Genomic DNA, 115343 nt, shown 5'->3' with positions numbered 1-115343 from the left:
TCCTTCATCGCTTCATGATCGTGTCTGTTTTCTTCCATAATGCCAATGACATTGACTGTAATCCCTTGTTCCTTTGCCAATGAGGCAATCGCAAGCGGATCTTCCCCGTGATTTGAGCAGCCATCTGTAATCAATAAGATTTGGTTGACGTGACCTTTTCGCATCTTCATTCCTCCTGGGATTGTAACTGAATGCTTATATCCCCATCATCGCCAGAAGAAATTCATATTATACGATATTTTAAGAAATCTCTTGTTTCTCAAGATAGAATGTGCCGGTCGGAATGGAAGCCCATTTTGGTGTGTTGTGGTCGAGCCTGATGACAACAACTGTCATATCGTCGTCAATTTGTCCTGCTCTTGTTCGAATAACCTCTTCCATTAATAAATCAGCAATTTCTTGGGGATCTTCTGTTTTAAAGCTTTTCATTTTCCGTTTCACCCATAGATCATGATTTTCAATATGCTTCGGCCCCTCAAAAATACCGTCACTCATCATAATCAATAGGTCTCCTGCCTTCATCTGTTCGCTCACAACCTCGACTTCAAATTCATCAATAATGCCAATCGGCAAGTTGCTTGCTTGTACCTTCATCACCTGATCACCCCGTTTAATAAAGCTGGGTGTTGAACCAATCTTGAGGAACTTACAGCTTGCATCCTGTAAATCAATGATCGATAAATCCAATGTTGAATAGATCTCGTCCGTCGTTCGTAAAGATAAAATACTATTAATGGTTTTAATCGCCACTTTTTCATTGATACCTGATGCTAATATTTTTTCTAACAGCTTAATCGTTTCATTGCTTTCAAAATGAGCACGTGCTCCGTTGCCCATTCCATCACTAATAGCTGCGGCATACTTGCCTGCTCCAAGCTCCATCATGCTGTAGCTGTCTCCAGATACCAGTCCTCCGCCTTTTGCTGCATGTGTCACGCCTGTAGCTACTCGGTATGATTTAGCAGAGCCAAATACAACGTGGCAATAGCCTGTTGGATGCTCTGCACACTGTTCTGCTTTGACTAAAATCTGTTCTTCTAAAATATCTGAAAGCATTGGCGCAATGATTTTTTCACATTCCCCATGCCCTTGGCAATATGGGATTCTCATTTCAATATCCACATTTCCCTGCTCCAAGCTATAGATTTCTACTTGCTGAATTTCAATGCCAAAGTGCTGTAGTGCTTCTATCATCTGCTCTTCCTGAATAAAATGCTGCTCTCTTTCTCGTTTTATTTCCCGGGAAAAATCCTCCATCACTTGTGAGACCCCCATCAGCTGTTCAGCCACAAGACGCCTGCTGTCTTGGACTTTTTTCTTCAGTGTCTGGTTAGCTTTATAGTAAGCGATCTCCTCTTCGATCAATTCCTCAACATGTTTTGATTTTGAGCAGTGCTGACTAAATTTCTTTTTCAATTTTCGGTTATGCTCATACGTTTTTTCATCAGATTCATGCATAACTTGTTTCATTAGTTCATAGGTTGTATCAAAGTTCTGCACCCAGCATTTATTTTTCTTATAGCACGTTTGACAGGATCGTTCTGTGATCGTACTTAAAAAAAGATCTACATCCTCTTCCTGCTTCTTCTCTTCAGGAATGGATTCGTAAAATGTCGCAAAACTCTCAGACAGCGCATGAAATACATGAGAGAATTGATCTACCTTTTTTGCTGTCACGTCTCGTACCTTCCGAGCATATTGCTGCTGCTCTTGTACATGCTCTACCGTACCAGGAATGTATTTCGCTACCTTGGAAGTAACTGATTGCGGCGTGAGCAAAAAGAGCGCAACCGCTATAAGTGATTCATACAGTGTGGTCATGAGACCTGCTGACCCTTCCCCGTACAGTGAAATGAGTAAGGAACCCACAATTAAGCCGATGGCTGCCCCTGCTTTCTTCCCTTCTTTCAGCAATCCGCCTAATAAGCCTGAAAAGGCAAGAAGACTCATCTGATAAAGGTTTCCGATGTTAGCAAGACCGAGAATTAATCCTGTCACAACACCGACCGTACAACCAATACTGGCTCCGCCAATAAAGGCAAATGTCAGCACTACATAACGTGACAAAATATGCTCTGCCTGCATTCCTTGAAATGTGATCCCAGCAAGACCAGTTAAAACTGAGGCAATTAAAATCATAAAACAAATAATTTCTTCGACCTTTAAAGAGTGTTTAATTTTCCTGACTGTAAAAATCGGCAGGCTTTGAAGAAAAATCAGAGTCAAAATGAAGGCAAGTCCTGCTTCGACACCCGCCATGACGTAATCATAACTTTGCACAGCACCTTGCTCTAGGTAAACAAACGCTCCTCGGGTGATCAGCATTGAGAGAACAATGACAACCGGTAATGTTTTCACTGGGTCTTTGATGATGAAAGAAACCACCTTTGACATAAGGAGAAACATGAGCAGCGACGCAAACACAAACAATGCATTTTGAGGTGATATTGTCATCGCCCCAGCGAGTAATGCTAGACAAGCAAGCATCGCCTTATCTCTTTTAATAAGCAGCATGGAGCCAAAGAAAGGCAGAGCAAACGGCATAATTTCAGATAATATAAAGGCTCGTCCTAATAAAAAGCCTAGAACAACATAAATAAACCCTTTATAGAAAAAAAGAGAATGCGTGTGATGAAGAAACAGGTTTTTCATCTTTTTTAATCCCGCACTGATTCTTTCAAACCCCGCTCCTGTTAAATCAGTTCTTCTTTCTAGTTTTTCCATCTTCTCATCCCCCACCTGATATTCGTTGCTTGTCATTATAGCGAAGGTGAAAAAGAAATTTTGTCAAAAGAAGTTGTCGTTTCCATAAAACGTTCGACGCTTTATTCGTCAAAGAGGCATACTTTCATGAAAGTCGATGTCTTTCATCAGAATTTTACGAAGGCACAAAAAAACAGCTTTCCTATAGAAAGCTGTTTCGAATATGACCCGTACGGGATTCGAACCCGTGTTACCGCCGTGAAAGGGCGGTGTCTTAACCGCTTGACCAACGGGCCTTGCTTTATGTTCTAGTTAAAAGGATAGCGGCGGAGGGGATCGAACCCCCGACCTCACGGGTATGAACCGTACGCTCTAGCCAGCTGAGCTACACCGCCATAATGAAAATGCGCTAAGAAGCACAAGAACTATAATACAAAGGATTCGCTTGTCCGTCAATAGAAAGTTTTAAATTAAATGACGAAATCTCAAAAAATGTCGGATGGATCATGAAAAAAAGCACCTGCTGAACAGCAGATGCTTTGTTGTGAAAATATATAGAAAGCAGCAACAAGTTAACCTCTTCTTGCTCCGCGCCCCCCACGTTTTGATTCCGTGTTACGTTTTAAAGATGTTAAGCGATCTTCGCTATCTTTTAAGAATTTGTTCATTTTTTGTTCAAACGATTCCTTCGGACGGAAATCATTTCTGCTTGGTCTTGATTGTTGTTGAGGACGATCTTTTGCTTTTTTAATGGACAAGCCGATTTTACCGTCTTTTTCAACGTTAATCACTTTCACTTCAACTTGTTCACCGACTTTTAAATGCTCATTAATATCTTTTACATAGTTATCGGCTACCTCACTGATATGAACGAGACCAGTTGAACCGCCTGGCAACTCCACAAAAGCTCCAAAATTTGTAATGCCCGTAACTTTCCCTTGTAACTTGCTGCCAACTTCAATCGACATAAAAAAAGTGCTCCTCCTTAGACTTATAAAAAAATCTCATTTGTTCAATTATACATAAACTGAATTTTAAGTGTCAACAAGGCTAATCGCTCTTATTGCCCACATCAAAGATTTTTTCGCCTTTTTTGGACATATAATAGTCCCGTCGTGCCAGTTCGAGTACGTATTCCTTGCTTTTCAGCTTCTTAATTTCATCAGAAATATCTTCCTGCTTTGTTTGTAATTGCTTCAACTCTTTTTCGAGCGCAACCTTCTTCTCTTCTTTTTCCTTTAGTGAAGACGATTGCGACCAGAGGGCACTTGTCACCAAGACAGCAAACATGAGCACGATTACACCAAACACGGTAAGCCTTCTAAGGAGTCCGCGACGTTTGCGTTTTAAGCGCTGCGCTTGCTGTTCCATTTGTTTTTGGTAATCATTTTGAATTTGTGCGATATTTCTTTTTCTCTTGTTCAAAATTGAAGGCCTCCTCTCTTACTTTGTCCAGAATTGTTTCCATTTCGTTTTGATGGTACCAGATAATTTCTTGGCCCCTTGTAAAATTCCTGCTCCTTTTGAGAAAAACAATCTCATTGATGTTCGCCATTTTTCGGGAATCCGATGAATAATGGTCACATTGAGTAACCAGATGAGCGGATAACAAACAATCGACAGCACCTTCCACACGAGCCGAAACGTAAAACGAACAAGACGTAAGAGCGAGTGGAGCAAGAACAGAATAGCACTTATAATCAATGTGATCATCCAGCGGATCGGCTGGAAGACAACCGACATGACCAGCCTTTTTAGGAAGAGAACAGTCTGATATACACACATCATGATAAACTTGAGAATCTTGAGATACAAATGTTTCATCAATGCCTGATACATCGAGAAACCTAGAGCAACAGCTAGAAAAATATAAAGCCTGAATTCTCCCTCATTTGTCAGCAGCAGGACGTAAAAGAATAAGAGACCCTGTACCATCCAAAAAAGGAGATCGTGGATAACCAAAAGCCATTTTGCTGTTTTTTCCCAGTTCACAAACAGCTTGTACGTATCAAGCGATGCGCCCAGCCAGATGCCCATCGCCGCCATGGAAAGCATCGTATAAAACTGGACTGTCAGCGTCATTTAAACAGCTTGCTAAAAAATCCTTTAGCTTTCTCCCCGTGCTGCTCATCCACATATATTAAATCAAAAACACGCCCTTTGATCGACACAACGCCCTTTTCGACGTCTAGGTTTTTCATTTGCAGATTTTCTCCGCGGATGGCGAGAATCCCCATGACCGTCTCCAGCAGAAATTCCTCACTATCAAAGCTTTCCACTTGTTTGACACCAGTAATATCTAAATGCTTTCTGTTTCGCATTGTGACATTGTGCTCCGCGTCTGATGACAGCTTCGTGCCTTGAGGTTGATTATAATATTGATTCATCTATACATCCCCCATATCTCATACTTGCATGTTACTGCATTGTATGTGATAAGAGGGTCATTTAGAACAAGCCCTATTCTGCTGTTTTTTCTTCTTTTAGCACAGTATACATGCCAGCCGCTTCTTCTTTTTTCGTCGTGTCCTTTAACTCGTTGACTTGAACAGTCACTAGTTTTTGACCAAAGCGGATTTGCAGCTCATCTCCTTCTTTCACGTCAGAGCTTGCTTTCGCCTGTGTTCCGTTAATAGATATCCTGCCTTGATCAGCTACTTCTTTTGCCAATGTTCTTCTTTTAATTAAACGGGACACTTTTAAAAATTTATCTAATCTCATGTGTGTTCACCTCTTTCTATGCCTTTCGCATCGTTCCATAGATCGTCCATTTCCTCTAGCGTTAAGTCATCTAACGAACGGCCCATGTCCTTTGCTTTTTGTTCGATATGCTGAAAGCGCCGTATGAATTTTGTGTTGGCAGAAGCGAGTGCCGTTTCAGGCTCTAGGTGATAGAACCTGCCAATATTGACGAGAACAAACAAAAGATCTCCAAATTCATCTTTCATCTGCTTCGTTGCACCTTCGTCCGTCTTCTCTGCCACTTCAACGAGAAATTCCTGCTTTTCTTCTTCGTATTTGTTCCAAATATCTTGAACATCTGTCCAATCAAAGCCCACTTTGGCAGCTTTCTTTTGGAGCTTATACGCCTTTGTTAGTGCCGGAAGTGTCGCCGGAATCGATTGCAAAATAGAACCGGTACGCTCTGGCTTCTCCTGCTGTTTGATTTTTTCCCAGTTGGCCACCACATCTGCTGCCTCAGAAACATTCGTGTCACCAAACACATGGGGGTGGCGTCGAATCATTTTTTCTGTGACATGCTGAATGACGTCATCGATTGAGAAATAACCGTCATCTTCGCCAATTTGAGCGTGAAGTAACACCTGCAGCAGCACATCGCCAAGCTCTTCCACCATATGATCTGGGTCATCTTCATCTATCGCTTCAAGCAGTTCATAGCATTCTTCAATTAAATATGGTTTCAGTGATTCATTGGTTTGTTTTTGATCCCATGGACAGCCGCCCGGACCTCTTAATGTACGTATGACGTCACGGAAGGTGTCAAATTGTTGATAAAGCAGCTGTTCATCTTGAATTGGAGGAACATAAACACTCGTTAAGTTATTTATCGACACATCTCGATCAAGTTCAAATAAAGGAACGGCAGTAATCTGTTCCTGACTGCTTCCAGCCGCAGTCACAATATAAACTTCATAATCGTCGGGGAGCTTTTCCATCAGCGTGAGTTTCACATTCGAAGCTGTCATCTGATCATATACCTGACAAATCAGGACGTGCTGGGTTAATTTCAGATCATCCGCTCTCATATCCCCTGCATCAACGAATTGTAATCCCTCGATGGGATCAATCTGCAAGGAGTTGAATGTCGCATCTAGAAAGCTTTGTCCACCAGCGACAGACACCTCAACCCCGCGCTCTTTCTGCCCGGCGACGAGCAGCTGTACGGTCTTTTCTGCCACAAATGGATGACCAGGTACAGCGTACACAATGTCTTTTTCTGCTGCCTCTGCAAATAATATTTCGGTAATTTCCTGATACACCTGATCAAACTGATCATGCTTTTCATAAATTTCATCAAAAAAGGTGAGAGATGGGACCTCCTGCATTAACTCTGCGATAAGCGGATGATCCTGCGTTCTCATAAATACTTCTTTCGCCTGCTTCAGCTGCTTATATACACCGAGCGTCAGCTGATCCATGTCGCCTGCCCCGAGACCGACGACGGTAATCTTACCTGCCATTTTGATTCCCTCTCATCTGTTTAAAATATAAAATCTTTTCTCCTAATGGAATGAGTCTCCATTCCTCGTCCGTAAATACTTCTAGCTTAAGAATACTATATAAAAAGGCGAAACCACCAATAAAAACTGATGTCAGGCTCTCTAAAACGGAAAACGGGCGTTTTTCAAAGGGGATGACCCATGAAAACAGAGCCTGATATCCTATTAAGACCACAGCCATGAAGGCGGCTGATAAAAGAATTTTCACCGGGAACAGCTCTCTCAACGAAATCCATCCTTTATGCTTCAAATAAACGGCATTGAGCACGGCTACTGTGAGAAAACCACATACAGTTGACCATGCGGCACCATGGATGCCAAATAACGGTACAAACTCAATTGTTAGAATCCATTTCACCAGCACGCTGAGAACCACCACAACAGCAGGATATACAGTATGCCCGAGCCCTTGCAGTAAAGCCGCCTGCGTAATGGCAATCGACGTAAAGACGATCGATATACAGAATATTTGCAAGGCATCGGTGCCTAAGTCATTACGAAAAAGCATTGTATTGACTGGTGCTAAAATACAAATCAGTCCAACCGCTGACCCTATCCCTAATACCGACGTGGTCTTAACCGATGAGCGAACTTTTTGCCGTATTGTTTCATGCTCTCCATTCCTCATGGCTGCAGATAAAAATGGCACAAGAGAGGTTCCGATGCTGATGGCAAACACCGTTCCGAGCTGTAAGAAAGGCTGGCCTCGGTCATATACACCTTTCGCCGCCTTTGCCGCCGCTTCACTGAGACCCTCGCTGCGCAGCAGTGCATACAGATGAAAAGCATCAATCATTTGCATCCATAAAATGAGCAAACCGCTGACACAAATCGTCAATGTATACAGCACCAAACTCTTCATAACATCTTTTTTTCGAAGTGTCGCCTGTTTGCCTGACATACTTGCAACAGACTGCTTTCGATAGGTCAGCCAAAGGAAAAGAAGCAAAATGAGCGAGGCCGCACTTCCTGCGATAGAAGAGAACACCGCACCCGCCCCTGTTTCATAAAGCGAATAGCCGTGCCTCACGAAATAGAAGGATAAAACAAGCAGGACACCTACCCTGATGAGCTGCTCAACCAACTGAGAAACAGCTGTTGGAAGCATCAGACCGTCACTCTGAAAAACTCCCCTCAGCATCACAGTGAGCGGCAGAAATAGAAACACAAAAGCACTCATCTGGATGAGCAGAATTAATTGACTGTCTGCCATAAGACTCGCAATTGTGCCTGCTCCTATGTAAAGACAAAGAAATAAGGCTAGGCTCAGTAAAGTGATATAGACCAAGGATACCCTTGTAATGATCCGTCGATTCTCTTCCCCATGCTCACTCAAAAGCTTGGACACCATGACAGGAAAACCTGTTGTACCAAGCATGATGGCAATGCCAAGGAAAGGATATACCTGCTGATAAATATAAAACCCTGTGTCCCCTACGATGTTTTGAAACGGGACACGGTAAACGGCACTTAATATCTTTGATAACAAGCCTGCGATGGTCAAAATCACCGCACCCTGGAAAAGCCAATGCGGCTGATTCACAGCATTTTTCATGGATGACTCCTTTAAAATAAATCTACAGTTAAACGCACTCATTATAACATACGTGAATGAAAAGACGTTTCTTTCTAAGGAGTAGACGGCACATGTCTCGTTTTGTTTCATCCCATATAAAAAACCGACAAAATCAAATGATTTCATCGGCATTCTTTCATTTTATCAAGATGATATAGAGTTATTAGACCTAATGTTCCATTTGACGGGCTAAGAAGCCAGCTGCCGTTTCTGCCGCTTTATGCTCCACTTCTCCCATTGAACGCTCTTTAGAAAATAAGACGACGGCGCCAATTGGATCTCCGTTCGCAACAATAGGTGCAATGGTATAAGCAGATACGTCATCATCAATACCATCGACAAGTTGAATTTCTTTTTTATTTTCTTCTAACACAGAATTACGCTGATCCATTGTTCGTTCAAGTAAATCACTGATGGATTTGTTCAAGTACTCTTTTTTCGAACTGCCAGATACAGCAATATACGTATCTCGATCACAGATCAGGATGGAATGACCCAGACTGTCGAATAATGCATCAGCATATTCCTTCGCAAAGTCTCCTAGCTCACTAATCGGCGAATACTTCTTCAAAATCACTTCTCCATCGCGGTCGACGAAAATCTCAAGCGGATCTCCTTCCCGGATGCGCAATGTTCTGCGAATCTCCTTCGGAATAACCACTCTACCTAAATCATCGATGCGGCGTACAATTCCAGTTGCTTTCATTCACTGCTGCCTCTCTTTCGTTTGATGATGTGTTGGGTGAATGGAACAAAAGCGTCCACTTTATGCAACATTCACCACTTGACCCTGAGTTTAGTATCCGTCACATCAAACGTAATATACACGAGAGACAAACAAAATTTTATGAAGATGGAATGGTTTCTTTTTTCACATCTTGAAGGCCTCGAAGCATGTTAAGGACAACCTCAAGCCATTCTTCAGTCTTCTTGCCTTTCGTTTGGACAGAAATAATCAGCTTGCTGCCTTCCATTCCTAACCCGATTTCACGTCCATATTTACTGCCGAGCTCAAATAATTTTTGACCGTCGATTTCACTGCTTGCTTTCTCATCAAGAGTCATTCTGACAATGCCTTTCTCCATCTTGATCAGCTCGACACGTTCTTGGACAGCGTACACCTTCATTGTCGCAATCGTAAACAAGTCAGCCACTTCTTGCGGATATTCACCAAATCGGTCGATCATTTCATCCTGAAGCTCTTTTCTCTCTTCAATCGATCCAATTGCTCTGAACTGTTTATACATTTCAATCTTTTGCTTGCCATCCGAAATATAAGTGTCTGGGATGTAAGCATCAATTTGCAGATCAATTTCTGGCTCGAACTTATCTTGAGCCGTTGTATCGCCTCTTCTTTCCTCAATGGCTTCTTTCAGCATTTGAGAATAGAGGTCGAATCCAACCGAATCAATGAAGCCATGCTGCTGAGCACCAAGTAAGTTCCCTGCTCCTCGAATTGTTAAATCACGCATCGCAATTTTAAACCCAGATCCGAGCTCTGTGAATTCTTTAATGGCTTGAAGTCTTTTCTCCGCAACTTCAGAAAGAACTTTATCTTTTCGATACGTGAAATAAGCATAAGCGACACGGTTCGAACGCCCGACTCGTCCTCTTAGCTGGTACAGCTGAGAGAGCCCCATTTTATCGGCATCGTGGACGATGAGCGTGTTCACATTTGGAATATCGACTCCCGTTTCAATGATGGTGGTACTGACCAATACATCTGATTCACCTTCAAGAAAATTAATCATCACTGATTCCAGCTCGTTCTCACTCATTTTCCCGTGCGCATAACTGACTTTTGCGTCTGGGACTAGCATGGAGATTTCGTCTGCTTTTCGTTCAATATCCTCAACACGGTTGTAAAGGAAGTACACTTGACCGCCGCGTGCTAATTCTCGCTCTATCGCTTCTCTGACTAGAGCGCCATTATACTCAACCACATAGGTTTGAACAGGGAAACGGTTTTCAGGCGGTGTTTCAATCACTGATAAATCCCGTACGCCAAGCATGGACATATGAAGCGTACGCGGAATTGGCGTAGCCGTTAATGTCAGTACGTCGATATTGGCTTTCATCTGCTTAATTTTCTCTTTATGCGTCACACCAAAACGCTGTTCCTCATCAATGATCAACAGTCCTAAATCCTTGTAGACGATGTCTTTTGAAAGAAGGCGGTGTGTGCCGATAACCATATCGATCGTTCCGTTTTTCAGCCCTTTTAACGTTTCAGTTGTTTCTTTTCTTGTACGGAAACGGCTCAGCTGCGCAATTTTGACAGGGTAGTCTTGGAATCGGTCCATGATTGTGTCAAAATGCTGCTGTGCTAAGATGGTTGTCGGAACAAGCAAGGCTACCTGCTTCCCGTCAGCAATCGCTTTAAAGGCCGCACGAATAGCCACCTCCGTTTTTCCGTAACCCACATCTCCACAAAGCAGACGGTCCATTGGACGTTCCCGCTCCATATCCTGTTTAATTTCGTGAATCGAACGGATTTGATCATCTGTTTCCTGATAAGGGAACGCAGATTCAAACTGGCGCTGCATCTCATGATCAGGCGAGAAGGCATATCCTTTGCTTGCCTCGCGTTCTGCGTACAGTTTAATCAGATCATCTGCGATGTCCTGTACAGATGTTTCAACTTTTTTCTTCACGCGTTTCCAATCGCTGCCGCCTAGTTTGTACAGCTTTGGTTCTTTACCTTCTGATCCTACATATTTCTGCACCTGATCAATTTGTTCAACCGGTACATAAAGCTTGTCGCTTCCTTGATAATGAATATTTAAATAATCTTTATGAATGCCGCCGATTTCAAGCGTTTCAATTCCTAAATATTTACCGATCCCGTGGTTAATGTGCACCACATAATCGCCGACTTGAAGCTCTGAATAGCTCTTGATCCGCTCTGCATTGGTCAGCTTTTGCTTACGCGCCTGTTTTTTCACACGTTTCTTGAAGAGTTCACCTTCTGTGATTACAGCAATTTTTGATAACGGCAGTTCAAAGCCTGTTTGCAGCTCACCTTGTAAAATATACACCTGTCCGCTCACAAGCTCAGCGTCCGGTTTAGCAAGAGCGGCTTCAATGTCATAATCATGCAGAACAGACGACAGCTTTTCTGTCCGCTCTTCATCAGCACCTAAGAAGACAACCGTGTATTGCTGTTTTTTATAGCGTTCAATTTCACTCGCCAGCACATTCATCTGTCCGTGGAAATTCTGCATTTGCTTACTAGATACATTGACGATATTTTGCGGATTTGTCTGCTGGACATGTCTCAGGAACAAAGAGTAGTACAGAATGGATCTCGATTGCTGATTGATCAGTTCTTGGAACGGGAAAGATAGAGATAAATCATGAAGAATATTGCCTTCTTCAAGCAGACTAATTGTCCAATCGGCTTCTTCCTGTTCAAGCTGTTCTTCCATCTCCTGAATTCTGCTGATTTCATCTAAAATAATAATCGTATCCTGCGATGTGTAATCTAGCAAACTAGCAGGCTTTTCATAGAAATAGGACAGGTACTTCGTCATTTCCTGTGTCACGATGCCTTCTAACAGCTTCTCGCGATCAGCAGATATATTTTGATGAAGCAGTTCTTTTTGCTGATCTGAGTTGAATTTCTTTAAGCTCTTCGCCAGCCCTTGATCAAGCTGTTCAATGGCTCTCACTCGTTCCGGACCTCTCACAATTAACTCTTTTGCAGGACCTATTTTGATTTCTTGAAGGGTTTCTAATGAACGCTGTGTATCCGAATGAAACGTTCGAATCGAGTCTACTTCTGTATCAAACAGTTCAATACGGATTGGATGATCTTCCGTTAACGCATAGATGTCGATAATTCCTCCGCGCACACTAAAATCTCCGGGCGCTGCAACCATCGAGGTCCGGTCATAACCAATTTGTACGAGCTGTTTTGAAAACGCCTCCAAATCAATTTCTTCACCGATCTTTAAATGGATCTGACTCTCCTTCCAGAGCTCAACTGGCGGAAGCATCCTGCGAACCGCAGCAGCGGGAGTGACGATAATGGGGTCTTCTCCATTCGCAAGTCGATTCAAGACATCCAAACGCTGTGCTCTCAGCTCAGGACTGGCCACTGCAATTTCTGAAGCGATGAGTTCATTGACAGGATAAAGAAGGACCGAGCGATCGGGCATCACACTTGCTAGATCATCTGTAACCTTCTGCGCCTGATATAAATTGTGAGTCACAATAAACATTGGCCGCTTCAGTTCGTCTGATATCGCGGCTGTAAATAAAGATCTGACGGAGCCTGATAGTCCGGCAAGCAGCTGTTCTTTTAACCCTTCCTTTAGTCCATTAAAAATGGACTGAAAATCATCACTTTGTTTGATAAATGATTGTATGTTTTTCATTTGGCTCCTCCTCCCTGTTTGTTTAAAACAGAAAAACGCTTTGGTCTAATATCTACACCAAAGCTTTTTTATTGAATAAAAGTATGATACTGATGGTAATCAGGATTTCTTTCGAGCGCCTCTTGGCAATCCTCACAAATGGTTTGTACATGTAAATCACCATTTTCCCTATAAGAAATCATATCGTTTCTTTCCTCATTTGTTAAGTGATGAAATCCAAGTGCTTCACTTTGGACAGCGGATTCATCTAGACTGCCAACCTTTACACCACAGTGGCGGCAGTAATAATGCAAAGCCATACGTGATCCTCCCATGCTGAGATTTTATGATCAGTATGTGCTTCGCTTATCATTCTTATACCTTCTTGTTAAAATCATTCATCACTTCTAAAAACGGCTTTTTTAAAGCCGCTTCACAAGCCTCGACAGACGATTGAATGGCTGATGCGATGTCAGGCTGTTCTTCTTCTGAGAAACGTCCTAGTACGTAATCAACGACCTTCATGCCGTTTTGAGGACGTCCAATGCCGATACGGAATCGGTCAAATTCAGGTGAACCTAAATGCTGAATCAATGATTTGATTCCATTGTGCCCGCCTGCACTTCCTTTTGTACGTAAGCGAATCCGGCCAGTTGGCAAATCAAGATCATCATAGATCACTTTCAAATGTTCGAGGGGAATATCGTAATAGTCCATCAGCGGACGCACACATTCTCCTGATAAGTTCATATATGTAAGCGGCTTTACAAGTAGAACCTTTTGCCCCGAAACAAACCCAGTTCCAAATTGTCCATGGAATTTTGATTGATTTAAAGGAATGTCCCATTTTTTTGATAATTCATCTATTGTCATAAACCCGACATTATGTCTTGTTTTTTCATATTCTTTTCCTGGATTGCCTAATCCAACGAATGCAATCATGAAACCAATAACCTCCTTTGTCACACAGCACACGCCTAAAAAATGAGCCAATCAGATTGCCTCATGTAAAAACGTATGAATTCTTTTCATTCTAGCACAAAAGACGCAACCGCGGGAGGGTTACGTCTTTAAATGACCAGTTATTCTCCATCGTCATCCTTTTCTTTAATGGCCTCAGGCTCTTGCGGCTCTTCTTCGCTATCTGGCTCAGGAACCTCTGATTGCTGAGGCGGCAGAATGGAGGCAACGACTTCTTCTGGATCGTTATTGATTTGATAAGATGACTGAACAGGCAGATCAGCAACTGTTAAGACATCATTGACTTCTAAGTTTGTAATATCAGCTTCAATATTCTGCGGGATATCTTTTGGTTTCGCTGTAACAGATAGTTCAAATAGTGGCTGCTGAAGCACACCGCCATCTTTTACCCCTTTAGATTCGCCAATCAGCTGTATGGGTACATCTGCCTCAATTTCACGCTGTAAGTCAACGACTTGGAAATCAGCATGGACAAGCTCGTTTTTCAGCGGATCTGTTTGTAATTCTGTCACCATTACAGATTTCGTTTCACCACCCACATCTAAGGTGATAATTGTGTTCTTCCCTTCATCACGTAAGGTCTTTAATAAATCGATGCTGTCTAATGAAACAGCCAGGCTGTCTGTATTTTTTCCGTATATGACACCAGGAACGTGTCCTGAATGACGGATTTTTTGCAGTGTGGAACGTTTGAAATCAGTTCTTTTATTTGCTTTTAAAGTTGCCATATTCAGCACCATCCTATTTCTTTTTTGTCACTACTCTCATAATTACCCATAACCGAATCATTTTAAACCTATTTGCCGTGAATGATGATAGCAAAAAGACCCCAAGCTTGATGCCTAGGGCCTTTTTTAATCAGAAAATTAGCTGAAAAGGTAGCTCACAGATTCTTCTTCATGTACACGGATGATGGCTTCTGCAAGCAAAGGCCCAACCGAAAGCGGAATGAATTTTCCAACTTTCTTGTCATCAGTTAATTGAATACTGTTTGTCACAACCAATTCTTTAATTTTAGAGTTTGTGATACGTTCTACTGCTGGTCCAGACAATACTGGGTGCGTACAGCAAGCATATACTTCAGCTGCTCCATTTTCGACTAGCGCATTTGCTGCAAGTGTAATAGTACCAGCTGTATCAATGATATCATCGATCAGAATCGCCGTTTTGCCTTCAATGTTACCAATAATGTTCATGACTTCAGCAACGTTTGGCTTTGGACGGCGTTTGTCGATAATTGCGATCGGCGCTTTCAGGCGGTCTGCCATTTTACGCGCACGTGTCACACCACCGTGGTCAGGAGACACAACAACGATATCATTCAAGTTCTTCTGTTCGAAATAGTTTGTTAAGATTGGCACAGCCATTAAGTTATCGATTGGAATATCGAAGAAACCTTGGATTTGCGGCGCATGAAGATCAAGTGCAATCACACGTGTAGCACCTGCTGTTTCAAGTAAGTTTGCAAAAAGCTTCGCAGTGATTGGCTCACGAGGTTTTGCCTTACGATCTTGACGTGCATATCCGTAATAAGGGATCACAATATTGACAGTTTTCGCAGAAGCGCGTTTTAGCGCATCCACCATAATGAGCAGTTCCATAATATGCTCATTGACTGGCGCACTTGTTGATTGAATGACATAACAATCACAGCCGCGGATACTTTCTTCAATATTGATTTGGACTTCACCGTCACTAAAACGTTTAACAGAGCTCTTTCCTACATCAACTCCGATACGATCGGCAATTTCTTTGGCAAGTTCAGGGTTTGAATTCAAAGAGAATATCTTTAAATTCGCATCAGCATAACGATTAGACATGGTATGGTAAACCTCCGGGTATTTGGATTATTTTTTATGAATATTTTTCACATAATCTTCTTTATTGACTTGTCTTGCTCTAGCAATAGACAATGCATCCTGCGGTACATCTTCTGTAACCGTTGAACCGGCTGCAACATATGCCCCTTTTCCGACAGTGACTGGTGCAACTAGATTTGAATTACAGCCAATAAATGCGCCGTCTTCAATCTTCGTTAAGAATTTGTTTTTCCCATCATAGTTGACTGTAATGGAACCACAGCCAAGGTTTACATCAGTTCCGACCTCTGCGTCTCCAATGTAGCTTAGATGAGATGCCTTGCTGCGGTCTCCGAAAACTGTTTTCTTGATTTCGACAAAATTTCCGATTTTTACTTCATCGCCAATTTTCGACAACGGGCGAATATGAGCAAACGGTCCAATTGTCACATCAACTCCAACCTCGCTATCGCAGACGACAGATTGCTTAACGACTGTTCGATCTCCGATGATGCTGTCAACAATTTCAGTGTTTGGCCCAATAGTGGCGTCTGCACCGATTTTCACATTCCCTTTGATGACCGTCCCAGGATAAATAACTGTATCTTCACCGATGACAGCATCTGGCGAAATATACGTGTTCTCAGGATCAATCAAGGTCACACCATTCTTCATATGCTGATGATTAATACGTCGCTTCATGAATTGCTCTGCTTGTGATAGAGCGATACGATCGTTAACTCCAAGTGTTTCTTCAAAATGCGGTGTTTGATAAGCTGCAACTGTTTGCCCTTCATTTTTTAGAATTTCAATAACGTCTGGCAAGTAGTATTCACCCTGTGCATTTTCATTCGACACTTGCTCAATCACACGGAAGAGATCTTCATTTGAAAAGCAATAAGTCCCTGTATTAATTTCATTCACTTGACGCTCTGCATCGTTCGCATCTTTATGCTCCACAATTTTCACGACAGCACCTGTTTCGTCACGAATAATACGGCCATAGCCTGTCGGATCATCCGCATGTGCTGTTAAAATAGTGACTTTCGCTTGATGTTTTTGATGCTCGCTTAACATGGCTTCCATTGTTTCCGCTGTCAATAATGGCGTATCACCACAAATGACAATGGTTGTTCCCTTTTCCTGCGCGAGGAACGACTTTGCTTGTTTGACGGCATGGGCTGTTCCCAGCTGTTCTTCTTGAAGTGCATACTCACTTCTGTCTCCAAGCTGCTCTTTCACGTCCTCTGCACCATGACCGACAATCGTCACTAGCTTGGCTAAAGAAAGCTTTAACGCTTCATCTGCCACATGCTCGACCATTGGCTTTCCGCAAACTGGATGAAGTACTTTATATAGCTTTGACTTCATTCTCGTTCCTTTTCCCGCTGCTAAAATCACTGCGAACCGCTTATCCATTGATTGGCCTCCAATATCCCTATTATCCATAGAAAAATATATCCTAAATAAAGACTGATTTCAAGGATACATAAGGAAGTACAATAATTTTCTAACAGATGAAAGACTTAAGAAACAAGAGAAAGAACGAAAAAAAGACAGCATTTAAAAGAAAACATTCATTTTCTCTTAAAGCCGTCTTTTTAAGTTCACATATGATTAAGAAGCTCCAGCTTCTTCATATTCAATTGTTTCTTCCTCTTCGCCTAAGCGATGATATTCATTTAATACAGCATCTTGGATTTTACCCCGAGTGCTTGAATTAATTGGATGTGCAATATCGCGAAACTCTCCATCAGGCGTGCGTTTGCTAGGCATTGCTACAAACAACCCATTGTTTCCATCAATCACACGAATATCATGAACAACAAATTCGTGGTCCAGCGTGATGGATGCAATCGCCCTCATGCGACCATCGGTATTCACGCGGCGTAATCTTACGTCAGTAACTTCCACAGTAGTTCACCACCTTTTCCCAATATAAAAGCATTACTTAGGTATTCAACGATCGTGGTGATTCTCCTGCTCTTTTTTTAAACTTTTTTTGAAATATCGGGATATTTATACATTATTTGTCATATTCGTGACGGCGCTTACATTCTCAGCATAAAAAAAGACATCATGATGATGTCTTTCCCTGCATATGATGAAACCAAACGGCTTTCATTGAGAGTGCCTGTTTATTTAACTAATGCAACTACTTCTATTTCTACAAGCGCATCCTTTGGAAGTCTTGCCACTTCCACACATGAACGAGCTGGCTTATGTGTATGGAAATACTCACCGTACACTTCATTCACTTCAGCGAATTGTTCCATATCTTTAATGAAAACAGTTGCTTTCACGACTGTTTCAAAGGAAGCACCTGCTGCTTCAAGTACAGCCTCAAGATTACGGAATACTTGATGTGTTTGTTCTTTAATATCTCCATTTACAAAATCTCCAGCTGGGGTTAATGGAATTTGCCCTGAGCTGTAAAACATGTTATTGACAATAATTCCTTGAGAGTAAGGTCCAATGGCTGCTGGTGCATGTTTGGTTTGAACAACTTTTGTCATATCAATCTCTCCCATTCAAATACATGTTTAATCAAAGCTTACGCTTTCGAATGAAAAAACTCGTGGAAATTGCCTTCATTGATCTCAATGATTTTTTGCTTCATATCAATGGTAGAAAGCTTTAACAACGAGACATATTCATCGACAAGACGTTCATCTACGCCTTCATCTTCTAAAAGAACACCGATTCCTGCAACATTTGCATTAAATTCCTCAAGCAAATTCATCATGCCGTTAATGGTTCCGCCCGCTTTCATAAAGTCATCAATGATCAACACATTGGAGCCTTTATCTAAGCTTCGCTTTGCAAGGGACATGGTTTGAATTCGGTTAGAAGAACCTGACGCATAATTAATACTGACAGTTGATCCTTCGGTTACCTTATTATCTTTTCTAACGATCACAACAGGCACATTTAAATAACCCGCAACAGAATAGGCAATCGGAATACCTTTTGTCGCAACGGTCATGACGACATCAATCGCACGGTCCGCAAAGATGGTCGCAAACAGCTTACCGATTTTCGCAAGTATCGATGGATTGCCTAAAACATCGGTTAAATATAAATAACCGCCAGGAAGTACACGTTCAGGAGTTGATAATGCCTCTCCGATATCGTTTACTACGTCATCTGCTTCTTTTAGGTGAATTTTAGGAATATATTTCACTCCGCCAGCAGCGCCAGGTACAGTAAGCAATGTGCCTATTCCCTGCTGTTCGAAGGTCTGTTTGATAATCGTTAAGTCTTCACTAATGGAGGACTTTGCAGATTGATAACGTTCTGCAAAAAAAGTTAAAGGTACTAGTACGTGCGGGTGGGCTAACAAATAATTTGTTAAGTCCACCAATCTGCCGCTTCGACGAAACTTCATGAACTTACCCCCAGAACCCGAATAATTTATGAATAATATAACTTAATATACGGATTTAATCAAGGGCATTTTGTTCGCCGATCATGCGGACAGCGTATACTTGATCACAAAATCCTCTCAGTCCGTTATATATTCTTTGTACCTTCGATTCATATTGAATCAAGCCAAATACCGTTGGGCCGCTTCCACTCATTAATACAGCATCAGCACCGAAACGCTTCATCTGTCTTTTGATCATATCTACTTCTGGATACATCTTTAATGTCACTGACTCAAGGACGTTACCGAGTGAGCCGCACATCTCTTTATAATCTTTCGCTTCAATGGCTTCAATCATACGCTGTACATTTGGATGTTCTACTTTGCTTGCGTCATATTGTCTATAAACTTCAGCTGTAGATACCCCAATCACCGGCTTCGCTAAAATCACCCAGCAATGCGGCGGTGTCGCGATATGCTTCAGTTTTTCTCCACGCCCTGTCGCTAGTGCTGTGCCTCCGTGTACACAAAAAGACACATCTGAGCCGATCTCCGCTCCAAGCTCAGCCAGTTCATCTAACGTGAGATTCAACTTCCACAAACGGTTTAAACCGCGAAGCGCTGCGGCAGCATCACTGCTGCCTCCAGCTAAACCTGCTGCAACAGGTATTGCTTTTGTGATGACAATCGATACTCCTTTTTGAATACCGAACCTTGTTTTGAGTAATTTAGCTGCCTGATAAGCCAAGTTACGCTGATCATCTGGCACAAATCGATTATGAGATGATACACGGATTTCGTCTTTATCCAGCTCCGTCAGCTCAAGTCGATCTGCAAGGTCTATTGTTGTCATCACCATCTCTACTTCGTGATATCCATCCGGTCTTTTTCCATGGACATCAAGTGAGAGATTAATTTTTGCCGGTGCTTTTTCTAAAATACGCAAACATTTCACCTACTTCTCCATCTAAACATAAGTATCAATATTGTATCACATTTGATGGATCTGATGAATATTGGCTTTTACGCCCAGCACACTGACTTTTCCAACAAAAAAAGCCAGAGACACCTGAGGTATCCCTGACCATTTTTCTATCGTTGATTCTCTTCCTGAGCCATGTGCTGCTGAGCTAATTCGATGGCACGTTTGACCATATTCCCTGCGTCACGCGCACGAATTTCTCCCCAGCCTCCATTTTTGACGGTATCATAAAATCCAAGATCCTTCGCCAGCTCGTATTTGAACTCATCTGACATAATGCCTCGGCGTCTACCCAAACGAAACAGCCCCTTTAGTCGAGAATTCGAATCAGTGCCACTGCTTTTGTGGCTTTCTTATTTTGTATCGAATCTTTTCTTTTACCCCTTTCAAAAAATGGACAGACTCCCATTCAGAAAAAAAGGCAAAACAAAAAGCAGTAAACAAGAAGTTCACTGCCCATTAATAGGCGACTGAGCTAGCGGCATCATCGAACGTTAATTCGACCGTCTCAGTCAGTATATCTGCATAACTGTAAGAAACTCTTTCAAACGAATTCTCATCTTGATCTAATTGAATCACAAATACAGAAGGGTACGTTTCAGCTAAAATGCCCGAACGCTCAATTGTTTTACGGCGGCCTCCGTTAGCCTTTAACGTCAAACGTTTACCTAAGTTACCATCAAGCGATCTTTTGATGTCGGACAAAGTCTTCGCCATTGCATCCACCTCACTGAGATAATTATACAACAACGGCCCATTTTTGTCAAATAAAAATTAAATTATATCAACCAACACGAGCCATTGTCAACAAAATAATTTTGACAAACTTCTACCTTTTCTCCTCCCTATTTTTCTCAAATTCCGGTGAATTATGTATCCGTTTGAAATTTCTTTTTACACATAAAAAAAACCAGACTGAAATCAGTCGGGTTATGTCGATTCATGGTCTTTTTTATATGGCATACCTACCCTTAAAACACCCTTCGTCTCGATGCCTCCGAGACCTTTTTCTCTTGTTAATGTATTACGAAGCACATCCCATACGTTGATTCGATCTACAAATGGAGTGAAGCTGATCTTCGCAACGATATAGACGGGATCGAGCGCATGGATGTTCACACGTGAAGGTGAGCTTGCAAAATTGGCACCTGCTTGGATCAATGATTCGAAATGAGATTGACAGGCGCCTGCAAAGATCACAAGCTGATCTAAATGAGGAATTTTCTTTCTTGCTTTTTGAACCGTCTCAACGAAATGACGAGAATGGCGATAGGCACCGATATCATTTACGCCGCCCTTTTGCTTGGAATACGCATCATGCCCTGTAATGACCAAAATATCAGGCCGATATTGATCAAGTAACGAATCGATCACGCTTGGCATTTTCTTCTCATGGCAATGCACTCCATATACAGGCACACCAATTCGTTCATATACATCTAAGCATTTCTTTAAGTATGAAGCATCTCCATCTAAATGAAGGACCCTTCCAGGCATGTGAAAATACTGCTCCTGATGCTGATATTGTCCAGAAGTATAATACTCTTGTTTTTCACGCAGCAGCTGATAATCCTGTCTTAGTAAGTCGAGCGATTCGTTAATTTTCCGTTCGTCGTCCTTCTCCCTTGTCAGCTGCTCCTCTTTTTGAATCAAGACGAGATCCGACATCTTAGCATCAGCAATCAGCCTTACTTCATTCCCATGCAATATGGCAGTGGCTTCGTGCTGATCTGTCTCATCAATTCGTATGATTCGAAACATAATATCCATTTGATAGGATGCCCTCGTCACCATATCTCCTATTTGAAATTGCATGCTGTTCACTCCACAATCAGGCTCATATCCTGTTGGTATCGTCTTGCACTACACATGGTCGTCTTTCATATGTGCTGTTCTTTCTAGCCTATGCCCGAACAGTTGAAGTGGTGAAAAACAAAAGAAAAAAGCCCTTACGAAAGGGCTTTTTGTAAAACATTCGACAAACGGGCAAATTCCTCAATGGATAATGATTCTCCGCGGCGCTTTCCATCAATATCTGCTGTTTGAAGTGCTTCTTCGATGATCGCTTTATGTTTTTTTCCATCAGGTAGATTATTCATCAAATTATTCATCAATGTTTTCCGGCGCTGGCCAAAGCTCGCTCGGATCAATTGAAAGAAAAACGCATCATTTTCTACTGAGACAGCAGGCGTTTCACGAACAGTCAGCTTAATCACAGCCGAATCGACATTTGGCTGAGGAACAAAAACCGTTTTAGGCACAACCATCACCGTTTTTGCTTCTGTGTAAAATTGAACTGCGATAGACAGTGAATTGTATTCCTTAGATGAAGGGACAGCTGCCATACGATCTGCTACTTCTTTTTGCAGCATGACCACAATCCCTTTCAATGGAAGGTTTTCTTCAAGCAATTTCATAATAATCGGTGTTGTCACATAATATGGAAGGTTGGCTACGACCATCACTTCTTTACAGTCAGCAAAATTTTCCTCGATGACCTTTCTCACATCCGCCTTTAATACATCTTGATGAATGATCGTGACATTATCATATGGAGAAAGCGTATCGTTTAAAATAGGCAATAAACGCTGATCGATTTCAAAAGCGGTGACTTTCTTTGCACGTTTAGCGAGCTGCTCTGTCAATGCGCCGATACCAGGCCCAATTTCAATGACGCCGGTCTCATCTGTAACCTCTGCGTGATCGACAATGCGATCTAAAATATTTGTATCAATTAAGAAGTTCTGCCCTAAGCTCTTTTTAAAAGAGAAACCGTACTTCTTCAGTATTTCCTTCGTTCTGACGGGTGTCGCAATATCTTTATTCATCGGCTTCCTCCTGCATGACGGTCTTTAAGGCCGCAATAAAATCATGTTTGGTTATTTGGAACATGTGAAGGCGCTTTTGCAGCTGCTTCGCATTGGTGTATCCTATATTTAAAAGCACTCCTAGTCGTTCGCGGCGGCGTTTCGATGCTTCGCCTCCGATAAGGCCTGCGTCAAATAAGTCGTCTAATGTAATGTCACTTTCCGATTCTTCCATTTCTTCATGGACATGGGCAAGACATTCCCGAATACTGTCCAGGGAAGCATGCTCGACACCAATTCCTTTATCCCGCTTCGCCTTCGCAAGATGTTTTGGCAAAAAAGCGTGCTTACAGCCAGGAACTGCCTCTGCGATGGTTTTACGGATCTTCTCACCAGGAAAATCAGGATCTGTTAAAATAATGACCCCTCTCGTCTCCTGCGCAAGACGCACTTGTTGAATGACTGTATCGCCAATGGCGGATCCGTTTGTTTCGATCGTATCTGCATCAACCGCCATCTTCACTCTGGCAGTGTCATCACGACCCTCCACCACAATGATTTCTTTGATTTTCATGTATTCCTCCGCTTGCAAAAACAATCTACATTTTTTGGTTAAAAAAACGAAACCTTTCATGCTGCTTTTGCGTCTAATTAATTAGAAAACAGTGCTTCTATTATAACCAAAAAAACAGAGGGTGCGCAAAGCCCTCTGTTCATATAAATGATTTGATGTGTTTATTTGAGTACTCTAATCTTCACTCGTTTATTTCCCCATTGATAAGCTGCCGACTTACTTGGGACGAACACATCAATTTTATTCCCTTTTATAGCAGATCCAGTGTCTGATGCAACGGCATATCCATAGCCTTCCACATACACTTTTGAGCCCAGCGGAATGACACTCGGATCAACTGCTATAACCTTTGCACCTGGATTTGCTTTTAAATTAAAGCCTGTAGACGTTCTGCCCGTACATCCAGCACAGCTCGCTGTATAGGCTGTTGACGCCACATAAAATTCTTTTCCTGACGATTCATTGCTTCGTGAAACCGCAGGGGACGCTGTAGGCTCCTTTTTGGCCACTTGTGTACCAATAGCCACTAATCGGTCCTTACTATCTTTTTCGGTCACTTCTTTAATCAATTCTTTAGACACCACTTTGCCGTTTTCTTTCACAATGGCATAGTGCTTCTTCAATTTACCTTCTTCACCTTTTTTAAGTACCTTCTCTTTCCCTTTTTCAAGAGAATGATCCTTTTTATGTTTGGTATCAAAAGCAATTTTCTCTTCCACTACATCGGTGACTTTTTCCACCCGAGTGATCTTTATATCTGCGCTCTTTTTAGAAAGGTTACTATGTAACGCAGGCTTGATCTTATCGTGCTTCTTGAGCTTTAGCTCTTGTTGCTTTAAAAAGTCAGCGACCGTAGTCGAAGTGGTCCACACTTTTTTATCTTTTCCTCCATCATTTAAGCTGACCTGGAAGGCCTGCTGAATCACAAGATTCATATCCTTTGTTAACTTGTCATTCTTTCCTGGAGTTACTTGATCGTGCTTCCCAATATCTATTTTCTCATTCTTCAATAATGCTCCAACCGTCTGATCTGTTGTCCATATCGTTTTCTCTTTCCCGTCTAGGGTCAGATGAACCGGTATAGCCGCATCATACACAATGTTCATGTTGTCTTGAATCTTTGTATTTAGACTTGGAGAGATATGATCCTCCGCCTTGGTCCTTATGCCAAGGTCTGAAAGCAGCTGAGCTACTGTCTCTTCATGTGTACGAATTGTCTTCTCTTTACCATTGATTGAAATGGTAATAGACTGCTTAGTGAGCTCATGCGCACCGTAAGCCGTTCCAGTTCCAGCTAAAAGCAAGCAAACAACGAGTAACAAAATCTTGCCTTTTCCTAGCTTCACAGAAAACAGATTTTTCATTTTTTGTACGATGAAAAACGCCTCCTTCTCCTCGGAGAGATTATATAGAGTATCTCAAAACCTGTCAACCCTTCCACCCACTGTACAAAAATGCTCGATTGTAAACCTATTATGGGAGATTTATGGAAGGAAGGGAAGAAAGACTTATCGACAACTTATCCTATGAGGAGGCGCAAACGTGTAGAACTTTTTCGTTATGTTTCACAATTGGACAAGCTTAAACAAGGATTGACATCATATACTGTCAGTTTATACGGAAAACTTTTTTTGCATTTATTGTTGTCAATTCAGCAAGCTCTTCAAAGCTGATTTCTCTCAGCTCCGCAATCTGTTCTGCAATATATTTGACATAACTTGGCTCATTACGTTTCCCTCTAAATGGCACTGGCGTTAAGTATGGGCAGTCTGTTTCAATCAAAAGCTTGTCACTCGGTATCTCCTTTACAACTTCCTTTGGCTTTTTGGCATTTTTAAATGTCACGGGTCCACCGAATGAAATATAAAAGTTCATCTCCATACACGCTTTTGCAGTTTCTAGACTGCCAGTAAAGCAGTGCATAATACCTCCAACTTCAGCTGCTCCCTCTTCCTTTAAAATCGTCACGACATCTTCCGTTGCGTCACGATTATGAATAACGATTGGAAGATTCACTTCCTTCGCAAGAGCAATTTGGCGTCTAAAGACTTCCTTTTGCACATCTTTTGGCGACTTGTCCCAATAGTAATCCAGACCCATTTCACCAATCGCAACCACTTTTTCGTGTTGAGATAAATCTTTGATCCAAGCCAAATCCTCATCTGTCATATCAATAGCATCGACTGGATGCCAGCCGATAGCTGCATATATGAAATCATACTCTTCAATCAATTCCATCGCTCTCGTAATTGTTGGGCGGTCAAACCCTACCACCACGATTTTCTCAACTTTTTCGCTTTTCGCTCTTTCGATCACCTGTTCTAAGTCTTCATTGTATTGTTCTGCATTCAAGTGGGCATGTGTATCAAATAACATGGTTGATTGCTCCTTTCGACAATTCTGCTAAAAAACAAAAGGTGTTCGACGAAATGTTACACGTGGAACACCTTTGTTGATTTATAAAATTTTTGTTCCATTTGCTAGAGTTTGATCTACTTCAAGAACCTGCAATTTCCCGCCTGTTTCTCCAGTTAAAATCATTCCCTGGGAAATTTCCCCTCTGAGTTTAACTGGGGTAAGATTTGCTACGCAAACGAGCTTTTTCCCTACTAATTCTTCTGGTTGATAGTGCTTGGCAATCCCAGAGACGATTTGTCTTTTTTCAAATCCAAAATCAAGCTGAAGCTTTAAAAGACGATCGGCTTTTTTCACTGGGGCTGCTTCCAATACCTGTGCAACTCGAAGATCAACTTTTGAGAAATCATCAAATGCAATTTCTGCTCCCAGCTCAGGTAATTCCGTTTCTTCGATTTCCACTTTCTCTTCTTCTACCTTAGGTGCACTTCCCTGCATTTTTTCTTTAATGTAGGCTACTTCTTCTTCAACCTCTAAACGCGGGAACAAAGGCTCTCCCTTTTGTACCGTTGCTTGTTGAATCGCACCAAATGATAATATACTATCCCAGCTTTTGAGCTTATCTTCTTCAATTCCAAGCTGGAAGAAGATTTTCTCAGGTGTTTTCGTTAGGAACGGCGTTAAGAGTACTGCAGTGATTCGAAGTGATTCTGCTAAATGATACATAACAGAATGCAATTCTTTTCGTTTTGTTTCATCCTTTGCCAGCACCCACGGAGCTGTTTGATCAATATATTTATTGGTTCTGCTGATTAATGTCCAAACATTTGAAAGAGCCACAGAGAATTCAAGATTTTCCATCGCTTCTTCATAGGCTTTGACTGTTTGTTCAGCTACTGCTTTCAGCTCTTCATCGAACTCATTAACAGGGCCTTTATAGCTGCTTAATGTGCCGTCAAAATATTTTTGGACCATCGCAACTGTACGATTAAGCAAGTTACCTAAATCATTGGCAAGGTCATAGTTTACACGTTCCACGAATCCTTCTGGTGTAAACACACCATCTGCACCAAATGGTACTTCGCGAAGCAGGTAATAACGAAGGGCATCGAGGCCATAGCGATCAATTAATGTGACCGGATCTACCACATTCCCTTTTGATTTAGACATTTTGCCATCTTTCATGAGCAGCCAGCCGTGTGCGAAAATTTGTTTCGGCAGAGGCAGATCTAATGCCATCAACATAATCGGCCAATAAATCGTATGGAAGCGTACAATTTCTTTTCCTACGAGATGTACGTTGGCAGGCCAATATTTTTTATATTTTTCATCTTGATCTGTTCCATAGCCAATCGCAGTTAAATAGTTGAATAACGCATCAATCCATACATAAATGACGTGCTTTGGATTGTTAGGAACTTTAATTCCCCAATCAAAGGTTGTTCTTGATACTGCTAAATCCTCTAAACCTGGTTTAATGAAGTTATTAATCATTTCATTCTTTCTTGATTCAGGCTGAATAAACGATGGATTCTTTTCGTAATAATCGAGCAAACGATCCGCATACTTACTCATACGGAAGAAATAGGATTCCTCTTTAATTAATTCAACGGGGTGGCCGCTGTCAGGGCTTTTCCCGCCAATGACTTCCCCTTCCTCATTACGCTCAACATCAACGAGCTGTGTTTCTGTATAGAATGTCTCATCAGGAATACTGTACCAGCCCTCATATTGATCTAAATAAATATCGCCTTGATCGAGCAGTTTTTGGAAGACTTGCTCAATGATTTTCGTATGTCTTTTTTCTGTTGTACGGATGAAGTCATCATTCGAAATGTCGAGTTTCTTCCATAATGATTTAATGTCTTCAACGACTGGATCTAAATACTCGATCGGTGTGATATTTTGTTCTTCAGCTTTTTGCTGAATTTTTTGTCCGTGCTCATCTGTACCTGTTAAATACATCACATCATAGCCTTGAAGACGTTTATAACGAGCCATAGCATCTCCTGCTACTGTCGTATAAGCATGTCCAATATGTAATTTTCCGCTCGGATAGTAAATAGGTGTTGTCAGATAAAACGTTTTTTTCTTTTCCGGCATGTCGGAACCTCCTGCGTGTGTGTAAATGTCAAAAACTCCCGCCCAATGGACGAGAGCGGTTATCATCATTACATGAAAATGTGTCAGATCAATTCATTTAATTTTGCACTTGTGCTTTCTCTATGATACCATCTTAGCCTTTAAGATCAAGCATATATACATAGAACAAGCTGAAATGATCGAAAAAGATGAGTTTTTCGAAAAAAACGACAAACCCGTCGACATTTTGTCGAATATTGTCGTATGAAATCTATTTCCAGATTTACAATTGGCTAAATTAGGGCAAAAGTCTTGTTAATCTGATCTCGTCATTTCTTATATTTTCATAGGAAAAGCCTACAAAATCCTTATACACCAGTAGTTTCAAGGTCTTTTGACTTTAAGAGTCATATTTTACAAACAATAGTAAACAAAATGATTGACGATTTATGGAAACCTTGTTATGCTAGGAATGTAAGGAATTTGTCGAATAATGACGAAGATAATATTATTTTAAGAATAAGAACTTTTTGGGAGGAGAATGAAGATGAAATCTACAGGTATTGTACGTAAAGTTGACGAATTAGGACGCGTGGTGATTCCAATCGAACTTCGCCGTACGCTAGGAATCGCTGAAAAAGACGCTTTGGAAATTTATGTTGATGATGAAAAAATTATCTTAAAAAAATATAAACCAAACATGACTTGCCAAGTAACAGGTGAAGTATCAGACGATAACCTTAAACTTGCTAATGGTAAATTAGTTCTTAGCCGTGAAGGTGCAGAGCAAATCATTAACGAAATCCAAAACCAACTTCAATCACAAAAATAAGGTTCATATAAAAAAGGTTCTTGCACCGTTTGCAAGAACCTTTCTTTATTGTTCAATATGATAAGCATCGTATATCGTGCGCTTTGGTACACCACGTTCGACAGCTGTACGTTTAATGGCTTCCTTCGACGTTAATCCTTCCTCTATGTAATGGATCACATGTTCTTTTTCAGATAAGGACGTCCACCAAGCTTCTTCATTCAGCTCTTCTTCAGCTTGATCATTTCCTTGTACCACAAGACAGAACTCACCTCGAATTTGATTCTCCGCAGCCCATGTCAACACAGATTCTAAATCTCCACGAATAAACTCTTCGAATTTTTTCGTCAGTTCTCTCGTAATTGCGATGTTCCGATTCCCCCACACTTCCTTCATTAAAGTCAGCGTTTCTTTTAACCGATGGGGCGCTTCATAGAAAATGATCGTTTCTTGACGTTTCTTCAAGGCTTCAAGCTGCTTTTTCTTTTCTTTTTTCTGACGGTCGAGAAAACCATAAAAGAAAAATGGCTGAGGCGCGATTCCTGATGCAATAAGTGCTGTTAGTGCAGCATTTGCGCCAGGTAACGGAATGACATAGCCTCCGATGCTAGTAAAATCTCGAACCACTTCAGCCCCTGGATCTGAAATCGTCGGTAAACCGGCATCACTCACAAGTGCGATACTTTTCCCTTCTTTTAGCCATTCGATTAACTTGTGGCCGCTGCTGTCTTTGTTATGCTCATGATAACTGGTTAAGGGTGTATCAATTTCGTATACATGACAAAGCTTTTTCGTTTGCCTTGTATCTTCTGCTGCAATATAGTCTACATCTTTTAATGTTTGTATCGCTCGGAACGTCATATCTTCTAGATTTCCGATCGGGGTTGGGACAAGATAAAGAATACCCATGCCAGATTGACCATCAAAGCTTTTCTGTGTCTTTTTCATGTGCCGCCTCCTTTTCCATTCGCATTTCTTCTATATAAATATCTTTCTTTTTCCGCGTCCACGTTTTGAAACGATATTCTTGCTGCATGGCTTCTCTTTTGGTTGCAAAACATTCATGATAAAAAAGCTCAACCGGCCGTCTCGCTCTTGTATACTTTGCTCCCTTTCCACTATTATGGGTTATCAGTCTTTTTTGTAAATCATTTGTATAACCCGCATACAGGCTGCCATCTGCACATTTTAATACATAGAAATAATGATTATGCTTCTCCATACAGTATCGTCCTGATTTCATCTGTATACTCCTGATCTTCCCCATAAACAAAAAGAGGCGGAAGAATTTTCAGATCTGGTTTTCCATCTTTTATGCCCTCTACCAAGATGGTATTGGCTTCTTTCCCTTGTTTGGGATAAACAAATTGAATTCGTTTCGGCTCAATTCGGTATTTTTTCATTAATTCAACAATCTCAAGCAGCCTTCCTGGTCGATGAACCATCGCCAGTTTCCCCCCTTGCTTTAGCAGCGTGGAAGAAACACGAATAACATCCTCTAATGTACAATGAATTTCATGCCGTGCAATCGCCAAATATTCATTTTCATTGATTTCATCCTTAGAGGGTGTTTTAAAATATGGCGGGTTACATGTAATCACGTCAACTTTATGGTTGCCGTAGCGTTCCGGCATATCATTCAAATCACCATGAATCAATTCGATCTGGTGCGCAAGTTGATTATACTCCACACTTCTTTTTGCCATATCAAACAGCCGTTCTTGAATTTCAACACCCGTAATCGAGGCCTTAGAACGAGTTGAAAGCAGCAATGGCACGATGCCATTTCCGGTACAAAGATCAATGATCTCTCCTTTTTGGATTGGCACATACGCAAATTTAGCTAATAACACCGCGTCCAATGAAAAGGCAAACACAGTTTTACTTTGAATAATCTTCATATCTTCGGCGAGCAGGTAATCTAAACGTTCATCTTCTCTTAACGAAACCATGATGTATCCTTTCTTTTCCTGTGAAAAAGGCTCCCGATTCAGCGGAAGCCTTTTCTCATTTTTTATTTAAAAATGACAGACAGAACAAACAGTCTCCCTCTTTACGAATGCTCCCATAATGTACATTACAAATATGGAAGCCCTCCTGATATAACCGGGCCAGGTTATCATGACCTTCTCCGATATCAGAATGACTTGGCTTCTGGGCAGAATCATTCTCTGCCTCAGACGATTTGTCTCGATCGGACTGATCCAGACGTTCACGCAAGTGCTGATTCTCCATTTGCAGCTGATGATTTTCTTCAATCACTTCACCGATATGATTTTTCAAATCACCTAACTGGCGATAAAGAGAACCGATTTGTTCTTCTAAATTAATCACCGTATCAAATAGTTCCTTTTTATCCAAGGTGGCACACCTCGTTACTCAGTTGTTTGTGCAGATACAACGCCTTCTTGTAATAATTCTTCCCATGTATATTCTATCACTTTTTCTTGCCCGGTTAATTCAACTTGCAAAATTCGTTCTAAAATATTGAGCCCTACTACCTTTGCAGAGCCATTAGACGTCTGAATCGTTTCGCCGATATCCGGTAATTGTTCTTTCGCTGTTTCATACTCATCATTCTCATATTTCAAGCAGCACATCAAACGTCCGCATAGGCCTGAAATTTTTGTCGGATTTAACGACAAGTTTTGATCCTTTGCCATCTTAATCGACACTGGTTCAAAGTCTCCTAAAAATGTCGAACAGCAAAGCATTCGCCCGCAAGGACCAATGCCGCCAAGCATTTTTGCCTCGTCTCTTACACCAATCTGGCGAAGTTCAATTCTCGTTTTGAAGATTGATGCAAGATCCTTCACTAGCTCACGGAAATCAACTCTGCCATCTGCTGTGAAGTAGAAGATGACCTTGTTTCGGTCAAATGTAAATTCAACATCAACCAATTTCATTTCCAGCCCATGTTCACTTACTTTCTGAAGACATGTATCAAAGGCTGTCATCGCTGCTTCTTTGTTTTCCTCAACGATGAGCCGATCACGTTCGTCTGCTACACGAATGACTTTACGCAGAGGGAGAACCACATCGTGTTCATCTACTTTTTTGTTGGCGATGACCACTTGTCCGTACTCAACCCCTCTAACCGTTTCTACAATGACACAACTATCATTTTCTATATGAAATCCATTAGGATCGAAATAATAGATTTTGCCCGCTTTTTTAAAGCGAACACCAATTACGTTGTACAAGCTTATCCCTCCTGCAACATCAACACCAATTGCTCCATCAGCCCTTGGGCATTCACGTTGGATTGAAGTCTCTTTTTCGCTTCTAATACAGCAAGGATCTGGCTGGTCACCATCTGCTGTGTGGAATGCAGCGCATGCTGCTTCATTGTCTGGAATAAGTCTTGATAAATGACTTTATCTTCATTTCCTATTTGAATCGACAATACATCACGATATATAAATAAAAGCATATCCAGACCTGTTTCTTGAAGGTCTTTCTCTTTGAAAAAAGGCATCCATTGATCCTGTATATAAAAAAATGCATGTTCTTTTCGCTGGTGTAAGACTTCATACAATTTTATCACTTTCGCTCTAGACTCTGCAAACTGATCATTTCGACTTAATTCGAGTGCTTCTGCTAAATTATTGGTTAAATTCGACAAAAGCCTTGCGAGATGCTGAGATACGCCTTCTTGTAAAAGCTGCTGCTCTAAGGATTGTGGCTGCAGCGGCTGAAAGCTGAGCATCTGACATCTTGAAATAATCGTATCCAGCATTTTATGCGATTGCTCAGTGATTAAAACCGCCATCGTTTCCCGATTAGGCTCCTCTAGGAACTTCAATAAACTGTTCGCGGCATTGACCGTCATTTTGTCCGCATGAAGAATAATATACATTTTCCGGTGAGATTCTACACCTGCTTTTGTAAATTCCTCTTGCAATGCCTGCACTTGCGCCTTTTTAATTGATTGGCCATCGGGCTGCACAAGATGTAAATCGGGATGGTTTCCTGATGCAATCCTTTTGCAGTTTTGACAGGATTCACATGGTTTCACTCCTGATTCCAAACAAAAAAAGCTCTTAGCCAAAAGCATCGCTGCATCCAGTTTTCCGGTTCCTTTTTTTCCTTCAAATAAGTAGGCGTGCGCAAGTCGGTCTTTATCAATACTATTAAAAATCAGCCGCATGACGCGCGGCTGCAAATCATTCATGTCATCCCAGCTAATTGCCATGTTATCACTCTCTATGTGTAAAGGTTAATCAATAAACCTTTTATTTCTCCAATACGTTCAAGCAAATCAATAGATGGTTTCTCTTGATCCATCATTTCCTCGGTTAATTCAATCAGCTTTTCATCTAAGGCTTTGACCAAAGCAAGTGTACGTGTGTTGCCATAAATGTCAAAGCTCCTTGATGTTTCTATATTTAGTCCATTATCGACTGTCTCTTTCACAAAGCGCTTCACCAGTCCTTTAAACCTAGCCAAATCCTTTAGGTTTCGTGACTTTGCGAGCTTTTTTCCGAACACTTCGATATCACTCAGCATGACCGTCAGCTGTTCTAAGCGCAGTTTGCCGCTTTGCGTTTCCATCGAAGCTTTAAAGGAGGCAGATGTCTGGCTTCCTTTCATCGCTTGAAGTTCACGCTTTTCTAAACGCAGCCGCATATCTTGATTAATTTTCACAGCAACCCATCCTTAAAATTGATGAAATTGTTCAACTGGCAGAATAAAAACAGTAGCTCCGCCAACTTCAACCTCAACAGGGTATGGTACGTATGAATCTGCATTTCCGCCCATTGGGGAGACAGGCGCGATCATTTGATCACGTTTACGGCAATTTTCTTTTATAAGCTGTAATGCTTTATCCACCCGGACATCATCACAACCAATAATAAAAGTCGTATTCCCAGACTTTAAAAACCCACCAGTTGAAGCTAATTTTGTCACGCCGAAATGATGTTCAGTCAATATTTTCAACAACTTGCTGCTATCTTGGTCCTGTACAACGGCAACAATTAATTTCATTTGATTGGCCTCCTTTATTTTAGGCACAGATGACATGCCGATGTCTTCCTCTATATTATAACAACGATTGGGAATTAGGTCATATTTGATTTTGCTTTAATGTGTCCTGAATCAATTGAAGGACTTCTTCATAGACAGCCTGCATCGGCTGAGACGCATCCACTACACGGAATCGTTCTGGCGATTGTGCAATAAGCAGTTCATAGCCTTCTCTGACAAGCTGGTGGAAATTCAGCGTCTCCATGTCTAATCGATTCTTTTCTCTTCCCTGGTTGGCATCAATTCGCTTTAGCCCTTCCTCAGGTGTAATTGAAAAATAAATGGTCATTTGCGGCATCGTGCCATTGATAGCAAAGTCGTTAATTGACTTTACTTCTTCAATCCCAAGCCCTCTCGCATAACCTTGATAAGCAAGGGAGCTATCGACAAAACGATCACATAAAACCGTCTGCCCGCGCTGTAATGCCGGTTCTACCTTCTCAGCCAAATGCTGCCTTCTTGCGGCTGCATACAGCAAAGCTTCTGTTTTCGCATCCATTTTTGTGTTTTTTTCATTTAAAATGACTTCACGAATCTGCTCTGCAATGTCAATGCCGCCAGGCTCACGTGTCGCCATCACTGCATATCCTTGGCGTTCCATTTCTTCATACACTTTTTGAATCACTGTCGTTTTTCCGGCACCCTCTGGCCCTTCAAACGTAATAAACATACCGCTCATAGTGTCTCCTCTTCTATATCAACATATAATTTTCTCTGATGAATCACCTGACTGGCTTGAACATGAACCTGATGCCCAAGCAATCGGCTTAAAGCCGCAATTTGATCGATTTCAATACGCTCTCCCTTAACGATCAAAGGAATACCCGGTGGGTATGGTATAACCGATTCTGCACTAATCCGGCCTGCTGCATGTTCAAATGGAACGGCTTCTATATCCTGTCTATGCTCATCGTTCTCAATAGACAGCGCCTCACTTTGGACATGATCTTTTCCTTTGAGCAATGAATTGCTTTGATTAAGTGCCTGCTCTATCCGTTTAAAAGGGATATCCTTCTTCTGTTCTAAACCAAAGACAAGTAAAACCTGATGTTCGTCCGCAAGCTCTGGGTGAACCTCCACTGATTCAAGTACTCGTTTTAGTTCATAACCAGTCAGCCCTTTTGTTGATCGAATCACACATTTTAATGGATCGTTAGAAAGCAATTCAGACTCGACCACTTCAAGCTGAGGTATAAGGTTGAACTCATTTTTCAGCTCTGCCAGCCCTTTCATGATTCCATCCAAGATCTCTTTTTTCTTGATCTCCTCGACATAGGCCCTTGCCACATCTAATGAGGCCATAATTGGATAGGATGGAGAACTGCTTTGAAGCATCGTGAGGAATGTTTTCAAATGTTTAGCATCCATTCGCCCTCCCTGTAGATGAAGGTAGGATCCCATCGTCATGGCCGGAAGGGTTTTATGTGCTGATTGTACCACCACGTCAGCTCCATAGGAAAGAGCAGATGGAGGAAAAGCGCCGCCTAATACAAAATGTGCACCATGTGCCTCATCAACTAAAACGATCATGCCTGCTTCGTGGCACATGTGTATCAGTTTTGATAAATCAGCTGCATGTCCGTAGTAGTTTGGATAAGTCAAAACGATCGCCCGGCAATTAGGATGTTTGGCAATGGCTTTTTTGACTGTTTCATCCGTCACATGTGTTGGAACATGCAGGTGTGGATCTACCTCAGCTTCTACCATAATAGGCGTGGCTCCTGCAAGCTCAATCGCATGGTAAATAGACTTATGACAATTTCGCTGGACGAAAATCTCATCTCCCGCACGACAGGCTGCCATCACCATCGCTAAATTTCCGACAGTTGTCCCATTCACAAGGAAAAAGCTTTGATCTGATCCATATAGCTTTGCCAATAAATGTTCAGCCTCTTGAATCACACCAGTTGGATGATGGAGATCATCTAACCCTTCAAGCTCTGTTACATCCAGCTGAAGAATTGAGTCGTAATAAGACCGTGCCTCATCAAAAAAGACATCTCCATTGTGATGTCCTGGAACGTGGAAAGAATAAGGTTTCTTTTCCGCATGTTGTGCTAATGCTGTATATAAAGGTGTTTTCAAACAAATCGACCCTTTTCACTTTAACGATATCTTATGTCTATTATAACGTTCATACAAGGGAACCGAAAGATGGATTCTCATTCCTTTATTGGCTGGTGATTCGCCAGCTGCTGTTCTGCCTCATACATGCTGTTTTTCAATTGGGCTCGCTCTTGGCTTCCATGCTCTTTCACCTGTAACGTTTCCTGTAAGGTTTCAGCTAATTGGCGTTGAACCTTTTTCAACGTATCTATAGGTGCAAAAGCTGCCTCTTCAAGAAGCTCCCCCTGCTGCTTTGATACCTTTTCATATGTTTTTTGGATTCGATTCTCAAGAGCTGAATTGGCACGCTGTTGAATATGCGTTAATGCAATCGACATTTGGTTAATCCATAGAGGAATAGATGCAGAAACTGTTGATTGAATGTGATTGGCCAATGTATGATTCGTATTCTGGATCATTCGAATTTGGGCATTACATTGCAACGCAATTTGCCGGCTTAGCAGCAAATCATATTTCCGTTCTTTCAACCTCTCCATATATTCTTCTGCATTGACTTCCTGACTCATCAATTGCTCCTCTATAGTCCGATTACCAATCTGCTCCGGTTCTGATATGATCTGCTTCTCTAAAGTTGTCATTTTCGCTTCAACTGCTGCAACCTGCAGCGTCATCTCTTGGAAAAAAGTTTGATTTTCTTGAAATAAACGCTCTAATAACATATGATCCGAGATTAATCCGCCTTTTGCGTAACGAAGCCTTGCTGATAATCTTTCGATCTGTGATTTTGCATGTTGAAAACGCGATATGATTTCCTGAGTAGAACGCTTCTCCCGCCGAAATAACTTCGAAAAAAAACCCCGCTTCTTTGGCAGTAAGTCCTCCGGTTCTACTACATGCAGCTGGTGCAAAAAGGCCTCAAGCACGTCTCCTATTTGATCGATATCTTTTTTCTCAACATATTTCATCATTTGTTGTGATTGTTCCAATAATCGTTCCTGCACACGTGTACCATAGAAAAGCAGCTTTTGCGGATTGTCAGGGATCTGCTCAGCACGCTGTATGGCTTCTTGTTTCTCCTCATCAGATAAGGTATCAAACACCTGAAACTGAAGATCTGTAGTGGAAGCAGATGCTGTTGGGATGTGATCTTCTGGTTTCATTACGTTTGACTCCTTTCATTATTTCTTTATCATCTTATCTGCCACTTCAAGCTCAATATGAAGGGCTTCTATGTCTCTTCCTAATACTTGCTGCAAATCATTCGTCAATTGCTTTTGCAGTTCTGTCAGCGTCACTCGAGTTTGACTGAGTGTCATTTCCAGCTCATGACTGCGATCAGGCTGGTTATACAATAGTGCATATTTTTCAGTTAGTTCAACGACAGAATCCAAGCTTTCAAAATAAAAACGCTGTGCATCATAAAACCGGGTCGGCTCTTTTTTTGTAATCGTATAGATTCGTCGTGCAAGTCGGAGAATTTCATAATTATGTTTGATCGTCTGTACGTTCTTCACAGCAAATAAAGCCTTCTTTAAACGTACGAGCTTTTGTCCTGCTTCTTTTAAATGCTGTTTGATATATACATAATCACTACGAGACAGTCCGTGTTTCTTTAAAAACAACTGGAAAGCAATCCATCTGCTCCCTGCAAACATCACGCCCCACCCCACCATCGCATACAGTATCGATAATCCAACATGATGATGGAAAACCCCAATACTGACGGTTAAAATCACAAGCGAAAAAAAAGTAGAGAGGATGGCCCATATAAATGTATAAAAGATTGATTTCATGTTCATCGACTCCTATGAATAATCAGGCTCTCTGTTTATCTTATTATTAATTACGGATGATGTCCAAACTAAGTTCCAAAAAACAGGCCCAATCCTCCATAGCTCATAAAAAAAGACCATCTAATGGTCTATGAATACAAAGGCGGCGTATGAAGATTTTTTAGCTTTCTAACATAATCGGCATAGCTAGGATCCGAGGTCGATGTAGAAATTAACTTTCTCTCACATTCTCGGCACAAAAACTGATGATATAAATAAATTCCCTTTGTTTTTTTCTCTTCACAAATCAAACAAGTCGCTTCTCGCTCTTTTTTGCTCATTGTGACACCTCCACTTATAGCTTCAGTATGCCCTAGCGCTTTCAATTGTATACAAAATTAAGAATGTTTTAGATGGTAGTTTAGTATATGTATCCATGTCAGATCGAGTGTTTGTTCCTTTTCTTAAAAAACAAAAAAGACCAGTTCCGACTGGAACTGATCCTTATAGAAGCTTGGCGGCGTCCTACTCTCACAGGGGGAAACCCCCAACTACCATCGGCGCTGAAGAGCTTAACTTCCGTGTTCGGTATGGGAACGGGTGTGACCTCTTCGCTATCGCCACCAAACCTGATGGAGAGAATGTTCTCTCAAAACTAGATAACAATGTTCATGCTTCACATTAGAATATAGGTTAAGTCCTCGATCTATTAGTATCTGTCAGCTCCACGTGTCACCACGCTTCCACCTCAGACCTATCAACCTGATCATCTTTCAGGGATCTTACTTCCTTGCGGAATGGGAAATCTCATCTTGAGGGGGGCTTCATGCTTAGATGCTTTCAGCACTTATCCCGTCCGCACATAGCTACCCAGCGATGCCCTTGGCAGAACAACTGGTACACCAGCGGTGCGTCCATCCCGGTCCTCTCGTACTAAGGACAGCTCCTCTCAAATTTCCTGCGCCCGCGACGGATAGGGACCGAACTGTCTCACGACGTTCTGAACCCAGCTCGCGTACCGCTTTAATGGGCGAACAGCCCAACCCTTGGGACCGACTACAGCCCCAGGATGCGATGAGCCGACATCGAGGTGCCAAACCTCCCCGTCGATGTGGACTCTTGGGGGAGATAAGCCTGTTATCCCCGGGGTAGCTTTTATCCGTTGAGCGATGGCCCTTCCATGCGGAACCACCGGATCACTAAGCCCGACTTTCGTCCCTGCTCGACTTGTAGGTCTCGCAGTCAAGCTCCCTTGTGCCTTTACACTCTGCGAATGATTTCCAACCATTCTGAGGGAACCTTTGGGCGCCTCCGTTACATTTTAGGAGGCGACCGCCCCAGTCAAACTGCCCACCTGACACTGTCTCCCTGCCCGATAAGGGCAGCGGGTTAGAAGGTCAATACAGCCAGGGTAGTATCCCACCGATGCCTCCACCGAAGCTAGCGCTCCGGTTTCCAAGGCTCCTACCTATCCTGTACAAGCTGTACCAACATTCAATATCAGGCTGCAGTAAAGCTCCACGGGGTCTTTCCGTCCTGTCGCGGGTAACCTGCATCTTCACAGGTACTATAATTTCACCGAGTCTCTCGTTGAGACAGTGCCCAGATCGTTGCGCCTTTCGTGCGGGTCGGAACTTACCCGACAAGGAATTTCGCTACCTTAGGACCGTTATAGTTACGGCCGCCGTTTACTGGGGCTTCAATTCGCACCTTCGCTTACGCTAAGCGCTCCTCTTAACCTTCCAGCACCGGGCAGGCGTCAGCCCCTATACTTCGCCTTACGGCTTCGCAGAGACCTGTGTTTTTGCTAAACAGTCGCCTGGGCCTATTCACTGCGGCTTCTCGGGGCTTTAACACCCTAAGAAGCACCCCTTCTCCCGAAGTTACGGGGTCATTTTGCCGAGTTCCTTAACGAGAGTTCTCTCGATCACCTTAGGATTCTCTCCTCGCCTACCTGTGTCGGTTTGCGGTACGGGCACCTCTCACCTCGCTAGAGGCTTTTCTTGGCAGTGTGGAATCAGGAACTTCGCTACTAAATTTCGCTCGCCATCACAGCTCAGCCTTTACGGGAAACGGATTTGCCTATTTCCCAGCCTAACTGCTTGGACGCGGATATCCAATACCGCGCTTACCCTATCCTCCTGCGTCCCCCCATTGCTCAAATGGTGAGGAGGTGGTACAGGAATATCAACCTGTTGTCCATCGCCTACGCCTTTCGGCCTCGGCTTAGGTCCCGACTAACCCTGAGCGGACGAGCCTTCCTCAGGAAACCTTAGGCATTCGGTGGACGGGATTCTCACCCGTCTTTCGCTACTCATACCGGCATTCTCACTTCTAAGCGCTCCACCAGTCCTTCCGGTCTGGCTTCACAGCCCTTAGAACGCTCTCCTACCACTGTTCGTAAGAACAGTCCGCAGCTTCGGTGATACGTTTAGCCCCGGTACATTTTCGGCGCAGAGTCACTCGACCAGTGAGCTATTACGCACTCTTTAAATGGTGGCTGCTTCTAAGCCAACATCCTGGTTGTCTAAGCAACTCCACATCCTTTTCCACTTAACGTATACTTTGGGACCTTAGCTGGCGGTCTGGGCTGTTTCCCTTTCGACTACGGATCTTATCACTCGCAGTCTGACTCCCAAGGATAAGTCATCGGCATTCGGAGTTTGACTGAATTCGGTAACCCGGTAGGGGCCCCTAGTCCAATCAGTGCTCTACCTCCGAGACTCTTACCTTGAGGCTAGCCCTAAAGCTATTTCGGAGAGAACCAGCTATCTCCAGGTTCGATTGGCATTTCACCCCTACCCACACCTCATCCCCGCACTTTTCAACGTGCGTGGGTTCGGGCCTCCATTCAGTGTTACCTGAACTTCACCCTGGACATGGGTAGATCACCTGGTTTCGGGTCTACGACCACGTACTCATGCGCCCTATTCAGACTCGCTTTCGCTGCGGCTCCGCATCTTCTGCTTAACCTTGCACGGGATCGTAACTCGCCGGTTCATTCTACAAAAGGCACGCCATCACCCGTTAACGGGCTCTGACTACTTGTAGGCACACGGTTTCAGGATCTATTTCACTCCCCTTCCGGGGTGCTTTTCACCTTTCCCTCACGGTACTGGTTCACTATCGGTCACTAGGGAGTATTTAGCCTTGGGAGATGGTCCTCCCGGATTCCGACGGAATTTCACGTGTTCCGCCGTACTCAGGATCCACTCTGGAGAGAATGACATTTCAGTTACAGGGCTGTTACCTTCTTTGGCGGGCCTTTCCAGACCTCTTCGCTTATATCATTCCTTTGTAACTCCGTATAGAGTGTCCTACAACCCCAAGAGGCAAGCCTCTTGGTTTGGGCTGTTCCCGTTTCGCTCGCCGCTACTCAGGGAATCGCATTTGCTTTCTCTTCCTCCGGGTACTTAGATGTTTCAGTTCCCCGGGTATGCCTTCTCATACTCTATGTATTCAAGTATGGATACTACTCCATTACGAGCAGTGGGTTTCCCCATTCGGAAATCTCCGGATCAAAGCTTGCTTACAGCTCCCCGAAGCATATCGGTGTTCGTCCCGTCCTTCATCGGCTCCTAGTGCCAAGGCATCCACCGTGCGCCCTTTCTAACTTAACCATTTCTTACTTTAGAAAGAATCACTATGTGTGATGAACTTTGCATTGCATTCAATGTGAATGTATTACTTATTGTTATCTAGTTTTCAAAGAACACGTTGGTGGAGCCTAGCGGGATCGAACCGCTGACCTCCTGCGTGCAAGGCAGGCGCTCTCCCAGCTGAGCTAAGGCCCCGATTTAATAGAAGATGGTGGGCCTGAGTGGACTCGAACCACCGACCTCACGCTTATCAGGCGTGCGCTCTAACCAGCTGAGCTACAGGCCCATCTTTCATATCGAAGATATGATGTTGTAGGATCTTTTGCAAGTTCCTTCAAAACTAAACAAGACGAAAACGTACGCTGCTCCATATATCCTTAGAAAGGAGGTGATCCAGCCGCACCTTCCGATACGGCTACCTTGTTACGACTTCACCCCAATCATCTGCCCCACCTTCGGCGGCTGGCTCCATAAAGGTTACCTCACCGACTTCGGGTGTTGCAAACTCTCGTGGTGTGACGGGCGGTGTGTACAAGGCCCGGGAACGTATTCACCGCGGCATGCTGATCCGCGATTACTAGCGATTCCAGCTTCACGCAGTCGAGTTGCAGACTGCGATCCGAACTGAGAACAGATTTATGGGATTGGCTAAACCTTGCGGTCTTGCAGCCCTTTGTTCTGTCCATTGTAGCACGTGTGTAGCCCAGGTCATAAGGGGCATGATGATTTGACGTCATCCCCACCTTCCTCCGGTTTGTCACCGGCAGTCACCTTAGAGTGCCCAACTGAATGCTGGCAACTAAGATCAAGGGTTGCGCTCGTTGCGGGACTTAACCCAACATCTCACGACACGAGCTGACGACAACCATGCACCACCTGTCACTCTGTCCCCGAAGGGAAAGCCCTATCTCTAGGGTTGTCAGAGGATGTCAAGACCTGGTAAGGTTCTTCGCGTTGCTTCGAATTAAACCACATGCTCCACCGCTTGTGCGGGCCCCCGTCAATTCCTTTGAGTTTCAGTCTTGCGACCGTACTCCCCAGGCGGAGTGCTTAATGCGTTAGCTGCAGCACTAAGGGGCGGAAACCCCCTAACACTTAGCACTCATCGTTTACGGCGTGGACTACCAGGGTATCTAATCCTGTTCGCTCCCCACGCTTTCGCTCCTCAGCGTCAGTTACAGACCAGAGAGTCGCCTTCGCCACTGGTGTTCCTCCACATCTCTACGCATTTCACCGCTACACGTGGAATTCCACTCTCCTCTTCTGCACTCAAGTTTCCCAGTTTCCAATGACCCTCCCCGGTTGAGCCGGGGGCTTTCACATCAGACTTAAGAAACCGCCTGCGAGCCCTTTACGCCCAATAATTCCGGACAACGCTTGCCACCTACGTATTACCGCGGCTGCTGGCACGTAGTTAGCCGTGGCTTTCTGGTTAGGTACCGTCAAGGTGCGAGCAGTTACTCTCGCACTTGTTCTTCCCTAACAACAGAGCTTTACGATCCGAAAACCTTCATCACTCACGCGGCGTTGCTCCGTCAGACTTTCGTCCATTGCGGAAGATTCCCTACTGCTGCCTCCCGTAGGAGTCTGGGCCGTGTCTCAGTCCCAGTGTGGCCGATCACCCTCTCAGGTCGGCTACGCATCGTCGCCTTGGTGAGCCATTACCCCACCAACTAGCTAATGCGCCGCGGGTCCATCTGTAAGTGACAGCCGAAACCGTCTTTCATCCTTGAACCATGCGGTTCAAGGAACTATCCGGTATTAGCTCCGGTTTCCCGGAGTTATCCCAGTCTTACAGGCAGGTTACCCACGTGTTACTCACCCGTCCGCCGCTAACATCCGGGAGCAAGCTCCCTTCTGTCCGCTCGACTTGCATGTATTAGGCACGCCGCCAGCGTTCGTCCTGAGCCAGGATCAAACTCTCCGAGGTATGCAGGATGCATATCACACATGCGTTGCTACACGATGTAGCGAACTTAGCATGTGATCATTTCCTGCCTCGCCAGTTTGACTGACTACCTATGAAGTATCATAGGATTTTTTTATAAAAAACTCGAATTAACAGGTACGTTTTGTCTTGTTTAGTTTTCAAAGAACTTGTTTACCGCTTCAGAAGCGACTAGAACATCTTATCACATCCAAGTTGTTAGTGTCAACAACTTTTTTGTTATTATGTTTTTTCGTTTCTTCGTCATCAGCGACGTATATTAATTTACCACCCTATCGAATCAAAGTCAATAATATTTTTCATTAAATAATAAACTTTTCAATAACGATTAAAGCTGCTACGCCCGGAATACCCAATAAACCACTAATTCCACTCGTTACAGGGTTAATAGAGACATGTAATCCTAGACTCTCGCCAAATAGGTTGAGGCAAAATAAAAAAAGAGCGCCTGCTATAAACTTCACTCCGATAAGCCCTAACCATTTGAATGGATTCGCCTGCACACCTGACATAAACAACAATAGCACAGCTAGCAAAATTGACCCTATCACAATAACAGGTTCCATAATCCTCTCATCTCCTCTTCATATGAATAGTACAAGCATATGAGAGGACTATGTATAATAGACCTGCTATTTCCAGTTGTTTAAACGTAAATTCCTCTTTTTCGCTTCTCTCAGATAGAAAAAGTACTTCGCTTGAGCAAGCTTTAATTCGAATAGAATGTCCGGTGAAGGCTCAACGCTATTTGCGACAAGCTTTTTTTGTCTGTTCCATTCTTCCTTTTGCTTAAAAAGCTGTTGAATTAATTTCTCATCGAATTCTTTTCGAATTGATTTTCTGCGAAGAAAACCCATGTACCGTACTTCTCCTTCCTACATCTCACGTCTGCCTTCTAGAGCCTTAGACAGTGTAACTTCATCCGCATACTCTAAATCCCCGCCTACTGGAAGTCCGTGAGCAATGCGAGAGAGTTTAATTCCTGATGGTTTTAACAATCTGGAGATATACATGGCTGTTGCTTCTCCTTCAATGTTTGGATTGGTTGCAAGGATCACCTCTGTCACTTGATCGTCTTGCAATCTTTTTAATAGGTCAGGAATTTTAATATCCTCTGGGCCAATTCCGTCCATTGGCGAAATGGCACCATGAAGCACATGATATAAGCCGTTGTATTCTTTCATTTTTTCCATTGCGATTACATCTTTTGGATCCTGCACTACACAGATAACAGATTGATCTCTTCTTGTATCTTCACAAATATAGCAAGGATCTTGGTCTGTGATATGACCGCATACCGAACAATAAGTTAAATTACGCTTTGCATTTACAAGCGCCTTCGCAAAATCTAGTACGACATCTTCCTGCATACTAAGAACAAAAAAAGCCAGACGGACCGCAGTTTTCGGTCCGATTCCTGGCAATTTCATAAAGCTGTCAATCAGCTTTGATATTGGTTCAGGATATTGCATCTTCAGTTATTCCTCCTAGAATAAACCTGGCATGTTCATTCCTTTTGTGAATTGACCCATCGTTTCATTCGTTAGCTCATCGACTTTTTTCAATGCATCGTTTGTCGCAGCAAGTACAAGATCTTGAAGCATATCGATATCTTCTGGATCAACAACTTCTTCATTAATTGCTACATCAACGACTTCTTTTTGTCCATTTACTTTGACAGTGACCATACCGCCACCAGCTGTACCTTCAAGAACTTTTTCTGCTAGCTCTTCTTGAGCCTTCGCCATATCCTTTTGCATTTTTTGCATTTGTTTCATCATTTTTTGCATATTTCCCATTCCACCGCGCATATGAACACCACTCTCTTTCATTTTTATTAATCTTTAATTTCAATTAAATCAGTTCCTACTAATTTTTTTGCTTCCGCAATCAATGGATCCTCTTCAGTAGAAGTCCCCTGACCATCTGCTTGTTCATCCGGCTGATGATCTCTTAAAAATTCTTCTCTTATTTTACCCCATTGAGCGTCAGGAACGCCAACTAATTCCACTCTTTTTCCTAACATAGACTCTAGCAGTTGTTCAAGATTGGTCCGAACTCCGCTTTTATCTTCAGCAACCATTTTACAATGTATTTCAAATTTGAATTTTAAAACAAAGGCATGCGAAGCAGCCGCAACTGGCTCACTGTCCGTTAATAACGCAGCGTGAGACACCTTATTCTGCTGTTTCAACTGGGCAAGGAGCTCTCCCCATTTGCCTTTAATTTTTTCTAACTCAGGCCGTTTCGCTTCTTTTAGAATCTCATGAATTCGGCCGACAGGAGCACGATAGCCATTTTTGTTACTCGTTTGTGGTCGAGGCGCTTCCTTTTTTTCTTGAGGGCTATGAGATGGAGACATTGGTACACCTTCGGCTCTTAGCCTCGATAGTTCCTGTTCCAGCCTGTTTATTTTATCTGTTAGCGCCGTTAAATCAGCGTCAGCATGGCCTTGTGTCAACCCTGCTGTTGACTGACACAGCTTTACAACAGCTACCTCAAAGAAAATCCTTGGATGATTTGTCCATTTCATTTCTTGGTGGCTTTTATTCAGGACTTCAATGGTTTCATACAGAAACTGAGGTGTCACACGATCTGACAGCGCCACGAAACTTTCGTCGACCTTTACCTTTTCAAGGACCCCCTCGAGATTTGGTGCCGTTTTATAAAGCAGCATATCTCTAAAGTAAAAAATCATATCCTCTATTAATTTAGCAGCATCTTTCCCCTGCTGGAGCAATTCATTTAATGTATCTAACGCTGTGGCAATATTTTGATCAAAAATTGCTTCAGCAAGCTGACTAATGAAATGCTGAGATACAGCACCTGTAATGAGCAGCGCATCATCAATTGTCAATTGTTCACCACTAAATGAGATCGCTTGATCCAAGAGACTTAGTGCATCACGCATACCGCCATCAGCTGCACTAGCAATAATCTCGAGCGAACCCTCCTGTACGTCAAGGCCTTCTGCATCTACAATTTTCTCCATTCTTCCAACAATATCTTTAGTCGTGATTCGTTTAAAATCAAATCGCTGACAACGAGATATGATGGTAAGAGGAATCTTATGGGGCTCTGTGGTAGCCAAAATAAAGATACAATGAGCAGGCGGTTCTTCCAGCGTTTTAAGGAGAGCATTAAATGCACCGATAGAGAGCATATGTACTTCATCTATAATATAAACCTTATATGTAACCGCCGAAGGAGCAAATTTCACTTTATCACGTATATCCCGGATTTCATCTACCCCGTTATTCGAGGCAGCATCTATTTCAATCACGTCTGAAATTGAACCGTTTGTAATCCCTTTACAGGCATCACATTCATTACACGGCTCGCTAACAGGTGACTTTTCACAGTTCACTGCCTTAGCAAAGATTTTGGCAGCACTTGTTTTACCTGTTCCTCTAGGACCTGAAAATAAGTAAGCATGAGAAAACTTTTTCTGCAAAAGGGCATTTTGCAACGTTTTTGTGATGTGTTCTTGTCCAACAACATCCTCAAAAACTTGAGGTCTGAACACTCGATATAAAGCTTGATAACTCACAAATACGCCCTCCTCCATTTATCATCCTTTTCATTATACATGATGCACCGATCAATTCAAAAGCACACCTTTATTTTCTAATATGCCAAAAAGATGATTTCAACTAGAGATTTTCTACTTTCTATGTATTAAAAACGTATTTTCTAGCTTTGTAAAAAGACCTGAAACTCCAAACAGAACAGCAGTTCTTTTTGCGGTTAGTGAAAAAAACAAATGGCTCCAAAAAGACTTTTTATCTATTTGTATAACCAAAGCAGTTAAGCTATTCTTTGAACAGCAACAAAAAACTCACCTAGTTAAACTAGATGAGTTACATTTAATATTGATTTACCGTGCACCTTCTGTCGATTCGCTACCCCAAGCGTTACTTAAACAGTTAGCTCGGCCCAGGCAACCCTGCGGCACATGAGAGGTTTCACTTAATGCTGCTTCCTTCCGGACCTGACATGGTTCATGAATTCCCATTGCGCAGGACCCAGACGTCAACACCACTTATTTAAGGCAGACCTTGAAGTAAACGAACCTCGAGAAGGGATTCGGCCTCGCTAGAGCGGATTGCGAGTACAGGGCACCGCTACCTCCCCGCTTAGCACGGCAAAATGAATATTAAATTGTTAGTGACGCAGACATAAGTATACCTTCTTATAGCTCAAATTGCAAACGACATCCATTCATTTACTTTTGGCTTGTTTCTTTCGCTGACGGAGATTTCGGAAGAACTGACTTAACAGCTCACCACACTGATTTTCAAGTACACCACCGATGACCTCAGACTGATGATTGAACCGTTCATCATCCAGTAAATTCATTAAAGTACCTGCGCATCCACCTTTTGGATCGTATGCACCAAAAACGACCTTTTTCACTCTAGAGAGAACAATAGCACCCGCACACATTGGGCATGGCTCAAGCGTAACGTAAAGCACAGCATCTTCTAAACGCCAGCTCCCTGTCGCTTTACATGCTTCATCAATAGCAAGTAATTCTGCATGTGCAATCGAACGCTGCTCACTTTCCCTTAAATTATGAGCCCGGCTCACGATTTGATCATCAACAACAATGATCGCACCAATCGGCACTTCCCCTATTTGTTCTGCTTTTAAGGCTTCAGAAATGGCTTCTTGCATAAACTTTTCATCTTTCGTCATGGCACGGCTCTCTTTTCATGTTTTTTAAAAGGAAATTGAGGTTAACATATTATCACAATCTTTTAAAGGGGGTCTTATTTTGTCAAAGCAAAAAAAGGCGCTGCTTATTATCGACATGATTAATGATTTTGATTTTGAAATGGGACATGTGCTTGCAGAAAAAACAGAGCAAATGACCAATAAAATTTTAGCTCTTAAACAACATGCTTTCAAGGAAAATTGGCCAATCATTTATATCAACGATCACTACGGACTTTGGAAGGCTGATATCCAAGCTGTTATGGAAACATGCAAAAACGAAAGAAGCGCTCCTATTTTAGAGAAAATGACACCATCTAAAGATAATTACTTCTTAATCAAACCTAAGCATTCTGCCTTCTACGGTACTGCACTAGAGACACTTTTAAATGAATTAGGTGTTGAGGACATTATTCTAACTGGGATTGCCGGAAACATTTGCGTTTTGTTCACTGCAAATGACGCATACATGCGAGAATACAATCTAATTGTACCTAAAGATTGTATCGCTTCAAACGACGACAGAGATAACGACTACGCTTTAACGATGATGGAGAACGTTCTTCTAGCCAAAATCACTACCGCTAAGGAAATCACGAATGAAAATCAAACATGATTTAGCTATAACCCTCATAAATTGTTAGCAATAACAAAGGGGGCGTTGACTATTCAAATTTATGTTGTCAAAAGAGGAGATACTTTAAACGACATTGCTATGCGTTTTAAAACGACAGTCAATGAAATCATCCGTACTAACGAAATCGAAACACCAAATCAACTCGTCATTGGACAAACAATTGTCATTCCAATTAGAGGTCAATTTTATGAGGTCAAACAAAATGACACACTATATCAAATTGGTAGACGGTTTCAAATCTCAGTGGAAGAATTGGCACGCGTGAACAGAATTAGGCCTGAAGCGATACTGCCTATTCGTTTCTTGCTCTATATTCCACAAAGACCGAAAAGGAACATTAATTCCAATGCTTATATTGAACCACGGGGAAATCAAGTCAGTGAAAACTTAAAGCAGGCAGCTAGAGAGGCCTCCCCATACTTAACCCATTTAGACGTCTTTAGTTTTCAAGCACAAAGAGATGGGACACTGCGAGAACCACCGTTAGACCAACTACCCCAGATTGCCGCTCAGAACAGAACTGTATTAACCATGGTGGTGACAAATCTAGAGAATGAAAAATTCAGTGATGAACTTGGGCGTATTCTTTTAACTAACCAATCTGTCAAAACGGCATTTTTAAATGAAATTGTTCGTGTTGCCAAAAAGTATCAATTCAAGGAAATTCATTTTGATTTTGAATATTTACGCCCTGCTGATAAAGATGCTTATATTCAATTTTTAAGAGAAGCAACAGCCCGTTTCCATCAAGAAGGATGGACAATATCTGTTGCACTTGCACCAAAAACAAGTAGTCAGCAAAAGGGCAAATGGTATGAAGCCCATGACTATGAAGCGATCGGTAAGATCGTCGACCACGTTGTGTTGATGACCTATGAATGGGGGTACAGCGGCGGCCCTCCACAAGCTGTCTCTCCAATTGGACCTGTCCGCCAAGTCATTGAATACGCACTAACTGTCATACCTGCCAATAAAATTGTAATGGGGCAGAATTTATACGGCTATGATTGGACACTTCCTTTCGTCCAGGGCGGCCCCATAGCCAAAGCCGTCAGTCCTCAACAAGCAATTGCACTTGCTAGAGAGCACAATGTCTCTATCTTATACGACGAAACAGCACAAGCACCCCATTTTCGTTATACAGATGCCAACAACAAAGAGCATGAGGTCTGGTTCGAAGACGCTAGATCAATTCAAGCAAAGTTCAACCTCATCAAAGAGCTAAATTTGAACGGCATTGCTTATTGGAAATTAGGTCTATCTTTCCCACAAAATTGGCTCTTATTATCAGATCAATTTAATATTGAAAAAAGAACGACATCGTAATCCATTCACTCTATCTATTAGAAGGGGTATGGTACAATATACATTGGTTTGACAACTTTAACTTTATAGATAGAGGAGAACGCCTATGTATCCTGCCCCTTTTATTGCAGTGGAAGGCCCGATTGGAGCCGGAAAAACAACTTTGGCTACAATGCTTGCGAAGGAATTTCAATTTCCTTTAGTAAAAGAGATTGTAGAAGAAAATCCATTCTTAGATAAATTTTATGAAGATATGGAACAATGGAGCTTTCAGCTTGAGATGTTCTTTTTATGCAATCGGTTCAAACAGTTAGAATCAATTGAAGAAAACTATGTGAATAAACAGCAGCCAGTTGTCACTGATTATCACGTCTATAAAAATATGATATTTGCAGAAAGAACATTATCAAAAAAGCACATGGATAAATACAGAAAGATCTATCACCTGCTAACAGACGATCTTCCTAAACCAAATGCCATGATCTATATAAAAGCCAGCCTTCCCACCTTACTTGAAAGAATACAGATGAGAGGACGCTCTTTTGAAGAAGACATTGACCCAGCTTATTTAAAAACACTCATTGAAGATTACGAGCTGGCTATTGAACATTTAAAACAGACTGAGCCAGGGCTTCCTATCATTACAATTGAAGGAGATCATACAGACTTCGTTTCCTCACAGCAAGATTACCAGCAAATTGTACAGAACATAAAGGAGCAAGTGCTATGAACAATATCGAAATACCAAAGGACGCAGTCATCACAATTGCCGGGACTGTTGGTGTCGGCAAATCAACTATGACCAAAACAATAGCGGACAAGCTAGGGTTTCAAACCTCTCTTGAAAAAGTAGATGATAACCCATATTTAGAGCCTTTTTATTCAGATTTCCAAAGATGGAGCTTCCACTTACAGGTCTATTTCTTAGCTGAGCGTTTTAAGGAGCAAAAGCGGATTTTTGAATCTGGCGGAGGATATGTACAAGATCGTTCCATTTATGAGGATACTGGCATTTTTGCAAAAATGCATGCGGACAAAGGTACGATGTCTGAGGTTGATTATGAAACGTATACAAGCCTATTTGAGGCGATGGTGATGACACCTTACTTCCCTCACCCTGATGTCCTCATCTATCTACACGGGGATTTAGATCATATTTTACATCGTATTGAGGAACGCGGCAGAGAGATGGAAACTCAAACTGACCGGGCTTATTGGGAAGAAATGTACACTCGATACACGGAATGGATCGAACAATTTGATTTATGCCCAGTGATTAAAATTAATATTGAAGATTACGACTTACTTCATGATGAAAGCTCACTTGATCCCATTCTTCATGAAATAGCTTCTGTTATTCAAAAAAATCGCTCTAAAACAAAATAAAAAAAACCGCTGCATTCGCGAAATGCAGCGGTTTGACAATTTCCAATTTTTATGCTTGCGTTCAATTCAACTAAGGTAAAAAATCAATATGGCGGAGGAAGAGGGATTCGAACCCCCGCGGGCTTTGACACCCCTGTCGGTTTTCAAGACCGATCCCTTCAGCCGGACTTGGGTATTCCTCCGTATCGACAAGAATTAATATACCATATCATTTTATTTGAAGTCAACATCTTTTCGAAAAAAATTTCAATATGTGATTTCGGCATGATATTTGCCTATAAAAAAGCAGCCATTGATGGCTGCTCCAGATTGTTGACAAAGGGCTAAAATGATTTTGATTTTAGCCCTTTGTCTTCTTTTCAGCGTGATAGAAAACCTTTGCAGTCTAGGAAGGGCGAGCACCGGAGCGGAGCGAATTTGACATTCGTGAGCACCGAAGCGCAGACCTGACAACGAATGCGAGGGTTTGACTACACGCTGAAGTAGCCATTGACGGCTGCTCTTGATCTATTTCGTATCCTGTCTAATTTCTTCAATAAACTGATTCATCTCTACTTTAAAGTCATTTAATGACTCGATAATCTTCGTAAAGTCTGTCACTTGTTTGGCTTGTTCATTTGTTGAACTGCTGATTTGTGAGATGTTTTCAGACAAAGTGCCAATGCTGTCTTGGATTTCTTTTAAAAATGTATTAATGGTTTCAGCCGCTTCCTTCGAGCCATCTGATAATTTGCGAACTTCATCAGCAACGACAGCAAACCCTTTTCCGTTCTCGCCTGCTCTTGCGGCTTCAATTGCAGCGTTTAAACCGAGCAGATTTGTTTGTCTAGCGATCCCGCCAATGGTTTTGACGACTTCTTCAATATTCGCAGATTTCTCTTCCGCTCTTCCTGCCTGTTCGCTTATTTCTAAACTTGTGGCAGCCAGTTCTTGAGAATGTGCAGCAATTTGCTCAATTCCACCTTGGAGTTCTTTCGCTACTTTATTGATTTGCTCCATATAACCGCTTAATTTCTTTTCACGATGATGTGAAAATGCCACTAAAAAAGAGCCAATTACTTTTCTATCTTCATCAAAAATCGGGTAACCTTTTACAGCAATTTCATAACCATATAAATGCTCTGGTAAATGACCGTCATATTCTTGTCCTCTTAATGTCGTCGCCACATTTTGGTCTTCTGGGTTCAATGGGTCTCCAACTTTCATACCAAAATCTATTGTGTTAGACGGGTAATAACAAAGTATCTTCTCTGTATCTGTGATGCCGAAAAGAATACTTTCATCTAGTACCTTTCTAAGTAAATGAGCCATTTCAACATAATAGTCAAGCCTATTCAAGGTTATTCCTTCTTTCCTAGAAGCTTTTAATTTTTTTATCGGCTAAATTCAGGAAAACTGTAGGACTTTTGGTAAAAAGAAAAAGATGCCTTGACGGCATCTTATTTCATCACTTCTTTATTTCCCATATAAGGACGCAGTACTTCAGGAATGATCACTGTGCCGTCCTCTTGTTGATAGTTTTCTAAAATAGCCGCTACAGTTCTTCCTACCGCTAATCCAGATCCATTTAATGTGTGGACATGTTCTGGCTTCGCTTTAGGTTCTGGACGGAAACGAATGTTTGCACGTCTTGCCTGGAATGCTTCGAAGTTACTGCAAGAAGAAATTTCACGGTACGTATTCTGGCTCGGAATCCACACTTCGATATCGTATTTCTTCGCAGCTGTGAATCCTAAATCTCCCGTACACATGCTCATGACACGGTATGGCAGGTTCAATAGCTGAAGAACTTTTTCTGCTTGATTTGTTAGTTTCTCTAATTCTTCATAAGAATCTTCTGGTCTGACAAATTTCACAAGCTCTACCTTGTTAAATTGATGCTGACGGATGAGTCCACGTGTATCTCTTCCAGCAGATCCAGCTTCTGATCTAAAGCAAGCACTGAATGCTGCATAGTTGATTGGCAGCTGTTCACCTTCGAGAATTTCGTCGCGATGCATGTTCGTAATTGGCACTTCTGCTGTTGGAATGAGGAAGTAATCTTCTTCACGTATTTTAAAGGCATCCTCTTCGAATTTTGGAAGCTGACCAGTTCCTGTCATGCTTGCTCTGTTGACCATATAAGGTGGAAGCACTTCAGTAAAACCAAACTCATCCACATGTAAATCGAGCATAAAGTTATACAATGCGCGCTCTAAGCGGGCACCAAGCCCTTTATAAAAAACGAAACGGCTTCCTGTCACTTTTCCTGCACGTTCAAAATCAAGGATTTTTAGCTCATCAGCTACGTCCCAATGTGGTTTTGGCTCAAATGAGAAGGCTGGCTGTTCGCCCCATTTTCTCACTTCCACGTTGTCGTCTTCTGTTTCACCAACTGGTACAGAGTCATGAGGGATATTTGGAATTGAGAACAGGATGTGCTGCAGGCTTTCTTCTACTGTTCTTAGCTCATCATCCAGCTTCTTGATCTCATCTCCTACCTCACGCATTTCTTGAATAATGTGATCGGCGTCTTTCTTTTCTCTTTTTAGAACGGCCACTTGCTGTGATACTTCATTTCTTCGGCTCTTTAATTCTTCTGTTTTCCCGATTAATTCTCTTCTTTTTTGATCTAGCTCTCCAAACTTATCAAAATCCGCTAAATCTTCGCCTCGGTGTGCTAATTTTTCTTTGATTTGATCAAAGTCCGTGCGCAGTTGTTTAATATCAAGCATGTGTAACACTCCTTTTTTTATCGAAAAATAAAAAGAGCCCTCATCCCATGAAAGGGACGAGAGCTCTCGCGTTGCCACCCTGATTGAAAACATGCAGAAGCACGCTTTCCTCTTTCCTCTGTAACGGTATCACCGTAAATGCTTACTTCTCGTGTTTCAGCATTTCGCTCAAGGATGGATTCAGAATGCATCTTTCACCGATTCTCACCAACCATCGGCTCTCTGAGAAAGAGGGGCTTCTTACTATTTCCCGTCAACGCTTTTTCGATCTTTGATTGTGATTTTAATGTACTATAAGTTTTATCTCTTTTCAACCGTTTTATACAGCAAGCTTCGTTTTGTAGGACTTCACCATGTCTACAAACAGCTGCGTTAACCGGTGATCGTCTGTCAGCTCTGGATGAAAAGAGCAGCCTAAGATATTGTTTTCTTTCGCCATCACAATCCTGCCATCATATTCTGCCATGATTTCTACGTCATTATCTGCGCTGATGATATGAGGCGCACGGATAAATACCCCTGTAAACGGCGCATCCAGTCCTTTTACTTTTAAATCTGCTTCAAAACTGTCTACCTGTCTGCCAAAAGAGTTCCGTGCAACAGATACATTTAACAGGCCAAGATGAGCATCTTCTCGATCTTCGATATGCTTTGCCAGCATAATCAAACCGGCACATGTCCCGAAAATCGGTTTCCCTTGAGCAGCGAACGCTTTGATCGGTTCAATGAATTGGTACGTATCCATAAGTCTCCTCATCGTCGTACTTTCTCCACCAGGGATAATCAAACCGTCAACGGATTCTAGCTCTTCTACACGTTTGATGATCTTTCCTTCTGCGCCGCAGGCTTCAATCGATTGAATATGCTCTCTCACCGCTCCTTGAAGCCCAAGTACACCAATTGTCAGCATGTTCGTTTGCGCTCCCTTAATTACCAGCCACGCTCTTGCATACGTTCTTCTGGCAGTAGATTTGAAATTTCAATTCCTTTCATAGCTGTTCCAAGCTCTTTTGAAAGGTCTGCAATGAGACGGTAATCAGTGTAATGAGTCGTTGCTTCAACAATTGCTTTTGCAAATTTAGCTGGATTGTCTGATTTGAAAATACCAGATCCGACAAATACACCGTCTGCTCCAAGCTGCATCATTAACGCAGCATCTGCTGGTGTCGCAACGCCTCCTGCAGCAAAGTTCACAACTGGCAGCTTGCCATCTCTTTTGATTTGCAGCAATAATTCATAAGGCGCGCCAAGATTCTTGGCTTCTGTCATCAGTTCATCTTCACTCATAGCCGATACTTTACGAATCTGAGCATTGACCTTTCTCATATGACGCACAGCTTCTACGATGTTGCCTGTCCCAGGTTCTCCTTTTGTACGAAGCATAGAAGCGCCTTCTGCGATACGGCGGGTTGCCTCACCTAAATCGCGGCATCCACAGACAAAAGGTACTGTGTATTCATTTTTATTTAAATGGAATTCCTCATCTGCGGGCGTCAGCACTTCACTCTCATCGATATAATCAACACCAAGTGCTTCAAGAACACGAGCCTCGACGATGTGGCCGATACGTGCTTTTGCCATGACTGGAATCGTTACTGCATTTTGTACTTCCTCTACGATTCTTGGGTCTGCCATACGGGCAACACCGCCTGCTGCACGGATATCAGCTGGTACTCGTTCTAGTGCCATGACTGCCACCGCACCTGCTTCTTCTGCAATTTTTGCCTGCTCCGCATTGACGACATCCATAATGACGCCGCCCTTTTGCATTTCTGCCATTCCACGTTTCACTCGTTCAGTTCCCTTATTGCTCACAATAGTTTCCTCCCATTTGTCTATTCGATTCATTCAACATCTTTATCATACAAGTGAGGAAGTATAACAATAAAGAGAATAGTATAACAATTCAACCAGCGGATAAAAAAGAATAAACCCTTGTATATAAAGGATTTCCAGCTAAAAACATGTCGTTTTCTCTTTCAAGTGTGATTTACATGCTATAATACAACTATAACAATTAAAAATCATGTATAACAATTTTGCATTCTATGGAGGGGTTTCATGCATATTGATATCCATCGGCACTCTGATACATCTCTTTCAAATCAAATTTACTTTTCAATCATCGATCACATTCAATCGGGTTTGCTTCAGCAAGGAGAAAAGCTGCCAACTGTCCGTGATTTAGCTAAGCAGCTCAATGTAAGTCTTGTCACGGCAGCTAAGGCATATACCCGATTAAAGGACGATGGATATTTAACGACAGTGCAAGGTAAAGGAACTTTTGTGGATGAGCAGCAAGAGCAGGCAGAGACCCCGGTTCCATCATCTACTTCTTTCGATTGGCAGTTGTCGATTCCAGATTATTTACCACGGTCTCAATTCGCCCAGTATCACTATGTCGAAGAAGCCATTAACCTTTCTTCCTCTATGATCGATCCAGGTCTTTTGCCAAACCGGTATTTAGAAAAAGAAATGCAGCATGTGCTAGCCAGGCATCCTCAAATCATGTCGAAGTATGGTGAAATACAAGGTGATCTTCAGCTGCGACAAGTCATTCAGTCCTTTTTAGAAAAGTTGGATGTGCCGTCTACCCCTGAAAATATCCTTGTAACAAGTGGTTCTCAGCAAGGGCTTGATTTGGTGGCACGTACGTTTATTGGGCCGGATGATGTGGTTGTCATGGAAGCACCGACCTATCCCGGGGCCATTGATGTCTTTATGGGCAGAGGAGCAAGAATCATTACCGTCCCTGTCGATCATGAAGGAATGAACATGAAGCAGCTTCAAAGCATTTGTGATAAATATAAACCGAAGCTGATCTATACGATTCCTACTTTCCACAGTCCGACAGGGGCCAGTATGTCGATGAAACGCAGAAAACAGCTTCTCTTACTGGCTCAAAGCATAGATTGTCTCATTGTAGAAGATGACCCATATCGTGAGCTTTATTTTGAAAAGAAGCCGCCAGCACCTATTAAAAGCTTGGATCATGATGGACACGTCATTTATTTACGAGGATTAAGTAAAACACTGGCTCCAGGATGCAGAATAGGGATTATCACCGCTTCAGGCTCGATATTTAACCGTTTATTAGCTGCAAAGGCCAATAATGACTTAGGCAGCCCTCTCCTCACACAAAAGGCCATATTGCCGTTTCTGACATCGAAGAAAATGATTGATCATACGAAGAAGCTAAGAACCGCCTTGAAGGTGAGACGCGATTTGATGATGGATGTGTTAACGAAGCACGCACCGAAAGATGTAACGTGGCAAATTCCACAGGGCGGGCTCAATTTATGGCTCAGCTTTCCTTCATGGGTCGATACACGAGCACTTTTGCATGAAGCACGTAAGCAGCAAATTACTTTTCTGCCTGGCTCTGTCTGCTATCCTGGAGAGCCGAAACAGAATTATATCCGCCTCAGCTTTTCCTATGTGAATGAAAAAGCACTGACCGAGGGCGTGGAAAAGTTATGTGGTATTTTTCAGCAAGCCTTGTCCACTCCTCAAAATCAGAAGCAATCGCTCTTCTTTTAACGATAAAAAAACTGCTCTCATGAATAGAGAGCAGTTTTTTTATTAGAACCAGCCTTTTACTGTGTCCACGATTCCGCCCCAAATGCCAGCGAAGAATCCACCTACACCGCGCATTGCAAGGATGAACCAGTTTGCTTTTTCATCGCCTGTTTTCGTCACAAGCTCAACACCTGATTGGTCTTTATTTAAATAGCCGTAGTCCTTCTCATCACCAGAATAAGAAGTCGTCAGCATGCCAACTTTCGTTCCTTTTTTAATAGGAGCTTCTAGGTTCTTTTTCTCGATATTTACTTTTGCTTTATAGCTCTTTTCGTCACCATTTTTTACTGGCACGGAAAATGCTTCTTTCGTCACAACAGGTACTTCTTTATCTTTGCCTTTATCCACTTCGATGTTTTCATGTCCTTTGATTTGTTGACCTTTTTTGTACATTTCTTTCATCGTGAAGTTTTTAAACGCATAGTCGAACAGTTTTTTTGCCACGTCGAAACGTGCTGTATGAAGATTACCTTTTGCATTCAAGATAACTGCGATGACACGCATGTCACCTTGTTTTGCTGTACCTGTGAAGCTAGAACCGGCTGAATCTGTAGATCCTGTTTTCAGACCGTCAACACCTTTATATTCCTTCACAAGTCCTTTAAGCATGAAGTTCCAGTTAGGCATGTCCATTTCATCGTCCGTGCCTTCTCTGAACTTTGTTTTCGCAATACTTGCTGTTTCAAGAATTTCTGGATGGTCTTTGATGAGATGCTGTGCAAGCAAAGCCATATCTTTTGCAGATACTTCACTTTCTTCATCAGGACCTGTACCTTTTGGCTGTTGGCCATGTAAGTCTTTATTTTCTAGACCAGTTGCATTCACGAATTTGTAGTTTGTTAAACCAAGTTCTTTTGCTTTTGCGTTCATTTTTTCAACAAACTTTGATTCTGATCCAGCGATCACTTCTGCTAAACCAATCGCTGCTGCATTTGCCGAATAAATAGCCGTTGCTTGATAAAGTTCTTTTACTGTATACGAACCATCTTTTCTCAAAGGAACGTTGGATAAGCTGCGGTCCTGAGAAATTTCGTATACATAATCATCTGGCGTATACTTTTGATCCCATTTCACTTTTCCTTCAGCAATTGCCTCTAGTAATAGATACTCTGTCATCATTTTTGCCATACTTGCAATAGGCAGTCTTTGATCTGCGTTTTTACTATAAAGAATTTTACCTGTAGAAGCTTCAATAAGGATCGCTGCTTTCGCATTCACACTGAATGGATCTTCAGCAGCTTTTGCTTTGGACATTGGTGTAAATGCTGTAACAATCAATGCCAATGCAAGGATAGAGACCATAAGCTGTTTCAACATCTTGCTGTTCAATCGTCATACCTCCGTATTCATCTTTTTTCGACGTTTTTCATATATATGTAATCCACAAGGGCTTATCTCAACACAACAGTATAAATTTTATCACAATAAAGACAAAAAAAATAGACAGAGTCATAGACCCTGTCAAATGTAATTTGATTGTCACAATTTATCAAGAAATTGTGTAGTTTGGTGATTCTTTTGTAATTTGTACATCATGTGGATGACTCTCACGAAGTCCTGCACCCGTCATACGAATGAACTGTGCTTCTTCTCTAAGAGTGCGTAAATCCTTTGTTCCACAATAACCCATACCAGAACGAATACCGCCAACTAGTTGATACACTGTATCAACGACCGGCCCTTTGTATGGTGTACGGCCTTCAATACCTTCAGGAACGAATTTTTTATTATCTTCTTGGAAGTAACGATCTTTACTTCCTTTTTCCATTGCAGCGACAGAACCCATACCACGGTAAACTTTAAATCGTCTACCTTGGAAAATTTCTGTTTCGCCTGGGCTTTCAGATGTACCAGCTAGAAGGCTTCCCAGCATAACAGCATGTCCGCCAGATGCTAATGCTTTCACGATATCACCTGAATATTTAATTCCACCATCTGCAATAATAGCTTTACCATGTTTTCTTGCTTCTGTTGCACAGTCATAGATCGCTGTGATTTGTGGTACACCGACACCTGCAACAACACGTGTTGTACAAATAGATCCTGGTCCGATACCTACTTTTACAATATCTGCTCCTGCTTCAAACAATGCTTTTGTTGCTTCGGCTGTTGCAACATTACCAGCAATGATGTTAAGAGAAGGATACGTTTCACGGATTTTCGATACAGTGTTTAGAACACCTTGAGAATGACCGTGTGCTGTATCAATGACAATGACATCCACATTGGCTTCAACTAATTTTTTCACACGTGTCATTGTATCGCCAGTGACACCAACAGCGGCACCAACAATTAAACGGCCATGTGCATCTTTAGAGGAGTTAGGGAATTCAATCACTTTTTCAATATCTTTGATTGTGATAAGACCTTTTAACGTTCCTTCGTCATCTAAAAGAGGTAATTTTTCAATCTTGTACTGCTGTAGGATTTTTTCAGCTTCTTCTAATGTTGTACCAACAGAAGCTGTCACAAGTTCCTCTTTTGTCATCACGTCGCTAATCTTCATTGAATAATCCGAAATAAAACGAAGGTCACGGTTCGTAATAATACCAACAAGCTTTTGGTCTTGTTCGTTGTTGACAATCGGCACACCTGAAATACGGTATTTACCCATCAAATGCTCTGCATCAAATACTTGATGCTCTGGTGTTAAGAAGAATGGATTTGTAATAACACCGCGCTCTGAACGTTTTACTTTATCCACCTGTTCTGCTTGCTGTTCAATGGACATGTTCTTATGAATAATACCAAGACCACCTTGACGTGCCATTGCAATCGCCATTTGTGATTCCGTCACTGTGTCCATTCCCGCACTGATAATTGGAATGTTTAGCTTTAATGTGCTTGTTAGCTCCACTGATAAATCGACATCACGCGGAAGTACTTCAGACTTTGCTGGAACAAGCAAAACATCGTCAAACGTCAAACCTTCTTTTGAAAATTTACTTTCCCACATTAGTAAATCCCCCTCTTTTCGGCAAAATATTATATGTAGATTATCAACTAGCAAACAGCATGTCAAGGAAGCAACAAACAGTTGCAATTTTTAGAAAATATAAAGAGAGTTGAGGAAGAAGATGAAAAGTTCAGGATGGAAGGATTTAAAACGTTTTTACTCGCTCGAAACCTCCCAAAAGTTTCTATTTCAACAATATGAGAAACGGAACATTCAAGATGCAAACCAGCAAGCCTATAAAAACTGTGAACGATTTATTTACTTTCTAAAACATGGCCACACGTTTTATGAACAGGCTGCGATCGCGCCTCTAGAACTTAAACCCATTTTATTGTTTTATGGAATGGCACAGCTGCTAAAAGCATGTTTGCTGACGGTAGACCCCCATTATCCTTCTCAAACCTCTGTTTTAGCTCATGGTGTAACATCAAGGAAGAGAAAGAAACAGCATTACCGTTTTAGTGAAGATGAGGTGAAAATCCAAAGAAATGGGCTATGTATGCATGTGTTAAAGCATCTATTTCAATTAAATGGTCTTGAAGATGAGCGATTTACGATGATCCATCTCCTGTCTAAAATACCTGAAATGAGTCATATTCTGGAGTTTCAAAAGCAGCCCTCGACTTTAGTTAAAGTAGAAAAGGCTAATGGAATGATGATTCAAGATCATATTCCATTACTTTATAACATGTCTGCTGAACGGTTTATTGAATACTTTGAGTTTCATACAAGCTGGAAACTCAAACAGAGAGAGGCTAAAAAACTGACGTTTGATGTATTTCTTGAAGAAAACCCAGCACTTGCTACTCATCTTCATTATGATTTAGAAATGGATCAATGGTTTATACCGTCAACACGAGATGCTTTTCTAGGGATTCCTGAGATCATCAGCCATTACTTATTGATGTATAACCTTAGTATGATTGCCCGCTACGAAACAGAATGGTGGTACGAGCTGCTGTCTCAATACATTAGCGATGATTACGTCATGATTGAACGCTACATGGAGATTGCAGAAGAGAAGTTCCCAGCTTACATCATGATGCTGTTAGAAGAAAAAACAAAAAAGACCAGTTCCGACTGGAACTGATCCTTATAGAAGCTTGGCGGCGTCCTACTCTCACAGGGGGAAACCCCCAACTACCATCGGCGCTGAAGAGCTTAACTTCCGTGTTCGGTATGGGAACGGGTGTGACCTCTTCGCTATCGCCACCAAACCTGATGGAGAGAATGTTCTCTCAAAACTAGATAACAATGTTCATGCTTCACATTAGAATATAGGTTAAGTCCTCGATCTATTAGTATCTGTCAGCTCCACGTGTCACCACGCTTCCACCTCAGACCTATCAACCTGATCATCTTTCAGGGATCTTACTTCCTTGCGGAATGGGAAATCTCATCTTGAGGGGGGCTTCATGCTTAGATGCTTTCAGCACTTATCCCGTCCGCACATAGCTACCCAGCGATGCCCTTGGCAGAACAACTGGTACACCAGCGGTGCGTCCATCCCGGTCCTCTCGTACTAAGGACAGCTCCTCTCAAATTTCCTGCGCCCGCGACGGATAGGGACCGAACTGTCTCACGACGTTCTGAACCCAGCTCGCGTACCGCTTTAATGGGCGAACAGCCCAACCCTTGGGACCGACTACAGCCCCAGGATGCGATGAGCCGACATCGAGGTGCCAAACCTCCCCGTCGATGTGGACTCTTGGGGGAGATAAGCCTGTTATCCCCGGGGTAGCTTTTATCCGTTGAGCGATGGCCCTTCCATGCGGAACCACCGGATCACTAAGCCCGACTTTCGTCCCTGCTCGACTTGTAGGTCTCGCAGTCAAGCTCCCTTGTGCCTTTACACTCTGCGAATGATTTCCAACCATTCTGAGGGAACCTTTGGGCGCCTCCGTTACATTTTAGGAGGCGACCGCCCCAGTCAAACTGCCCACCTGACACTGTCTCCCTGCCCGATAAGGGCAGCGGGTTAGAAGGTCAATACAGCCAGGGTAGTATCCCACCGATGCCTCCACCGAAGCTAGCGCTCCGGTTTCCAAGGCTCCTACCTATCCTGTACAAGCTGTACCAACATTCAATATCAGGCTGCAGTAAAGCTCCACGGGGTCTTTCCGTCCTGTCGCGGGTAACCTGCATCTTCACAGGTACTATAATTTCACCGAGTCTCTCGTTGAGACAGTGCCCAGATCGTTGCGCCTTTCGTGCGGGTCGGAACTTACCCGACAAGGAATTTCGCTACCTTAGGACCGTTATAGTTACGGCCGCCGTTTACTGGGGCTTCAATTCGCACCTTCGCTTACGCTAAGCGCTCCTCTTAACCTTCCAGCACCGGGCAGGCGTCAGCCCCTATACTTCGCCTTACGGCTTCGCAGAGACCTGTGTTTTTGCTAAACAGTCGCCTGGGCCTATTCACTGCGGCTTCTCGGGGCTTTAACACCCTAAGAAGCACCCCTTCTCCCGAAGTTACGGGGTCATTTTGCCGAGTTCCTTAACGAGAGTTCTCTCGATCACCTTAGGATTCTCTCCTCGCCTACCTGTGTCGGTTTGCGGTACGGGCACCTCTCACCTCGCTAGAGGCTTTTCTTGGCAGTGTGGAATCAGGAACTTCGCTACTAAATTTCGCTCGCCATCACAGCTCAGCCTTTACGGGAAACGGATTTGCCTATTTCCCAGCCTAACTGCTTGGACGCGGATATCCAATACCGCGCTTACCCTATCCTCCTGCGTCCCCCCATTGCTCAAATGGTGAGGAGGTGGTACAGGAATATCAACCTGTTGTCCATCGCCTACGCCTTTCGGCCTCGGCTTAGGTCCCGACTAACCCTGAGCGGACGAGCCTTCCTCAGGAAACCTTAGGCATTCGGTGGACGGGATTCTCACCCGTCTTTCGCTACTCATACCGGCATTCTCACTTCTAAGCGCTCCACCAGTCCTTCCGGTCTGGCTTCACAGCCCTTAGAACGCTCTCCTACCACTGTTCGTAAGAACAGTCCGCAGCTTCGGTGATACGTTTAGCCCCGGTACATTTTCGGCGCAGAGTCACTCGACCAGTGAGCTATTACGCACTCTTTAAATGGTGGCTGCTTCTAAGCCAACATCCTGGTTGTCTAAGCAACTCCACATCCTTTTCCACTTAACGTATACTTTGGGACCTTAGCTGGCGGTCTGGGCTGTTTCCCTTTCGACTACGGATCTTATCACTCGCAGTCTGACTCCCAAGGATAAGTCATCGGCATTCGGAGTTTGACTGAATTCGGTAACCCGGTAGGGGCCCCTAGTCCAATCAGTGCTCTACCTCCGAGACTCTTACCTTGAGGCTAGCCCTAAAGCTATTTCGGAGAGAACCAGCTATCTCCAGGTTCGATTGGCATTTCACCCCTACCCACACCTCATCCCCGCACTTTTCAACGTGCGTGGGTTCGGGCCTCCATTCAGTGTTACCTGAACTTCACCCTGGACATGGGTAGATCACCTGGTTTCGGGTCTACGACCACGTACTCATGCGCCCTATTCAGACTCGCTTTCGCTGCGGCTCCGCATCTTCTGCTTAACCTTGCACGGGATCGTAACTCGCCGGTTCATTCTACAAAAGGCACGCCATCACCCGTTAACGGGCTCTGACTACTTGTAGGCACACGGTTTCAGGATCTATTTCACTCCCCTTCCGGGGTGCTTTTCACCTTTCCCTCACGGTACTGGTTCACTATCGGTCACTAGGGAGTATTTAGCCTTGGGAGATGGTCCTCCCGGATTCCGACGGAATTTCACGTGTTCCGCCGTACTCAGGATCCACTCTGGAGAGAATGACATTTCAGTTACAGGGCTGTTACCTTCTTTGGCGGGCCTTTCCAGACCTCTTCGCTTATATCATTCCTTTGTAACTCCGTATAGAGTGTCCTACAACCCCAAGAGGCAAGCCTCTTGGTTTGGGCTGTTCCCGTTTCGCTCGCCGCTACTCAGGGAATCGCATTTGCTTTCTCTTCCTCCGGGTACTTAGATGTTTCAGTTCCCCGGGTATGCCTTCTCATACTCTATGTATTCAAGTATGGATACTACTCCATTACGAGCAGTGGGTTTCCCCATTCGGAAATCTCCGGATCAAAGCTTGCTTACAGCTCCCCGAAGCATATCGGTGTTCGTCCCGTCCTTCATCGGCTCCTAGTGCCAAGGCATCCACCGTGCGCCCTTTCTAACTTAACCATTTCTTACTTTAGAAAGAATCACTATGTGTGATGAACTTTGCATTGCATTCAATGTGAATGTATTACTTATTGTTATCTAGTTTTCAAAGAACACGTTGGTGGAGCCTAGCGGGATCGAACCGCTGACCTCCTGCGTGCAAGGCAGGCGCTCTCCCAGCTGAGCTAAGGCCCCAATTTAATAGAAGATGGTGGGCCTGAGTGGACTCGAACCACCGACCTCACGCTTATCAGGCGTGCGCTCTAACCAGCTGAGCTACAGGCCCATCTTTCATATCGAAGATATGATGTTGTAGGATCTTTTGCAAGTTCCTTCAAAACTAAACAAGACGAAAACGTACGCTGCTCCATATATCCTTAGAAAGGAGGTGATCCAGCCGCACCTTCCGATACGGCTACCTTGTTACGACTTCACCCCAATCATCTGCCCCACCTTCGGCGGCTGGCTCCATAAAGGTTACCTCACCGACTTCGGGTGTTGCAAACTCTCGTGGTGTGACGGGCGGTGTGTACAAGGCCCGGGAACGTATTCACCGCGGCATGCTGATCCGCGATTACTAGCGATTCCAGCTTCACGCAGTCGAGTTGCAGACTGCGATCCGAACTGAGAACAGATTTATGGGATTGGCTAAACCTTGCGGTCTTGCAGCCCTTTGTTCTGTCCATTGTAGCACGTGTGTAGCCCAGGTCATAAGGGGCATGATGATTTGACGTCATCCCCACCTTCCTCCGGTTTGTCACCGGCAGTCACCTTAGAGTGCCCAACTGAATGCTGGCAACTAAGATCAAGGGTTGCGCTCGTTGCGGGACTTAACCCAACATCTCACGACACGAGCTGACGACAACCATGCACCACCTGTCACTCTGTCCCCGAAGGGAAAGCCCTATCTCTAGGGTTGTCAGAGGATGTCAAGACCTGGTAAGGTTCTTCGCGTTGCTTCGAATTAAACCACATGCTCCACCGCTTGTGCGGGCCCCCGTCAATTCCTTTGAGTTTCAGTCTTGCGACCGTACTCCCCAGGCGGAGTGCTTAATGCGTTAGCTGCAGCACTAAGGGGCGGAAACCCCCTAACACTTAGCACTCATCGTTTACGGCGTGGACTACCAGGGTATCTAATCCTGTTCGCTCCCCACGCTTTCGCTCCTCAGCGTCAGTTACAGACCAGAGAGTCGCCTTCGCCACTGGTGTTCCTCCACATCTCTACGCATTTCACCGCTACACGTGGAATTCCACTCTCCTCTTCTGCACTCAAGTTTCCCAGTTTCCAATGACCCTCCCCGGTTGAGCCGGGGGCTTTCACATCAGACTTAAGAAACCGCCTGCGAGCCCTTTACGCCCAATAATTCCGGACAACGCTTGCCACCTACGTATTACCGCGGCTGCTGGCACGTAGTTAGCCGTGGCTTTCTGGTTAGGTACCGTCAAGGTGCGAGCAGTTACTCTCGCACTTGTTCTTCCCTAACAACAGAGCTTTACGATCCGAAAACCTTCATCACTCACGCGGCGTTGCTCCGTCAGACTTTCGTCCATTGCGGAAGATTCCCTACTGCTGCCTCCCGTAGGAGTCTGGGCCGTGTCTCAGTCCCAGTGTGGCCGATCACCCTCTCAGGTCGGCTACGCATCGTCGCCTTGGTGAGCCATTACCCCACCAACTAGCTAATGCGCCGCGGGTCCATCTGTAAGTGACAGCCGAAACCGTCTTTCATCCTTGAACCATGCGGTTCAAGGAACTATCCGGTATTAGCTCCGGTTTCCCGGAGTTATCCCAGTCTTACAGGCAGGTTACCCACGTGTTACTCACCCGTCCGCCGCTAACATCCGGGAGCAAGCTCCCTTCTGTCCGCTCGACTTGCATGTATTAGGCACGCCGCCAGCGTTCGTCCTGAGCCAGGATCAAACTCTCCGAAAAAGTACAAAACCGAAGTTTTGCTTTTCGCCAGTTTGACTGACTACCTATGAAGTATCATAGGATTTTTTATAAAAACTCGAATTAACAGGTACGTTTTGTCTTGTTTAGTTTTCAAAGAACTTGTGTGTCACTCTCTCAAAGCGACCACTTAAATATATCATATATCTCTATCAACAGTCAACATTTTTCTTGAAAAACATTTTATTTTTTTAAGAAGTTTCCACTGTAAAAGAGATAAAAAATAGAGCCTCTTTTTGCTCCTTTGAAAGATTAACACATATCTATGAAAAAAGCATTATAAATTTCAAAAAAACTCATGTTTTTTTAGAAAAAAATAAAGCCGGTGAAGAACCGGCTTTATTTTTACTCAGATTGCTCTTGATCTGACTCTATAGTTTCTACGTTTTCTTCACTATTCTCTTCATCATCTTCTTGTGATTGTTCAACTAATGCCACTGTAGCGACATGTTCATCATCACCTAGACGAATCAGGCGGACACCTTGAGTGACTCGACCTGTTGTTGAAATATCTGAAACGGCCATACGAATGATCACGCCGCTTCCTGTAATAATCATCAAGTCCTCTTCAGCTTCAGCATTCGTCGCCTTCACTGCGACAAGCGGACCATTGTTATCAGTGATTTTACATGTTTTAAGACCTTTACCGCCCCGACTTTGAACACGATATTCTTTTTCAGGTGTTAACTTACCATACCCTTTTTCGGTGACGATCAATACGTTTGCATCTGGCTCAAGGATTTCCATCCCAACGACGATGTCATCTTCAGAAAGCGTAATTCCTTTCACGCCAGCTGCCGTACGCCCCATTTCACGAACATCTGTCTCGTCGAAACGAATCAGCATACCTTTTTTCGTTCCAATGATGATTTGTTTTTCTCCATTAGTTAAACGGACAGCCATCAGTTCATCTTCGTCACGAAGACTTAATGCGATAAGTCCATTGTTTCGAATGTTGGCAAACTGAGACAATGAGGTTCGTTTTGATACACCGTGTCTTGTTGTAAAGAAGAGATACGAATCTTCATCAAATTCGCTTACCGGAATAATGGCATTAATCCACTCTCCCTTTTCTACTTCAAGCAGGTTAATAATCGGAATCCCTTTCGCTGTCCGTCCGAATTCAGGAATCTCATATCCCTTCGCACGATAAACCTTCCCTTTATTAGAGAAGAAGAGGATTGTATCATGGGTAGATGTTGAAATCAGCTGTTCTACGAAATCATCCTCATTGGTTCCCATCCCTTGAACACCTTTACCGCCTCTTTTTTGACTGCGGTATGTTGATGCAGGCAGACGCTTGATATAACCATTATGAGTCAGCGTAATCACGATGTTTTCAACAGGAATCAAATCTTCGTCTTCAATTGTTTCAATACCTGCTGTCACAATTTCAGTACGGCGCGTATCATTGAAACGTTCTTTGATTTCTGTTAACTCTTCTCTAATGATTTCAAGAACTTTTTCATTGTCTGCTAAAATGGCTTTCAACTCAGCAATCAAATCAACAAGTCCTTTGTATTCTTCTTCTATCTTTTCTCTTTCCAAACCAGTTAAGCGCTGAAGACGCATATCAAGAATGGCCTGTGCTTGTTTTTCGGACAAGCTATAGTTCTCCATTAAGCCATTTCTCGCGATTTCAGCAGTTTGAGAGCTTCTAATTAATGCAATGACTTCATCTAAGTGGTCAAGGGCAATTCTTAAACCTTCTAGAATATGAGCTCTTGCTTCGGCTTTACGAAGTTCATATGCTGTTCTTCTGCGAATAATCACTTTTTGATGCTCTAAATAATATTCAAGACATTGTTTGAGGGACAAGACTTTCGGCTGTCCATCAACTAGTGCCAATAAGTTGATCCCAAATGACGTTTGAAGTGTCGTTTGTTTATAAAGATTGTTTAATAGAACGTGGGCGTTCGCGTCTCTTCGCAGTTCAATCACGATCCGCATTCCATTACGATCAGACTCGTCACGGAGATCTGTAATGCCATCGATCTTTTTATCGCGCACAAGATCAGCGATTTTTTCGATCAAACGTGCTTTATTGACCTGATATGGAATTTCATTAATGACAATCCGCTGCTTACCGCTGGATGTTTCTTCGATGATAGACTTTGCACGTAATGTAATAGAACCTCGGCCTGTTTCATATGCTTTGCGGATTCCGCTTCGGCCAATGATTTGTCCCGCAGTTGGGAAGTCTGGTCCTGGAATGATCTCCATTAGTTCCTGTGTAGTCATTTCTGGGTTTTGACTTATCGCCAGTACCCCATCAATCACTTCACCTAGCTGGTGAGGCGGAATGTTTGTTGCCATCCCTACAGCGATACCTGTTGCCCCGTTGACTAATAAGTTCGGGAAACGAGCAGGCATGACGATTGGTTCTCTTTCACTGCCATCGTAGTTATCTTGATAATCAATCGTATCCTTAGTGATATCACGCAGGATTTCCATTGAAATTTTAGATAGACGCGCCTCAGTATAACGCATTGCCGCTGCACCGTCTCCATCGACAGAACCAAAGTTCCCGTGGCCTTCAACCAGCATATTTCGATAGTTGAAGTCTTGCGCCATACGAACCATCGCTTCGTATACAGCGCTGTCACCGTGAGGGTGGTACTTACCGATAACTTCCCCAACGATACGTGCAGATTTCTTAAATGGTTTATCACTTGTCATACCTAGGTCATTCATCGCATACAAAATTCTTCGATGCACGGGCTTCAATCCGTCTCGCACATCTGGTAATGCACGCGAAACAATAACACTCATTGCATAATCTAAAAAGGACGTACGCATTTCTTGACTAATATTTACTTCGCGTACATTTGGTGTATGTTGTTCACTCACTATAAGAACCTCCCTTTACGTATCACATGAAATAAATTATGTGGGAGTAAAATATGTATTTATCTTCACAAGACTATTCTCCATTATATCAATAATCTCGGCTTTATACACATTTATTTACTAGAAAATCAACGAAAACACGGAAAACCAGGACATTCGTTACACGCCCCTATTTCTTGAAAAACAACCTTATTCCAAACAAGAAATAAGGTTGTTCTCAGGAGGGATCTATCTAAATATCAAGGTTTTTCACGTATTGCGCATTTTCTTCGATAAAGTTTCGTCTCGGTTCTACTTTATCTCCCATCAGCATTTCAAATGTCTCATCAGCATCGATCGCATCCTCAAGTGTGACTTGAAGAAGTGTTCTCGCATCAGGGTCCATTGTTGTTTCCCAAAGCTGAGCAGCATTCATTTCTCCAAGACCTTTATAACGCTGAAGTCCAGGCTTTGGTGTTTGAGGAAGTGATTTTAACAGCTCATCCAGCTGTTTATCGTTATACACGTACTCCACACGTTTTCCTTGCTGCACTTTATATAAAGGCGGCTGCGCAATATACACATAACCGTTTTCAATGATTTCACGCATGTAGCGATAGAAGAATGTTAAGAGCAGCGTTCGAATGTGTGCTCCATCCACATCGGCATCTGTCATGATCACAATTTTGTGATAGCGTGCTTTCTCTAAAGTAAAGTCTTCTCCGATTCCAGTTCCTAACGCTGTAATCATTGAACGAACCTCGTTGTTCGATAAAATTTTATCTAAACGAGCTTTTTCTACGTTTAGGATCTTCCCTCTTAACGGTAAGATCGCTTGGAAGTGACGATCACGGCCTTGTTTAGCAGATCCGCCCGCAGAATCTCCCTCTACAATATAGAGTTCAGAGATGGAAGGATCTTTAGAAGAACAGTCCGCCAGTTTCCCAGGTAAGCTGGAGACTTCCAGTGCACTTTTACGTCTTGTCAGCTCACGAGCTTTTTTGGCAGCCATTCTTGCACGAGCTGCCATCAGTCCTTTTTCCACAATTTTTTTCGCAGAATCAGGATTTTCAAGCAAGAATTTCTCAAGTGCTTCAGAGAAAAGGGAGTCTGTGATGGTTCTCGCTTCTGAGTTCCCAAGCTTTGTCTTCGTTTGTCCTTCGAATTGAGGGTCTGGATGTTTGATGGAGATAATGGCTGTTAAGCCTTCTCGCACATCTTCACCACTTAAATTCGCATCCCCATCTTTGAATACGCCATTTTTACGAGCATAGTCATTGATGACACGCGTTAGACCGGTTTTAAAACCAGCTTCGTGTGTTCCGCCTTCATACGTGTTGATATTGTTGGCGAAGGAATAGATATTGCTTGTATAGGAATCGTTATATTGTAATGCTACTTCAACGGTGATTCCGTCTTTCTCACCTTCGATGTACACAGGTTCTTCATGAACGACTTCTTTTGAACGGTTTAAATGTTCTACATAGCTCTTAATACCGCCTTCGTAGCAGTATTCATTTCTCCGCTCTTTGCCTTCACGCAAGTCTTCTATGATGATGTTTACACCTTTTGTTAAGAAGGCTAACTCACGAACACGGTTAGCAAGTGTATCGTAATCAAATTCAATGGTTTCCGTGAAAATTTCTGGATCTGGCACAAAGTGAGTGGTTGTCCCGGTTACATCTGTTTCACCAATAACCTCTAAATCTCCCACTGGAACGCCGCGTTTGAACTGCTGATAATGGATTTTCCCGTCACGGTATACAGTCACGTCTAAGGTAGTAGATAATGCATTTACAACAGATGCCCCTACACCATGCAGACCGCCTGATACTTTATAACCGCTGCCGTCAAATTTACCGCCAGCGTGAAGAACAGTCATAATGACCTCTACGGCAGGACGCCCCATTTTCTCATGAATTCCAACAGGAATCCCGCGGCCATTATCTTTTACTGTAATGCTGTTATCTTTTTCAATTTGCACTGTAATGTCTGTACAATAACCAGCTAATGCCTCATCAATACTGTTGTCGACAATTTCCCATACAAGATGGTGAAGCCCTTTTGCATTGGTTGACCCAATGTACATTCCTGGACGTTTTCTAACAGCTTCTAGTCCTTCAAGCACCTGTATCTGATTTTCATCATAACTATTATGTTGCTGTTCCATTGCCACGTACATTCACCTACACTTTTCTTAAACGATATATTTATATGAATTGAGTTTTTAGACTTCAATTTCAACCACAAACGAAGCACGTTTTTTGAGCGTGCTTGAGGAAAGAGGAGAGTAATAAACAGATTCAGTTGTGACGACAATGGATTTGGGTGTCCCTTGTGATAACGAAATGATATGTTTCTCTTGTTTTTGTAGAAATTCTTCTACAACAGAAGACGACCTCATTTTGTAATCAACAATTGCGACAATCTCTCGTGTAGAAACAACACAATCATCACCTAAATGAATATACAAGACTCACACCTCATTTATCAGTCAATTACTTTTCCACTGGCTACTCTGAAAATTTCCGCTTCTTTCAGGGTGGCGTGATCAATGCCTTCAACACTTGTTGTGGTGACGAAGGTCTGTACACGTCCCTGAATGGTATGGAGCAAATGAGACTGTCTGTAATCATCAAGTTCAGATAACACATCATCAAGTAGAAGAATAGGATATTCTCCGATTTCTTCATGTATCAGATCAATTTCTGCCAGCTTTAGTGAAAGAGCTGTTGTTCTTTGCTGCCCTTGAGAGCCATATGTCTGAACATCCCGACCATTCACAAAGAAAAGCAGGTCATCTCTGTGAGGTCCCCACAGTGTCACCCCTCGGTCGATTTCTCTCTCTCTTAGTTTCTGAAACGATTCTTCATAGCTATTCTTTATTTTCGACAAGTCTGACGCTTCTGATACCTCTATTGCCGTCTGGTATTGGAGCGTAAGTGTTTCTAGCTCTCTAGAAATCCCAAAATGCAGCGGCTGCGCCCATTTTTCGAGCTGTTTCGTAAAAGTCAGTCGTCTTTTGACCACTTTCGCTGCCGCATCAATCAACTGCTCTGTTAAAATCTCCAGCATCGCTTGATCCGTTTGCTTTCTTGTCTGCAATTGTTTCAAGTAATGATTCCGCTGAGAGAGGATTTTTTGATAGAGCGATAAATCATGCAAGTAGACAGCAGAAACTTGTCCAATCTCCATGTCGAGGAATCTTCTGCGGATTTGCGGGCTGCCCTTCACAAGACTTAAGTCCTCTGGCGCAAACATAATGGTGTTTAACGCACCAACATAATGACTGAGCTTCTGTTGTTCAATGTGATTGACCTTGCCCTTTTTCCCTTTTTTTGAGATCACGAGCTGCATTGGGAGTGGACCATTTTTTTTAATGACTCTACCTTCTATTTTAGCATAGTCTTGGTCCCATCGGATAAGTTCTTTATCATTTGACGTACGATGAGACTTTGCCATCGACAATACATAGATCGCTTCCATCAAGTTCGTTTTACCTTGGGCATTCTCACCGATCATGACATTCACCTTATTGTCGAATTGAAGCTCGGTGTGTTCATAGTTTCGGTATGAAGTTAACGCCAGACTTTGAATGTACATGTATTGTCACCCGTTTCTAATTCACAACTTGAAATGTGCCGTAACCTTCAATCTCGACAACATCTCCTGGGTATAGTTTGCGTCCCCGTCTATTATCTGGCTCTTGATTAATGAACACCTCATGTTCACTTAAAAACCATTTCGCCATTCCGCCAGATTGGATGACTTCGGCTAATTTCAAAAACTGCCCTAATGTAATCATTTCTGTTTCAATGGTTATAAGATTAGGCATTGTATCGACCTCTTTCAATATCACTAATATCTAATTGTACTAAAAAACAAGACAAGAAGGAAAGGGGGAAAGCGAACTGGGATGAAAGAAAGCATGGAAAACGAGAAGAAAAGCTGCTGTGCACTCACACAGCAGCCATTTTAGATTGAATTAATACGTTCTTACCGGAAGAATCAATTGCAAGATAGAATCATCATTTGGCGTACGCAGCAGGAACGGTCTCATTGCACCAGTGAAGCTTACATGAATATCTGTTCCCTCTAATACTTTTAACGCATCCAGCATATATTTTGGACTGAAGGAGATTTTAAGATCTTCCCCTTTAATGTCATCTGCTTGAACCGTCTCCACCACTTTACCGATCTCAGGCGAATTAGAAGATATTTCAAGGCTTTGTTCAGGATCAGCTGACAGTTTCACGACATTATTACGTCCTTCTCTTGCCAAAAGTGATGCACGATCAATGGCCTGAAGGAACTCTTTCGTGTTGACCACGACATCCGTTTTACTTTCTTGCGGGATCAGACGGGCCGTATCTGGATAATTTCCATCCAGCAACCTTGAGAAGAACAGTACGTTTTGTGCTTTAAAAAGAACTTGGGTTTCTGTAATGACGATGCTCACAAGATCTTGTCCATCATCAAGAATTTTACTTAGCTCAGTTAAACTCTTCCCTGGAATCACGACATTATACGAACTTTCCTCGTTAATATCTAACTTCGCTTTTCTTAAAGCAAGACGGTGGCTATCCGTTGCTGTGCATATTAATTCACCTTTTTCAACCTTCCAGTTTACACCTGTCAAGATAGGTCGTGTTTCTGAGGTGGACACTGCAAAAACAGTTTGACGAATTAAGTTTTTAAGCAGATCTGTCGGAATTTGAAATGCATGATGCTCTTCAATTTGTGGAAGATGCGGATATTCTTCAGCATCTAAGCCGTTTAAGTTAAATTCCGCTGAACCAGAGCGGATAATAGTCAGGTGATTTTGTTCTACTTCAATTTCGACAGTAGACATAGGCAGTTTCTTTACAATTTCACTAAAGAAGCGGGCTTGAAGCACAATACTTCCCGGACGATCAATGGTGATAACCTCTAAATCTCCATCTCTTTGAGGAATGAAAGATTCAATTGAGATATCAGAATCGCTTCCTGTTAGAGAAACCCCTTCATCAGACGCAACAATTTTAATCCCTGTCAAAATAGGAATCGTTGTTCTAGAGGATACGGCCTTTAATACATCTTGGACACTTTGGACAAGACGATCTTTTTGAATCGTGAATTTCATAGTGGTCCTCCTAAATTTTCTTAATGACATGTATATATATTTTATTAATAAAAATCGTAGAAGTAATAGTAGGGCTTGTGAATATGTGGATAAGTCGAGAAAAAGAAAGGAAAGACAGCCTATCCACATGTGGACAGACTGTGTATGACTATGCTCTAGTTATTCACATTTTCCCGTACTCATTATATCAGCTTGATTATTTTAATTGTTCTTTGATCTCTTTGACATGCTGCTGAAGCTGTTCATCTTCAACAATTAATTTCGAAATCTTCTCATGAGCATGAATGACAGTCGTATGATCACGACCGCCAAATTCTTCTCCGATTTTAGGCAGAGAGGAATCGGTCATTTCTCTAGAGAGGTACATGGCAATTTGTCTTGGATAAGCAACTGACTTTGTACGTTTCTTTGCTTTGAAATCCTCTAATCGAATATTAAATTGCTGCCCTACAATTCTTTGAATATCTTTAATTGTAATGACCTTAGGCTTTGATGAAGGAATGATGTCCTTTAGCGCCTCAGCTGCTAGATCTGCATTAATGTCTTTATTAATTAAAGAAGAGTAAGCAACGACACGAATCAAAGCACCCTCCAGCTCACGAATGTTGCTGTCGATTTGATTGGCAATGTACAGCATGACTTCATTTGGAATGTCTAAGCCTTCTGCCTTTGCTTTTTTTCGAAGGATCGCGATACGCGTTTCTAGATCTGGCGGGGTAATGTCTGTAATTAAGCCCCATTCAAATCGAGAGCGTAATCTGTCTTCAAGTGTCGGAATTTCCTTCGGAGGCCGGTCACTAGAAATGACGATTTGCTTACTTTCTTCGTGAAGTGTGTTGAATGTATGGAAAAACTCTTCTTGTGTTTGTTCTTTTCCTGCTAAAAATTGAATATCATCTATCAAAAGCACATCTACATTCCGATAGCGGTTACGGAAGTCGACAGCTTTGTTATCTCGGATTGAGTTGATAAATTCATTAGTAAATTTTTCAGATGATAGATAGACCACTTTGGCTGATGGATTATGGTCGATCACGTAATGACCAATCGCATGCATCAAGTGAGTCTTTCCTAAACCAACGCCCCCATAAATAAAAAGCGGGTTATATGCTTTTGCTGGTGCTTCCGCGACTGCAAGTGAAGCGGCATGAGCAAAACGGTTGCCTGAACCAATAACAAAAGTATCAAATGTATATTTTGGATTCAGCATATTTTGTGGAATGTCAACGGGCTCTTCTTTAGACATTTTTTTGATAGGAGACTTTGGCATGGCTTCCTCTTCATCCTGATTTTGAGGAATAATAAATTTAATGCTGAGCTCTTCACCTGTTAGTTCATAGATGGTATCAGCAATTAAGTGAAGATATCTTGACTCTAGCCAATCTCTAGCAAATTCATTAGGTGCCGTAATTGTAAGCGTATCTCCCTGAAGAGAATGGGCTTTTGTCGATTTCATCCATGTCTCAAAACTGGGTTTGCTCAATTTTGTCTCTATTTTTTGAAGTGCTTTATTCCACAGATCCAAAATATTTTCCATAAGGCCTCTCCCCCCTCCTTTTCTTTTTAAAATGACCAGTATCAAACTGTTATAGAACACGAAAAAGAGCAAATGGTCATCACCATTCGTGCACATACATTGTTGAAAACAATTAATATAGTAGAAAAACGTCTTTTCGACAAATTACACAAGCTGTGGATAAACAATTCAACAGGCTGTGTAATAACTTTCCACAGGTTATCCACAAATTGTGGATAATATAAATAGGCCAGATAAGTAATTAAGAGTTAAAACACAAATATAATATCAAAATAAACAAGATGGTGCAATGGGTGTCACAAACTTATCCACACACTTTACATCCTGTTGAAAAATAATTATCCACATCGGTTATTTGTGTGAAAAAAATGTCGATAATGGGTGTGGATAGTCTAAATATGCCGGAAAAATATCCACATTCTTGTTTTGAAGGTTTTTTAGGAGGAAAAAAAGAATAAAATGCTGGAAACTAAAAAAGAAGGTTTCTTCGTTTGATAACTTATGTTATGCTTATAAGGTTGATAATAAGAGTTTTATCATTGATATTGACAATCGATGGGTTACACAAATATAATGAGTTAGACTGTCTTAAACAGCTATTCCTCAGGGAGGTGTCATAAATGAAAAGAACGTTTCAACCAAATAACCGTAAGCGTAGTAAAGTTCATGGCTTCCGCAGCCGTATGAGTACTAAAAACGGACGTCTAGTTTTAAAGCGACGCCGCAGCAAAGGTAGAAAAAAATTATCAGCTTAGGCCACTGAATAATGTCAGTGGTCTTTTTTACATAAAATCGTAAATGAACTGTCAGTTTTTATCGGAGTGGAAGAAAACATGAAGAAGCGAAACAGGCTAAAAAAAAATGAAGAGTTTCAAAAGGTGTTCAAAAAAGGTCAATCAATGGCAAATCGCCAATTCGTTATTTACCAGCTGGATCAGCCAAATCAAGTTGAACTGCGTTTAGGATTGTCTGTCAGTAAGAAGATTGGTAATGCAGTGATTAGAAACCGAATAAAACGTCTGATCCGTCAGGTGTTTTTAGAGGAAGGCCATAAGTTAAAGCAAGAAAAAGACTACATTGTCATTGCACGAAAACCAGCGAGTGAATTGACCTTTGAAGAAACAAAGAAGTCTCTCCAACATTTATTTAGAAAATCCGCTGTTTATCAACAACAACCGAAAAAGTCTTCGTAATAGAAACTTTCGTTGAATCAATTTTTAAAAGCGCTTCCTTCATCTAGTGAATTAAAATGAAACCACCACTTTACAAAGAAAAAATGTTACCATACTGATTAGGTGAGTCACTTTCTTAATCAATTCCAACTTAAATAAAGTTTGAAGTAATGGGAGGAATCTTGTTGAAAAGGCGATTATTACTAATATTTAGCTTGATTGGCGTATTGGTTTTATTGGCAGGATGTACACAGATCAATGAACCAATTACATCAGATAGTAAGGGATTCTGGAATTCTTATATTGTTTACCCGCTATCTCAATTAATCACGTACATGGCAAACTTAACTGGTGAAAACTATGGTGTAGCGATTATTATTGTGACACTATTAATTCGCTTGCTTATTTTACCATTAATGATTAAACAGTTAAGAAGTACAAAAGCGATGCAAGCATTACAGCCTGAATTGAAAAAGCTTCGTGAAAAATATAGCTCTAAAGATCAAAAAACACAGCAGCAGCTTCAGCAGGAAACAATGGCCCTTTTTCAAAAAAATGGCGTCAATCCATTAGCAGGCTGTTTCCCAATTTTAATTCAAATGCCAATCCTTATTGGTTTCTATCATGCAATTATGAGAACAGCAGAAATTAAAAAGCATACATTCTTATGGTTTGACTTAGGCAGCCCAGATCCATTGTTCCTATTACCGATTATTGCGGGTGTAGCTACTTTCATTCAGCAAAAGCTGATGATGGCTGGAAATCCTTCGGACAACCCTCAAATGGCTATCATGTTATGGGTGATGCCGATTATGATCGTTGTGTTTGCAATTAGTTTCCCAGCAGCACTTTCATTGTACTGGGTTGTAGGTAACATTTTCATGATCATTCAAACATTGGTGATTAAAACACCTCAAGTAAAAGTTGATACAAAAGAAAAAGCTGGCGGGAATAAAAAATGAAGGAAATAACTGCTGTCGGTCGCACAATCGAAGAAGCAGTAGATTCCGGATTGAAACAAATTCAGCTACTACAAGAAGAAGTAGAAATCACAATAGTAGATGAAGGAAATAAAGGGTTTTTAGGATTATTTGGTAAAAGACAAGCTGTGGTCAAGTTAGTAGAAAAGATAAATGCATTTAAATTAGCTACACAGTATTTAGATAAAATTGTTAAGTCTATTGATCCTAAAGCAAAGATTATTTCCAAACAGGAACCGAAAAAGATTTCTTACCACATTGATGGAGATAAAACGTCATTAATGATTGGAAAAAGAGGCCAAACACTGTACTCTTTAGAAACGTTGGTACAGCTAGTGTTTAATCGTTATTCTGATCAGTATCATCATATAACAATTGATATTGGTGATTATAGGAAGAAACGACAAGAAGCACTTGAACAATATGCAGTCAAAACAGCAAATCGGGTTTTAAAAACGAAGAGAAAGGTTCATTTAGAACCAATGCCTTCGAATGAACGAAAAATTGTTCATGATGCGATTGCTGCATTCTCTAAAGAACTTGCAACGGCATCTGAAGATACAGGCAGCAAACGTCATGTTGTGGTGCTGTATAAAAAATAGCAGAAAGGCTAAGATTCAGCAAAGCTGGATTTTAGTCTTTTTTTATTGAAAAATTACCTTTTATAGAGGATTCATCCTTTATTTCTAAAAAATGAGTGTGTGATATGGGTGCAAAACGCCAATTTAACAAGTAAGTATAGGGATCAGGGCGTTTAAATTTATTGGATTTAGGTGTAAGATGTGAAGACAAGTTTCAAACGTCGTTATTCACATGTGGATAAGTTAAGTGTTAAAATAGATAAGATGCAAAGCTGTGGATAATTAGATATGGGATACTTTCACTTCGCTTTCATTTATGGTATCTTTAAATTTTGGATTAAGCGTTTTTGATATAGAGATGGACAATGTCCATTTAATAGATAACAGACTGTTTATTAAGTAGAGAAAGAGGTGAATGAGTGATGGATACAATTGCAGCAATTTCTACACCGATGGGTGAAGGAGCAATTGCGATTATTCGTTTAAGCGGGCCTGATGCGGTACAGATTGCTGATCGGATGTATAAAGGTCCTAAGGAGAAAAAACTTGTATCGGTGGATTCACATACGATTCATTATGGTCATATTGTGGACTCTAGCACTGAGCAAGTCATAGAAGAGGTCATGGTGTCAGTATTACGAGCACCAAAAACATTTACGAGAGAAGACGTTATTGAGATTAACTGCCATGGCGGAATTGTAACGGTCAATAAAGTACTGCAGCTTGCTTTAAGAGAAGGAGCAAGATTAGCGGAGCCAGGTGAGTTTACAAAACGAGCTTTCTTAAATGGAAGAATTGATCTTTCACAGGCTGAAGCGGTAATGGATTTGATTCGTGCAAAGACAGATCGTGCGATGAATGTAGCGATTACTCAAATGGAGGGACGACTCTCCGGTTTGATTAAACGACTTCGCGGTGAGATATTGGAAACTCTGGCTCATGTTGAAGTCAATATTGACTATCCTGAGTATGACGATGTTGAAGAAATGACGCATCGAGTTTTAGTTGAAAAGGCAACATCAGTGAAAAAGGAAATTGAGTCACTGCTAACTACTTCTCAGCAGGGGAAAATACTTCGTGAGGGCTTATCCACTGTCATTATTGGAAGACCGAATGTTGGGAAGTCTTCCTTGTTGAATAGTCTTGTACAGGAAACAAAAGCGATTGTAACGGATATTCCTGGAACAACGAGAGATGTCATTGAGGAGTATGTAAATGTTAGAGGTGTACCGCTTCGTTTAGTCGATACTGCGGGTATACGTGAGACGGAGGACATTGTTGAGCGTATAGGGGTTGAACGATCTAGACAGGTCTTAAAAGAAGCTGACCTGATTTTACTTGTGCTCAATTATAGCGAGGAATTGTCAGAAGAGGATATCAAACTATTTGAGGCCGTCTCAGGCATGGATATCATTGTGATCGTGAATAAGACAGATCTTGAGCCTAAGCTTGATATCGAAAAGGTCAAGCAGTTAGCGAAGGATCGTCCGGTGGTTACTACATCATTATTACAAGAAAAGGGGATTGATGAGCTCGAAATTGCGATTCAATCATTATTCTTCACGGGTTCAATTGAAAGTGGAGATTTAACGTATGTAAGTAACACAAGGCATATTGCCCTTCTTCAGGCAGCAAAACAATCCATTGAGGATGCTCTTGAAGGAATTGAAATGGACGTACCGATCGACATAGTTCAAATAGATTTAACACGCTGCTGGGAACAGCTGGGTGAAATTATTGGGGATGCTGTTCATGAAAGCTTGATTGATCAGTTATTCTCTCAATTCTGTTTAGGAAAGTAAAGGGAGGAACATAAGAAATGGGTTATGAAGCTGGCAATTATGACGTAATCGTCGTGGGTGCCGGTCATGCTGGAGTTGAGGCTGCTCTTGCTTCTGCAAGACAGGGCGCCAAAACACTTGTATTGACTATCAACCTCGATATGGTTGCTTTTATGCCATGTAATCCGTCCGTAGGCGGCCCCGCAAAAGGGATTGTCGTCAGAGAAATTGATGCTCTAGGCGGAGAAATGGCGCGAAATATAGATAAGACGCATATTCAAATGCGCATGCTGAATACGGGGAAAGGACCTGCTGTCCGTGCGTTAAGAGCGCAAGCAGATAAGTTCCAATATCAGCATGAAATGAAAAAAACAATGGAAAATGAACCAAACCTGACAATGCTGCAAGGTATGGTAGATCATTTAATTGTAGAAGATAATGAATGTAAAGGTGTTGTTACTCAAACGGGGGCTAACTATCGTGCAAAGTCTGTTGTATTAACGACAGGGACTTTCTTAAAAGGCCGCATCATTTTAGGAGACTTATCGTATTCAAGTGGTCCAAATAACCAGCAGCCTTCCATTAAATTATCGGATCATTTAGCAGAACTAGGATTCGATTTGGTTCGCTTTAAAACAGGAACACCTCCTCGAGTGAATAGCCACTCGATTGACTATAGTAAAACAGAAATTCAACCAGGTGATGATGTCCCGCGGGCATTCTCCTATGAAACGGTTGAATATATTACTGACCAGCTGCCATGCTGGTTAACATACACGAGTTTAGAGACTCATCAAATTATTGATGAGAATCTTCACCGTTCTCCAATGTATTCAGGTATGATTAAAGGAACTGGCCCTAGATACTGCCCGTCCATTGAAGATAAAGTGGTTCGTTTCAATGATAAACCGAGACATCAAATTTTCTTAGAGCCAGAAGGTCGTAATACACAGGAAGTTTATGTTCAAGGATTGTCTACAAGTCTTCCGGAGGATGTACAGCAGCGCATGCTTTCAACCATCCCAGGACTCGAGAATGTTCAAATGATGAGAGCGGGTTATGCCATCGAGTATGATGCGATTGTGCCTACTCAGTTGTGGCCTACACTTGAGACGAAGAAAATTTCTGGATTATATACAGCCGGCCAAATTAATGGTACGTCTGGTTATGAGGAAGCAGCAGGTCAAGGGATTATGGCAGGTATTAATGCAGGAAGAAAAGCATTAGGTAAAGAAGAAGTCATTTTAAGCCGATCTGATGCATATATCGGTGTCCTCATCGATGACCTTGTCACAAAAGGAACAAATGAACCATACCGTCTCTTGACATCACGTGCTGAGTATCGTCTACTTCTACGTCATGACAATGCTGATTTAAGATTAACTGAACTTGGCTATCAAATTGGATTAATTTCTGAAGAAAGATTCCAAGCATTCCAGCAGAAAAAAGAAGCCATTGAAGCAGAGAAAAAACGTTTATATTCTGTCATCATTAAACCTACAGCAGAGACTCAAGAATTTATTCGTTCACTCGGTGGAAGTGAGTTGAAGGACGGCATTCGTGCAAGTGATTTAATGAAGCGTCCGGAAATGAATTATGAATCTGTTGTGAAATTAGCTCCTGCTGAAACACCGCTTCCTCCTGATGTGTGTGAGCAGGTAGAGATTCAAATTAAATACGAAGGTTATATTGAAAAGTCACTCCAGCAAGTTGAAAAACTGAAAAAGATGGAGAACAAAAAGATTCCTGATCGTATTGATTATGACGCCATCAAAGGGATTGCAACTGAAGCGAAACAAAAGCTGAAAGAAGTCCGACCGCTTTCTGTTGCACAGGCTTCTCGTATTTCAGGCGTTAACCCTGCTGATATTTCTATCCTTTTAGTATATTTAGAGCAGGGGCGTATTGCGAAGATAGCAGAATAGAAAGGATGTCGGCATGAACATTGAACAATTTACAGCAGCACTAGAGGAGAAAGGGATCACTCTTTCTCCTGTGCAGCTTGAACAATTTGAAACCTACTTCCGCATGCTTGTAGAATGGAACGAGAAAATGAATTTAACGTCCATTACTGAAAAGGAAGAAGTGTATTTAAAGCATTTTTATGATTCAATATCAGCAGCATTTTTTATTGATTTTCACAAAGTGACGACGATTTGTGATATTGGAGCTGGTGCTGGTTTTCCAAGCATTCCTCTTAAAATTTGTTTCCCTCATCTACATGTGACCATTGTTGATTCTCTTCAGAAACGAATTACGTTTCTCAATGAGTTAGCAAAAGGATTAAACTTACAAGATACTACTTTTTATCATGATCGTGCGGAAACGTTTGGACAACGTAAGGAAAAGCGTGAAAGCTATGATCTTGTCACTGCTAGAGCAGTTGCACGTTTATCCGTCTTGAGCGAACTATGTCTGCCTCTAGTGAAAAAGGAAGGATTGTTTGTTGCCTTAAAAGCATCTGCCGCTGATGAAGAAATGCAAGCAGGGAAAAAAGCTGTCACTGTTCTCGGAGGAGAGGTTGTTGAAAAGCATTCCTTTGTTCTTCCTTTAGAAGAAAGCGAACGGAACATCATTGTCATTGAAAAGAAAAAGCAAACACCAAAAAAATATCCTAGAAAACCAGGAACACCTAATAAATCACCAATAGAAGGTTGATCATGTAAAAGGTCGGTTTTTCTTCAATATTTATGATTTTACAGAAGGAAAAAACATGAGAAAATAGAATTATAAAAAGGTAGTTTTTAAAGGTGGTGTAGGTTCATGAAGCATTCACTCTCACGCTTCTTCGGGCTTGGAGACAAAGAACATCCTGAGCGTGAAACCGAAATAGAGGCAGAGATTGCTGAGCATGATACATTAAAGGAAGAGATACAGGAGCTCCCGGTCGACACAATTATGCCAAACCGTTTTCAGCCACGCACCATTTTTTCAGAAGAAAAGATACAAGAGCTGGCCACGACGATTCATACCCATGGCATTATCCAACCGATTGTTGTTAGACCAACAGAAGAAGAAGGAAAATATGAACTGATCGCCGGCGAAAGACGTTGGAGGGCGGTACAGACTCTTCAATGGGAGAAAATCCCCGCTATTATAAAAGATTTTACTGATACGGAAACGGCATCTGTGGCATTGATTGAAAATTTGCAAAGAGAAGAGCTGTCTTCTATTGAAGAGGCTCATGCTTATGCACGTCTTTTAGAGCTTCATGATTTAACACAAGAGGCGCTTGCTCAGCGTTTAGGCAAGGGACAATCAACTGTTGCAAACAAATTAAGACTTTTAAAGTTGCCTGAAGAGGTACAACAAGCCATTTTAGAGAAAAAAATCTCTGAAAGGCATGCACGTTCACTTGTGCCCCTAAAGCTTCCAGAATTACAAATCGCGCTATTGCAGGAAATCATCGAAAAGCAGTTGAATGTGAAACAGACTGAAGAGCGTGTAGTGAAGATGCTTGAACAAAAAACGGATCGCAAACCGAAGCCAAAACGTAAGGCGTTTAGTCGTGATACACGAATTGCGATGAATACCATTCGTCAGTCTCTCCACATGGTAGAAGACAGCGGACTTAAAATAAATACCGAGGAAGAAGAGTTTGAGGAATATATCCAATTAACGATTCGAATTCCTAAATAGAAAAAAGCTGATGAGCGCCTCTCGTCAGCTTTTTTTGTAAATCTTTTTATTATCATTTGTTATTTACTGTTTGCTTTTGCAAATGAAATGATAAAAACATGATGAAACAAAGCGGTATGTCTAAAGAAGTGACTGTACAGCATTCGCACCAAGAGGGAACGATCCACTTGATGATTGCTGAAGCTGATCCGAAGAACTATGACTTGTGGACAAACAATAACCCAGCCTTGTGAGCAAATGCCGTACAATTGAATTCAGACATCCAAAAAGATATATCAATATACTTTTTCGATGCGTTTTCATTCTTCCTTTTATGTACGAAAAGGCACATTCACCGACGAATTTATAATAGGGAAACAAAAAAAGCAAACGTTTCATACTTTTTTTGATAGAATAGAAAGTATGAATGAATGAGAAACTTGTTAAGTTGAAAGTGGGTGACATCGTGGGAAAAATCATAGCGATTACCAACCAGAAGGGCGGCGTCGGGAAGACGACAACTTCTGTTAATTTGGGTGCGTGTTTAGCATACATAGGCAAACGAGTGTTGTTAGTTGATATTGATCCGCAGGGCAATGCCACGAGTGGTATTGGGATTGAGAAAGCCGACGTAGAAAAGTGTGTGTACGATATTTTAGTTGATGATGCAGATGTTCTTGATGTGATTAAGACGACAGAGGTCGAAAATCTTGATGTCATTCCTGCGACAATACAGCTTGCAGGGGCTGAAATAGAGCTTGTGCCTACAATCTCACGTGAAGTGAGGCTGAAGAGAGCACTTGAATCTGTTAAGCAGAATTATGATTATATGATTATTGACTGCCCGCCATCACTTGGACTGCTGACGATTAATGCGTTAACTGCATCCGATTCCGTTTTAATACCAGTTCAGTGCGAATATTATGCGCTTGAAGGATTGAGCCAATTGTTAAACACAGTTCGTCTCGTGCAGAAACATTTAAATACCGATCTTGCCATTGAAGGTGTCTTGCTGACAATGCTTGATGCCCGAACAAACCTTGGGATTCAGGTAATCGAAGAAGTGAAGAAGTACTTTAGAGATAAAGTCTATCAAACCGTCATTCCGAGAAATGTGAGGCTGAGTGAAGCGCCTAGTCATGGAAAGCCGATTATCTTGTATGATCCACGTTCAAGAGGTGCAGATGTCTATTTAGACTTAGCAAAGGAAGTGGATGCGAATGGCTAAAGGTCTTGGAAAGGGTATTAATGCACTATTTAACAATGTAGACTCAAATGAAGAAACGGTTGAAGAAATCAAATTAAAGGATTTGCGCCCGAATCCGTATCAACCAAGGAAAACGTTTGATGATGATGCATTGTCTGATCTGAAAGAATCGATTCAGCAGCACGGGGTTTTACAGCCGATCATTGTTCGTAAATCGATTAAAGGATATGACATAGTAGCAGGAGAACGCCGTTTCCGCGCAGCACAACAAGCTGGTCTGACAACAATTCCTGCAATCGTTCGAGAGTTTTCAGAAACACTGATGAGAGAAATTGCCCTCTTAGAAAACCTACAGCGTGAGGATCTATCTCCACTAGAGGAAGCGGAAGCATATGCTTCCTTGCTGGATCATCTAAGTGTGACGCAAGAGGAATTAGCGAAGCGATTAGGGAAAAGCAGACCGCATATTGCGAACCATCTCCGTCTGTTGACTTTACCGGATGACATCCAAAAGCTGATTGCAAATGGAACGTTATCAATGGGACATGGCCGCACATTGCTCAGCTTAAAGAACAAAAAGAAGCTGGCGCCTTTGGTAAAGAAAATCGTGGATGAGGGGTTAAACGTACGACAGGTTGAAAAACTTGTTCAGCAGTTAAACGAAAATGTTCCACGTGAAACAAAGAAAAAAGAAGCACCAAAGGATCGAGTGTTGAAAGAAAGAGAGTCTTTCTTACAAAACTACTTTGGTACTTCCGTGACGATCAAGAAACAGAAGAAAAAAGGGAAAATTGAGATTGAATTCCTCTCGAATGAAGATTTAGAAAGAATCCTTGAATTGCTTTCTACGAGGGAATCATCAGAGTGACCATCTTGATATGAGATGGTCTTTTTTATATTCTTCCAGTGATATTTTGAATAGGGGTGAAGAGAGACCGGCTTTTTTCTCTCGTCCAATCCATTTGGTCAATGTGAGATAGACTTTCAGAAAGTGTATTGGCCATAGACATGACAAGATGAAGACGTGTGTTTTGGAGGACGAAGTATTCCATGAAACCACTCACATTGACGATCCCATTAATATGAATATCTCCTACCTCTGGCAGCTCCTTTTGGACACCAGCTCCAGGCTTTAACGGACCATCTCCAATTTGGAAGGAACCGACACTTTTCACTCTTCCTAAACAGGCATCAACCGCTACAATAAACGGGTGTTTATGAGCTTGTTCAATTTCAGCGAGTTTTTCTTTTAAATTGACCGCATGCACTGGGTCAGAGAGTGTTCCATATACATGAAGCTTTTTCAAATCCAGACCTGAAAGCTTTGTACCAACAAGTGGACCTAGAGAGTCGCCAGTTGAGCGGTCTGTTCCAATACAGACGATGGCAACGGGTCTTTTTCCTGCTTTCTGAAGATGCGAGAATAAAATACTTTTAAGCTGTTGAATGGCGTTTGTATCCGTATGGGACACGTATTCTTTTACCCTATTTCTAAAAAAAAGACCGTTCTTGCTATTCATAGGTCTCACTTCCTTGTCATAGTAGTTAGTATCAGTATACGGAAACAAGCTTAATTCTATACCTATGAGGTGATGATTGTGTGGAAGGCTGGTTCAAGGTGGACGCTTTTAATTTTAGGAAGCTTAATAGGAGCGGGATATGCTTCCGGCCAGGAAATTTGGCAGTTTTTTGGCATTGATAGCGGACTAGCCATTCTACTGTTTACATTGATGTTTATGCTGTCTACCTATGTGGTGTTAAAAATCAGTTATGAGGTGCGTGCCGATCACTTTGTGCCAGTGCTGGAACGGCTTGTCGGTCCATGGCTGGCTAAGGTGTATGACGTTTTAATTGTCCTATATTTATTCACGACAACGACGGTCATGATTGCCGGCGGCGGGGTGACTCTTGAGATGTATCATGTGCCTTTTTGGATTGGCATCGGCGCGTTTTGTTTGTTTTCATTTATGATTTTTTTCTGGGATGTGAAAGGGCTTTTATCTGTGAATGCTTTCATTATACCAATTTTGGTGGCGGGGCTCATCTATGCGTTTGTTTTTTATTATATGAATCATGATCATATGTGGCGTATTGATTTTGGGCATCAGTACAATTGGCCTGCCAGCATTGTCTTTGCTTCTTTGAATATATTATCTGTCGTGGCAGTGCTGTCTTCGGTTGGGAAAGAAATGAAGGGGCTTGGGGAAGCCAAGGTGGCGAGTATATTAAGCGGTCTTATTTTTGGTGTCATCTCGTATGTGTATAACGAAATACTGGTTGATATTTCTGGAAGCCTTTCATCAGAGGGAATTCCTTTGTTTACAGTATTAGAAGGGGCGCCGACTTCTTTGTTTGTGTTTATGACCGTTGTCCTTTGTCTAGCAATTTATACGACGACGGCAGCGGGTTTATTTGGATTATCAAGCCGGATGCTTTCTTTTGTACGAATGCCTCGCTGGCTGGTTGTATTGGTGATGCTTCTTTTGATGGCTCCTTTAACATCTCTTGGATTTGCTGATTTGATTGCTTTCTTGTATCCAATTTATAGTTTGTTGAATCTTTATTTGCTCGTCTGTTTAATGCTGTATCCGATTTTAAGTAAAAAGATATTTTCTCGTCCTAAAAATTATATTGATAAAACAAAATAAGCACCTCTCTTTTTTAGAGCTGTGCTTATTTGATCTGAATTGAATCAATAGCTTCTTTGATATCATCATAGACAGGCATTTGCTTGAGACGCTGGAGGCGATCCTCTAATTCTGAAATGGCCTGTCCCTTTAAATGCTGGGAAATGTGTTGTTTGACAATGGTCGTCTGGTTTATCATGTCTTCTGTTTTAGCCAATTGATACTCCAAGTGCACGCGAGTATTTGCTAATTCGTCGTGCAGCCGCATTTTGAGCAGCCGTTTTAGATCTTTTCGCTGTCCTTCTCTGCGCATGGCCTGAATGGCGGCCATTTCTTCTGGAGACTGTGTTTGTGTGTGTGGTGCCGATTGATTTTCGAATACAGACATGGAGCGGCGGGCACTCACATTTTGCAAGAAACGCTGGGCGTCACTAGGAGGCTTATTTTGATTGATCATGCGATGACTCCTTTCTTAATGAATACCCATTTGCATTGCAAGGCGTCTATCTGCCTTGGCGTAGTCATCACCCATTGTGTACATATGTCTTGAAAGAGCAGAAAGCTCTTGTTCGTAATCCCTCAGGGTGTACAAGGCATTCAGCTGTTTTTCGTGTGAATAAAAGGAGGAATGCGACTGTTCCATCCTCACTTCGTCTACCAGTGCTTCCACATCACTATGACTTAATAAATCATAGTGGCCAAAGCCTACGAGTCCTTTAAGCTCTTGTTTTACATGATGGACGGCGTCTTTTACACTTTCATCAATTCCATCGATTTTTTCAAATACAGTGTGCACTTCATGTTCAATAATGCTTTGCAGATCATAGGATGAATTTTTTAGTAAATGGGATTTTATGATAATTTCAAGTCCGCTTTGTGCATATGCACGTCCAGAATGAATTTCTTGCAGCAGCATGGCTGTAAAACTTGTATTATGATCAAGCTGTTCATCTAAAATACGGGCAGACCCATTTGGATGGAACGAATATCCATTTGCTTTGAATTCACCTGAAACGAGAGCTAAAAAAGCATTTGTATCAAAGGATTCGTTCCATTCTATATTCATAGATGCAAAAGCTGATTTTAAAAAGGTGTCAATTTCCCTTTTTTTGTATTTAACGGATTCTTGGACTGAGTCTTGCTGCCGTGGCGGTACGGTGTACTTGACTTGCCCAACTCCTTGATCATGACGATTGAGTAAACCGACGTAATGACTAGGCTGAATATATTCAGTCAACATGCGTTTATATTGACCTTGCTGCGCCTTTTGCTGAATCGAAGGCGATAGGCTGCTCCATATATTTGGGCTGTCAAAGGTAACGGCTTTTTTGACAGCTGGCTGTTCTGTTGCAATATAAGCACAAACAGCACCGGCAAGTGCTTGTCCAGTGAGGTGGATACCTGCATTCGGATGCTTCTGACAGACTTTCTCTATGTATTCCTTCCCTTTAAAAAAGACATGGTCTTGATTGCCGTCAAGGGACTTTCTTTCAATTGGATAGGCATAGTCTGTTTTGAGCAATGACTGTGCCACGTTGTGTACATCTTGCTTAGATGTCACCCTCGTTTGATGTGGCAGCGGACAGTGAAAAGCGACGATGAATTCATCTGATTGTTCCGGCTGTATCGTTAAACCATATAATTTTTGGTCGATCTTTAGAAAATCGTGGACAGTGAGTGTTTGCTGACCAATTTCTATCGTATGGTGCTGCTGGTAATTGTCGATATTTCCAGCATGATCGGATATGATTTTATATTCTTTATCAGTTAATCTATCCTTTCGATTGACCATCGTACCTGCTCCCTCACATAACATTTATGCAGATATCATAAATCAAAAAATATGGAAAAACCACCGCGTTCTACCAATAAAAACCTTTTGACCTACAGTGTTTGTGACAATATTGAAAAAAAACGGAGTTTAAGTAACTATTGGTCACAAATAAAATGATCTAAAAGAAGGGTTTTTTCTCTAAAAAAGAATAGGATGAACGATTGAAAGAGACTCTTTGTTTTGTGCATTGCCCTTCATCGCCGTTTTTTTGTACAATAGATTCAATGAAGTGAGCAAGGAGAGGTGAAGGCTGATGGCAGACAAAGCGTTTGGGTTACATGATGTTGTAGAAATGAAAAAGCCCCATCCATGTGGTGCCAATCGGTGGAAGGTCATTCGTTTGGGCATGGATATCCGTATTAAATGTGAAGGCTGCGGACACAGCGTGATGATCCCAAGAAGAGATTTTGAACGAAAAATGAAGAAAATTCTCGTCAAGCATGAGGAGCCAACTGCTTAAGTAGGCCTCATGCTTTTTTTATTAAATTTGTCTTTTCTACAGCAAAGCCAGGTGCATTATCTCGTTTTGAAGCATTGATTTATTCTTTTTAACGATGTTTCTTCTATTGAAAATGCATGATGGTTAGCTTGTCTTTTCATGTAAACCTACTTATAATTGCTCTAGGTTCATATTACGCAGTATAACGAGCACGTTTGATATAGAGGAGATGAAAGAATGGCTTTAACAGCTGGTATTGTTGGCTTACCTAACGTCGGGAAGTCAACGCTATTTAATGCAATTACACAGGCTGGAGCGGAGTCTGCTAACTATCCGTTTTGTACTATTGATCCAAACGTCGGAATTGTAGAAGTTCCTGACGAGCGTTTACAAAAGCTAACAGAATTGGTGCAGCCGAAAAAGACAGTTCCCACTGCTTTCGAATTCACTGATATTGCGGGTATTGTCAAAGGTGCATCTAAAGGTGAAGGTTTAGGGAATAAATTCCTTTCTCATATTCGACAAGTAGATGCGATTTGTCACGTGGTTAGAGCTTTTGCAGATGATAACATTACACACGTAGCTGGTAAGGTTGATCCTGTGGCAGATATTGAAACGATTAATCTCGAATTGATTTTGGCTGATTTAGAAACAGTTGAAAAGCGTTTAGCTCGTGTGAGTAAGCTTGCAAAACAAAAGGACAAGGAAGCAGTAGCTGAATTTGAGATTTTGTCGAAGCTAATGAACGCATTTGAGGCTGGGAAATCGGCAAGATCTGTAGAATTTACTGATGAGCAGCAAAAGCTTGTGAAACAGCTTCATTTACTCACATCTAAACCAGTCCTTTATGTAGCAAATGTGAGTGAGGATGAAGTAGCGGATCATGAGGGCAACGAATATGTGCAGCAAATCCGTGAGTTTGCTTCTGGTGAAAACGCTGAAGTTATCGTCGTTTGTGCGAAGATCGAGTCTGAAATTGCAGAGCTTGAAGGAGAAGAGAAGCAAATGTTCCTTGAAGAGCTTGGTATTAATGAGTCAGGGCTTGATCAGCTAATTAGAGCATCTTACTCTCTTCTAGGATTAGCTACGTATTTCACAGCAGGTGAGCAAGAGGTACGTGCTTGGACATTTAAAAAAGGAATGAAAGCGCCAGAATGTGCTGGAATCATTCACACAGACTTCGAGCGTGGATTTATTCGTGCTGAAACGGTTGCGTATGAGGATTTACTAGCTGGCGGAAGCATGTCTGCTGCTAAAGAAGCAGGAAAAGTTCGTCTAGAAGGTAAAGAATATGTAGTGAAAGATGGAGACGTCATTCATTTCCGTTTTAATGTATAGGTTCTTGTCATAGGCCAAGTAATTTGTTATAATATACAATTGTGAGTAATATAATTTATTGCTCCTTGCCCGTTTAGGGCCGCTTAGACCAAAAGGAGGTGCAATCAGATGAGAAAGTACGAAGTTATGTACATCATCCGCCCAACAGTTGACGATGAGGCTAAAAAAGCAGTTATCGAGCGTTTCAATAACGTGTTAACTTCTAACGGTGCGGAGATCACTGGAACAAAGGATTGGGGTAAACGTCGTCTTGCATACGAAATCAACGATTTCCGTGACGGTTTCTACCAAATCGTAAACGTTCAATCTGACGCTGCAGCAGTTCAAGAATTTGACCGCTTAGCTAAGATCAGTGACGATATCATTCGCCACATTGTTGTTAAAGAAGAAGTATAAATCATTGAAATATATATTTAAAGGTGGTCTTTCAATATGCTAAACCGTGTTGTATTGGTCGGAAGACTAACAAAAGACCCTGAGCTTCGCTACACGCCTAATGGTGCGGCTGTAGCCACGTTTACTCTAGCTGTGAATCGTACGTTTACGAATCAATCTGGAGAGCGTGAAGCCGATTTCATTAACTGTGTTACTTGGAGAAGACAAGCCGAGAACGTGGCTAATTTCTTGAAAAAAGGAAGTCTTGCCGGTGTAGACGGTCGTTTGCAGACAAGAAACTATGAAAATCAGCAAGGACAGCGTGTCTTCGTGACAGAGGTTCAAGCTGAAAGTGTTCAATTTCTTGAGCCTAAGAGCGGCGGTGCTGGTTCAGGTGGATACAGCGGCGGTGGCAATAGCGGAGGCCAGTATTATGGCGGTAGCCAAAACGATCAGAATCCATTTGGAAATGAACCAAGTCAAAATCCATATGGCAATCAAAACAACCAAAATCGTAATCAGGGAAATAGCTTTAATGATGACCCATTTGCGAACGATGGTAAACCGATTGACATCTCCGATGATGATTTGCCATTCTAATTGATCTGAAAAAATGACTAAAGGAAAGGTGTGAAAACAAATGGCAGGTGGACGCAGAGGCGGTCGTGCGAAACGTCGTAAAGTATGTTTCTTTACTTCTAACGGTATCACGCACATCGATTACAAAGATGTTGATCTTCTTAGAAAGTTTGTTTCTGAGCGTGGTAAAATTTTACCTCGTCGTGTAACAGGAACTAGCGCTAAGTATCAACGTAAATTGACTTTAGCGATCAAAAGATCACGTCAAATGGCATTACTTCCATACGTTACTGGTGAGTAAGTCGTTGACTTAAAAGCGGAGAGCCCCGAGCTCTTCGCTTTTTTTATTTTCCCCACTGTGAATCTCATCTATTTTTGCTAGAGTTGTTTTTGACACTCAACCGAAGGGAAGTATGTAAAAGTGACAGTTTATTCTATACAAATATGTGGTTGATCTGTCATATTGATAGTCTAGAAAATAATTGCAGTCAGGGCGTGGGAAGATGATTGAATTTAAAAAGGTATCGATGCAATTTTCCGATGAGCGCTATGCCGTTCAATCCGTTGATTTGGAGATTCAGAAAGGTGAGTTTTTTGTATTGATTGGACCTAGTGGCAGCGGGAAAACGACGACATTGAAAATGATCAATCGCCTCATTTCTTCTACAGAAGGTGAGATTTACATAAAGGGTCAAAAAATAAGTGATTATGATATGTATGAGCTGCGCTGGGATATCGGTTATGTTTTGCAGCAAATTGCGCTTTTTCCTCATATGACCATAGAAGAAAATATTGCTGTGGTGCCAGAGCTTAAACAATGGAGCCGGAATGAGACCAATCAGCGTGTCGATGAACTCATGTTGATGGTCGGGCTTGATCCTGCTATGTATCGGCATCGAAAGCCAGCAGAGCTCTCTGGTGGACAGCAGCAGCGTGTCGGTGTGGCACGTGCACTTGCAGCTGATCCTGAGATTGTCCTGATGGATGAACCTTTTAGTGCGTTAGATCCACTAACGAGGGAGAAATTGCAGGATGATCTGCTTGATTTGCAGCGCCGTATACAAAAAACCATTGTTTTTGTGACGCATGATATGCAGGAAGCTATGAAGCTGGGTGATCGGATTTGTGTGATGAATGAAGGAAAAGTAGTGCAGATCGGACGTCCTGAGGAGTTGGTTCAACATCCAGCCAATGCCTTTGTACAGGAGTTTGTTTCAGGGGCTGCCCGTCATGTGGGACATCAAGCTTTTGAGCTGGAAACCTTGGCACAACCGATAGCCCACGAAGCTCTTTTACCCTATGAGGCGGTCTCAGCACATGCCCCACTGGATGAAGTCTTGTCTCAATTGGCAAAGCACGAGGAATTGGCTGTTGAAAAGAATGGAGAGCGGATTGGACTAGTGAATCGTCAAGCAGTGATTCAGTATTTAGCTGATTCTCCTAAAGAGAGGGGCGAGTCACATGAATGATTGGACCCGTGTGTTATGGGAACGCAAAGAACAATTGGGACACGCCTTACTTGAGCATATTCAAATTTCTTTTATTGCTTTATTTTTAGCGATTTTGATTGCTATTCCATTAGGTATCTATTTAACGAGGGTTCCAAAGTTAGCGGAGTGGGTCATCGGGGTGACGGCCGTCTTACAAACGATTCCGTCGCTCGCACTTCTTGGCTTGTTGATTCCTCTAGTGGGGATTGGGCAAGTACCTGCGATTATTGCGCTTGTGGTCTATGCCCTACTCCCTATTTTAAGAAATACATATACAGGCATTCAGGAGGTTGATCCTTCTCTGAGAGAAGCGGCGCTTGCTATGGGGATGAATCATCGCAAACGGTTATTAAAGGTGGAGCTTCCTCTTGCCATGCCAGTCATCATGGCGGGTATCCGAACCGGGATGGTTCTCATTGTGGGAACCGCCACTCTGGCAGCACTGATCGGGGCTGGGGGATTAGGAAGCTTAATCTTGCTGGGAATTGATCGAAATGATATGTCTCTCATTGTCATTGGTGCGATACCAGCTGCCTTACTCGCTCTACTATTTGATGTGGTGCTGCGTACCTTTGAGAAAATTTCCTTTAAAAAGACTGTGATCTCTGTGACTGTTTTTGCTCTGATTGCAGGAGCAGTTGTCGCTGCCCCCGTGCTGTTTCAGCAAGAAAAGAAGGAAATCACCATTGGCGGGAAGTTAGGATCAGAGCCTGAGATTTTGATCTCGATGTATAAGCTTTTAATTGAACAGGATACAGATATTCAAGTGAACCTGAAGCCCGGTCTTGGTAAGACGTCCTTTGTTTTCCAGGCTTTACGCTCTGGTGATATCGATATTTATCCTGAGTTTACGGGTACAGCGATTTCTGAATTCCTCAAAGAAACAGCAAAAAGCACAGATAAAAGAAAAGTGTATGAGCAAGCGCGGCGTGGATTGGAATCGTCCTTTCAGCTTCGCCTTCTTGAGCCCATGGCATACAACAATACGTATGCTTTAGCCGTGCCGCAGTCACTGGCTGATCAATATGAAGTGTCCAACATTTCAGATCTAGGTAAGATCAAAAACCGCATAAAAGCTGGATTCACCTTAGAGTTTTCTGATCGTCAGGATGGGTATCGAGGCATTCAAAAAGCCTATCAATTTTCCTTTGACGATGTTGTGACGATGGAGCCGAAGCTACGGTATCGAGCGATTCAAAAAGGAGATATCAATTTAGTCGATGCGTATTCGACAGACAGTGAATTGAGACAATACAAATTAAAGGTCCTTAATGATGATCAGCATGTTTTCCCGCCATATCAAGGAGCACCGCTGCTCAGGCAGGAGACATTAACTGAATTCCCTGAGATTGAGACCTCTCTCAATAAGCTTGCGGGTCAAATTACAGACGAAGAGATGAGAGAAATGAATTATGAAGTCAATGTGAAGGGGGAGGATGCATTCCAGGTAGCGAAAGCCTATTTAAAAAAGAAAAAATTGCTGCAATAATCAAGGAAAAGCAGAGCTGTTTCATGCAAAACAGCTCTGCTTTTTTAAAAGAAAAACAAAAATCATTGACATTTACTTAAAAACATCATATCCTTAATTCGAGATAAATATATTTTTTTGATCTAATATCTCGAATTCGAGATAATATAAAGACGTCAGTAAAGACATAATGAATAGAGGCTTATTACTTCATGATTAGGAGGTCATTAGAAGTGAAAAAAACAGAAGGAATTCACCATATTACAGCTATTGTCGGTCATCCTCAGGAGAACGTTGATTTTTATGCAGGTGTTTTAGGACTTCGTCTCGTGAAGAAGACCGTAAATTTTGATGATCCGGGCACATACCATTTATATTTTGGAAATGAAGGCGGCTCTCCAGGGACCATTATTACGTTTTTCCCTTGGCCGGGGGCACAAAAAGGTCAAATTGGTGCAGGGCAAGTAGGCGTGACGACATATGTCGTACCGACAGGCGCTTTTTCTTTCTGGAAGGATCGTCTTGAGCAGTTTAATGTCTCTTATGAAATGGTTGAACGTTTTGGGGAAGCTTTTCTCTCATTTGAAGATCCACACGGCTTATTGATTGAGCTAGTAGAGCGTGCGGAAGGAAAGCAAAACGAGTGGACATTTAACGGTGTCACACCAGATGTAGCGATTAAAGGATTTGGCGGAGCTGTTTTATTAACTTCGCATCCGGAGCAAACAATGCAGCTGCTAGAGCAAACGATGGGACTTGAACGAGTCGGAGAAGAAGGAGACTATGTGAGATTCCGTTCGTTTGGTGAAATAGGCAATGTCATTGATGTGAACATCACACCTGTTCCACGAGGACGTATGGGTGTTGGAGTTGTGCACCATATTGCATGGAGAGCAACAGATGATCAGGATCAATTAGATTGGCAAAGACATATTGCACAAAGCGGGTATCAAGTGACACCTGTGCAAGATCGAAATTATTTTAATGCTATTTATTTTAGAGAGCTTGGCGGCATATTATTTGAGATTGCTACTGATCCTCCAGGGTTTGCACACGACGAATCAGTGGAAACAATGGGTGAAGCATTGAAACTGCCACCGCAATATGAGGCACAGCGCAGTCAGATTGAACAAATTGTACTGCCAATTGAAGTGAGAGAAGTTAAAGGGAAAGGAGATTCATGATGAAGCATCTTTTTCGAAAAGGAAAGAATGAACAAAGACCTGTCCTGTTATTACTGCATGGAACTGGCGGGACAGAAGAAGATTTATTGCCGCTTGCACAGATAGTAGATCCTGATGCATCTGTTCTTAGTGTGAGAGGGAATGTATTAGAAAACGGCATGCCGCGTTTTTTCAGACGTTTAGCAGAGGGTGTATTTGATGAGCAGGATTTGATTGAGCGTACAGAGGAACTATATACATTTATCGGCGAAGCAGCTGATGAATATGGGTTTGATCGTCACAATGTGGTGGCTATCGGATATTCCAATGGGGCAAACATTGCTGGAAGCTTGTTATTCCATTATGGGGATGCTTTAAAAGGAGCTATCCTGCATCATCCAATGGTTCCAAGACGCGGGGTTTCGTTGCCTTCATTAGCGGGGAAACAAGTCTTTATAGCAGCTGGTGAAAATGACCCAATGTGCCGTCCAGAGGAATCACAGGAGCTGGAGCAATTGCTCCAGGGTGCAGGCGCATCGGTTACACTTCATTGGGAAAATCGCGGACATCAGCTAACGAGAGAAGAAGTCGATGCTGCGGCTTTATGGTATCGTCGTCAATTTTAAATAAGGTGGGGAATACAGGTGGGATTTTTACAGAAGCTTTTTGGGCAAAACAAACAAAAGGAGCTGGAACAAATGGAAAACGTAAAATTAGCGATTATTTATTATAGTTCAACAGGTACAAACTATCAGATGGCGAAATGGGCTGAAGCTGGAGCAAAAGAAGCTGGTGCAGAGGTCAAAGTATTAAAGGTTGCTGAATTGGCACCAGAAGCAGTTGTCGCTTCAAATTCAGCATGGAAAGCACATTTAGACGAAACAAAGGATGTGCCAGAGGTTCAATTAAGTGATTTAGAGTGGGCAGATGCCATCATCTTTAGCATGCCGACACGTTTCGGTAACCTGCCAGCTCAAATGAAGCAGTTCTTAGATACAACAGGCGGCTTGTGGTTCCAAGGTAAATTGGCAAACAAAGCAGTCAGCGCGATGACTTCAGCTCAAAACGCAAATGGCGGACAGGAGCAGACGGTTCTCAGCTTATATACGACGATGTTCCACTGGGGAGCCATTATTGCCTCTCCTGGATACACAGATGATTCCTTATACGGTGCAGGGGGCAACCCTTATGGCGTAAGTGTCACTGTTGACCAAAATGGAAAAATCCAAGAGGATGCAGAACCAGCTGTGAAACATCAGGCAAAACGTACAGTCAATGTGGCAGAATGGATCAAAAAAGGTCAAAACGCTTAATAGATGTATACAAAAAGAATGCAGCCTCGCCGCTGCATTCTTTTTTTCATTAATAAGGATCTGATGGTGTGCTGTTGTTGATGGCTTCGTCCACGGCTTGAGCAGCGCCTGTAGAGCCGATAGGTCCGCTTGACTGCTCTTGTTTAAAGGCTTTTAAGCCGTCAGCGACACGTTTTCCGTAATCAGGGTCTGCTTTTGTAAAGTTTTCAATCATTTGGTCTTGAATGTCCTTTTGACATGTCGCAAGAGTATTGACTAAGTTCTTAATCAGTTCCTCACGCTCCCAATCATTAAAACGGCGATACGTTTCTCCCGCTTGTCCAAAGTTGTTTGGGCGGTCAATGGCTTCTCGCTTGACTTCACCTTCTACAAAAGGCGTATGATCCTTTCCATCCTGTTTGGCTTCTTTTAATCCTCCGAGGATCGATGGCTCATAATTCACATGGGGATTTTGGCCTTTGCCTTGATCGACATGGTATTCCATTTGCCCGTCTCTCTGATTGGTGGCGACATGCTTTTTCGGTGCATTGATCGGCAGCTGTAAATAGTTTGGCCCTACACGATATCGCTGCGTGTCAGAGTAGGAGAAGGTACGGCCTTGAAGCAATTTATCATCTGAGAAATCTAAACCGTCTACGAGTACGCCAGTCCCAAAGGCAACCTGCTCGACTTCTGCGAAATAGTTTTCTGGATTTTTGTTTAATACCATCCGTCCGATTGGTTTCCATGGATAGTCATCCTTGTACCAAAGCTTTGTCGGGTCTAGCGGGTCAAAGTCGAGGTGAGGGTGGGCATCATCTTCCATGATCTGTGCATATACCTCCCATTCAGGATAATCTCCTTGCTCAATCGCTTCATATAAATCCTGTGTGGCATGGTTAAAATTTTCTCCCTGGATCGCTTGCGCCTGTTCTTGGGTCAGGTTGCGAATGCCTTGTTTCGGTTCAAAATGATATTTAACCAGCACCGCTTTTCCTTCATGGTTGACCCATTTGTACGCATGGACACCTGAGCCTTGCATGTGCCGGTATGTAGCTGGGATGCCCCATGGTGAAAAGAGAAATGTCACCATATGCGTCGCCTCAGGTGATTGTGAGACAAAATCAAAAATACGCTCGCCGTCCTGACGATTGGTGACAGGATCAGGCTTAAAGGCATGAACCAAATCAGGGAACTTTAAAGCATCTCGAATAAAGAAAATTTTCAGGTTGTTCCCTACGAGATCCCAGTTGCCTTCCTCTGTATAAAATTTAATCGCAAACCCTCTCGGATCACGTAATGTTTCAGGCGAATGACCGCCGTGAATCACAGAAGAAAAACGAACGAAAACAGGCGTCTTTTTCCCTTTTTCCTGAAACAATTTTGCCCTCGTATAGGTGGAGATGGGTTCATCCCCGAATGTGCCGTATGCTTCAAAATAACCGTGAGCTCCGGCACCGCGTGCATGTACAACACGTTCAGGGATGCGTTCACGATCAAAATGACTGATTTTTTCTAGGAAATCGTAGTTTTCAAGCGTAGTGGGTCCTCTATTCCCAACAGTTCTCATATTTTGATTATCTGTTACGGGATGACCTTGCCGATTCGTTAAGGTTTCTTCTGACTCTGAAGATGATTTAGGCTGTTGATCTTCTTTCAATTAGAATCCCTCCTTTAATATCTCCCTAACAATATGGTCATGTTGCTCCCTATTTCATACAAGGATTGATATAATGATTGAAAACTTTCACGAGGAGCGAGCCTGATGATTCGATTACACTGCCTTCACGCCCATCCAATCAGTCATATATAGAAGATGCGTTTGGTGATACAGATGTTAATTTTCATCACGGTCGATTCATCATTTATAGAACGCGCGACACAAGATCCTGCATTTGATCAACACAAGCAGCAAACGTATGCTATCAACAGATTAAAACAGGAAATTGAAGCCGATCTCATTCTTCTCACGTGTACACAATACATTGCCGCTTTGGGTGATCAGCAGCACCTCTTTAAACAACCGATTGTTCCAATCGATGAACCGTTATTTGAGCTGATTTGTGAGAAACAAAGGCCTATTCAACTGGTGTTTTCCAACCCAGATACAGTGGAAGGGACGATGCATCGGCTTGAATCATATGCCACAGAGCGGGGCAAACAGCTTGAAGTAGAAATGGTTGTGATGGAGGATGTCTTTCATCTCTGCCTAAACGGTGATATGCAAGCCTATGATGAACAAATCAAGGAGCAGCTGAGAAAATGTATGAAGCAAAAAGGGAGAGACATTTGTGTGATGCAGCTTTCGATGGTTCGTGCGGCAAAGCAGGTGGAGCGGGAGACAGGCGTTCCTATTATTCATCCGCTTTCTCCACTAAAACAGTTTGTCCATCAAACACTATCTGCTTGGAAAGAGTGAACCCATCTGGTTCGCTCTTTTTGTATAGGAACGTAAATGCGATGACATGTTAAAAAAATAACCGAGCGCAAACTATTTTCAAAAGGCGCGCGTCTATCCAATGTAAGAAATAACAGATGCGCATTTAAGATAAAGGAGCTCTTTGTAAAATGAAGAAACGAAAAATAGATGATCAATTTGCGGATTACGTCATGGAGCATAAACACAGTTTTTATCGGTTGTCCTATAGTTATGTCAAAAACCCAGAAGATGCTATGGATGTTGTTCAGGAGGCCATTCATAAAGCACTCAAATCTGTTCACCGATTAGAGGATGCGAGCAAGATGCATAGCTGGTTTTATAAGATCGTGGTGAACACTGCCCTAGACTTTTTACGAAAGAAGAAGCGGGTGCAGGTGACAGATGATGATACGCTTGAATTCTTATCACAGGGAGAATCAGATGTATACGAGGATCAAGACGTCAAACGGGCTATAGAGGATTTGCCTGAGATGTATCGAGTCATCATTATTTTGAGATTCTTTGAAGATTTAAAATTAGAGGACATCGCCCAGATTCTCGATGAAAATGAAAATACCATTAAAACAAGATTATATAAGGCGCTGCGGCTTTTAAAAGTAGAATTATCACAGGAGGAAATATAAATGGATAAGTATTTGGAACATTTAAAAGATGAATATTTAGAAATTCCTATTCCACCGGAATATGATGCGATGGTTGAACGAACGTTAAAAAGAAAAAATAAAAAGCCTCATTTTCAGCAATGGACCATCGGACTTGTTGCGGCTGCTGCTCTTTTTGTCACAACTGTTAATGTCAGTCCACAGGCAGCAAGAGCGATTTCAGAGGTGCCTGTCATTGGCGAGCTGGTGAAAGTCGTAACGTTTACAGAATTTAAAAAGAGCGATCAAGGAACGAATATTGATCTTAAAACACCACACGTTTCAGGACTTGGGGACGGAACATTACAAGACAGCCTGAATCAAAAATATTTAGCTGAAAACAAAAAGCTGTATCAAGATTTTGAAAAGGAAACAAAGGGTTATAAAAATGGTCATTTAAGTGTTGAGAGCGGTTATGAAGTGAGAACGAACAATGATCAAATCCTTTCACTAGGCCGATACAAGGTGACGACTCAGGCTTCTGCGGCAGAGGAAATGACATATGATACGGTTGATAAGAAAAACCATGTCCTCATTACATTACCAAGCCTGTTTAAAGATAATCGTTATATTGATGTGATTAGTGAAAATATTAAAGAACAAATGAAGAAACAGATGAAAGAGGATTCAGACAAAATATACTGGATTGGCAAGGAAGAAACAGATCCATTTAAGAAAATTAAGCCGGATCAAAACTTCTATATCAATTCAAAAGGAAAGCTTGTGATTTCCTTTAATGAATATGATGTGGCGCCTGGCTACATGGGTGTTGTTGAATTTACGATCCCAACAAGTGTGCTAAAGGATATTCTCGTTAGTGATACGTACATTCATTAAAAAGAAGACAGACAAAAAAGACTGCTGAACAATTCAGCAGTCTTGTCGTGTTTTATTAAGAAAGTGCGTCTGTCAGTGCAGGTACGACTTGTTTCTTTCTTGATACAACACCTTTTAGTAAAGCTGTGTTGTTTTCAAGTGTGACGTTAAATGCTTTTTCTACTTTTGCTGCTTCTGCACCGAGTGCAAGAGCAAGGGAGTCATTTTCTAAAATATCTGTGATGACTAGAACAAATAGGTCAAGACCTTTTGCTGCAATGACTTCATTGATTTTCGCTTCAATGTCAGCCTGTCTTGCTGTCACTTCAGCGATATCTACTGTATTGACTTGTGCAATTTCCACCTTGCTTTTGCCTAGTGCGAATTCTTTTGCATCAAGTGTAATTAATTCTTGAACCGTTTTTTGGCTTAGATCAGCGCCTGCTTTCAGCATGTCTAGGCCGTAAACTTCTGGATCTACCCCTGCGATTTTTGCAAGCTCATGTGCAGCATCAATATCTTGCTGTGTGCATGTTGGGGATTTGAATAGTAAGGAATCAGAAATGATCGCAGATAAAAGCAAACCAGCGATTTCTTTTTCAATCGTCACTTGGTTTTCTTTATACATTTTGTTTAAGATCGTTGCTGTACAGCCTACAGGCTCTGCACGATAGTAAAGAGGTTCACTTGTTTCAAAGTTGGCAATACGGTGGTGGTCAATGACCTCAGTTACTTGTACTTGATCAATATCGCTTACACTTTGCTGGAATTCGTTATGATCGACAAGAATGACTTGTTTTGTTTCGTTTGCAGCCGTTTCAATGAAACGAGGTGCTTCTTGTTTAAAGAAATCTAATGCGTATTGTGTTTCTCCATTAATTTCTCCAAGTCTGACGGCTTCTGCCTGAACGCCGATTTTGTTTTTCAGATCAGCGTAAGCAATAGCAGAGCAAATCGTGTCTGTGTCAGGATTTTTGTGTCCGAATACGAGTGTTTTTCCCATGTGAATTCTCCTTCTTACATTTATTGATGATGTTTCTATTCTAACAGCTTTTGACCTTGAATTCAGGGTTTATAGCTAAGAATAATCTAAAAAATTGTAACATGCTGTTTGAAAACTTGCATGTGCCATTCCATATCGTTGTTCCACGTGAAACGCTCCCAGGACAGCCTTTATTTTACTTGAGATTTGCCGCTATGGTAAAATAAAGGTTGGGGCAAGACATGATGGAGCTGACACGTATACATAGAAGTACACATTGAGCAAGATATAAACAAAAGGATTGGATAGAGGTGAATGTGTGAAACAAACAAAAGCGTTAGTAGAGGGCGCAATCATGATGAGTATTTTCGCAGTCATGACGTTGTTTTATCTGTATGTGCCGCTATTATCCATTATTTTCTTTCTAGCTGCTCCGATTCCGATCATCCTCTATACAATTAGACACGGCTTGAAAAAAGGAATTGCTGCTGGCGCTATTGGCATAGTGATCAGCTTTTTAATTGGGTCGATGGCTGGGCTCATGAGTGCACCTATCTTAATTGCCGTCGGATTAGGCATGGGTGTTTTCTACAGCAGAAGGCAGCCTGGGAATGCTATCATTACAGGTGCGCTGATTTATTTGTTCAGTATTCTCATCTCCTTTGTTATCAGTGTTCAGCTCTTTCAAATCGATATCATGAATATTGCGAAAGAGTCGATTGAGCAAATGATGCCGATGGTAGAGAGTGTTTTAAAGCAATCCGGGGCTTCTGAAAAGGACATAGCCAAACAGCTCAAACAGTTTAAAGAGATGCAGGATACGGCATTAAGTGCTTTACCTGTAGCGTTATTGATTTTGGTCACCCTGATGGCTTTCGTGAATCACTGGTTCATGCAGCCTTTGCTCAAACGGTTTGTTTCAGACATGCCGTCCTTGAAGAAATTTAAGGATATGCGGCTGCCAAAAAGCATGGTATGGTATTATTTACTCACATTGCTTTTGATGCTGATTCAGACGGAAAAAGGCAGCTTTTTATGGCTCGTTCAAACGAGTGCGTTTCAAATTTTATTTATACTGGTGCTTATTCAGGGATTTTCTTTTCTCTTCTATTATTGCCACGAAAAAAACATCTCAAAAGCGGTACCCATTTTCGCTGTTGTGTTAACGGTTTTCTTTCCGCCGATCGGTGTGATTGTGCGAATTATAGGGATTGCTGACATAGGCTTTGATTTAAGAGAAAAAGTAAAAAACAAATAATTCACTCTGAATGTTGAGGAGTTGATATCAGTGCCAAGCTTCTATAGAAAACCTGTCATCAAGTATCCGATCTTCGCGTTAATTGTTCTTGCGGTGGTCACAGTCCTCCTCAACCTTTATTTCAATTGGATCATAGGAGCGGTTGGTCTTTTCGTCCTTGCAGGTGTGCTCTACTTCTTAAAGTGGGCAGATAAGCAAGTGCAGAAAGAGATTGATTCATATATTTCAACATTATCCTATCGAGTCAAAAAGGTTGGAGAAGAAGCATTAATGGAGATGCCAATTGGTATTATGCTGTTTAATGACCAGTATTATATCGAATGGACCAATCCGTTTCTCGCTTCATGCTTTCATGAAAGCACACTTGTCGGCAGATCCTTGTACGATACATTCGAGTCCATTGTGCCTCTTATTAAACAAGAGGTCGAGACCGAAAATGTGACGCTGAATGACCGGAAATTCAAAGTCATTATTAAACGGTCAGAGCGCCTTTTATATTTCTTTGATGTCACGGAACAGGTACAGATTGAACGACAGTACGAAAATGAACGAACGGTGTTATCTTATATCTTTTTAGACAACTACGACGATGTCACGCAGGGACTTGATGATCAAGTGCGCAGCGCGATTAATAGTGAAGTGACGTCTTTGCTCAACAATTGGGCACAAGAATATGGTATTTTCCTGAAGAGAATTTCGTCTGAACGATTTATGGCGGTTCTAAATGAGAGTATTTTAGCTGAGCTTGAAGCGTCGAAATTCTCCATTTTAGACGAGGTCCGTGAGAAAACAGGGGCACATAGTGCGACGCTCACTCTGAGCATTGGGATCGGTGCGTCTGTTCCTTCCTTGAAAGAGCTTGGAGCACTTGCGCAGTCGAGTCTTGACCTTGCCCTCGGACGAGGCGGAGATCAGGTCGCCATTAAACAGCCGAATGGAAAAGTGAAATTCTACGGTGGAAAAACAAATCCAATGGAGAAACGGACACGCGTACGCGCACGGGTCATTTCTCATGCTTTAAAAGAAATTGTATCTGAAAGCGGTAATGTCATGATCATGGGGCATAAGTTCCCAGACATGGACTCAATCGGTGCATCCATTGGGATTTTAAAGGTTGCCCAGGCCAATGGAAAAGAAGGTTATATTGTCATTGATGCCAACCAGATTGGCGACAGTGTTCAACGCTTAATTAGTGAAATTAAGAATTATGAAGAGCTTTGGTCACGTTTTATCACACCAGAGGAAGCAATGGAGCTTGCAAAGGATGACACATTGCTTGTCGTCGTAGACACACATAAACCGTCTCTCGTTATGGAAGAACGACTGCTGAATAAGATTGAAAATGTTGTGGTCATTGACCATCATAGACGCGGCGAGGAATTTATCCGTGATCCTTTACTTGTTTATATGGAGCCGTATGCTTCATCTACAGCAGAGCTTGTGACAGAGCTTTTAGAGTATCAGCCGAAGAAATTGCGGATTAACATGATTGAGGCGACTGCGCTTCTGGCTGGGATCATCGTTGATACGAAGAGTTTCTCCCTGAGAACGGGGTCAAGAACGTTCGATGCAGCATCCTACCTTCGTGCAAAGGGAGCAGATCCTGTCCTTGTGCAAAAGTTCTTAAAAGAAACCGTCGATCATTACATCAAACGAGCAAAACTCATTCAGCATACAGAGCTGTATCAAAATCAGGTGGCCATTGCTTCGTTGCCATCTGACAGGTCGGAGTATTATGATCAAATTACGATTGCCCAGACAGCGGATTCCCTGTTGTCAATGAGTGAGGTAGAAGCGTCATTTGCTGTCGCTAGACGAGATGACGACACGGTATGCATTAGTGCTAGATCATTAGGGGATATCAACGTTCAAATTATTATGGAAGCATTAGACGGCGGCGGCCATTTGACTAACGCTGCTACCCAGATTTATGGTATAACCATTGAAGAAGCGGTAGGGAAGTTAAAGGCTGCCATAGACGAATATTTCGAAGGAGGGGTTCAAAGATGAAAGTCATCTTTCTAAAAGACGTAAAAGGCAAAGGGAAAAAAGGCGAAGTCAAGAATGTAGCTGACGGATACGCTCACAACTTTCTCATCAAACAAGGGTTAGCTGTTGAAGCAACTCCAACGAACCTAAGCGCATTGGAAGGGCAGAAAAACAAAGAGAAAAAGAATGCCATCCAAGAGCTTGAACAAGCAAAACAATTAAAAGAAACACTTGAGGCGTTAACAGTGGAACTCACTGCAAAATCAGGTGAAGGCGGCCGTTTGTTTGGCTCAATTACAAGCAAACAAATCGCTGATAAATTGCAAAAAGATCATCAAATTAAACTCGATAAGCGCAAAATCGAGCTGAATGACGCCATCCGTGCGTTAGGTTATACAAATGTACCGGTAAAGCTTCATCCAGAGGTACAAGCAACGTTAAAGGTACATGTGACAGAGCAGGCATAAGCAGAAAAGAACCCGTCTCACGAGGGACTGACCCCATAAAGTGAGACAAATAAAAACACCTTTAAATTGAAAAATCGGGTATAGCATATCTGAAAACAATTTGGAGGTGTTTTTTGTATGGGAAAAAGAGTTAGTTATCCGATTAGTGTAAAAGAAGAGGCCGTTCAAATGAGGTTAGCTGGAATCCCGACAAAAGAAATCATGGACAAGTTAGGAATTAAGAATAGAACACAAGTGAAAACGTGGATGAAATGGTATCGCGAGGGTGAAATCCATCGATTTCATCAACCAGTTGGAAAGCAGTATACCTACGGGAAAGGACCAGAATATCAAAATGAGAACGAGAAGTTGAAAACAGAAAATCTTTATTTAAAGCAACAAATTGACCTATTAAAAAAGTATATAGAATGGGAAAGGAAGTGAAAAAAGAAGCATTCGTGTCGATTTATGATGCGGTAAAAGACACAGTAAGTGTAAGTGCATTCTGTCAGATGTTTGAGCTCGCAAGATCAACATTTTATCGTTGGAAAAAACAAGATCTCCTGCCAAAACAGCAAGTGTTAATTGACCTCATATCGTCGCTTTGTGAGTCACACCAATATACGTACGGTTATCGTAAAATAACGGCCCTACTGCGAAAAGAAAGGAGAATAAATCATAAGACAGTACAACGCATTATGCAAACCTACGGTTTACAGTGTCGTGTGAAAATAAAAAAGCGTAAACAGACTGGTCAACCTTACTATATTGCAGAAAATCACTTAAAACAGGATTTTACTGCGACAAAGCCACTTGAAAAACTGGTGACAGATATAACGTATTTGCCATTTGGTCAAAAACCACTTTATCTATCCAGCATAAAGGATTTGTATACTAGTGAGATTGTGGCTTATACGATTGGTGATAAACAGGATGTTTCTCTTGTTTTAGATACATTGAAGCAGTTACAGACATTACCTAAAGGCTGCGTACTTCATAGTGATCAAGGTTCGGTCTACACTTCTTATGCTTATCAAAAGGAGATAAAGGAAAAAAGCATTACCATGAGCATGTCCCGGAAGGGAATGCCCGCTGATAATGCCCCCATAGAATCCTTCCACTCCAGTTTAAAAACAGAAGGATTCTATCTCCACCACCTGACAAACACTACAACAGCCATTGTAGAAAAAACGGTCAGGGAGTATATTGATTATTATAACAATATCCGAATTCAATTGAAATTAAACAGCCAGTCACCAAAAGAGTTTCGGCAACTGGCTGTTTTATAAAGGTGTTTTGATCCCTGTCTCAAAAACGGGGGTCAGTCCCCGAGGAGGCGGGTTCTTTTTTATGAAGGATCTGAAATATAGACGCTGCGTCCGGCACGCATACCGGATAAAAACATGAAAAATAGGATGACAATAAAGATGATAATCGCGGGTGTCCATGTATGTGTGGAATCAAAAAGGATTCCAATCATGAACGGCCCAACAGCAGCTAATAAATAACCGAGAGACTGCGCCATTCCAGAGAGGGCAGCTGCTTGTTCCATATTGGTTGTACGTAATCCAATGAATGTGAGGGCAAGACTGATACTGGCCCCTTGTCCAATGCCGATCAATAGAACGGAGATGACAAGAATAGGCGTTGATCCTCCGAGAAGAAGTCCCATCATGCCAAGTAAATACACAAGGACAAGGCCGGCGACAAGCGGCCTTTGCGTTTTTAATTTTTCTGCAAGAACGGGCGTTAAGAAGGTGGATGGCAGCCCAACAAACTGCATAATGGACAGCATCCAGCCAGCTGTCGACAGGTTCATTCCATGTGATGTTAAGATATCAGGAAACCATGCGATGCTGCTATAGAAAAGGAATGACTGCAACCCCATAAAAAAGGTCACCTGCCATGCGACACGTGAACGCCATATTGGCTGCTCTGTAAGAGAAATACTTTTGACGGCCGCTGTATTCTGATGAAGAAGCTGCGGCACCCAAACCATCATGGCGAGAAGGGCAAGTCCAGCCCATACAAGGAATGATGTATTCCAGCCGCCAGGCATTGTATGACTGAGCGGAACACTGACACCTGATGCAAGTGCAGCAAAGACGGACATTGAAGTCGTATATACACTTGTCATCAAACCTGCATGTGCAGGAAATTTATGCTTCACAAGCCCCGGTAAGAGCACATTACAAATCGCAATTCCAACGCCGACCAGCGCCGTGCCAATCATTAAGAAGGTGATGGTGCCAAACGAGCGAATCACAATCCCAAAGAGAAGGACAGCAAGTCCAAGCCAGAGGGTTCGTTCATTGCCAAGTCGTTTTCCGATTTTAGGGGCAATTGGAGAAAGCAATGCGAATGAAAGCAGTGGTAATGTCGTAAGAAAACCCGCCAGTCCATTTGAAAGCTGTAAATCGGAGCGAATCGCGCCGATCACAGGGCCAACGGATGTAATGGCAGGCCGAAGATTAAATGCAATAAGCAGAATCCCAGCAATCAGCAGGATGGTTTGTCCAGTACTGCGAGGATGTAATGTTGATTTTTCTAGTTGTTGTTCCATGAATGTAAACTCCTTTATTTCTTTAAGAAGAACGATCTTTCTTCTGTTCAAGCTCCGCTAATTTAGCTAATAAGATATGCTGCGGCATATGCATAATTTGTTCTAACGGTACATTGAGTGATGCAGCAAGCTTTTGTGCGGTATCGGCTGAGATTTGTAAAGGTCTCATGCGCAAATCCCTCCTCTTTCAATCTATACGTTCCAATATATCATATCGGCTTTGTGCCATGCTGATAAAAAATTAGCGTTCTCTTTGATAAAACCACTTTAGGGCCGATAAGAAATTTTTTTGAAATTGTTTCAGATGATGGCCCTCCCCTTGTTCGATGTGATATTGCAGCTGCCTTTCTTGCATCCCTTTTTGTAATAAAAGATCATGCAGTTGTTTGTTGAATAAAGGCATGTGCTGTTGAGCAGATGTTTTTCCTTTCCCTTCTTCACTGCCTACAGACAAATAAATAAAGTGATCCACACACTGAATGCTTTGTTGTTGAGCAAACGGTAGAAAATCTTGATACCAAAATGACCCGGAGATCGATGCGATGTTTTTAAAAAGATCAGGGTGCATGAATAAAGTATAAATAGCAAACAGCCCGCCTAATGAAGCACCTACGTGGCTATGTTCATGACAGGTCTCTTGAACTGGATATTCTCTTTTGATATATGGGAGCAAGTCATTCGCTAAAAATGACATATACGTCTGTGCCTCGCCTTTAAAGTCAGGGAACCCAGATCGCAGTGATGACGCCTTCCATGGTGTATATTCGTCAAGTCGATTGAAGGGGTGTATGCCGACGATGATGATTGGCGAGATGGTTTTGGTTTCGATCATTCTTTCGATCTCTAGCAGGTGTGTTCTAAACAAAGAAGAGCCATCTTGTACAAAGACAGCTGGGACATCAATAGAGGTGTCCTGCGGAAGGTAAATATCAAGCTGACGCCCGTTAAGCTCGTCATATAGAAACGTTCCGTTCATGTGTATCCTCTCCTAACGGTTTTCAACTACGTTGAAAAGAAGACAAAGGGCTAAACATTTTAGCCCTTTGTCAACCATCTGATCACGCATCTTTTTAATTGTTTTGATCTAACCATTTGACAGCCTTGTCAAGGAAGGTTGTTTTGCTTAGTGCTGTTCCTCCTTGAAGCATAGGGTCAACGGCATTTTCATTGATGTGCCCATTTTTCACAGCTTTTAGGCTTGTCCAAATTTTATTTTTCTCTAAGTCCTTCAATGCGTTCGGATTTGATGAGTTTTCCTCTTTAGAGAACTGAACAAAAATATAGTCAGGATTGAGTTCTCCTAGGCGCTCCAATGAAATCAATGCCTGTGCTTTGGCTTTTTTGATATCACTTGGTACTTTAAATCCTAAATCCCCATATAAGGTAGAGTTGAAGTATACGTCTTCAGGATATACGTACAGATCGCCTTGTCTAATGCGTAAAATGACAGCTGTTTTGTTGCTGCTTTTATCTTTCAGGATTTCTTTCGCTTGTTTGAGATCTTTCTGATAATCAGAGATGATGTTTTTCGCTTCTTCACTTTTTCCAGTCAATTCACCGAGTAATAAAAGATTGCTTTCCCAGTCGGAAGAGACATGTGATACTGGGATCGTCGTTTGGACTTTATCTAGTTTTTTAATTGTTGCAGGAGGGAACTTTGTTGATCCAAGTATCACATCTGGTTTTAGTTTTAGGATTTTTTCTAGGTTCGGTTCTGTTTTTTCACCGATGCCTTCCGTTTTCGCTGTGATGTCTTTAAATAATTCAGGGAATGTGCCGCCTACAGTAGAAGCACCAATAGGCTCGATACCAAGTAATTTTGCATCTTCCATTGATTCAAGGCTTCCAGCAATGACAATTCGTTTCACTGGTGTTTTGAGTTTGTACGTTTGATCTAAGTAGTTGATATTCGTTTCTGTTGCTTCAGCTGACTTGCTTTTGGCTGTGTTTGAAGCAGGTTTATTTTCTGCAGCACCACAGCCTGCTGCGGTGACCGTCATGATACAAAGGATAAGCAATGCGAACCATTTTTTCATTTGTTTTCTCCTTTAACTGATAATTGTTCTCAATTAAAGATTGTATTAGGCTTTCGTCCTTTTATCCATAGACAAATCTCTGTCAAAGGATGGACTTTTTACGGAAAAAAAGATAAAAGGTCCTGAATGACCCGTTGATGACTGGCTGCTGTGTATTCACGCCAAGGGTCAGAAGTGAGCGGATAGACGGCTTGCTGCGTCACAGCCTTGAGATTTTGCCAAGACGCCTGCTGCTTTAACTTTTGATAAAAAGCAATGGTTTTTGGCTCCTTATGCAGGAATAGGAAGATGGCGTCTGGATCTAGCTGTTGTATAGAGCGAATGCTGATTTTTTTTTCTATTAGCTGACCATCATTCTGAAAAGCTGGCAGAAGGCCAATGTCTTGAAAAATTACTTCTGACATGGTGCGATTCACAGACAAATAAAGCTGATCTTGAAAGATACGAAGAGGCAGGACGGTTTTTGGTGGAAGATCAAAAAGACATGCCTTTTTCGCTTGATTGACGAGTTCCTCGTAATGAATCAACCATTCTTCTGCTTCGTTCGCTTCGTTTAGGAACGTAGCTGTTTGTCTGAATTGAGTGCGCCAATCCAATTGTGTGAATGGAACAAAGTGAACAGGACAGATGGTTTTTAACACTTGTTTTTCTTCCTCTGTCACATGATCATTGGCAATGATCAGCTCAGGTTTTGTTTCCTTTAATAGCTGTAAATTGGCTTCAGCGTGCTCGTTGATCCGATGTGCACTCAGGTGAATCGGAATTTCTTCTGCATGATGCTCAAAATCATGTGCTGTCCATTTTGGGTGAAGGGGAGCAGCATATGGGATGATATGAATGGGTGTGAGCTGGCCGAGTATGGAATGGCCATAGGCTGCAATTTTCCGCTGACGGCTTTTCATATAAGTAGAAGGGGTCATGCCCGTTTTTTTCTTAAAGATGCGGCTGAAGTAATACGGATCTTGATAGCCGATTTCAAGTGCAATGTCTTTGAGCTTTGCGTTGCCTTTTGCCATTAATTGTTTGGCTCTAGCCATCCTTTTCTTGGTGATATAATCAGTGACACTCACATCAAAATGCTTTTTAAATAGCTCACTGTAATGATTGGCGCTGATACCAGCCATATGAGATAGACTTGTCAGGCTGAGGGGTTCTTCGTAATGTTGATCGATATATTGTTTTGTTTTGAAAAGGGCATGTGCCGTGTCACAAATATCTTCATTATGCAGTGTAAAAAGCTGCATAATGAGCTGCTGGAAAAGAGTTTGGCTTCTAAAAAAGCTAATAGATTCAGGTCTTTGCCATTCCTCTATCATATCGGACAATAAAGAATGAATATGTTCAATCGAGCTAATATCGATAAATTGCCATTTATTCAGTAAAGAACGGGCATGTTCCATTGATACTTCTCCTATTTTTTGATTTTGCAGCGTGTAGAGCTGAAAGCGAAAAAGGTAGAGCTCGTGTTTTTGATAAGGCTCTGTTTTCAACATAAATGTTTCCCCAGGCATGATCGTATAGAGAGTCAGATGTTTCAATCGCCATTTTTGATCGTTCAATGTGAGTAAACCACTGCCGCTTATGCTGAAGAGGAGGCAGAATGTATCTGATAGCTGCTGCTCCGTATGTGGAAGCTCTGCATTATTTATTTTTTCAGTATCTGTTAATCGATAGATGAATTGTTCGGCATTTGCCAACGTATGTAATTGATTATTGTTTCCCATAAAACCACCTGATCTCTTTTTAGTTGATAAACATTCTCAATTAAATTGTAGCAGAAAGAGCTGAAAGATGGTGATGTTTATTCTGTCAAAAAAGCACCCTGATGGAGATCAGGGTGCGATGATTTATTCCGTTTTTCCATGAGCTAGCGCTGGTTCTTTTGTTAAACTTAATGGCCGCAAGTCCTGCCAGTGTGTCTGGATATAATCGATGCATGCATTTCTAGTGTCTTCACCAAAGACCTTTTCCCATCCATCTGGCACTGGTGCAAATGATGGCCAAAGTGAATGCTGTCCTTGTTCATTGACCAGCACAAGAAATACACCGTCTTCACGATCAAAGGGATTTGTCATTTGTCATCTCTCCTTTATTCTTAGTGCTTTTGTTTGACCCGATGCAGTGCGTTGTCTAAGATGACACCAATTTCTGCTAGGGGTTTAGGCTGGCACATGTCTTTGTGCCGGCAATGAATGTCGTGCTGTTCAATTGTTCCGTTGATATAAGGTGCCCATGCTTCGGGATCAATTGGTGTAAACCAATCTGGGATAATGGTAGATCTAAAGAATAATATGTCCCCCTGATAAGTTTTTGGCTGATATTCTCCAAGCAATCGAACTGAATTCACATAGGTTTCTTTTAGATTTCTAATGGCATCTTCACTTAAGCTTGCTAGTGCACTGCCATCCTTTTTCAAAATGTCGACGGCACTTTTCATCGTGAGCGGTTCACCTGTTAAGGTATCTGGATCATAACCGCCGAGCGCAAGAAGAGCGATTAGTGCTTCTTCTTCATCAGGTGCTGCTTTAATCGGTAAGAAATGATTTGGATAGGCATCCAGCATCGCAACGAGTGCGATTTCTTCACCTTGCTGCTGGAGCTGTGTAGCCATTGCCTGTACAACGTTTCCACCTAATGACCAGCCAAGAAGATGATAAGGGCCTTTTGGCTGAATCGTTTGGATGTGCTTGATGTAATCCGCAGCCATATCATCTAGTGTGTGCGGGTAGTCATCTTTTCTTGCGATTCCTCGTGCCTGTAATCCATAAATAGGGATGTCTTTCTCTAATGTATTCAAGAGACCTGCATAGCACCAGCTCAGACCACCTGCTGGGTGAACACAGAAAAGAGGATATCTTTCTCCATTTGTTCGCAGCGGCAGCAAGATGTCTAGTGCGTTTTCATCGCTTCCTGTTTCTAGTTTCTCTGCCAAACTTGCCACATTTGGTGCTTCAAACAATGTTCCAATGCTTAGTTTGACACCAAGTGCATCACGAATGCGGCTGATTAAACGAACTGCAAGCAGTGAATGCCCGCCAATGTCAAAAAAGCGATCGTCTATGCTGATTTTAGGCAAATCAAGCACCTCTTCAAAGAGATGACATAGGATTTCCTCTTTCGGGTTTCTTGGGCCGCGGCCATCCGTTTGCTGTAAATGCAATTGAGGGGCTGGCAGTGATTTTTGATCAAGCTTCCCGTTTGCTGTAAGCGGCATGGCGTCAATCTGTACATATGCCGCGGGCACCATGTAATCAGGAAGACTGGCTGCTGCAAAATGACGAAGGGTCTCTGTATCGAAACGGTTTTCTTCAGTTGGGACGATATAGGCGACTAGGCGTTTGTCGCCAGGCTGATCCTCTCGCATCATGACGGCAACTTGTGCAACTGCATCGTGGCGTGCCAGAACGGCTTCGATTTCTCCAAGTTCAATGCGGAAGCCGCGTATTTTAATTTGATGATCAGCTCTGCCAATGTAATCAAGAGCCCCTTCTTCTGTCCAGCGCGCAAGGTCGCCTGTGCGATACATCCTTGTGCCAGGTGCGCCATAAGGATCGGCAGGGAATCGATCTGATGTCAGGTCAGGTCTGCCTAGATAACCTCTTGCAAGGCCAGCTCCAGCTACATACATTTCACCTGTCGTCCCAGGGGGAACAGGCTGTAGGTATTCATCTAGTACGTACACATGTAAATCAGGAATCGGTTCGCCTATTAAACTGCTGGAGTTCTTTGTGATCATATCTCGATTGAGTTCATTGTACGTAACGTGTACGGTAGTTTCTGTAATGCCGTACATGTTAACGAGCTTTGGCTTACAGTCTGAGTGACGGCTGTACCAATCTTCTAATCTGCTAAGCTCTAATGCTTCACCGCCAAAGATGACATAGCGGAGTGATAATGCTTGGCCTAGTGTTTGTTGTTCCTTGTCTATCTGCATGAGCTGATAGAAGGCAGAAGGTGTTTGATTAAGCACAGTCACACCTTCCTCGACTAGAAGCTGCAGCATCTCTTCTGGAGAGCGAGAGATGGTATGAGGTACAATGACAAGCCGGCCGCCATATAAAAGTGGTCCCCATATTTCCCATACTGAAAAGTCAAAGGCATAGGAATGGAACATTGTCCAAACATCTTCTTCATCAAATTGGAACCAATGTTCAGTAGATGTCAGAAGACGGATGACATTTTGGTGTGGGATGACCACTCCTTTTGGTTTCCCTGTAGAACCGGATGTATAAATAATATAGGCCGGATGCAGAGAAGATAG

At 42.2% G+C, this 115343-nt stretch carries 108 protein-coding genes, 7 tRNA genes, 6 rRNA genes, 1 other RNA gene and 1 other annotated feature (2 of these 123 cut by a window edge); of the genes, 36 read left to right on the top strand and 86 right to left on the bottom strand.

Annotated features, from left to right (window positions below; genetic code table 11):
* The 30 genes from MHH61_RS09260 to metG form a co-directional block, all read right to left on the bottom strand.
* Nucleotides 1-164: the 5' portion of a VWA domain-containing protein gene (locus MHH61_RS09260; RefSeq protein ID WP_034325063.1), read on the bottom strand. The gene continues 574 nt to the left of window position 1, outside the view; the window shows 164 of its 738 coding nt (coding positions 1-164); it begins with the start codon at nucleotides 162-164; its stop codon lies beyond the left edge, outside the window.
* Between the two features lie 76 nt (nucleotides 165-240).
* On the bottom strand, nucleotides 241-2724 hold the full coding sequence (spoIIE, locus tag MHH61_RS09255; protein WP_368004471.1) for a stage II sporulation protein E: 2484 nt from the start codon (nucleotides 2722-2724) through the stop codon (nucleotides 241-243).
* Nucleotides 2725-2927: 203 nt separating this feature from the next.
* Nucleotides 2928-2999, bottom strand: a tRNA-Glu gene (locus MHH61_RS09250).
* Nucleotides 3000-3024: 25 nt separating this feature from the next.
* A tRNA-Met gene (locus MHH61_RS09245) sits at nucleotides 3025-3098 on the bottom strand.
* Between the two features lie 177 nt (nucleotides 3099-3275).
* Nucleotides 3276-3671 carry a S1 domain-containing RNA-binding protein gene (locus MHH61_RS09240; protein ID WP_008357409.1) on the bottom strand — a complete coding sequence of 132 codons (396 nt, stop codon included), beginning with the start codon at nucleotides 3669-3671 and terminating at the stop codon, nucleotides 3276-3278.
* Between the two features lie 82 nt (nucleotides 3672-3753).
* Complete coding sequence (locus MHH61_RS09235; protein WP_003217952.1) at nucleotides 3754-4128, bottom strand: septum formation initiator family protein; 375 nt, start codon at nucleotides 4126-4128, stop codon at nucleotides 3754-3756.
* Between the two features lie 18 nt (nucleotides 4129-4146).
* A complete protein-coding gene (gene yabQ / locus MHH61_RS09230) occupies nucleotides 4147-4785 on the bottom strand; it encodes a spore cortex biosynthesis protein YabQ (RefSeq protein WP_125587546.1) in 639 nt (212 codons plus the stop codon).
* On the bottom strand, nucleotides 4782-5090 hold the full coding sequence (gene yabP, locus MHH61_RS09225) for a sporulation protein YabP (protein WP_024425646.1): 309 nt from the start codon (nucleotides 5088-5090) through the stop codon (nucleotides 4782-4784). The genes yabQ and yabP overlap by 4 nt, the downstream gene beginning before the upstream one ends.
* 73 nt (nucleotides 5091-5163) lie before the next feature.
* Nucleotides 5164-5424, bottom strand: a complete 261-nt coding sequence (locus tag MHH61_RS09220) for an RNA-binding S4 domain-containing protein (RefSeq protein ID WP_008341839.1) — start codon at nucleotides 5422-5424, stop codon at nucleotides 5164-5166.
* Complete coding sequence (mazG, locus tag MHH61_RS09215; RefSeq protein ID WP_125587545.1) at nucleotides 5421-6905, bottom strand: nucleoside triphosphate pyrophosphohydrolase; 1485 nt, start codon at nucleotides 6903-6905, stop codon at nucleotides 5421-5423. Before mazG ends, MHH61_RS09220 begins: the two co-directional genes overlap by 4 nt.
* Nucleotides 6895-8499 carry a polysaccharide biosynthesis protein gene (locus tag MHH61_RS09210; protein WP_125587544.1) on the bottom strand — a complete coding sequence of 535 codons (1605 nt, stop codon included), beginning with the start codon at nucleotides 8497-8499 and terminating at the stop codon, nucleotides 6895-6897. The genes mazG and MHH61_RS09210 overlap by 11 nt, the downstream gene beginning before the upstream one ends.
* Nucleotides 8500-8689: 190 nt before the next feature.
* The gene (spoVT, locus tag MHH61_RS09205; protein ID WP_024427194.1) at nucleotides 8690-9226 is read right to left on the bottom strand and encodes a stage V sporulation protein T; all 537 of its coding nucleotides are present in this window, start codon (nucleotides 9224-9226) and stop codon (nucleotides 8690-8692) included.
* A gap of 139 nt (nucleotides 9227-9365) precedes the next feature.
* Nucleotides 9366-12899, bottom strand: coding sequence for a transcription-repair coupling factor (gene mfd, locus MHH61_RS09200; protein ID WP_125587543.1), 3534 nt, complete (start codon nucleotides 12897-12899; stop codon nucleotides 9366-9368).
* Between the two features lie 68 nt (nucleotides 12900-12967).
* The gene (locus tag MHH61_RS09195; RefSeq protein WP_003217967.1) at nucleotides 12968-13198 is read right to left on the bottom strand and encodes an anti-sigma-F factor Fin family protein; all 231 of its coding nucleotides are present in this window, start codon (nucleotides 13196-13198) and stop codon (nucleotides 12968-12970) included.
* Nucleotides 13199-13253: 55 nt separating this feature from the next.
* Entirely contained in the window at nucleotides 13254-13820 is a 567-nt protein-coding gene (gene pth, locus MHH61_RS09190) for an aminoacyl-tRNA hydrolase (protein WP_024425643.1), read from the bottom strand.
* 140 nt (nucleotides 13821-13960) lie between these two features.
* The gene (locus MHH61_RS09185; RefSeq protein WP_024425642.1) at nucleotides 13961-14587 is read right to left on the bottom strand and encodes a 50S ribosomal protein L25/general stress protein Ctc; all 627 of its coding nucleotides are present in this window, start codon (nucleotides 14585-14587) and stop codon (nucleotides 13961-13963) included.
* Between the two features lie 138 nt (nucleotides 14588-14725).
* Entirely contained in the window at nucleotides 14726-15679 is a 954-nt protein-coding gene (locus tag MHH61_RS09180) for a ribose-phosphate diphosphokinase (RefSeq protein WP_024425641.1), read from the bottom strand.
* Between the two features lie 27 nt (nucleotides 15680-15706).
* Nucleotides 15707-17077: a bifunctional UDP-N-acetylglucosamine diphosphorylase/glucosamine-1-phosphate N-acetyltransferase GlmU gene (glmU, locus tag MHH61_RS09175; RefSeq protein ID WP_125587542.1), complete on the bottom strand. Its 1371-nt coding sequence runs from the start codon at nucleotides 17075-17077 to the stop codon at nucleotides 15707-15709.
* Between the two features lie 198 nt (nucleotides 17078-17275).
* A complete protein-coding gene (gene spoVG / locus MHH61_RS09170; RefSeq protein ID WP_008357439.1) occupies nucleotides 17276-17572 on the bottom strand; it encodes a septation regulator SpoVG in 297 nt (98 codons plus the stop codon).
* 224 nt (nucleotides 17573-17796) lie between these two features.
* Nucleotides 17797-18174, bottom strand: coding sequence for a 2-iminobutanoate/2-iminopropanoate deaminase (gene ridA, locus MHH61_RS09165; protein WP_024425639.1), 378 nt, complete (start codon nucleotides 18172-18174; stop codon nucleotides 17797-17799).
* Nucleotides 18175-18212: 38 nt separating this feature from the next.
* Complete coding sequence (gene purR / locus MHH61_RS09160; RefSeq protein WP_024425638.1) at nucleotides 18213-19046, bottom strand: pur operon repressor; 834 nt, start codon at nucleotides 19044-19046, stop codon at nucleotides 18213-18215.
* A gap of 55 nt (nucleotides 19047-19101) precedes the next feature.
* On the bottom strand, nucleotides 19102-19971 hold the full coding sequence (ispE, locus tag MHH61_RS09155) for a 4-(cytidine 5'-diphospho)-2-C-methyl-D-erythritol kinase (protein WP_019743558.1): 870 nt from the start codon (nucleotides 19969-19971) through the stop codon (nucleotides 19102-19104).
* Between the two features lie 146 nt (nucleotides 19972-20117).
* Nucleotides 20118-20303, bottom strand: a complete 186-nt coding sequence (locus MHH61_RS09150; RefSeq protein WP_017366434.1) for a small, acid-soluble spore protein, alpha/beta type — start codon at nucleotides 20301-20303, stop codon at nucleotides 20118-20120.
* A gap of 163 nt (nucleotides 20304-20466) precedes the next feature.
* Nucleotides 20467-20724, bottom strand: a complete 258-nt coding sequence (gene veg, locus MHH61_RS09145) for a biofilm formation stimulator Veg (RefSeq protein WP_024425637.1) — start codon at nucleotides 20722-20724, stop codon at nucleotides 20467-20469.
* Between the two features lie 213 nt (nucleotides 20725-20937).
* Nucleotides 20938-21822, bottom strand: coding sequence for a sporulation peptidase YabG (yabG, locus tag MHH61_RS09140; protein ID WP_125587541.1), 885 nt, complete (start codon nucleotides 21820-21822; stop codon nucleotides 20938-20940).
* A 134-nt stretch (nucleotides 21823-21956) separates the two neighbouring features.
* Complete coding sequence (rsmA, locus tag MHH61_RS09135) at nucleotides 21957-22835, bottom strand: 16S rRNA (adenine(1518)-N(6)/adenine(1519)-N(6))-dimethyltransferase RsmA (RefSeq protein WP_025093515.1); 879 nt, start codon at nucleotides 22833-22835, stop codon at nucleotides 21957-21959.
* The gene (rnmV, locus tag MHH61_RS09130; RefSeq protein ID WP_017359323.1) at nucleotides 22828-23388 is read right to left on the bottom strand and encodes a ribonuclease M5; all 561 of its coding nucleotides are present in this window, start codon (nucleotides 23386-23388) and stop codon (nucleotides 22828-22830) included. The genes rsmA and rnmV overlap by 8 nt, the downstream gene beginning before the upstream one ends.
* A 161-nt stretch (nucleotides 23389-23549) precedes the next feature.
* Nucleotides 23550-24752 (bottom strand): G5 and 3D domain-containing protein, encoded by a 1203-nt coding sequence (locus MHH61_RS09125; protein WP_125587540.1) that lies wholly within the window; start codon nucleotides 24750-24752, stop codon nucleotides 23550-23552.
* Nucleotides 24753-24996: 244 nt separating this feature from the next.
* Nucleotides 24997-25764, bottom strand: a complete 768-nt coding sequence (locus MHH61_RS09120) for a TatD family hydrolase (RefSeq protein WP_125587539.1) — start codon at nucleotides 25762-25764, stop codon at nucleotides 24997-24999.
* Nucleotides 25765-25845: 81 nt separating this feature from the next.
* Nucleotides 25846-27846: a methionine--tRNA ligase gene (gene metG, locus MHH61_RS09115; protein ID WP_125587538.1), complete on the bottom strand. Its 2001-nt coding sequence runs from the start codon at nucleotides 27844-27846 to the stop codon at nucleotides 25846-25848.
* 520 nt (nucleotides 27847-28366) lie between these two features.
* Here metG and MHH61_RS09110 point away from each other — a divergent pair.
* Nucleotides 28367-28657, top strand: a complete 291-nt coding sequence (locus MHH61_RS09110; protein ID WP_087975202.1) for an AbrB/MazE/SpoVT family DNA-binding domain-containing protein — start codon at nucleotides 28367-28369, stop codon at nucleotides 28655-28657.
* A 45-nt stretch (nucleotides 28658-28702) separates the two neighbouring features.
* Here MHH61_RS09110 and rsmI read toward each other — a convergent pair whose 3' ends face one another.
* From rsmI to tadA, 25 genes are all read right to left on the bottom strand, one after another.
* A complete protein-coding gene (gene rsmI / locus MHH61_RS09105; protein ID WP_024425632.1) occupies nucleotides 28703-29584 on the bottom strand; it encodes a 16S rRNA (cytidine(1402)-2'-O)-methyltransferase in 882 nt (293 codons plus the stop codon).
* A complete protein-coding gene (locus MHH61_RS09100; RefSeq protein ID WP_024425631.1) occupies nucleotides 29559-29858 on the bottom strand; it encodes a GIY-YIG nuclease family protein in 300 nt (99 codons plus the stop codon). The genes rsmI and MHH61_RS09100 overlap by 26 nt, the downstream gene beginning before the upstream one ends.
* Nucleotides 29845-30588: a tRNA1(Val) (adenine(37)-N6)-methyltransferase gene (locus MHH61_RS09095; RefSeq protein WP_024427205.1), complete on the bottom strand. Its 744-nt coding sequence runs from the start codon at nucleotides 30586-30588 to the stop codon at nucleotides 29845-29847. The genes MHH61_RS09100 and MHH61_RS09095 overlap by 14 nt, the downstream gene beginning before the upstream one ends.
* A gap of 55 nt (nucleotides 30589-30643) precedes the next feature.
* Nucleotides 30644-30997 carry a DNA replication initiation control protein YabA gene (gene yabA, locus MHH61_RS09090; RefSeq protein WP_024425629.1) on the bottom strand — a complete coding sequence of 118 codons (354 nt, stop codon included), beginning with the start codon at nucleotides 30995-30997 and terminating at the stop codon, nucleotides 30644-30646.
* 14 nt (nucleotides 30998-31011) lie between these two features.
* Complete coding sequence (locus MHH61_RS09085) at nucleotides 31012-31839, bottom strand: stage 0 sporulation family protein (protein WP_024425628.1); 828 nt, start codon at nucleotides 31837-31839, stop codon at nucleotides 31012-31014.
* A 2-nt stretch (nucleotides 31840-31841) separates the two neighbouring features.
* Complete coding sequence (gene holB / locus MHH61_RS09080; protein ID WP_024425627.1) at nucleotides 31842-32831, bottom strand: DNA polymerase III subunit delta'; 990 nt, start codon at nucleotides 32829-32831, stop codon at nucleotides 31842-31844.
* Nucleotides 32832-32842: 11 nt separating this feature from the next.
* The gene (locus MHH61_RS09075; RefSeq protein ID WP_024425626.1) at nucleotides 32843-33283 is read right to left on the bottom strand and encodes a YaaR family protein; all 441 of its coding nucleotides are present in this window, start codon (nucleotides 33281-33283) and stop codon (nucleotides 32843-32845) included.
* A 12-nt stretch (nucleotides 33284-33295) separates the two neighbouring features.
* A complete protein-coding gene (locus MHH61_RS09070) occupies nucleotides 33296-33625 on the bottom strand; it encodes a cyclic-di-AMP receptor (RefSeq protein ID WP_024425625.1) in 330 nt (109 codons plus the stop codon).
* A 79-nt stretch (nucleotides 33626-33704) separates the two neighbouring features.
* Complete coding sequence (gene tmk / locus MHH61_RS09065; RefSeq protein ID WP_048239529.1) at nucleotides 33705-34343, bottom strand: dTMP kinase; 639 nt, start codon at nucleotides 34341-34343, stop codon at nucleotides 33705-33707.
* The gene (locus MHH61_RS09060) at nucleotides 34340-35749 is read right to left on the bottom strand and encodes an aminotransferase class I/II-fold pyridoxal phosphate-dependent enzyme (RefSeq protein WP_125587537.1); all 1410 of its coding nucleotides are present in this window, start codon (nucleotides 35747-35749) and stop codon (nucleotides 34340-34342) included. Before MHH61_RS09060 ends, tmk begins: the two co-directional genes overlap by 4 nt.
* Nucleotides 35750-35826: 77 nt before the next feature.
* Entirely contained in the window at nucleotides 35827-36891 is a 1065-nt protein-coding gene (locus MHH61_RS09055; RefSeq protein ID WP_125587536.1) for a toxic anion resistance protein, read from the bottom strand.
* An 18-nt stretch (nucleotides 36892-36909) separates the two neighbouring features.
* The gene (locus MHH61_RS09050) at nucleotides 36910-37524 is read right to left on the bottom strand and encodes a 5-bromo-4-chloroindolyl phosphate hydrolysis family protein (protein ID WP_024427210.1); all 615 of its coding nucleotides are present in this window, start codon (nucleotides 37522-37524) and stop codon (nucleotides 36910-36912) included.
* 128 nt (nucleotides 37525-37652) lie between these two features.
* Nucleotides 37653-37844, bottom strand: coding sequence for a sigma factor G inhibitor Gin (locus tag MHH61_RS09045; protein WP_125587535.1), 192 nt, complete (start codon nucleotides 37842-37844; stop codon nucleotides 37653-37655).
* A gap of 171 nt (nucleotides 37845-38015) precedes the next feature.
* Nucleotides 38016-38131, bottom strand: a 5S ribosomal RNA gene (rrf, locus tag MHH61_RS09040).
* A gap of 61 nt (nucleotides 38132-38192) precedes the next feature.
* A 23S ribosomal RNA gene (locus MHH61_RS09035) occupies nucleotides 38193-41123 on the bottom strand.
* 98 nt (nucleotides 41124-41221) lie between these two features.
* Nucleotides 41222-41297: transfer RNA gene (locus tag MHH61_RS09030), tRNA-Ala, on the bottom strand.
* A gap of 14 nt (nucleotides 41298-41311) precedes the next feature.
* Nucleotides 41312-41388 (bottom strand) — tRNA-Ile (locus tag MHH61_RS09025).
* 95 nt (nucleotides 41389-41483) lie between these two features.
* Nucleotides 41484-43032: ribosomal RNA gene (locus tag MHH61_RS09020) — 16S ribosomal RNA — on the bottom strand.
* Together the 16S, 23S and 5S rRNA genes with 2 tRNA genes alongside form the textbook arrangement of a ribosomal RNA operon.
* Nucleotides 43033-43352: 320 nt before the next feature.
* Nucleotides 43353-43616, bottom strand: coding sequence for a pro-sigmaK processing inhibitor BofA family protein (locus MHH61_RS09015; RefSeq protein ID WP_024425765.1), 264 nt, complete (start codon nucleotides 43614-43616; stop codon nucleotides 43353-43355).
* 66 nt (nucleotides 43617-43682) lie between these two features.
* On the bottom strand, nucleotides 43683-43907 hold the full coding sequence (locus MHH61_RS09010; RefSeq protein WP_024425764.1) for a YaaL family protein: 225 nt from the start codon (nucleotides 43905-43907) through the stop codon (nucleotides 43683-43685).
* 18 nt (nucleotides 43908-43925) lie between these two features.
* Entirely contained in the window at nucleotides 43926-44522 is a 597-nt protein-coding gene (recR, locus tag MHH61_RS09005; protein WP_003218094.1) for a recombination protein RecR, read from the bottom strand.
* 15 nt (nucleotides 44523-44537) lie between these two features.
* A complete protein-coding gene (locus tag MHH61_RS09000) occupies nucleotides 44538-44861 on the bottom strand; it encodes a YbaB/EbfC family nucleoid-associated protein (protein WP_008342011.1) in 324 nt (107 codons plus the stop codon).
* Nucleotides 44862-44887: 26 nt separating this feature from the next.
* Nucleotides 44888-46600: a DNA polymerase III subunit gamma/tau gene (gene dnaX, locus MHH61_RS08995; RefSeq protein ID WP_034622875.1), complete on the bottom strand. Its 1713-nt coding sequence runs from the start codon at nucleotides 46598-46600 to the stop codon at nucleotides 44888-44890.
* Between the two features lie 330 nt (nucleotides 46601-46930).
* An RNA gene (gene ffs, locus MHH61_RS08990) (signal recognition particle sRNA large type) lies at nucleotides 46931-47195 on the bottom strand.
* A 76-nt stretch (nucleotides 47196-47271) separates the two neighbouring features.
* Nucleotides 47272-47748, bottom strand: coding sequence for a tRNA adenosine(34) deaminase TadA (gene tadA / locus MHH61_RS08985; RefSeq protein ID WP_024426741.1), 477 nt, complete (start codon nucleotides 47746-47748; stop codon nucleotides 47272-47274).
* Between the two features lie 79 nt (nucleotides 47749-47827).
* On the opposite strand from tadA, the gene MHH61_RS08980 reads away from it, so the two are divergent.
* From MHH61_RS08980 to MHH61_RS08965, 4 genes are all read left to right on the top strand, one after another.
* Entirely contained in the window at nucleotides 47828-48382 is a 555-nt protein-coding gene (locus MHH61_RS08980) for an isochorismatase family cysteine hydrolase (RefSeq protein ID WP_024426742.1), read from the top strand.
* A gap of 99 nt (nucleotides 48383-48481) precedes the next feature.
* Nucleotides 48482-49729 (top strand): glycoside hydrolase family 18 protein, encoded by a 1248-nt coding sequence (locus MHH61_RS08975; protein ID WP_229137482.1) that lies wholly within the window; start codon nucleotides 48482-48484, stop codon nucleotides 49727-49729.
* A gap of 85 nt (nucleotides 49730-49814) precedes the next feature.
* Nucleotides 49815-50438, top strand: a complete 624-nt coding sequence (locus tag MHH61_RS08970) for a deoxynucleoside kinase (RefSeq protein ID WP_024425759.1) — start codon at nucleotides 49815-49817, stop codon at nucleotides 50436-50438.
* The gene (locus MHH61_RS08965) at nucleotides 50435-51094 is read left to right on the top strand and encodes a deoxynucleoside kinase (protein ID WP_003218104.1); all 660 of its coding nucleotides are present in this window, start codon (nucleotides 50435-50437) and stop codon (nucleotides 51092-51094) included. The genes MHH61_RS08970 and MHH61_RS08965 overlap by 4 nt, the downstream gene beginning before the upstream one ends.
* Nucleotides 51095-51183: 89 nt before the next feature.
* Here the strand turns inward: MHH61_RS08965 and MHH61_RS08960 are convergent.
* From MHH61_RS08960 to pdxS, 5 genes are all read right to left on the bottom strand, one after another.
* Nucleotides 51184-51276: transfer RNA gene (locus tag MHH61_RS08960), tRNA-Ser, on the bottom strand.
* A 325-nt stretch (nucleotides 51277-51601) separates the two neighbouring features.
* The gene (locus tag MHH61_RS08955) at nucleotides 51602-52432 is read right to left on the bottom strand and encodes a methyl-accepting chemotaxis protein (RefSeq protein WP_061109571.1); all 831 of its coding nucleotides are present in this window, start codon (nucleotides 52430-52432) and stop codon (nucleotides 51602-51604) included.
* Nucleotides 52433-52533: 101 nt separating this feature from the next.
* A complete protein-coding gene (gene serS, locus MHH61_RS08950; protein WP_024426746.1) occupies nucleotides 52534-53808 on the bottom strand; it encodes a serine--tRNA ligase in 1275 nt (424 codons plus the stop codon).
* A gap of 49 nt (nucleotides 53809-53857) precedes the next feature.
* Nucleotides 53858-54074, bottom strand: a binding site (T-box leader).
* Nucleotides 54075-54127: 53 nt separating this feature from the next.
* Entirely contained in the window at nucleotides 54128-54718 is a 591-nt protein-coding gene (pdxT, locus tag MHH61_RS08945) for a pyridoxal 5'-phosphate synthase glutaminase subunit PdxT (RefSeq protein ID WP_024426747.1), read from the bottom strand.
* Between the two features lie 20 nt (nucleotides 54719-54738).
* On the bottom strand, nucleotides 54739-55623 hold the full coding sequence (gene pdxS, locus MHH61_RS08940; RefSeq protein WP_024425756.1) for a pyridoxal 5'-phosphate synthase lyase subunit PdxS: 885 nt from the start codon (nucleotides 55621-55623) through the stop codon (nucleotides 54739-54741).
* Nucleotides 55624-55869: 246 nt separating this feature from the next.
* On the opposite strand from pdxS, the gene MHH61_RS08935 reads away from it, so the two are divergent.
* Entirely contained in the window at nucleotides 55870-57348 is a 1479-nt protein-coding gene (locus MHH61_RS08935; RefSeq protein ID WP_024425755.1) for a PLP-dependent aminotransferase family protein, read from the top strand.
* Between the two features lie 42 nt (nucleotides 57349-57390).
* Here MHH61_RS08935 and MHH61_RS08930 read toward each other — a convergent pair whose 3' ends face one another.
* Complete coding sequence (locus MHH61_RS08930) at nucleotides 57391-58716, bottom strand: D-alanyl-D-alanine carboxypeptidase family protein (RefSeq protein ID WP_024425754.1); 1326 nt, start codon at nucleotides 58714-58716, stop codon at nucleotides 57391-57393.
* Nucleotides 58717-58876: 160 nt separating this feature from the next.
* On the bottom strand, nucleotides 58877-60343 hold the full coding sequence (gene guaB / locus MHH61_RS08925) for an IMP dehydrogenase (RefSeq protein WP_025092697.1): 1467 nt from the start codon (nucleotides 60341-60343) through the stop codon (nucleotides 58877-58879).
* Between the two features lie 121 nt (nucleotides 60344-60464).
* Here guaB and MHH61_RS08920 point away from each other — a divergent pair, with 121 nt between their 5' ends.
* Complete coding sequence (locus MHH61_RS08920; protein ID WP_024426750.1) at nucleotides 60465-61433, top strand: YaaC family protein; 969 nt, start codon at nucleotides 60465-60467, stop codon at nucleotides 61431-61433.
* An 11-nt stretch (nucleotides 61434-61444) separates the two neighbouring features.
* Here the strand turns inward: MHH61_RS08920 and rrf (MHH61_RS08915) are convergent.
* The 12 genes from rrf (MHH61_RS08915) to dnaA form a co-directional block, all read right to left on the bottom strand.
* Nucleotides 61445-61560, bottom strand: a 5S ribosomal RNA gene (gene rrf, locus MHH61_RS08915).
* Between the two features lie 61 nt (nucleotides 61561-61621).
* A 23S ribosomal RNA gene (locus tag MHH61_RS08910) occupies nucleotides 61622-64552 on the bottom strand.
* A 98-nt stretch (nucleotides 64553-64650) separates the two neighbouring features.
* Nucleotides 64651-64726 (bottom strand) — tRNA-Ala (locus MHH61_RS08905).
* A gap of 14 nt (nucleotides 64727-64740) precedes the next feature.
* Nucleotides 64741-64817 (bottom strand) — tRNA-Ile (locus tag MHH61_RS08900).
* 95 nt (nucleotides 64818-64912) lie between these two features.
* Nucleotides 64913-66461 (bottom strand): 16S ribosomal RNA (locus MHH61_RS08895).
* Nucleotides 66462-66824: 363 nt separating this feature from the next.
* Nucleotides 66825-69329 (bottom strand): DNA gyrase subunit A, encoded by a 2505-nt coding sequence (gene gyrA / locus MHH61_RS08890; RefSeq protein WP_024424078.1) that lies wholly within the window; start codon nucleotides 69327-69329, stop codon nucleotides 66825-66827.
* Between the two features lie 232 nt (nucleotides 69330-69561).
* Nucleotides 69562-71478, bottom strand: coding sequence for a DNA topoisomerase (ATP-hydrolyzing) subunit B (gene gyrB / locus MHH61_RS08885; protein WP_024424077.1), 1917 nt, complete (start codon nucleotides 71476-71478; stop codon nucleotides 69562-69564).
* A gap of 57 nt (nucleotides 71479-71535) precedes the next feature.
* Nucleotides 71536-71781 carry an extracellular matrix regulator RemB gene (gene remB / locus MHH61_RS08880; RefSeq protein WP_056766786.1) on the bottom strand — a complete coding sequence of 82 codons (246 nt, stop codon included), beginning with the start codon at nucleotides 71779-71781 and terminating at the stop codon, nucleotides 71536-71538.
* Between the two features lie 17 nt (nucleotides 71782-71798).
* Entirely contained in the window at nucleotides 71799-72911 is a 1113-nt protein-coding gene (gene recF / locus MHH61_RS08875) for a DNA replication/repair protein RecF (protein WP_024424075.1), read from the bottom strand.
* Nucleotides 72912-72927: 16 nt separating this feature from the next.
* Nucleotides 72928-73143, bottom strand: a complete 216-nt coding sequence (yaaA, locus tag MHH61_RS08870) for a S4 domain-containing protein YaaA (RefSeq protein ID WP_008360916.1) — start codon at nucleotides 73141-73143, stop codon at nucleotides 72928-72930.
* Nucleotides 73144-73293: 150 nt separating this feature from the next.
* Nucleotides 73294-74430 carry a DNA polymerase III subunit beta gene (dnaN, locus tag MHH61_RS08865; protein ID WP_024424074.1) on the bottom strand — a complete coding sequence of 379 codons (1137 nt, stop codon included), beginning with the start codon at nucleotides 74428-74430 and terminating at the stop codon, nucleotides 73294-73296.
* 196 nt (nucleotides 74431-74626) lie between these two features.
* Nucleotides 74627-75967, bottom strand: a complete 1341-nt coding sequence (gene dnaA, locus MHH61_RS08860) for a chromosomal replication initiator protein DnaA (RefSeq protein ID WP_024424073.1) — start codon at nucleotides 75965-75967, stop codon at nucleotides 74627-74629.
* A gap of 620 nt (nucleotides 75968-76587) precedes the next feature.
* Between dnaA and rpmH the strand changes: the two genes are divergently transcribed.
* The 11 genes from rpmH to MHH61_RS08805 all read left to right on the top strand — a co-directional run bounded on the left by rpmH (nucleotide 76588) and on the right by MHH61_RS08805 (nucleotide 86174).
* Nucleotides 76588-76722, top strand: coding sequence for a 50S ribosomal protein L34 (gene rpmH / locus MHH61_RS08855; RefSeq protein ID WP_073208224.1), 135 nt, complete (start codon nucleotides 76588-76590; stop codon nucleotides 76720-76722).
* Nucleotides 76723-76800: 78 nt separating this feature from the next.
* Nucleotides 76801-77160, top strand: coding sequence for a ribonuclease P protein component (rnpA, locus tag MHH61_RS08850; protein WP_024427652.1), 360 nt, complete (start codon nucleotides 76801-76803; stop codon nucleotides 77158-77160).
* 158 nt (nucleotides 77161-77318) lie between these two features.
* Nucleotides 77319-78101: a YidC family membrane integrase SpoIIIJ gene (gene spoIIIJ / locus MHH61_RS08845; RefSeq protein WP_087976621.1), complete on the top strand. Its 783-nt coding sequence runs from the start codon at nucleotides 77319-77321 to the stop codon at nucleotides 78099-78101.
* The gene (gene jag / locus MHH61_RS08840; RefSeq protein WP_024424071.1) at nucleotides 78098-78721 is read left to right on the top strand and encodes an RNA-binding cell elongation regulator Jag/EloR; all 624 of its coding nucleotides are present in this window, start codon (nucleotides 78098-78100) and stop codon (nucleotides 78719-78721) included. Before spoIIIJ ends, jag begins: the two co-directional genes overlap by 4 nt.
* 401 nt (nucleotides 78722-79122) lie before the next feature.
* Nucleotides 79123-80502, top strand: a complete 1380-nt coding sequence (mnmE, locus tag MHH61_RS08835; RefSeq protein WP_024424070.1) for a tRNA uridine-5-carboxymethylaminomethyl(34) synthesis GTPase MnmE — start codon at nucleotides 79123-79125, stop codon at nucleotides 80500-80502.
* 17 nt (nucleotides 80503-80519) lie between these two features.
* Entirely contained in the window at nucleotides 80520-82406 is a 1887-nt protein-coding gene (gene mnmG / locus MHH61_RS08830) for a tRNA uridine-5-carboxymethylaminomethyl(34) synthesis enzyme MnmG (RefSeq protein ID WP_125587579.1), read from the top strand.
* Nucleotides 82407-82419: 13 nt separating this feature from the next.
* Complete coding sequence (gene rsmG / locus MHH61_RS08825; protein ID WP_024424068.1) at nucleotides 82420-83139, top strand: 16S rRNA (guanine(527)-N(7))-methyltransferase RsmG; 720 nt, start codon at nucleotides 82420-82422, stop codon at nucleotides 83137-83139.
* A gap of 105 nt (nucleotides 83140-83244) precedes the next feature.
* Nucleotides 83245-84120 carry a nucleoid occlusion protein gene (gene noc / locus MHH61_RS08820; RefSeq protein ID WP_024424067.1) on the top strand — a complete coding sequence of 292 codons (876 nt, stop codon included), beginning with the start codon at nucleotides 83245-83247 and terminating at the stop codon, nucleotides 84118-84120.
* A 98-nt stretch (nucleotides 84121-84218) separates the two neighbouring features.
* Nucleotides 84219-84353, top strand: a complete 135-nt coding sequence (locus tag MHH61_RS08815; protein WP_254964772.1) for a hypothetical protein — start codon at nucleotides 84219-84221, stop codon at nucleotides 84351-84353.
* A 212-nt stretch (nucleotides 84354-84565) separates the two neighbouring features.
* On the top strand, nucleotides 84566-85327 hold the full coding sequence (soj, locus tag MHH61_RS08810; RefSeq protein WP_008360890.1) for a sporulation initiation inhibitor protein Soj: 762 nt from the start codon (nucleotides 84566-84568) through the stop codon (nucleotides 85325-85327).
* On the top strand, nucleotides 85320-86174 hold the full coding sequence (locus MHH61_RS08805) for a ParB/RepB/Spo0J family partition protein (RefSeq protein WP_024424064.1): 855 nt from the start codon (nucleotides 85320-85322) through the stop codon (nucleotides 86172-86174). Before soj ends, MHH61_RS08805 begins: the two co-directional genes overlap by 8 nt.
* A gap of 25 nt (nucleotides 86175-86199) precedes the next feature.
* On the opposite strand, the gene yyaC is transcribed toward MHH61_RS08805, so the two are convergent.
* Nucleotides 86200-86826: a spore protease YyaC gene (gene yyaC, locus MHH61_RS08800; protein WP_024424063.1), complete on the bottom strand. Its 627-nt coding sequence runs from the start codon at nucleotides 86824-86826 to the stop codon at nucleotides 86200-86202.
* A 72-nt stretch (nucleotides 86827-86898) separates the two neighbouring features.
* On the opposite strand from yyaC, the gene MHH61_RS08795 reads away from it, so the two are divergent.
* The gene (locus MHH61_RS08795; protein WP_125587578.1) at nucleotides 86899-87954 is read left to right on the top strand and encodes a hypothetical protein; all 1056 of its coding nucleotides are present in this window, start codon (nucleotides 86899-86901) and stop codon (nucleotides 87952-87954) included.
* A 25-nt stretch (nucleotides 87955-87979) separates the two neighbouring features.
* Here the strand turns inward: MHH61_RS08795 and MHH61_RS08790 are convergent, their stop codons facing one another.
* Together MHH61_RS08790 and MHH61_RS08785 are read right to left on the bottom strand one after the other, a co-directional pair.
* Nucleotides 87980-88390 (bottom strand): hypothetical protein, encoded by a 411-nt coding sequence (locus MHH61_RS08790; RefSeq protein ID WP_024424061.1) that lies wholly within the window; start codon nucleotides 88388-88390, stop codon nucleotides 87980-87982.
* A gap of 15 nt (nucleotides 88391-88405) precedes the next feature.
* The gene (locus MHH61_RS08785) at nucleotides 88406-89725 is read right to left on the bottom strand and encodes a hydrolase (protein ID WP_125587577.1); all 1320 of its coding nucleotides are present in this window, start codon (nucleotides 89723-89725) and stop codon (nucleotides 88406-88408) included.
* Between the two features lie 295 nt (nucleotides 89726-90020).
* Here MHH61_RS08785 and MHH61_RS08780 point away from each other — a divergent pair, with 295 nt between their 5' ends.
* The 10 genes from MHH61_RS08780 to wrbA all read left to right on the top strand — a co-directional run bounded on the left by MHH61_RS08780 (nucleotide 90021) and on the right by wrbA (nucleotide 97932).
* Complete coding sequence (locus MHH61_RS08780) at nucleotides 90021-90227, top strand: DUF951 domain-containing protein (RefSeq protein ID WP_008347561.1); 207 nt, start codon at nucleotides 90021-90023, stop codon at nucleotides 90225-90227.
* Between the two features lie 216 nt (nucleotides 90228-90443).
* Complete coding sequence (ychF, locus tag MHH61_RS08775) at nucleotides 90444-91544, top strand: redox-regulated ATPase YchF (protein ID WP_024424059.1); 1101 nt, start codon at nucleotides 90444-90446, stop codon at nucleotides 91542-91544.
* A 108-nt stretch (nucleotides 91545-91652) separates the two neighbouring features.
* Nucleotides 91653-91940 carry a 30S ribosomal protein S6 gene (rpsF, locus tag MHH61_RS08770; RefSeq protein WP_024424058.1) on the top strand — a complete coding sequence of 96 codons (288 nt, stop codon included), beginning with the start codon at nucleotides 91653-91655 and terminating at the stop codon, nucleotides 91938-91940.
* 36 nt (nucleotides 91941-91976) lie between these two features.
* A complete protein-coding gene (gene ssbA, locus MHH61_RS08765; RefSeq protein ID WP_007497456.1) occupies nucleotides 91977-92519 on the top strand; it encodes a single-stranded DNA-binding protein SsbA in 543 nt (180 codons plus the stop codon).
* A 40-nt stretch (nucleotides 92520-92559) separates the two neighbouring features.
* On the top strand, nucleotides 92560-92799 hold the full coding sequence (rpsR, locus tag MHH61_RS08760; protein WP_008359105.1) for a 30S ribosomal protein S18: 240 nt from the start codon (nucleotides 92560-92562) through the stop codon (nucleotides 92797-92799).
* A 202-nt stretch (nucleotides 92800-93001) separates the two neighbouring features.
* Nucleotides 93002-93967: an ABC transporter ATP-binding protein gene (locus MHH61_RS08755; protein WP_125587576.1), complete on the top strand. Its 966-nt coding sequence runs from the start codon at nucleotides 93002-93004 to the stop codon at nucleotides 93965-93967.
* The gene (opuFB, locus tag MHH61_RS08750; protein ID WP_125587575.1) at nucleotides 93960-95477 is read left to right on the top strand and encodes an osmoprotectant update ABC transporter permease/substrate-binding subunit OpuFB; all 1518 of its coding nucleotides are present in this window, start codon (nucleotides 93960-93962) and stop codon (nucleotides 95475-95477) included. Before MHH61_RS08755 ends, opuFB begins: the two co-directional genes overlap by 8 nt.
* A 191-nt stretch (nucleotides 95478-95668) precedes the next feature.
* Nucleotides 95669-96640, top strand: a complete 972-nt coding sequence (locus MHH61_RS08745) for a ring-cleaving dioxygenase (protein WP_034667828.1) — start codon at nucleotides 95669-95671, stop codon at nucleotides 96638-96640.
* Nucleotides 96637-97245 carry an alpha/beta hydrolase gene (locus MHH61_RS08740; RefSeq protein ID WP_034622294.1) on the top strand — a complete coding sequence of 203 codons (609 nt, stop codon included), beginning with the start codon at nucleotides 96637-96639 and terminating at the stop codon, nucleotides 97243-97245. Before MHH61_RS08745 ends, MHH61_RS08740 begins: the two co-directional genes overlap by 4 nt.
* A 72-nt stretch (nucleotides 97246-97317) precedes the next feature.
* Nucleotides 97318-97932, top strand: coding sequence for an NAD(P)H:quinone oxidoreductase (wrbA, locus tag MHH61_RS08735; RefSeq protein WP_125587574.1), 615 nt, complete (start codon nucleotides 97318-97320; stop codon nucleotides 97930-97932).
* A gap of 49 nt (nucleotides 97933-97981) precedes the next feature.
* Here the strand turns inward: wrbA and katX are convergent, their stop codons facing one another.
* The gene (katX, locus tag MHH61_RS08730) at nucleotides 97982-99571 is read right to left on the bottom strand and encodes a catalase KatX (protein WP_125587573.1); all 1590 of its coding nucleotides are present in this window, start codon (nucleotides 99569-99571) and stop codon (nucleotides 97982-97984) included.
* Nucleotides 99572-99745: 174 nt separating this feature from the next.
* On the opposite strand from katX, the gene MHH61_RS08725 reads away from it, so the two are divergent.
* From MHH61_RS08725 to MHH61_RS08715, 3 genes are all read left to right on the top strand, one after another.
* Nucleotides 99746-100330, top strand: coding sequence for an aspartate/glutamate racemase family protein (locus MHH61_RS08725; RefSeq protein WP_241218629.1), 585 nt, complete (start codon nucleotides 99746-99748; stop codon nucleotides 100328-100330).
* Between the two features lie 149 nt (nucleotides 100331-100479).
* Entirely contained in the window at nucleotides 100480-100974 is a 495-nt protein-coding gene (locus MHH61_RS08720; RefSeq protein ID WP_024424050.1) for an RNA polymerase sigma factor, read from the top strand.
* Nucleotides 100975-101829, top strand: coding sequence for a DUF3298 and DUF4163 domain-containing protein (locus tag MHH61_RS08715; RefSeq protein WP_125587572.1), 855 nt, complete (start codon nucleotides 100975-100977; stop codon nucleotides 101827-101829). It abuts the gene before it with no gap.
* A gap of 55 nt (nucleotides 101830-101884) precedes the next feature.
* Here the strand turns inward: MHH61_RS08715 and MHH61_RS08710 are convergent, their stop codons facing one another.
* Nucleotides 101885-102811, bottom strand: a complete 927-nt coding sequence (locus MHH61_RS08710) for a manganese-dependent inorganic pyrophosphatase (protein ID WP_024424048.1) — start codon at nucleotides 102809-102811, stop codon at nucleotides 101885-101887.
* A gap of 298 nt (nucleotides 102812-103109) precedes the next feature.
* Here MHH61_RS08710 and MHH61_RS08705 point away from each other — a divergent pair, with 298 nt between their 5' ends.
* The 4 genes from MHH61_RS08705 to MHH61_RS08690 all read left to right on the top strand — a co-directional run bounded on the left by MHH61_RS08705 (nucleotide 103110) and on the right by MHH61_RS08690 (nucleotide 107772).
* Nucleotides 103110-104048, top strand: a complete 939-nt coding sequence (locus tag MHH61_RS08705; RefSeq protein ID WP_164512188.1) for a YybS family protein — start codon at nucleotides 103110-103112, stop codon at nucleotides 104046-104048.
* Between the two features lie 30 nt (nucleotides 104049-104078).
* A complete protein-coding gene (locus tag MHH61_RS08700) occupies nucleotides 104079-106058 on the top strand; it encodes a DHH family phosphoesterase (RefSeq protein WP_125587570.1) in 1980 nt (659 codons plus the stop codon).
* A complete protein-coding gene (gene rplI / locus MHH61_RS08695; RefSeq protein ID WP_008359128.1) occupies nucleotides 106055-106504 on the top strand; it encodes a 50S ribosomal protein L9 in 450 nt (149 codons plus the stop codon). The genes MHH61_RS08700 and rplI overlap by 4 nt, the downstream gene beginning before the upstream one ends.
* Before the next feature lie 117 nt (nucleotides 106505-106621).
* Nucleotides 106622-107772, top strand: a protein-coding gene (locus MHH61_RS08690; protein ID WP_125587610.1) for an IS3 family transposase whose coding sequence is annotated in 2 segments (ribosomal slippage) — nucleotides 106622-106892 and nucleotides 106892-107772 — 1152 coding nt in all. Because the reading frame shifts where the segments join, the coding sequence is not laid out codon by codon here.
* Nucleotides 107773-107831: 59 nt separating this feature from the next.
* Here MHH61_RS08690 and MHH61_RS08685 read toward each other — a convergent pair.
* From MHH61_RS08685 to MHH61_RS08655, 7 genes are all read right to left on the bottom strand, one after another.
* Nucleotides 107832-109046 carry an MFS transporter gene (locus tag MHH61_RS08685; protein WP_125587011.1) on the bottom strand — a complete coding sequence of 405 codons (1215 nt, stop codon included), beginning with the start codon at nucleotides 109044-109046 and terminating at the stop codon, nucleotides 107832-107834.
* A gap of 22 nt (nucleotides 109047-109068) precedes the next feature.
* Nucleotides 109069-109215: a YycC family protein gene (locus tag MHH61_RS08680; RefSeq protein ID WP_064498621.1), complete on the bottom strand. Its 147-nt coding sequence runs from the start codon at nucleotides 109213-109215 to the stop codon at nucleotides 109069-109071.
* Between the two features lie 72 nt (nucleotides 109216-109287).
* Nucleotides 109288-110022 (bottom strand): alpha/beta hydrolase, encoded by a 735-nt coding sequence (locus MHH61_RS08675; RefSeq protein WP_125587010.1) that lies wholly within the window; start codon nucleotides 110020-110022, stop codon nucleotides 109288-109290.
* Nucleotides 110023-110116: 94 nt separating this feature from the next.
* Entirely contained in the window at nucleotides 110117-111082 is a 966-nt protein-coding gene (locus tag MHH61_RS08670) for an iron-hydroxamate ABC transporter substrate-binding protein (protein WP_024427636.1), read from the bottom strand.
* A 98-nt stretch (nucleotides 111083-111180) separates the two neighbouring features.
* Complete coding sequence (locus tag MHH61_RS08665) at nucleotides 111181-112806, bottom strand: AraC family transcriptional regulator (RefSeq protein ID WP_125587009.1); 1626 nt, start codon at nucleotides 112804-112806, stop codon at nucleotides 111181-111183.
* Between the two features lie 123 nt (nucleotides 112807-112929).
* A complete protein-coding gene (locus MHH61_RS08660; RefSeq protein WP_025093680.1) occupies nucleotides 112930-113157 on the bottom strand; it encodes an MbtH family protein in 228 nt (75 codons plus the stop codon).
* 20 nt (nucleotides 113158-113177) lie between these two features.
* On the bottom strand, nucleotides 113178-115343 hold the 3' end of the coding sequence (locus tag MHH61_RS08655; protein WP_125587008.1) for a non-ribosomal peptide synthetase. The gene runs 4983 nt beyond the window's last position; the window shows 2166 of its 7149 coding nt (coding positions 4984-7149); the start codon falls outside the window, past its right edge — the gene reads right to left on this strand; its stop codon occupies nucleotides 113178-113180.

Source organism: Bacillus sp. FSL K6-3154, from assembly GCF_040869395.1.
Lineage (GTDB): Bacteria > Bacillota > Bacilli > Bacillales > Bacillaceae > Bacillus > Bacillus safensis.
Note: the sequence above shows the minus strand (reverse complement) of the source record. Positions and strands in the feature narration are given on the sequence as shown.

Bases quoted from the DNA above. Each gene is read 5' to 3' on its own strand.
- gyrB (WP_024424077.1), bottom strand. From the start codon at position 71,478: ATGGAACAGCAACATAATAGTTATGATGAAAATCAGATACAGGTGCTT.
- MHH61_RS08975 (WP_229137482.1), top strand. From the start codon at position 48,482: ATGCGTTTTAAAACGACAGTCAATGAAATCATCCGTACTAACGAAATC.
- spoIIE (WP_368004471.1), bottom strand. From the start codon at position 2,724: ATGGAAAAACTAGAAAGAAGAACTGATTTAACAGGAGCGGGGTTTGAA.
- MHH61_RS08745 (WP_034667828.1), top strand. From the start codon at position 95,669: ATGATTAGGAGGTCATTAGAAGTGAAAAAAACAGAAGGAATTCACCAT.
- rpmH (WP_073208224.1), top strand. From the start codon at position 76,588: ATGAAAAGAACGTTTCAACCAAATAACCGTAAGCGTAGTAAAGTTCAT.
- MHH61_RS08920 (WP_024426750.1), top strand. From the start codon at position 60,465: ATGAAAAGTTCAGGATGGAAGGATTTAAAACGTTTTTACTCGCTCGAA.
- yyaC (WP_024424063.1), bottom strand. From the start codon at position 86,826: ATGAATAGCAAGAACGGTCTTTTTTTTAGAAATAGGGTAAAAGAATAC.
- MHH61_RS09110 (WP_087975202.1), top strand. From the start codon at position 28,367: ATGAAGATGAAATCTACAGGTATTGTACGTAAAGTTGACGAATTAGGA.
- MHH61_RS09000 (WP_008342011.1), bottom strand. From the start codon at position 44,861: ATGCGCGGTGGAATGGGAAATATGCAAAAAATGATGAAACAAATGCAA.
- mazG (WP_125587545.1), bottom strand. From the start codon at position 6,905: ATGGCAGGTAAGATTACCGTCGTCGGTCTCGGGGCAGGCGACATGGAT.
- glmU (WP_125587542.1), bottom strand. From the start codon at position 17,077: ATGGATAAGCGGTTCGCAGTGATTTTAGCAGCGGGAAAAGGAACGAGA.
- MHH61_RS08665 (WP_125587009.1), bottom strand. From the start codon at position 112,806: ATGGGAAACAATAATCAATTACATACGTTGGCAAATGCCGAACAATTC.
- noc (WP_024424067.1), top strand. From the start codon at position 83,245: ATGAAGCATTCACTCTCACGCTTCTTCGGGCTTGGAGACAAAGAACAT.
- MHH61_RS08785 (WP_125587577.1), bottom strand. From the start codon at position 89,725: ATGGTCAATCGAAAGGATAGATTAACTGATAAAGAATATAAAATCATA.
- pth (WP_024425643.1), bottom strand. From the start codon at position 13,820: ATGATTGCATTCGTTGGATTAGGCAATCCAGGAAAAGAATATGAAAAA.
- rpsF (WP_024424058.1), top strand. From the start codon at position 91,653: ATGAGAAAGTACGAAGTTATGTACATCATCCGCCCAACAGTTGACGAT.
- MHH61_RS08795 (WP_125587578.1), top strand. From the start codon at position 86,899: ATGATTGTGTGGAAGGCTGGTTCAAGGTGGACGCTTTTAATTTTAGGA.
- MHH61_RS08780 (WP_008347561.1), top strand. From the start codon at position 90,021: ATGGCAGACAAAGCGTTTGGGTTACATGATGTTGTAGAAATGAAAAAG.
- tadA (WP_024426741.1), bottom strand. From the start codon at position 47,748: ATGACGAAAGATGAAAAGTTTATGCAAGAAGCCATTTCTGAAGCCTTA.
- MHH61_RS09070 (WP_024425625.1), bottom strand. From the start codon at position 33,625: ATGAAATTAATTGTTGCCGTTGTACAGGACCAAGATAGCAGCAAGTTG.
- rnpA (WP_024427652.1), top strand. From the start codon at position 76,801: ATGAAGAAGCGAAACAGGCTAAAAAAAAATGAAGAGTTTCAAAAGGTG.
- MHH61_RS09220 (WP_008341839.1), bottom strand. From the start codon at position 5,424: ATGAGATTAGATAAATTTTTAAAAGTGTCCCGTTTAATTAAAAGAAGA.
- wrbA (WP_125587574.1), top strand. From the start codon at position 97,318: ATGGAAAACGTAAAATTAGCGATTATTTATTATAGTTCAACAGGTACA.
- MHH61_RS08680 (WP_064498621.1), bottom strand. From the start codon at position 109,215: ATGAGACCTTTACAAATCTCAGCCGATACCGCACAAAAGCTTGCTGCA.
- MHH61_RS08790 (WP_024424061.1), bottom strand. From the start codon at position 88,390: ATGATCAATCAAAATAAGCCTCCTAGTGACGCCCAGCGTTTCTTGCAA.
- yabG (WP_125587541.1), bottom strand. From the start codon at position 21,822: ATGCAATTTCAAATAGGAGATATGGTGACGAGGGCATCCTATCAAATG.
- rpsR (WP_008359105.1), top strand. From the start codon at position 92,560: ATGGCAGGTGGACGCAGAGGCGGTCGTGCGAAACGTCGTAAAGTATGT.
- MHH61_RS08755 (WP_125587576.1), top strand. From the start codon at position 93,002: ATGATTGAATTTAAAAAGGTATCGATGCAATTTTCCGATGAGCGCTAT.
- MHH61_RS08805 (WP_024424064.1), top strand. From the start codon at position 85,320: ATGGCTAAAGGTCTTGGAAAGGGTATTAATGCACTATTTAACAATGTA.
- rnmV (WP_017359323.1), bottom strand. From the start codon at position 23,388: ATGAAAATCAAAGAAATCATTGTGGTGGAGGGTCGTGATGACACTGCC.
- MHH61_RS09240 (WP_008357409.1), bottom strand. From the start codon at position 3,671: ATGTCGATTGAAGTTGGCAGCAAGTTACAAGGGAAAGTTACGGGCATT.
- MHH61_RS08710 (WP_024424048.1), bottom strand. From the start codon at position 102,811: ATGGGAAAAACACTCGTATTCGGACACAAAAATCCTGACACAGACACG.
- metG (WP_125587538.1), bottom strand. From the start codon at position 27,846: ATGCCGGAAAAGAAAAAAACGTTTTATCTGACAACACCTATTTACTAT.
- yabP (WP_024425646.1), bottom strand. From the start codon at position 5,090: ATGAATCAATATTATAATCAACCTCAAGGCACGAAGCTGTCATCAGAC.
- MHH61_RS09050 (WP_024427210.1), bottom strand. From the start codon at position 37,524: ATGAAATCAATCTTTTATACATTTATATGGGCCATCCTCTCTACTTTT.
- guaB (WP_025092697.1), bottom strand. From the start codon at position 60,343: ATGTGGGAAAGTAAATTTTCAAAAGAAGGTTTGACGTTTGACGATGTT.
- MHH61_RS09045 (WP_125587535.1), bottom strand. From the start codon at position 37,844: ATGAGCAAAAAAGAGCGAGAAGCGACTTGTTTGATTTGTGAAGAGAAA.
- MHH61_RS09100 (WP_024425631.1), bottom strand. From the start codon at position 29,858: ATGGAGAAGCATAATCATTATTTCTATGTATTAAAATGTGCAGATGGC.
- MHH61_RS09210 (WP_125587544.1), bottom strand. From the start codon at position 8,499: ATGAAAAATGCTGTGAATCAGCCGCATTGGCTTTTCCAGGGTGCGGTG.
- ridA (WP_024425639.1), bottom strand. From the start codon at position 18,174: ATGACAAAAGTTGTTCAAACCAAACATGCACCAGCAGCCATTGGACCT.
- MHH61_RS08725 (WP_241218629.1), top strand. From the start codon at position 99,746: ATGTTAATTTTCATCACGGTCGATTCATCATTTATAGAACGCGCGACA.
- recR (WP_003218094.1), bottom strand. From the start codon at position 44,522: ATGCAATATCCTGAACCAATATCAAAGCTGATTGACAGCTTTATGAAA.
- dnaN (WP_024424074.1), bottom strand. From the start codon at position 74,430: ATGAAATTCACGATTCAAAAAGATCGTCTTGTCCAAAGTGTCCAAGAT.
- opuFB (WP_125587575.1), top strand. From the start codon at position 93,960: ATGAATGATTGGACCCGTGTGTTATGGGAACGCAAAGAACAATTGGGA.
- jag (WP_024424071.1), top strand. From the start codon at position 78,098: ATGAAGGAAATAACTGCTGTCGGTCGCACAATCGAAGAAGCAGTAGAT.
- yabQ (WP_125587546.1), bottom strand. From the start codon at position 4,785: ATGACGCTGACAGTCCAGTTTTATACGATGCTTTCCATGGCGGCGATG.
- MHH61_RS08935 (WP_024425755.1), top strand. From the start codon at position 55,870: ATGCATATTGATATCCATCGGCACTCTGATACATCTCTTTCAAATCAA.
- MHH61_RS09195 (WP_003217967.1), bottom strand. From the start codon at position 13,198: ATGGCTTTGCATTATTACTGCCGCCACTGTGGTGTAAAGGTTGGCAGT.
- rsmG (WP_024424068.1), top strand. From the start codon at position 82,420: ATGAACATTGAACAATTTACAGCAGCACTAGAGGAGAAAGGGATCACT.
- rsmI (WP_024425632.1), bottom strand. From the start codon at position 29,584: ATGAAAAAGACACAGAAAAGCTTTGATGGTCAATCTGGCATGGGTATT.
- rsmA (WP_025093515.1), bottom strand. From the start codon at position 22,835: ATGAATAAAGATATTGCGACACCCGTCAGAACGAAGGAAATACTGAAG.
- MHH61_RS09180 (WP_024425641.1), bottom strand. From the start codon at position 15,679: ATGTCTAATCGTTATGCTGATGCGAATTTAAAGATATTCTCTTTGAAT.
- MHH61_RS09095 (WP_024427205.1), bottom strand. From the start codon at position 30,588: ATGGTTTCGTTAAGAGAAGATGAACGTTTAGATTACCTGCTCGCCGAA.
- MHH61_RS08670 (WP_024427636.1), bottom strand. From the start codon at position 111,082: ATGAAAAAATGGTTCGCATTGCTTATCCTTTGTATCATGACGGTCACC.
- MHH61_RS09120 (WP_125587539.1), bottom strand. From the start codon at position 25,764: ATGTTATTTGATACACATGCCCACTTGAATGCAGAACAATACAATGAA.
- MHH61_RS09125 (WP_125587540.1), bottom strand. From the start codon at position 24,752: ATGAAAAATCTGTTTTCTGTGAAGCTAGGAAAAGGCAAGATTTTGTTA.
- tmk (WP_048239529.1), bottom strand. From the start codon at position 34,343: ATGAGCGGTATGTTTATTACGTTTGAAGGGCCAGAGGGTGCCGGAAAA.
- MHH61_RS08970 (WP_024425759.1), top strand. From the start codon at position 49,815: ATGTATCCTGCCCCTTTTATTGCAGTGGAAGGCCCGATTGGAGCCGGA.
- pdxT (WP_024426747.1), bottom strand. From the start codon at position 54,718: ATGCTGACAATTGGTGTACTTGGGCTTCAAGGAGCGGTGAGAGAGCAT.
- veg (WP_024425637.1), bottom strand. From the start codon at position 20,724: ATGGCGAAGACTTTGTCCGACATCAAAAGATCGCTTGATGGTAACTTA.
- MHH61_RS09055 (WP_125587536.1), bottom strand. From the start codon at position 36,891: ATGAAACCAGAAGATCACATCCCAACAGCATCTGCTTCCACTACAGAT.
- MHH61_RS08685 (WP_125587011.1), bottom strand. From the start codon at position 109,046: ATGGAACAACAACTAGAAAAATCAACATTACATCCTCGCAGTACTGGA.
- serS (WP_024426746.1), bottom strand. From the start codon at position 53,808: ATGCTTGATATTAAACAACTGCGCACGGACTTTGATCAAATCAAAGAA.
- MHH61_RS08660 (WP_025093680.1), bottom strand. From the start codon at position 113,157: ATGACAAATCCCTTTGATCGTGAAGACGGTGTATTTCTTGTGCTGGTC.
- spoVT (WP_024427194.1), bottom strand. From the start codon at position 9,226: ATGAAAGCAACTGGAATTGTACGCCGCATCGATGATTTAGGTAGAGTG.
- MHH61_RS08815 (WP_254964772.1), top strand. From the start codon at position 84,219: ATGATGAAACAAAGCGGTATGTCTAAAGAAGTGACTGTACAGCATTCG.
- yaaA (WP_008360916.1), bottom strand. From the start codon at position 73,143: ATGCCTAATCTTATAACCATTGAAACAGAAATGATTACATTAGGGCAG.
- MHH61_RS09010 (WP_024425764.1), bottom strand. From the start codon at position 43,907: ATGGGTTTTCTTCGCAGAAAATCAATTCGAAAAGAATTCGATGAGAAA.
- MHH61_RS09185 (WP_024425642.1), bottom strand. From the start codon at position 14,587: ATGGCAACTTTAAAAGCAAATAAAAGAACTGATTTCAAACGTTCCACA.
- holB (WP_024425627.1), bottom strand. From the start codon at position 32,831: ATGGCAATTAGCTGGGATGACATGAATGATTTGCAGCCGCGCGTCATG.
- mnmE (WP_024424070.1), top strand. From the start codon at position 79,123: ATGGATACAATTGCAGCAATTTCTACACCGATGGGTGAAGGAGCAATT.
- recF (WP_024424075.1), bottom strand. From the start codon at position 72,911: ATGTACATTCAAAGTCTGGCGTTAACTTCATACCGAAACTATGAACAC.
- mfd (WP_125587543.1), bottom strand. From the start codon at position 12,899: ATGAAAAACATACAATCATTTATCAAACAAAGTGATGATTTTCAGTCC.
- MHH61_RS09015 (WP_024425765.1), bottom strand. From the start codon at position 43,616: ATGGAACCTGTTATTGTGATAGGGTCAATTTTGCTAGCTGTGCTATTG.
- mnmG (WP_125587579.1), top strand. From the start codon at position 80,520: ATGGGTTATGAAGCTGGCAATTATGACGTAATCGTCGTGGGTGCCGGT.
- MHH61_RS08675 (WP_125587010.1), bottom strand. From the start codon at position 110,022: ATGAACGGAACGTTTCTATATGACGAGCTTAACGGGCGTCAGCTTGAT.
- MHH61_RS08740 (WP_034622294.1), top strand. From the start codon at position 96,637: ATGATGAAGCATCTTTTTCGAAAAGGAAAGAATGAACAAAGACCTGTC.
- ychF (WP_024424059.1), top strand. From the start codon at position 90,444: ATGGCTTTAACAGCTGGTATTGTTGGCTTACCTAACGTCGGGAAGTCA.
- ssbA (WP_007497456.1), top strand. From the start codon at position 91,977: ATGCTAAACCGTGTTGTATTGGTCGGAAGACTAACAAAAGACCCTGAG.
- MHH61_RS08720 (WP_024424050.1), top strand. From the start codon at position 100,480: ATGAAGAAACGAAAAATAGATGATCAATTTGCGGATTACGTCATGGAG.
- dnaA (WP_024424073.1), bottom strand. From the start codon at position 75,967: ATGGAAAATATTTTGGATCTGTGGAATAAAGCACTTCAAAAAATAGAG.
- rplI (WP_008359128.1), top strand. From the start codon at position 106,055: ATGAAAGTCATCTTTCTAAAAGACGTAAAAGGCAAAGGGAAAAAAGGC.
- MHH61_RS08715 (WP_125587572.1), top strand. From the start codon at position 100,975: ATGGATAAGTATTTGGAACATTTAAAAGATGAATATTTAGAAATTCCT.
- purR (WP_024425638.1), bottom strand. From the start codon at position 19,046: ATGAAGTTTCGTCGAAGCGGCAGATTGGTGGACTTAACAAATTATTTG.
- MHH61_RS08965 (WP_003218104.1), top strand. From the start codon at position 50,435: ATGAACAATATCGAAATACCAAAGGACGCAGTCATCACAATTGCCGGG.